Origin of the sequence: Nocardioides plantarum (genome assembly GCF_006346395.1) — a bacterium.
Lineage (GTDB): Bacteria > Actinomycetota > Actinomycetes > Propionibacteriales > Nocardioidaceae > Nocardioides > Nocardioides plantarum.
Map to the genome: position 1 here is coordinate 1,359,887 of NZ_VDMS01000001.1, position 111,393 is coordinate 1,471,279.

Annotated in this window: 114 protein-coding genes, 1 tRNA gene and 1 pseudogene (2 of these 116 only partly in view); 48 read left to right on the forward strand and 68 right to left on the reverse strand. The window is 71.1% G+C overall.

Features of this window, described 5'->3' with window-relative positions; genetic code table 11:
• Positions 1 to 8: the 5' portion of a molybdopterin-dependent oxidoreductase gene (locus FJQ56_RS06370; protein WP_140008301.1), read on the reverse strand. The gene continues 1,513 nt to the left of window position 1, outside the view; only the first 8 of its 1,521 coding nucleotides appear in the window; it begins with the start codon at positions 6 to 8; its stop codon lies beyond the left edge, outside the window.
• A gap of 31 nt (positions 9 to 39) precedes the next feature.
• Between FJQ56_RS06370 and ispF the strand changes: the two genes are divergently transcribed.
• Positions 40 to 555, forward strand: a complete 516-nt coding sequence (gene ispF / locus FJQ56_RS06375) for a 2-C-methyl-D-erythritol 2,4-cyclodiphosphate synthase (protein WP_140008302.1) — start codon at positions 40 to 42, stop codon at positions 553 to 555.
• Here ispF and nirD read toward each other — a convergent pair whose 3' ends face one another.
• On the reverse strand, positions 556 to 918 hold the full coding sequence (gene nirD / locus FJQ56_RS06380) for a nitrite reductase small subunit NirD (protein WP_140008303.1): 363 nt from the start codon (positions 916 to 918) through the stop codon (positions 556 to 558). It abuts the gene before it with no gap.
• 104 nt (positions 919 to 1,022) lie between these two features.
• Here nirD and FJQ56_RS06385 point away from each other — a divergent pair, with 104 nt between their 5' ends.
• On the forward strand, positions 1,023 to 1,712 hold the full coding sequence (locus FJQ56_RS06385) for an IspD/TarI family cytidylyltransferase (protein ID WP_140008304.1): 690 nt from the start codon (positions 1,023 to 1,025) through the stop codon (positions 1,710 to 1,712).
• On the opposite strand, the gene FJQ56_RS06390 is transcribed toward FJQ56_RS06385, so the two are convergent.
• Positions 1,665 to 2,219 (reverse strand): 2-C-methyl-D-erythritol 4-phosphate cytidylyltransferase, encoded by a 555-nt coding sequence (locus FJQ56_RS06390; protein ID WP_140008305.1) that lies wholly within the window; start codon positions 2,217 to 2,219, stop codon positions 1,665 to 1,667. The two genes, FJQ56_RS06385 and FJQ56_RS06390, sit on opposite strands and share 48 nt — an antisense overlap.
• 81 nt (positions 2,220 to 2,300) lie before the next feature.
• On the reverse strand, positions 2,301 to 2,786 hold the full coding sequence (locus FJQ56_RS06395; protein WP_140008306.1) for a CarD family transcriptional regulator: 486 nt from the start codon (positions 2,784 to 2,786) through the stop codon (positions 2,301 to 2,303).
• Between the two features lie 186 nt (positions 2,787 to 2,972).
• Here FJQ56_RS06395 and FJQ56_RS06400 point away from each other — a divergent pair, with 186 nt between their 5' ends.
• From FJQ56_RS06400 to FJQ56_RS06410, 3 genes are all read left to right on the forward strand, one after another.
• Positions 2,973 to 3,869, forward strand: coding sequence for a UbiA family prenyltransferase (locus FJQ56_RS06400; RefSeq protein ID WP_140008307.1), 897 nt, complete (start codon positions 2,973 to 2,975; stop codon positions 3,867 to 3,869).
• Between the two features lie 70 nt (positions 3,870 to 3,939).
• A complete protein-coding gene (locus FJQ56_RS06405; RefSeq protein WP_140008308.1) occupies positions 3,940 to 4,626 on the forward strand; it encodes a copper chaperone PCu(A)C in 687 nt (228 codons plus the stop codon).
• Positions 4,623 to 5,363: a phosphoglyceromutase gene (locus tag FJQ56_RS06410; protein WP_140008309.1), complete on the forward strand. Its 741-nt coding sequence runs from the start codon at positions 4,623 to 4,625 to the stop codon at positions 5,361 to 5,363. Before FJQ56_RS06405 ends, FJQ56_RS06410 begins: the two co-directional genes overlap by 4 nt.
• A gap of 178 nt (positions 5,364 to 5,541) precedes the next feature.
• Here FJQ56_RS06410 and FJQ56_RS06415 read toward each other — a convergent pair whose 3' ends face one another.
• Both FJQ56_RS06415 and phoU read right to left on the reverse strand, forming a co-directional pair.
• Complete coding sequence (locus FJQ56_RS06415) at positions 5,542 to 6,495, reverse strand: endonuclease domain-containing protein (protein WP_140008310.1); 954 nt, start codon at positions 6,493 to 6,495, stop codon at positions 5,542 to 5,544.
• Between the two features lie 243 nt (positions 6,496 to 6,738).
• The gene (gene phoU, locus FJQ56_RS06420; protein WP_140008311.1) at positions 6,739 to 7,398 is read right to left on the reverse strand and encodes a phosphate signaling complex protein PhoU; all 660 of its coding nucleotides are present in this window, start codon (positions 7,396 to 7,398) and stop codon (positions 6,739 to 6,741) included.
• Positions 7,399 to 7,519: 121 nt separating this feature from the next.
• Here phoU and FJQ56_RS06425 point away from each other — a divergent pair, with 121 nt between their 5' ends.
• Both FJQ56_RS06425 and FJQ56_RS06430 read left to right on the forward strand, forming a co-directional pair.
• Complete coding sequence (locus tag FJQ56_RS06425; RefSeq protein ID WP_140008312.1) at positions 7,520 to 8,701, forward strand: sensor histidine kinase; 1,182 nt, start codon at positions 7,520 to 7,522, stop codon at positions 8,699 to 8,701.
• Complete coding sequence (locus FJQ56_RS06430; RefSeq protein WP_140008313.1) at positions 8,698 to 9,375, forward strand: response regulator transcription factor; 678 nt, start codon at positions 8,698 to 8,700, stop codon at positions 9,373 to 9,375. The genes FJQ56_RS06425 and FJQ56_RS06430 overlap by 4 nt, the downstream gene beginning before the upstream one ends.
• 86 nt (positions 9,376 to 9,461) lie before the next feature.
• Here the strand turns inward: FJQ56_RS06430 and FJQ56_RS06435 are convergent, their stop codons facing one another.
• Positions 9,462 to 10,031: a TIGR03086 family metal-binding protein gene (locus FJQ56_RS06435; RefSeq protein WP_170215285.1), complete on the reverse strand. Its 570-nt coding sequence runs from the start codon at positions 10,029 to 10,031 to the stop codon at positions 9,462 to 9,464.
• A gap of 81 nt (positions 10,032 to 10,112) precedes the next feature.
• Between FJQ56_RS06435 and FJQ56_RS06440 the strand changes: the two genes are divergently transcribed.
• The gene (locus tag FJQ56_RS06440) at positions 10,113 to 11,075 is read left to right on the forward strand and encodes a DMT family transporter (RefSeq protein ID WP_246084014.1); all 963 of its coding nucleotides are present in this window, start codon (positions 10,113 to 10,115) and stop codon (positions 11,073 to 11,075) included.
• 17 nt (positions 11,076 to 11,092) lie between these two features.
• The gene (locus FJQ56_RS06445) at positions 11,093 to 11,443 is read left to right on the forward strand and encodes a DUF1304 domain-containing protein (protein ID WP_140008315.1); all 351 of its coding nucleotides are present in this window, start codon (positions 11,093 to 11,095) and stop codon (positions 11,441 to 11,443) included.
• A gap of 39 nt (positions 11,444 to 11,482) precedes the next feature.
• Here FJQ56_RS06445 and FJQ56_RS06450 read toward each other — a convergent pair whose 3' ends face one another.
• From FJQ56_RS06450 to FJQ56_RS06460, 3 genes are read right to left on the reverse strand one after another with little or no spacing between them, the layout of a single operon-like run.
• On the reverse strand, positions 11,483 to 12,004 hold the full coding sequence (locus FJQ56_RS06450) for a type III secretion system chaperone family protein (protein ID WP_140008316.1): 522 nt from the start codon (positions 12,002 to 12,004) through the stop codon (positions 11,483 to 11,485).
• On the reverse strand, positions 11,994 to 13,259 hold the full coding sequence (mshA, locus tag FJQ56_RS06455; protein ID WP_425464893.1) for a D-inositol-3-phosphate glycosyltransferase: 1,266 nt from the start codon (positions 13,257 to 13,259) through the stop codon (positions 11,994 to 11,996). Before mshA ends, FJQ56_RS06450 begins: the two co-directional genes overlap by 11 nt.
• 30 nt (positions 13,260 to 13,289) lie before the next feature.
• The gene (locus FJQ56_RS06460; protein ID WP_140008318.1) at positions 13,290 to 13,664 is read right to left on the reverse strand and encodes a hypothetical protein; all 375 of its coding nucleotides are present in this window, start codon (positions 13,662 to 13,664) and stop codon (positions 13,290 to 13,292) included.
• Between the two features lie 55 nt (positions 13,665 to 13,719).
• Between FJQ56_RS06460 and FJQ56_RS06465 the strand changes: the two genes are divergently transcribed.
• The 8 genes from FJQ56_RS06465 (at position 13,720) to FJQ56_RS06500 (ending at position 23,642) form a co-directional block, all read left to right on the forward strand.
• The gene (locus FJQ56_RS06465; protein WP_140008319.1) at positions 13,720 to 14,490 is read left to right on the forward strand and encodes an SDR family NAD(P)-dependent oxidoreductase; all 771 of its coding nucleotides are present in this window, start codon (positions 13,720 to 13,722) and stop codon (positions 14,488 to 14,490) included.
• Positions 14,491 to 15,031: 541 nt separating this feature from the next.
• Entirely contained in the window at positions 15,032 to 15,721 is a 690-nt protein-coding gene (locus tag FJQ56_RS06470) for an aspartate/glutamate racemase family protein (protein WP_140008320.1), read from the forward strand.
• A gap of 274 nt (positions 15,722 to 15,995) precedes the next feature.
• Positions 15,996 to 17,885 (forward strand): translational GTPase TypA, encoded by a 1,890-nt coding sequence (gene typA, locus FJQ56_RS06475; RefSeq protein WP_140008321.1) that lies wholly within the window; start codon positions 15,996 to 15,998, stop codon positions 17,883 to 17,885.
• Between the two features lie 5 nt (positions 17,886 to 17,890).
• Positions 17,891 to 18,283, forward strand: a complete 393-nt coding sequence (locus tag FJQ56_RS06480; RefSeq protein WP_140008322.1) for a hypothetical protein — start codon at positions 17,891 to 17,893, stop codon at positions 18,281 to 18,283.
• On the forward strand, positions 18,261 to 19,661 hold the full coding sequence (locus FJQ56_RS06485; RefSeq protein ID WP_140008323.1) for an MFS transporter: 1,401 nt from the start codon (positions 18,261 to 18,263) through the stop codon (positions 19,659 to 19,661). Before FJQ56_RS06480 ends, FJQ56_RS06485 begins: the two co-directional genes overlap by 23 nt.
• Positions 19,662 to 19,874: 213 nt before the next feature.
• Positions 19,875 to 20,879: a TIGR03617 family F420-dependent LLM class oxidoreductase gene (locus FJQ56_RS06490; RefSeq protein ID WP_140008324.1), complete on the forward strand. Its 1,005-nt coding sequence runs from the start codon at positions 19,875 to 19,877 to the stop codon at positions 20,877 to 20,879.
• Positions 20,880 to 20,936: 57 nt separating this feature from the next.
• Positions 20,937 to 21,632 carry a DsbA family oxidoreductase gene (locus tag FJQ56_RS06495; protein WP_140008325.1) on the forward strand — a complete coding sequence of 232 codons (696 nt, stop codon included), beginning with the start codon at positions 20,937 to 20,939 and terminating at the stop codon, positions 21,630 to 21,632.
• 411 nt (positions 21,633 to 22,043) lie between these two features.
• On the forward strand, positions 22,044 to 23,642 hold the full coding sequence (locus FJQ56_RS06500) for a fatty acyl-CoA synthetase (protein ID WP_140008326.1): 1,599 nt from the start codon (positions 22,044 to 22,046) through the stop codon (positions 23,640 to 23,642).
• Here FJQ56_RS06500 and FJQ56_RS06505 read toward each other — a convergent pair.
• On the reverse strand, positions 23,627 to 24,205 hold the full coding sequence (locus FJQ56_RS06505; RefSeq protein ID WP_246084114.1) for a TetR/AcrR family transcriptional regulator: 579 nt from the start codon (positions 24,203 to 24,205) through the stop codon (positions 23,627 to 23,629). The genes FJQ56_RS06500 and FJQ56_RS06505 overlap by 16 nt on opposite strands.
• A gap of 249 nt (positions 24,206 to 24,454) precedes the next feature.
• Complete coding sequence (locus FJQ56_RS06510) at positions 24,455 to 27,040, reverse strand: reprolysin-like metallopeptidase (RefSeq protein WP_140008328.1); 2,586 nt, start codon at positions 27,038 to 27,040, stop codon at positions 24,455 to 24,457.
• A 121-nt stretch (positions 27,041 to 27,161) separates the two neighbouring features.
• Between FJQ56_RS06510 and FJQ56_RS06515 the strand changes: the two genes are divergently transcribed.
• Both FJQ56_RS06515 and FJQ56_RS06520 read left to right on the forward strand, forming a co-directional pair.
• Complete coding sequence (locus FJQ56_RS06515) at positions 27,162 to 27,896, forward strand: dihydrofolate reductase family protein (protein ID WP_170215287.1); 735 nt, start codon at positions 27,162 to 27,164, stop codon at positions 27,894 to 27,896.
• A gap of 5 nt (positions 27,897 to 27,901) precedes the next feature.
• A complete protein-coding gene (locus FJQ56_RS06520; RefSeq protein WP_140008330.1) occupies positions 27,902 to 28,792 on the forward strand; it encodes a dihydropteroate synthase in 891 nt (296 codons plus the stop codon).
• A gap of 93 nt (positions 28,793 to 28,885) precedes the next feature.
• On the opposite strand, the gene FJQ56_RS06525 is transcribed toward FJQ56_RS06520, so the two are convergent.
• The 3 genes from FJQ56_RS06525 to galE form a co-directional block, all read right to left on the reverse strand.
• Positions 28,886 to 29,797 carry an alpha/beta hydrolase gene (locus tag FJQ56_RS06525; RefSeq protein ID WP_140008331.1) on the reverse strand — a complete coding sequence of 304 codons (912 nt, stop codon included), beginning with the start codon at positions 29,795 to 29,797 and terminating at the stop codon, positions 28,886 to 28,888.
• Positions 29,798 to 29,932: 135 nt separating this feature from the next.
• Positions 29,933 to 30,745, reverse strand: a complete 813-nt coding sequence (locus FJQ56_RS06530; protein ID WP_246084015.1) for an N-acetylmuramoyl-L-alanine amidase family protein — start codon at positions 30,743 to 30,745, stop codon at positions 29,933 to 29,935.
• On the reverse strand, positions 30,742 to 31,758 hold the full coding sequence (galE, locus tag FJQ56_RS06535; RefSeq protein WP_140008332.1) for a UDP-glucose 4-epimerase GalE: 1,017 nt from the start codon (positions 31,756 to 31,758) through the stop codon (positions 30,742 to 30,744). The genes FJQ56_RS06530 and galE overlap by 4 nt, the downstream gene beginning before the upstream one ends.
• 221 nt (positions 31,759 to 31,979) lie before the next feature.
• On the opposite strand from galE, the gene FJQ56_RS06540 reads away from it, so the two are divergent.
• On the forward strand, positions 31,980 to 33,422 hold the full coding sequence (locus tag FJQ56_RS06540; RefSeq protein WP_211350766.1) for a sugar transferase: 1,443 nt from the start codon (positions 31,980 to 31,982) through the stop codon (positions 33,420 to 33,422).
• Between the two features lie 47 nt (positions 33,423 to 33,469).
• Positions 33,470 to 34,471, forward strand: a complete 1,002-nt coding sequence (rfbB, locus tag FJQ56_RS06545) for a dTDP-glucose 4,6-dehydratase (protein WP_140008333.1) — start codon at positions 33,470 to 33,472, stop codon at positions 34,469 to 34,471.
• Between the two features lie 197 nt (positions 34,472 to 34,668).
• Here the strand turns inward: rfbB and FJQ56_RS06550 are convergent, their stop codons facing one another.
• The 6 genes from FJQ56_RS06550 to FJQ56_RS06575 all read right to left on the reverse strand — a co-directional run bounded on the left by FJQ56_RS06550 (position 34,669) and on the right by FJQ56_RS06575 (position 39,200).
• Complete coding sequence (locus tag FJQ56_RS06550; protein WP_140008334.1) at positions 34,669 to 36,084, reverse strand: tyrosine-protein kinase domain-containing protein; 1,416 nt, start codon at positions 36,082 to 36,084, stop codon at positions 34,669 to 34,671.
• A gap of 86 nt (positions 36,085 to 36,170) precedes the next feature.
• The gene (locus FJQ56_RS06555; RefSeq protein WP_140008335.1) at positions 36,171 to 36,524 is read right to left on the reverse strand and encodes a phosphomannose isomerase type II C-terminal cupin domain; all 354 of its coding nucleotides are present in this window, start codon (positions 36,522 to 36,524) and stop codon (positions 36,171 to 36,173) included.
• A gap of 51 nt (positions 36,525 to 36,575) precedes the next feature.
• On the reverse strand, positions 36,576 to 36,857 hold the full coding sequence (locus FJQ56_RS06560; RefSeq protein WP_211350767.1) for a DUF2516 family protein: 282 nt from the start codon (positions 36,855 to 36,857) through the stop codon (positions 36,576 to 36,578).
• A gap of 136 nt (positions 36,858 to 36,993) precedes the next feature.
• On the reverse strand, positions 36,994 to 37,602 hold the full coding sequence (locus tag FJQ56_RS22385; protein WP_211350768.1) for a hypothetical protein: 609 nt from the start codon (positions 37,600 to 37,602) through the stop codon (positions 36,994 to 36,996).
• Positions 37,603 to 37,604: 2 nt separating this feature from the next.
• Positions 37,605 to 38,030, reverse strand: a complete 426-nt coding sequence (locus tag FJQ56_RS06570) for a helix-turn-helix domain-containing protein (RefSeq protein WP_140008336.1) — start codon at positions 38,028 to 38,030, stop codon at positions 37,605 to 37,607.
• A 228-nt stretch (positions 38,031 to 38,258) separates the two neighbouring features.
• Positions 38,259 to 39,200, reverse strand: a complete 942-nt coding sequence (locus FJQ56_RS06575; protein ID WP_140008337.1) for an asparaginase — start codon at positions 39,198 to 39,200, stop codon at positions 38,259 to 38,261.
• A 110-nt stretch (positions 39,201 to 39,310) separates the two neighbouring features.
• Here FJQ56_RS06575 and cysC point away from each other — a divergent pair, with 110 nt between their 5' ends.
• The 8 genes from cysC to FJQ56_RS06615 all read left to right on the forward strand — a co-directional run bounded on the left by cysC (position 39,311) and on the right by FJQ56_RS06615 (position 48,969).
• Positions 39,311 to 41,239 (forward strand): adenylyl-sulfate kinase, encoded by a 1,929-nt coding sequence (gene cysC, locus FJQ56_RS22880; RefSeq protein WP_140008338.1) that lies wholly within the window; start codon positions 39,311 to 39,313, stop codon positions 41,237 to 41,239.
• Between the two features lie 16 nt (positions 41,240 to 41,255).
• Positions 41,256 to 42,485, forward strand: a complete 1,230-nt coding sequence (manA, locus tag FJQ56_RS06585) for a mannose-6-phosphate isomerase, class I (protein ID WP_140008339.1) — start codon at positions 41,256 to 41,258, stop codon at positions 42,483 to 42,485.
• 161 nt (positions 42,486 to 42,646) lie between these two features.
• Positions 42,647 to 42,868: a hypothetical protein gene (locus FJQ56_RS06590; protein WP_140008340.1), complete on the forward strand. Its 222-nt coding sequence runs from the start codon at positions 42,647 to 42,649 to the stop codon at positions 42,866 to 42,868.
• A 97-nt stretch (positions 42,869 to 42,965) separates the two neighbouring features.
• Positions 42,966 to 44,969 (forward strand): M1 family metallopeptidase, encoded by a 2,004-nt coding sequence (locus FJQ56_RS06595; RefSeq protein WP_140008341.1) that lies wholly within the window; start codon positions 42,966 to 42,968, stop codon positions 44,967 to 44,969.
• Between the two features lie 157 nt (positions 44,970 to 45,126).
• The gene (cysD, locus tag FJQ56_RS06600) at positions 45,127 to 46,038 is read left to right on the forward strand and encodes a sulfate adenylyltransferase subunit CysD (protein ID WP_140008342.1); all 912 of its coding nucleotides are present in this window, start codon (positions 45,127 to 45,129) and stop codon (positions 46,036 to 46,038) included.
• Positions 46,038 to 47,303 (forward strand): sulfate adenylyltransferase subunit 1, encoded by a 1,266-nt coding sequence (locus FJQ56_RS06605; protein ID WP_246084016.1) that lies wholly within the window; start codon positions 46,038 to 46,040, stop codon positions 47,301 to 47,303. The genes cysD and FJQ56_RS06605 overlap by 1 nt, the downstream gene beginning before the upstream one ends.
• Before the next feature lie 200 nt (positions 47,304 to 47,503).
• Positions 47,504 to 47,743, forward strand: a complete 240-nt coding sequence (locus tag FJQ56_RS06610) for a helix-turn-helix transcriptional regulator (protein ID WP_140008343.1) — start codon at positions 47,504 to 47,506, stop codon at positions 47,741 to 47,743.
• Between the two features lie 59 nt (positions 47,744 to 47,802).
• A complete protein-coding gene (locus FJQ56_RS06615) occupies positions 47,803 to 48,969 on the forward strand; it encodes a nucleotide sugar dehydrogenase (protein WP_140008344.1) in 1,167 nt (388 codons plus the stop codon).
• A 35-nt stretch (positions 48,970 to 49,004) separates the two neighbouring features.
• Here the strand turns inward: FJQ56_RS06615 and FJQ56_RS06620 are convergent, their stop codons facing one another.
• The 6 genes from FJQ56_RS06620 to FJQ56_RS06645 form a co-directional block, all read right to left on the reverse strand.
• Entirely contained in the window at positions 49,005 to 50,105 is a 1,101-nt protein-coding gene (locus FJQ56_RS06620) for a hypothetical protein (RefSeq protein ID WP_140008345.1), read from the reverse strand.
• Positions 50,106 to 50,439: 334 nt separating this feature from the next.
• The gene (locus tag FJQ56_RS06625) at positions 50,440 to 51,267 is read right to left on the reverse strand and encodes a glycosyltransferase family 2 protein (protein WP_140008346.1); all 828 of its coding nucleotides are present in this window, start codon (positions 51,265 to 51,267) and stop codon (positions 50,440 to 50,442) included.
• A 147-nt stretch (positions 51,268 to 51,414) separates the two neighbouring features.
• Positions 51,415 to 52,815, reverse strand: a complete 1,401-nt coding sequence (locus tag FJQ56_RS06630) for a hypothetical protein (RefSeq protein ID WP_140008347.1) — start codon at positions 52,813 to 52,815, stop codon at positions 51,415 to 51,417.
• Positions 52,812 to 53,882 carry a glycosyltransferase family 4 protein gene (locus tag FJQ56_RS06635; protein ID WP_140008348.1) on the reverse strand — a complete coding sequence of 357 codons (1,071 nt, stop codon included), beginning with the start codon at positions 53,880 to 53,882 and terminating at the stop codon, positions 52,812 to 52,814. Before FJQ56_RS06635 ends, FJQ56_RS06630 begins: the two co-directional genes overlap by 4 nt.
• Complete coding sequence (locus tag FJQ56_RS06640) at positions 53,879 to 55,060, reverse strand: glycosyltransferase family 4 protein (protein WP_170215288.1); 1,182 nt, start codon at positions 55,058 to 55,060, stop codon at positions 53,879 to 53,881. Before FJQ56_RS06640 ends, FJQ56_RS06635 begins: the two co-directional genes overlap by 4 nt.
• On the reverse strand, positions 55,057 to 56,148 hold the full coding sequence (locus FJQ56_RS06645) for a glycosyltransferase family 4 protein (RefSeq protein WP_211350769.1): 1,092 nt from the start codon (positions 56,146 to 56,148) through the stop codon (positions 55,057 to 55,059). Before FJQ56_RS06645 ends, FJQ56_RS06640 begins: the two co-directional genes overlap by 4 nt.
• Before the next feature lie 52 nt (positions 56,149 to 56,200).
• Between FJQ56_RS06645 and FJQ56_RS06650 the strand changes: the two genes are divergently transcribed.
• Positions 56,201 to 57,139, forward strand: coding sequence for a glycosyltransferase family 2 protein (locus FJQ56_RS06650; RefSeq protein WP_170215289.1), 939 nt, complete (start codon positions 56,201 to 56,203; stop codon positions 57,137 to 57,139).
• A 63-nt stretch (positions 57,140 to 57,202) separates the two neighbouring features.
• Here the strand turns inward: FJQ56_RS06650 and FJQ56_RS06655 are convergent, their stop codons facing one another.
• The 19 genes from FJQ56_RS06655 to FJQ56_RS06740 form a co-directional block, all read right to left on the reverse strand.
• Entirely contained in the window at positions 57,203 to 58,327 is a 1,125-nt protein-coding gene (locus FJQ56_RS06655; RefSeq protein WP_140008351.1) for a polysaccharide biosynthesis protein, read from the reverse strand.
• A gap of 137 nt (positions 58,328 to 58,464) precedes the next feature.
• Positions 58,465 to 59,397, reverse strand: coding sequence for an NAD-dependent epimerase/dehydratase family protein (locus tag FJQ56_RS06660; RefSeq protein ID WP_246084116.1), 933 nt, complete (start codon positions 59,395 to 59,397; stop codon positions 58,465 to 58,467).
• Entirely contained in the window at positions 59,384 to 60,394 is a 1,011-nt protein-coding gene (locus FJQ56_RS06665) for a GDP-mannose 4,6-dehydratase (RefSeq protein WP_140009735.1), read from the reverse strand. Before FJQ56_RS06665 ends, FJQ56_RS06660 begins: the two co-directional genes overlap by 14 nt.
• Positions 60,394 to 61,563 (reverse strand): glycosyltransferase, encoded by a 1,170-nt coding sequence (locus FJQ56_RS06670; protein ID WP_140008353.1) that lies wholly within the window; start codon positions 61,561 to 61,563, stop codon positions 60,394 to 60,396. Before FJQ56_RS06670 ends, FJQ56_RS06665 begins: the two co-directional genes overlap by 1 nt.
• Before the next feature lie 70 nt (positions 61,564 to 61,633).
• Positions 61,634 to 63,373 (reverse strand): DUF4012 domain-containing protein, encoded by a 1,740-nt coding sequence (locus FJQ56_RS06675; protein ID WP_140008354.1) that lies wholly within the window; start codon positions 63,371 to 63,373, stop codon positions 61,634 to 61,636.
• Between the two features lie 71 nt (positions 63,374 to 63,444).
• A complete protein-coding gene (locus FJQ56_RS06680) occupies positions 63,445 to 63,861 on the reverse strand; it encodes a hypothetical protein (protein WP_140008355.1) in 417 nt (138 codons plus the stop codon).
• A gap of 141 nt (positions 63,862 to 64,002) precedes the next feature.
• On the reverse strand, positions 64,003 to 64,515 hold the full coding sequence (locus FJQ56_RS06685) for a Fur family transcriptional regulator (RefSeq protein ID WP_246084018.1): 513 nt from the start codon (positions 64,513 to 64,515) through the stop codon (positions 64,003 to 64,005).
• Complete coding sequence (locus FJQ56_RS06690) at positions 64,508 to 64,999, reverse strand: heme-binding beta-barrel domain-containing protein (protein WP_140008356.1); 492 nt, start codon at positions 64,997 to 64,999, stop codon at positions 64,508 to 64,510. The genes FJQ56_RS06685 and FJQ56_RS06690 overlap by 8 nt, the downstream gene beginning before the upstream one ends.
• Positions 65,000 to 65,008: 9 nt before the next feature.
• On the reverse strand, positions 65,009 to 65,848 hold the full coding sequence (locus FJQ56_RS06695) for a beta-keto acid cleavage family enzyme (protein ID WP_140008357.1): 840 nt from the start codon (positions 65,846 to 65,848) through the stop codon (positions 65,009 to 65,011).
• A gap of 674 nt (positions 65,849 to 66,522) precedes the next feature.
• Positions 66,523 to 67,698, reverse strand: coding sequence for an acyltransferase family protein (locus tag FJQ56_RS06700; RefSeq protein WP_170215291.1), 1,176 nt, complete (start codon positions 67,696 to 67,698; stop codon positions 66,523 to 66,525).
• A gap of 287 nt (positions 67,699 to 67,985) precedes the next feature.
• Positions 67,986 to 68,708, reverse strand: coding sequence for an FkbM family methyltransferase (locus tag FJQ56_RS06705; protein ID WP_140008359.1), 723 nt, complete (start codon positions 68,706 to 68,708; stop codon positions 67,986 to 67,988).
• Between the two features lie 125 nt (positions 68,709 to 68,833).
• Entirely contained in the window at positions 68,834 to 69,226 is a 393-nt protein-coding gene (locus tag FJQ56_RS06710; RefSeq protein WP_140008360.1) for a hypothetical protein, read from the reverse strand.
• Between the two features lie 183 nt (positions 69,227 to 69,409).
• Positions 69,410 to 69,709, reverse strand: coding sequence for a DUF1416 domain-containing protein (locus FJQ56_RS06715; RefSeq protein ID WP_140008361.1), 300 nt, complete (start codon positions 69,707 to 69,709; stop codon positions 69,410 to 69,412).
• Positions 69,709 to 70,563 (reverse strand): sulfurtransferase, encoded by an 855-nt coding sequence (locus FJQ56_RS06720; protein ID WP_140008362.1) that lies wholly within the window; start codon positions 70,561 to 70,563, stop codon positions 69,709 to 69,711. Before FJQ56_RS06720 ends, FJQ56_RS06715 begins: the two co-directional genes overlap by 1 nt.
• Positions 70,564 to 70,593: 30 nt before the next feature.
• Positions 70,594 to 71,040: a DUF4395 domain-containing protein gene (locus FJQ56_RS06725; protein ID WP_140008363.1), complete on the reverse strand. Its 447-nt coding sequence runs from the start codon at positions 71,038 to 71,040 to the stop codon at positions 70,594 to 70,596.
• A 252-nt stretch (positions 71,041 to 71,292) separates the two neighbouring features.
• Complete coding sequence (locus FJQ56_RS06730) at positions 71,293 to 72,192, reverse strand: nucleotidyltransferase family protein (protein WP_140008364.1); 900 nt, start codon at positions 72,190 to 72,192, stop codon at positions 71,293 to 71,295.
• Positions 72,189 to 72,371 carry a PqqD family protein gene (locus tag FJQ56_RS22030; RefSeq protein WP_170215292.1) on the reverse strand — a complete coding sequence of 61 codons (183 nt, stop codon included), beginning with the start codon at positions 72,369 to 72,371 and terminating at the stop codon, positions 72,189 to 72,191. The genes FJQ56_RS06730 and FJQ56_RS22030 overlap by 4 nt, the downstream gene beginning before the upstream one ends.
• Positions 72,372 to 72,460: 89 nt before the next feature.
• A complete protein-coding gene (locus FJQ56_RS22035; RefSeq protein WP_170215293.1) occupies positions 72,461 to 72,724 on the reverse strand; it encodes a PqqD family peptide modification chaperone in 264 nt (87 codons plus the stop codon).
• Positions 72,721 to 73,545 (reverse strand): ATP-binding protein, encoded by an 825-nt coding sequence (locus FJQ56_RS06740; RefSeq protein ID WP_140008366.1) that lies wholly within the window; start codon positions 73,543 to 73,545, stop codon positions 72,721 to 72,723. Before FJQ56_RS06740 ends, FJQ56_RS22035 begins: the two co-directional genes overlap by 4 nt.
• Positions 73,546 to 73,586: 41 nt before the next feature.
• Here FJQ56_RS06740 and FJQ56_RS06745 point away from each other — a divergent pair, with 41 nt between their 5' ends.
• The gene (locus FJQ56_RS06745; protein WP_140008367.1) at positions 73,587 to 74,996 is read left to right on the forward strand and encodes a tyrosine-protein kinase domain-containing protein; all 1,410 of its coding nucleotides are present in this window, start codon (positions 73,587 to 73,589) and stop codon (positions 74,994 to 74,996) included.
• Here FJQ56_RS06745 and FJQ56_RS06750 read toward each other — a convergent pair.
• The gene (locus tag FJQ56_RS06750; protein WP_170215294.1) at positions 74,993 to 75,541 is read right to left on the reverse strand and encodes an arsenate reductase/protein-tyrosine-phosphatase family protein; all 549 of its coding nucleotides are present in this window, start codon (positions 75,539 to 75,541) and stop codon (positions 74,993 to 74,995) included. The two genes, FJQ56_RS06745 and FJQ56_RS06750, sit on opposite strands and share 4 nt — an antisense overlap.
• A gap of 4 nt (positions 75,542 to 75,545) precedes the next feature.
• Positions 75,546 to 75,980, reverse strand: coding sequence for a TlpA family protein disulfide reductase (locus FJQ56_RS06755; RefSeq protein ID WP_140008369.1), 435 nt, complete (start codon positions 75,978 to 75,980; stop codon positions 75,546 to 75,548).
• Positions 75,981 to 76,095: 115 nt separating this feature from the next.
• On the opposite strand from FJQ56_RS06755, the gene FJQ56_RS06760 reads away from it, so the two are divergent.
• Complete coding sequence (locus tag FJQ56_RS06760; RefSeq protein WP_140008370.1) at positions 76,096 to 77,709, forward strand: RCC1 domain-containing protein; 1,614 nt, start codon at positions 76,096 to 76,098, stop codon at positions 77,707 to 77,709.
• Between the two features lie 4 nt (positions 77,710 to 77,713).
• Here FJQ56_RS06760 and FJQ56_RS06765 read toward each other — a convergent pair whose 3' ends face one another.
• A complete protein-coding gene (locus tag FJQ56_RS06765; RefSeq protein ID WP_140008371.1) occupies positions 77,714 to 78,016 on the reverse strand; it encodes a MoaD/ThiS family protein in 303 nt (100 codons plus the stop codon).
• A gap of 88 nt (positions 78,017 to 78,104) precedes the next feature.
• Here FJQ56_RS06765 and FJQ56_RS06770 point away from each other — a divergent pair, with 88 nt between their 5' ends.
• Positions 78,105 to 78,848, forward strand: a complete 744-nt coding sequence (locus FJQ56_RS06770) for a winged helix-turn-helix transcriptional regulator (RefSeq protein ID WP_140008372.1) — start codon at positions 78,105 to 78,107, stop codon at positions 78,846 to 78,848.
• 82 nt (positions 78,849 to 78,930) lie between these two features.
• Positions 78,931 to 79,767 (forward strand): annotated as a pseudogene (locus tag FJQ56_RS22635) (acyltransferase family protein); the annotation flags it as partial.
• 162 nt (positions 79,768 to 79,929) lie between these two features.
• Here FJQ56_RS22635 and ygfZ read toward each other — a convergent pair.
• Positions 79,930 to 80,874, reverse strand: a complete 945-nt coding sequence (gene ygfZ, locus FJQ56_RS06780; protein ID WP_140008374.1) for a CAF17-like 4Fe-4S cluster assembly/insertion protein YgfZ — start codon at positions 80,872 to 80,874, stop codon at positions 79,930 to 79,932.
• A gap of 313 nt (positions 80,875 to 81,187) precedes the next feature.
• On the opposite strand from ygfZ, the gene FJQ56_RS06785 reads away from it, so the two are divergent.
• Both FJQ56_RS06785 and mshD read left to right on the forward strand, forming a co-directional pair.
• On the forward strand, positions 81,188 to 81,550 hold the full coding sequence (locus FJQ56_RS06785; RefSeq protein WP_140008375.1) for a DsrE family protein: 363 nt from the start codon (positions 81,188 to 81,190) through the stop codon (positions 81,548 to 81,550).
• Positions 81,550 to 82,368 (forward strand): mycothiol synthase, encoded by an 819-nt coding sequence (gene mshD, locus FJQ56_RS06790; RefSeq protein WP_140008376.1) that lies wholly within the window; start codon positions 81,550 to 81,552, stop codon positions 82,366 to 82,368. The genes FJQ56_RS06785 and mshD overlap by 1 nt, the downstream gene beginning before the upstream one ends.
• A gap of 118 nt (positions 82,369 to 82,486) precedes the next feature.
• Here mshD and FJQ56_RS06795 read toward each other — a convergent pair whose 3' ends face one another.
• Complete coding sequence (locus tag FJQ56_RS06795) at positions 82,487 to 83,536, reverse strand: alpha/beta hydrolase (RefSeq protein WP_246084019.1); 1,050 nt, start codon at positions 83,534 to 83,536, stop codon at positions 82,487 to 82,489.
• 68 nt (positions 83,537 to 83,604) lie between these two features.
• Between FJQ56_RS06795 and FJQ56_RS06800 the strand changes: the two genes are divergently transcribed.
• The 3 genes from FJQ56_RS06800 to FJQ56_RS06810 all read left to right on the forward strand — a co-directional run bounded on the left by FJQ56_RS06800 (position 83,605) and on the right by FJQ56_RS06810 (position 87,492).
• The gene (locus FJQ56_RS06800; protein ID WP_140008377.1) at positions 83,605 to 85,791 is read left to right on the forward strand and encodes an RNA degradosome polyphosphate kinase; all 2,187 of its coding nucleotides are present in this window, start codon (positions 83,605 to 83,607) and stop codon (positions 85,789 to 85,791) included.
• 74 nt (positions 85,792 to 85,865) lie between these two features.
• On the forward strand, positions 85,866 to 86,483 hold the full coding sequence (locus FJQ56_RS06805; RefSeq protein ID WP_211350770.1) for a DUF47 domain-containing protein: 618 nt from the start codon (positions 85,866 to 85,868) through the stop codon (positions 86,481 to 86,483).
• Positions 86,484 to 86,487: 4 nt separating this feature from the next.
• Positions 86,488 to 87,492 (forward strand): inorganic phosphate transporter, encoded by a 1,005-nt coding sequence (locus FJQ56_RS06810; protein WP_140008378.1) that lies wholly within the window; start codon positions 86,488 to 86,490, stop codon positions 87,490 to 87,492.
• A 94-nt stretch (positions 87,493 to 87,586) separates the two neighbouring features.
• Here FJQ56_RS06810 and FJQ56_RS06815 read toward each other — a convergent pair whose 3' ends face one another.
• The 6 genes from FJQ56_RS06815 to FJQ56_RS06840 all read right to left on the reverse strand — a co-directional run bounded on the left by FJQ56_RS06815 (position 87,587) and on the right by FJQ56_RS06840 (position 93,995).
• Positions 87,587 to 88,630 carry a hypothetical protein gene (locus FJQ56_RS06815; protein ID WP_140008379.1) on the reverse strand — a complete coding sequence of 348 codons (1,044 nt, stop codon included), beginning with the start codon at positions 88,628 to 88,630 and terminating at the stop codon, positions 87,587 to 87,589.
• Positions 88,631 to 88,892: 262 nt separating this feature from the next.
• On the reverse strand, positions 88,893 to 89,672 hold the full coding sequence (gene pstB, locus FJQ56_RS06820; protein WP_140008380.1) for a phosphate ABC transporter ATP-binding protein PstB: 780 nt from the start codon (positions 89,670 to 89,672) through the stop codon (positions 88,893 to 88,895).
• Positions 89,673 to 89,690: 18 nt separating this feature from the next.
• The gene (pstA, locus tag FJQ56_RS06825) at positions 89,691 to 90,761 is read right to left on the reverse strand and encodes a phosphate ABC transporter permease PstA (protein WP_140008381.1); all 1,071 of its coding nucleotides are present in this window, start codon (positions 90,759 to 90,761) and stop codon (positions 89,691 to 89,693) included.
• Positions 90,761 to 91,717, reverse strand: coding sequence for a phosphate ABC transporter permease subunit PstC (pstC, locus tag FJQ56_RS06830; RefSeq protein ID WP_140008382.1), 957 nt, complete (start codon positions 91,715 to 91,717; stop codon positions 90,761 to 90,763). The genes pstA and pstC overlap by 1 nt, the downstream gene beginning before the upstream one ends.
• A gap of 105 nt (positions 91,718 to 91,822) precedes the next feature.
• Positions 91,823 to 92,947 (reverse strand): phosphate ABC transporter substrate-binding protein PstS, encoded by a 1,125-nt coding sequence (locus FJQ56_RS06835; protein ID WP_140008383.1) that lies wholly within the window; start codon positions 92,945 to 92,947, stop codon positions 91,823 to 91,825.
• Positions 92,948 to 93,119: 172 nt separating this feature from the next.
• Positions 93,120 to 93,995, reverse strand: a complete 876-nt coding sequence (locus FJQ56_RS06840; RefSeq protein ID WP_140008384.1) for an NUDIX hydrolase — start codon at positions 93,993 to 93,995, stop codon at positions 93,120 to 93,122.
• 65 nt (positions 93,996 to 94,060) lie between these two features.
• On the opposite strand from FJQ56_RS06840, the gene FJQ56_RS06845 reads away from it, so the two are divergent.
• The gene (locus FJQ56_RS06845; protein ID WP_140008385.1) at positions 94,061 to 95,152 is read left to right on the forward strand and encodes a hypothetical protein; all 1,092 of its coding nucleotides are present in this window, start codon (positions 94,061 to 94,063) and stop codon (positions 95,150 to 95,152) included.
• 18 nt (positions 95,153 to 95,170) lie between these two features.
• On the opposite strand, the gene FJQ56_RS22040 is transcribed toward FJQ56_RS06845, so the two are convergent.
• Together FJQ56_RS22040 and FJQ56_RS06850 are read right to left on the reverse strand one after the other, a co-directional pair.
• Positions 95,171 to 95,344 carry a hypothetical protein gene (locus tag FJQ56_RS22040; RefSeq protein ID WP_170215295.1) on the reverse strand — a complete coding sequence of 58 codons (174 nt, stop codon included), beginning with the start codon at positions 95,342 to 95,344 and terminating at the stop codon, positions 95,171 to 95,173.
• Between the two features lie 229 nt (positions 95,345 to 95,573).
• Positions 95,574 to 95,777 carry a cold-shock protein gene (locus tag FJQ56_RS06850; RefSeq protein WP_107698594.1) on the reverse strand — a complete coding sequence of 68 codons (204 nt, stop codon included), beginning with the start codon at positions 95,775 to 95,777 and terminating at the stop codon, positions 95,574 to 95,576.
• Positions 95,778 to 96,069: 292 nt separating this feature from the next.
• Here FJQ56_RS06850 and FJQ56_RS06855 point away from each other — a divergent pair.
• Positions 96,070 to 96,142 (forward strand) — tRNA-Lys (locus FJQ56_RS06855).
• A 134-nt stretch (positions 96,143 to 96,276) separates the two neighbouring features.
• On the opposite strand, the gene FJQ56_RS06860 is transcribed toward FJQ56_RS06855, so the two are convergent.
• Genes FJQ56_RS06860 through FJQ56_RS06875 form a run of 4 tightly spaced genes read right to left on the reverse strand, consistent with a single transcriptional unit; the run spans position 96,277 to position 99,753 of the window.
• A complete protein-coding gene (locus FJQ56_RS06860) occupies positions 96,277 to 96,999 on the reverse strand; it encodes a nitroreductase family protein (RefSeq protein WP_140008386.1) in 723 nt (240 codons plus the stop codon).
• Complete coding sequence (locus FJQ56_RS06865) at positions 96,996 to 97,787, reverse strand: ABC transporter ATP-binding protein (protein WP_140008387.1); 792 nt, start codon at positions 97,785 to 97,787, stop codon at positions 96,996 to 96,998. The genes FJQ56_RS06860 and FJQ56_RS06865 overlap by 4 nt, the downstream gene beginning before the upstream one ends.
• Entirely contained in the window at positions 97,784 to 98,809 is a 1,026-nt protein-coding gene (locus FJQ56_RS06870) for a FecCD family ABC transporter permease (protein WP_140008388.1), read from the reverse strand. Before FJQ56_RS06870 ends, FJQ56_RS06865 begins: the two co-directional genes overlap by 4 nt.
• Entirely contained in the window at positions 98,806 to 99,753 is a 948-nt protein-coding gene (locus FJQ56_RS06875) for a FecCD family ABC transporter permease (RefSeq protein WP_170215296.1), read from the reverse strand. The genes FJQ56_RS06870 and FJQ56_RS06875 overlap by 4 nt, the downstream gene beginning before the upstream one ends.
• A gap of 74 nt (positions 99,754 to 99,827) precedes the next feature.
• Between FJQ56_RS06875 and FJQ56_RS06880 the strand changes: the two genes are divergently transcribed.
• From FJQ56_RS06880 to FJQ56_RS06900, 6 genes are all read left to right on the forward strand, one after another.
• Positions 99,828 to 100,802, forward strand: coding sequence for an ABC transporter substrate-binding protein (locus FJQ56_RS06880; protein WP_140008390.1), 975 nt, complete (start codon positions 99,828 to 99,830; stop codon positions 100,800 to 100,802).
• 99 nt (positions 100,803 to 100,901) lie between these two features.
• Positions 100,902 to 101,030: a streptamidine family RiPP gene (gene amiA, locus FJQ56_RS22640; protein WP_246084020.1), complete on the forward strand. Its 129-nt coding sequence runs from the start codon at positions 100,902 to 100,904 to the stop codon at positions 101,028 to 101,030.
• An 80-nt stretch (positions 101,031 to 101,110) separates the two neighbouring features.
• Entirely contained in the window at positions 101,111 to 101,788 is a 678-nt protein-coding gene (locus tag FJQ56_RS06885) for a hypothetical protein (RefSeq protein ID WP_140008391.1), read from the forward strand.
• Positions 101,785 to 102,780 (forward strand): CocE/NonD family hydrolase, encoded by a 996-nt coding sequence (locus FJQ56_RS06890; RefSeq protein WP_140008392.1) that lies wholly within the window; start codon positions 101,785 to 101,787, stop codon positions 102,778 to 102,780. The genes FJQ56_RS06885 and FJQ56_RS06890 overlap by 4 nt, the downstream gene beginning before the upstream one ends.
• Entirely contained in the window at positions 102,777 to 104,135 is a 1,359-nt protein-coding gene (locus FJQ56_RS06895) for a YcaO-like family protein (protein WP_140008393.1), read from the forward strand. The genes FJQ56_RS06890 and FJQ56_RS06895 overlap by 4 nt, the downstream gene beginning before the upstream one ends.
• Complete coding sequence (locus FJQ56_RS06900) at positions 104,132 to 105,391, forward strand: MFS transporter (RefSeq protein ID WP_170215297.1); 1,260 nt, start codon at positions 104,132 to 104,134, stop codon at positions 105,389 to 105,391. The genes FJQ56_RS06895 and FJQ56_RS06900 overlap by 4 nt, the downstream gene beginning before the upstream one ends.
• Before the next feature lie 156 nt (positions 105,392 to 105,547).
• Here FJQ56_RS06900 and FJQ56_RS06905 read toward each other — a convergent pair whose 3' ends face one another.
• The 4 genes from FJQ56_RS06905 to FJQ56_RS06920 all read right to left on the reverse strand — a co-directional run bounded on the left by FJQ56_RS06905 (position 105,548) and on the right by FJQ56_RS06920 (position 109,178).
• Positions 105,548 to 106,438, reverse strand: a complete 891-nt coding sequence (locus FJQ56_RS06905) for a DICT sensory domain-containing protein (protein WP_140008395.1) — start codon at positions 106,436 to 106,438, stop codon at positions 105,548 to 105,550.
• A gap of 68 nt (positions 106,439 to 106,506) precedes the next feature.
• A complete protein-coding gene (locus FJQ56_RS06910) occupies positions 106,507 to 107,187 on the reverse strand; it encodes a helix-turn-helix transcriptional regulator (RefSeq protein WP_140008396.1) in 681 nt (226 codons plus the stop codon).
• 92 nt (positions 107,188 to 107,279) lie between these two features.
• Positions 107,280 to 108,548 carry an acyl-CoA dehydrogenase family protein gene (locus tag FJQ56_RS06915; RefSeq protein WP_140008397.1) on the reverse strand — a complete coding sequence of 423 codons (1,269 nt, stop codon included), beginning with the start codon at positions 108,546 to 108,548 and terminating at the stop codon, positions 107,280 to 107,282.
• A 45-nt stretch (positions 108,549 to 108,593) separates the two neighbouring features.
• Complete coding sequence (locus FJQ56_RS06920; protein WP_140008398.1) at positions 108,594 to 109,178, reverse strand: GNAT family N-acetyltransferase; 585 nt, start codon at positions 109,176 to 109,178, stop codon at positions 108,594 to 108,596.
• Positions 109,179 to 109,270: 92 nt separating this feature from the next.
• On the opposite strand from FJQ56_RS06920, the gene FJQ56_RS06925 reads away from it, so the two are divergent.
• Complete coding sequence (locus tag FJQ56_RS06925; protein WP_140008399.1) at positions 109,271 to 109,924, forward strand: PaaI family thioesterase; 654 nt, start codon at positions 109,271 to 109,273, stop codon at positions 109,922 to 109,924.
• A gap of 218 nt (positions 109,925 to 110,142) precedes the next feature.
• Here FJQ56_RS06925 and FJQ56_RS06930 read toward each other — a convergent pair whose 3' ends face one another.
• A protein-coding gene (locus FJQ56_RS06930) for an NAD(P)/FAD-dependent oxidoreductase (protein WP_140008400.1) crosses the window boundary here: on the reverse strand, positions 110,143 to 111,393 show its 3' portion. It continues 240 nt past the right edge of the window; the window shows 1,251 of its 1,491 coding nt (coding positions 241-1,491); its start codon lies off the right edge, out of view; the stop codon is at positions 110,143 to 110,145.

The window sequence follows — 111,393 nt, forward strand, 5'->3', positions numbered from 1 at the left end:
CTCTTCATGGCCACATCATGTCTCAGGCATGATCCTCAGGTGACCTCCCCGCCTCCGGGCCCGCCTCCGGGCCCGCCTCCCGGCCTGCCGCGGACCGGCATCGGCGTCGACGTGCACCGCTACGCCGACGGGGTGCCCATGCACCTGGCGGGGCTGTCGTTCCCCGACGAGACGCAGGGCCTCGAGGGCCACTCCGACGCCGACGTCGCGGCCCACGCGGCGTGCGACGCCCTGCTGTCGGCCGCCGGACTGGGCGACCTCGGCTCCAACTTCGGCACCGCCGAGCCGGAGTGGTCGGGCGCCTCCGGGGTCTCCCTGCTCACCGAGACCGCGCGGCGGGTCCGCGCCGCCGGGTTCGAGGTCGGCAACGTGGCGGTGCAGGTGGTCGCCGGCCGTCCCCGGCTCGGCTCACGCCGTACCGAGGCCGAGGCGGTGCTCTCGGCCGCGGTCGGCGCACCCGTCTCGGTCGCCGCCACCACCACCGACGGCCTGGGTCTCACCGGCCGCGGCGAGGGTGCCGCGGCGCTCGCCACCGCCCTGGTCTACCCGCGGTAGTCAGGCGGCGGCAGCCTTGCGGTGTCCGACCAGCACGACACCGTCGATGACCTTGACGGCGTACGCCGGGACCGCGACGTGGGCGTCCTCGAGGCAGCGGCCGGTGCGCAGGTCGAAGGCGTGCTTGTGGGCCGGGGAGGCGACGAAGGGGACGCCCTGGCGCACCCCGACGATGCCGCGGGCGATCATCGAGGCCTTGGCGAACGGGTCGTGGTTGCCCAGGGCGTAGACCGCGTCGTCCGCGGCGCGGAAGATCGCCACCGACTGCCCGTGCACGAGGGCGGCCACCCCGCGCTCGACCTCGAGGTCGGCGATCTTGCACACGGGCTGCCACTCCTCGCGGGACGGCGACCGAGGCGTCATGCCTGGGAACGTAGATCGGCGCTCGGCACGCACACGTTTCGCCGTGTTACAGCCGTGAAAATGATCGTCGCGGCGCCGGTCTCGACGCCTGGCAGACTCGCCTCGTGCCCGCCGCCGTCATCGTCCTCGCCGCCGGCTCCGGGACCCGCGTGGGCGCCGAGGTCAACAAGGTGCTGCTGCCGCTGGGCGGCGTCCCGCTGCTGGCCCGCTCGGTCCTGACCGCGCTCGCGGTCGGTGGGGTGACCCGCGTGCTCGTCGTGGTGCGCGACGGCGAGCAGGACGCGGTCGCCGCCGCGCTCGGCCCGCACCTGGGGGTCGCCGAGGTCGCGCTCGTGGTCGGAGGTGCGACGCGGCACGACTCCGAGTGGGCGGCCCTGCGCGTGCTGCGCGACGACGTGGCGTCGGGGGCGATCGACGTCGTCGCGATCCACGACGGGGCTCGCCCGCTGGCCACGACCGGTCTCTTCGACGCCGTGCTGGCCGCGGCCCGCGAGCACGGCGGCGCCATCCCGGTGGTGCCGGCGCCGACGCTGCTGGGGCCCGGTGGCGCCGTACCCGGCCTCGGTGCGGTGCAGACCCCGCAGGCCTTCGACGCCGAGCGGCTGCTCGCGGCCTACGCCGCGGCCGACGCCGACGGCTTCGCGGGCACCGACACCGCCGCCTGCCTGGAGCGCTACGCGCCCGACGTACGGATCGCGGCCGTGGCCAGCAGCCCGGTCAACCTCAAGGTCACCTGGCCGGACGACCTAGCCCTGGCCGAGGGCCTCGAGCAGCCGGACGTCGTCGGGTCCTGAGACCCGGGCGGCACTCGGCGGCGCGGTCACCGTCACCACGTCGTACGACGCCCTGAGCACGCCCACGAGCTCGGTGAGGTCGAGGGACGGCAGGCCGGGGAGCGCGGCGACCACAGCGGCCGGCAGGACGAGGGGCGAGCAGACGACGAGCAGGTCGTCGCGGTCGACGGTCGCGCCGACGTAGCCGTCGGCGACCCGCTTCACGGTGTCGGTGACCGGCCGGGTGCCGACGACCACGGCGCCGGTCTCGGCGCTGCGCGCGACGCATGCGGCGATGAACTCGGGCGGGGTCAGCGGGCACAGGCTGTCGTGCAGGACCAGCGGCGCCTCGGCCTCGACCAGGCCCTCCCACGGCACGGAGTCGTCGGCGATCGTCACCCCGGCCTCGCCCAGCCCCCAGGCCGCGGCGGCCACGAGGGACTCACCGTGCACGAGCAGGAACGGCAGCGAGCCGCGACCGTCGGTCAGGACCGTGCCGAGCACCGTGGGTTCGTCGTCGTCGTACATCGGTCCTGACCGTAGACGAGCCCCGGACGCACGACAGCCCCGGCCGGAGCCGGGGCTGTCGAGGTGGTCTGGGACCAGGGGTCAGGACGCGAGGACCTCGTCGAGGATGGTCTCGGCCTTGTCCTCGTTGGTGTGCTCGGCCAGGGCCAGCTCGGAGACGAGGATCTGGCGCGCCTTGGCCAGCATCCGCTTCTCGCCGGCGGACAGGCCACGGTCACGGTCACGACGCCACAGGTCGCGGACGACCTCGGCGACCTTCATGACGTCGCCGCTGTGCAGCTTCTCGAGGTTGGCCTTGTAGCGGCGCGACCAGTTGGTCGGCTCCTCGACGTGCTCGGCACGGATGACGTCGAACACACGGTCGAGGCCCTCCTTGTCGACGACGTCGCGGACGCCCACGAGGTCGAGGTTGCAGGCGGGCACGCGGACCACGAGGTCCTGCTGGGCGACGATCCGGAGCACCAGGTATTCGCGGTCCTCCCCCTTGATCGTGCGCATCTCGATGTCCTCGATGATGGCAGCCCCGTGATTGGGATAGACGACCGTTTCGCCGACGGTGAAAGTCATATGTGATTGACCCCTTCCTAGGCCTCCATCCTAGCACGGCTCAGGAACCTCTCAGACGACGTTTGTGCAGGTCAGAGGCCTAGAGCGACGCTTTGGGGACCTTGACAGAAGCCCGATCGTGTGGTGGCGAGGGGTTCTCGGGGTGGCGCGGGCGCCCCCGGGCCGCGGTGGTCGATACTGCTCGACATGGCCAAGGTGCAGGGCAGGAAGCGACGCGACCGTGCCGGGGATGAGCCCGCGGAGTCGTCGGTCGACGCCCCCGCGAGCGAGCCGACCACCCAGCGGGCCGGGCGGTCGGAGGGCCCGGCCGACGCCGACGTCGTACCGGCTCCGCGGCGGTTCGCGCCCGGCTCGACCACGGCGCGGCTGCGGCTCTCGGTCCTCGACTCGACGCCGGTGCTGCTGCTCCAGGCCACCCATCCGCGCCAGGCCCTGGCCACCGGGGCCGGACTGGCGGTGGTGGCGCTGGCCGCCGGCCGCGACCCGCGCGAGGCCGCCGTCGTGGCCGCCACCGCGGTGGTCGGGCAGGCCGTGCTCGGCTGGCACAACGACCTCGTCGACCGCGCCGTCGACGACCGCCACGACGTGCCGCACAAGCCGGTGGCCGACGGACGGCTCGACCCCGGCACGACGTGGTACGCCCTGGTGATCGCGCTGCTGCTGGTCGTCCCGCTCTCGATCTCGACCGGTGTCACCGCCGGTCTCTACTACCTCGCCGCGCTCGTGGTCGGCCTGTCCGGCAACGTCGCGCTGCGCCGGGGGCGGCTGTCATGGGTCAGCTGGGCGACGCAGTTCGCCCTCTACGCGCCGTACGTCGCCCTCGGCGGCTGGGGCGGCGACGCCCAGGGCGACCCGCCCGAGGTCGCGATGGTCGTGCTGTTCGCACTGCTCGGCGTCGGGGTGCACGTGCTGCGCGCGATCTGGGGCCTGGTCGCCGACGACGCGGAGGGGTGGAGCACGCTGCCGCTGGTGCTGGGGCGGCGCCTGGGCGCGGCCCGGCTGCTGGTGGTCACGGCGGCCTACCTCGGCGTCGTCGTGGCGGCGATGGTGGTCGTGGGCGCGACCGTCGGGCTGCGCCAGTGAGCGGGCCGGGGGCGACCCCCACTAGTCTTGGCCACGCTCGTCCCCGTCTCGTCCTTGCGAAGGTCACACCATGCAGCTGCGGCGCCTCCGGTCCCACCGACTGACCCTCCTCGCTGCCGGGGCGCTGCTTGCGTCCACGCTGCTCAGCGGGTGCGGGTTCGGCTACCAGACCAACCGGATCAACACGATCAGTGCCGGCACCAACGACCGCGCGGGCACCGTCGACGTGCTCGGGGCGGTCGTCATCGCCGGCCAGGACGATGTCGGGCTGTTCGTCGCGACGCTGGTCAACAAGGACCTCCAGAACCCGATCTCTCTCGAGGGCATCGAGGAGAGCGACCGGGTCCAGCCCGAGGGCACCGAGAAGCCCCTCGAGATCGCCCCCAACGGCCGGGTCAGCCTGTTCCAGACCGGCGGCCTGGCCATCGATGGCACCTTCAAGGCCGGCCAGTTCGTGCCCGTGACGCTGACCTTCTCCAACGGCCAGGCCACCACCGTCAACGTGTCGGTCGTGCCCCCGTGCCACCAGTACTCCCTCGACAAGCTGACCGAGCTGACGCTCCCGACCGGCACCCCCACCCTCGACCCCGGCACCGGGACCGAGAGCGCGGAGCCGTCGGAGGACACGAGCTCGGAGTCGACCGAGGAGCCGTCCGAGGGGGCGTCCGAGGGCGCCGAGGAGGACACCGACGCCTACTCGTGCACGGCGCTCCCGGCTGTCGAGCACGGCGGCGGCGAGGGAGAGGGCACCGAATGAGCACCCTGGTCCTGCTCCGCCACGGCGAGAGCGAGTGGAACGCCAAGAACCTGTTCACCGGCTGGGTCGACGTCGACCTGACCGAGGCCGGCCGCGAGCAGGCCGTCGCCGGCGGCCGGCTGCTCGCCGAGGCCGGGCTGCTGCCCGACGTCCTCCACACCTCGCTGCAGCGCCGTGCGATCACGACCGCCCACCTCGCCCTCGACGCCTGCGACCGGCACTGGATCCCCGTACGCCGCTCCTGGCGCCTCAACGAGCGCCACTACGGCGCCCTGCAGGGCAAGGACAAGAAGCAGGTCCGCGACGAGTTCGGCGAGGAGCAGTTCATGCTCTGGCGCCGTTCCTTCGACGTGCCTCCCCCGCCGCTGGCCGACGACGACCGCTACAGCCCGGTCCGTCTCCCGCAATACTCCGGCTTGGGCGACGACCTCCCCCGCAGCGAGTGCCTCAAGGACGTCATCGGCCGTCTGCTCCCCTACTGGGAGTCCGACGTCGCCGCCGACCTGCGCGCGGGCGGCATCGTCCTCGTCGCGGCCCACGGCAACAGCCTGCGCGCGATCGTCAAGCACCTCGACGGCATCAGCGACGACGACATCGCCGGCCTCAACATCCCCACCGGGCAGCCGCTGGTCTACGACCTCGACGACGACCTCGCCCCGGTCACCCCCGGCGGTCGCTACCTCGACCCGGTCGCCGCCGCGGCTGCGGCCGAGGCCGTGGCCAAGCAGGGTCACTGACCCAGGCTGGCGGGTGGGTCGTCCGTCCGCTCGCTGACTCGTGCAATCGAACGAGTTGGTGGGTGATCGGGTTGCTCGCGGCGCCTAACTCGCGCAATTGAACGAGTCAGTGGCCTGATCGAGCCCCCAGCGGCACCCGACCCGTTCAATTGCACGAGTCGTTGACCCACCGCCAGAGTCAGGCGGCGAAGAAGTCCCGCCAGCGGTCGTCGATCTCGGGTACGTCGGACGCACCGCGCAGGACCAGCTGTCGGCGGATCCGGTGCAACGTCTTCTCCGGTGTCCGGTAGACGCCTCGGGCCGTGACCACGATGATCCGGTAGCCCTCGTCGTCGAACTCCTCGCGACGCTCGATGTCGTTCTCCCGGTTCTGGGGTTGAGCGTGATGCAGGCCGTCGTACTCGATGATCAGCTTGAGCGACGGGTAGCAGAGGTCGAAGCGTCGTCGCCAGGTGCCGTCGTCGTGGTGGATCCTGAAGTTCACGACCGGCTTGGGAAGGCCGGCCAGCACGATCAGCATGCGCAGGCGGGTCTCCATCGGGGAGTCGACTCCCTCACGCACGAACGACGCGGCGTTCAGGGCGAGCTTGGCGTAGTAGTCCGTGCTGCCCGCGCACGCTCGGACGAGCGCGGACGGACCGATGCCGTACTGCTTCACGAGAGCGTCGCCCAGCACGACCATGTCGACGAGGCCGAGCAGCCCGGCGCAGTCGATGAACGTCTCGATCGGGTCCGTGGTCCGGATGCCGTTGCGCTCGATCACGCGCTGGATCCGGTCGGTGACGTGCGGCTTGATCTGGGCTCGGAACCGACGGTCCTTCGCCTTCGTGACGGTGACGTGGACGAACGGCGGATCGGGCACCGGCAGACCGAGGACGATCGCTGCGGAGACGAAGCTCGCGTACGCCGAGGCCGGATGGATGAGCAGTGCCGCGCGGATGAGGGTGAACCTGTCGATCGCGACCTTGCGGACCCAGACCCACGGCATGACGCGGGTGTACTCCGGCTCGTGCAGCGTCCCGGGATTGAGCCCGGAGGCCCGGAAGCCTGCTCGGGTGAAGGGCCGGTCGACGTCGACCGGCTCCACGTCGTCGTCCGGGGAGCCGGGGCTGCTCCTGATGTCGTCGCTCATGGCAAGCCAGGCTGCCCCGAAACGCCGGGCCGCGCTCTCGTCATCCACAGGCCCCCGCGGTGGGTCCTGTGGGTCCCGTCGACAACCCGTTCAATTGAACGAGTTAGTGGCCCCGATCAGCCGATCCGACGGCCCGACCCGTTCGATCGAACGAGTTGGTCACGCCCAGCCAACTCGTTCGATTGCGCGAGTTCGCCCGCCTCAACCCCCCGCAGTCGGTCAGGGGGTCAGTCGGTCAGTGGGTCAGTGGCTGGAGACGGCGTGCGGGCTCTCGCCCGTGACGACGAAGACGACCCGGTTGGCGACCGAGACCGCGTGGTCGGCGATGCGCTCGTAGTAGCGGCCGAGCAGGGCGATGTCGACGGCGGCCTCGACGCCGTGGCCCCAGTCGTCGGAGAGCAGCTCGGCGAAGCTGGTCCGGCGCAGCTGGTCCATCTCCTCGTCGTCGCGGCCCAGGACGATGGCGGCCTCGACGTCGCGGTCGGTGATGATCTGGGCGACGCGGCGGACCATGTCCTCGGCGACGGCGGCCATCCGCTCGATGGTGGGGCGCGCGTCCTCGGGCACGGCGATCTCGGGCACGCGCAGTCGCGCGATCTTCGCGACGTGGACCGACAGGTCGCCCATCCGCTCCAGCTCGCTGACCATCCGCAGGGCCGCGACCACGGTGCGCAGGTCGCCGGCGACGGGCTGCTGCAGCGACAGGATGTCGAAGGCGGCGTCCTCGACCCGCTCGCGAGCCCGGTCGATGTCGACGTCGGCGCTGATCACCCGCTCTGCGGTGAGGACGTCGCCGGTCATCAGGGCCAGCGTGGCCTGGGCCACGGCGGACTCGACCTGGCGGCAGATGGCGGCGAGGTCGTCGAAGACGGCCTGGAGCTGTTCGAGGAACTGATCGCGCATGGGTCCGAGGGTAGGCGGACGCCGGGCCCGGCCGTGCGCGGTGTGGTGAACGGGGGATGAACAGCCGGAAGTCACACGCGCGTGGAGAAGATCACAGGGCCGATCGCCGTACGATCACAGCGTGGATCCGACGACGCAGGCGTTCCTCGCCGCGGTGATCGGGGCCGTCGTGGCCGGCGGCGCCGTGCTGGCGTGGCACATCAGCGACGGCCAGCAGCACCACCGGCAGCCGACCGACGAGCCCGCGGTGCCGGCCGCGGTCGCCGCGGTCCTCTCGGTGCTGCGCAGCAGCGCCGTCATCGTCGACGACTCCGACGTCGTGCTCAAGGCCTCCGCGCCGGCGTACGCCATGGGGTTGGTCCGGGGCACCTCGCTGGTGACGCGCGAGCTGGCCACGCTGGTCAGCGAGGTACGCCGTGACGGCCAGATCCGCGAGACCGAGCTGGTGATGCCGCGCGAGCAGGCGCCAGCGCGGCACGTCACGGTCCGGGTCGCGCCGCTCGGCTCGCGCCTCGTGCTCGCCCTCGTCGAGGACCGCACCCGCGAGCGCCGCGTCGAGTCCGTACGACGTGACTTCGTCGCCAACGTCAGCCACGAGCTCAAGACGCCGGTGGGCGCGATCCGGCTGCTGGCCGAGGCGGTCCACGAGGCAGCCGACGACCCCGAGGCCGTCCACCGGTTCTCCGACCGGATGCTGCTCGAGAGCGACCGGCTGACCGTGCTGGTCCAGCAGGTCATCGAGCTCTCGCGGCTGCAGGGCGACGAGCCGCTCGACACGCCGTTGCCGATGTCGCTCGACGAGGTCATCGGCCTGGCCGTCGACACCAGCGCGATCGATGCGGCCGCCAAGGGGATCTCGGTGGTGACCGGGGGCGAGCGTGGCCTGAAGGTCCTCGGCAACGAGGAGCAGGTCACCACCGCGGTTGCCAACCTCGTCGCCAACGCCGTGCACTACTCCGACCCCGACTCCACGGTCCTGGTCACCAGCCGCGTCGAGGACGACTACGTCGCCGTCAGCGTCGTCGACCAGGGCATCGGCATCCCCCGCGTCGAGATCGACCGCATCTTCGAGCGCTTCTACCGCGTCGACCCCGCCCGGCACCGCTCCACCGGCGGCACCGGCCTCGGGCTCTCGATCGTCAAGCACGTCGCCGCGACCCACGGGGGCGAGGTGAAGGTGTGGTCCGAGGAGGGCCAGGGCTCGACGTTCACCCTCACCCTCCCCCGCGCGGAGGCCTCGGCCCATGCCGACTCAGGCGAGACGCAGTCGGCGTCCGCCCCCACACCGAAGGACCTGACATGACCCGCGTACTCGTGGTCGAGGACGAAGAGAGCTACAGCGAGGCACTCGCCTACATGCTGCGCAAGGAGGGCTTCGAGGTCGCGATCGCGGCCGACGGCAACACGGCCCTGACCGAGTTCGACCGCAACGGCGCCGACATCGTGCTGCTCGACCTGATGCTCCCCGGCATCCCCGGCACCGAGGTCTGCCGCACCATCCGCCAGACCTCCAACGTCCCCGTGATCATGGTCAGCGCCAAGGACGACGAGGTCGACAAGGTCGTCGGGCTCGAGCTGGGCGCCGACGACTACGTCACCAAGCCCTACTCCCCGCGCGAGCTCGTCGCCCGGATCCGCGCGGTGCTGCGCCGCGGCCAGGACCCCGACCTCCTCCCCGACACCCTCGAGGCCGGCCCGGTACGCATGGACGTCGAGCGTCACGTCGTCACCGTCGACGGCCACGAGCAGCGCCTGCCGCTCAAGGAGTTCGAGCTGCTCGAGATGTTCCTGCGCAACCCCGGCCGGGTCCTGACCCGCGGCCAGCTCATCGACCGGGTCTGGGGCTCCGACTACGTCGGCGACACCAAGACCCTCGACGTCCACGTCAAGCGGCTGCGCGCCAAGCTCGAGCCCGACCCGGGCGAGCCCAAGTACCTCGTCACCGTCCGCGGCCTGGGCTACAAGCTCGACCTCTGACCCTCCCCACGCTGACCCGTCGCCCATGGGCGACGGGTCAGCGTGATTTTCGCGGTGACCCGTCCTCCATGGGCGACGGGTCAGCGTCAGGTACGGCGGCCGAGACGGGCGGCGACCCGCTCCAGGGCGGACGCGCCGGGGGCGGCCTCGACGGGCGTGCCGAGGGCGGTGCTGTCGGGGCGGGAGACCGCGAGCCCCGCGCGCAGGCGGTCGGCGGCCTCGACCAGCGGCAGGAGGTCCGCCTCGGCGCCCAGGTCGGGGGCGACGCCGAGGGCCTGCCCGAGGTCCCAGCCGTGCACGACCGCCTCGAGCACCCGGATCTCGGCGACGACCGCCGGTGCCACCGGGCCCAGCGGCGAGGGCACGGGCACGTCGGGCGGGGCGGCGGCCAGGGCCGCGCGCAGGCCGGCGGCAGCGGCGGCGTACGCCTCGGGGAGGGCGGCGGTGTCGAGGCGGCGGACCTCCGCGTCGATCGCCGCCAGGTCGTACGCCGTCCCGCCCAGCGCGGTGGTGAACGCGCGCTCGGCCGTGACCAGGTGGCGGGCCAGGTCGGCGACCGACCACCCCTCGCACGGAGTCGGAGCCGACCACCGGCCCGCGTCGACCCCGCCCAGCAGCCTCACCACACCGGCCTGTGCCCGCTCGAGAACCTCCATGCCAGCATCGTGGCAGCAATCGCCGCAACGACGTCCGATATCCGCTGGGCCCGGTGTCATCGCCGTCCGTAGGGTTCAGTCGTGACACACACGCAGGACGCACCGTCCCCCGAGACCTCGGGCACCCCCAGCGCCACCACGCCCCGCACCGCCACGGTCCCGGCCTGGCTGCCGGTGGTCGCGGTGGCGGTGACGCTCGTGCTGTGGGCCTCGGCGTTCGTCGCGATCCGCCATCTGGGCGGCGACTTCTCTGCGGGACCCCTCTCCTTAGGCCGGCTTCTGGCCGGGTCGCTCGTCCTCGGCCTCGTGGTCGCCGCCGGCCGTCGTCTCCCCCGCCCGACCGGCCGGCAGTGGGTCACCCTGGTGACGATCGGCGTGCTGTGGTTCGGCGTCTACAACGTCGCGCTCAACGAGGGCGAGCAGCGCGTCGACGCCGGCACGGCCGCGATGCTCATCCAGGTCTCGCCGGTGCTGATCGCGGTGCTGGCGGCGATCTTCCTGTCCGAGCGGTTCACGACCCAGCTGGCCGCCGGCCTCGCGCTGGCGTTCGCCGGGGTCGCGGTGATCGGGTTCGCGGGCTCGCCCGACGGCGATCGCGACCTGGTCGGGATCGGGCTGTGCCTGGTCTCGGCGATCGTCTACTCCGTCAGCCTGGTCCTGCAGAAGCCGCTCGTCGCCCGGCTCTCGGCCCTCCACGTCACCTGGCTGGCCTGCACCATCGGCGCCGTCGCGTGCCTGCCGTACGCCGGAAGCCTGGTCTCCGAGCTCGGCGACGCCCCCGCCTCGTCGATCTGGTGGCTGGCCTACCTGGGGGTCTTCCCGACCGCGATCGCCTTCACCACCTACGCGTTCGCCCTGCAGCACATGACGGCCTCGAGCCTGGGCGTGACGACCTACATCGTGCCGGTGCTCGCGATCGTGATGAGCTTCGTCTTCCTCGACGAGGTGCCGCCGGGCCCGGCCTACCTCGGCGGTGCGCTCGCGCTCGTCGGCGTCGCGGTCGCCCGGCGTACGGCGCGGACGCGCCCCACACCCCCGACGTAGGTGCCACACTCTCCCGCATGAGCATCGTGGCGGGAGTCCTGATCGGCGTCGTGGCGGCCCTGCACGTGTTCTTCCTCGTGCTCGAGATGTTCCTGTGGACCAAGCCGCTGGGGCGGCGCGTCTTCAACAACGACGTCGAGTTCGCCCGCGCCACCGCGACGTTGGCCGCCAACCAGGGCCTCTACAACGGGTTCCTGGCCGCCGGCCTGGGCTGGGGCCTGGTCTCAGGCGAGCTCGACATCCGCCTGTTCTTCCTGGGCTGCGTCGTGGTCGCCGGCCTGTACGGCGCCGCGACCGTGTCGCCGCGGATCCTCTACGTCCAGGCCGTGCCGGCCGTGCTCGCCGGGGTCGCCGCGCTGCTGGTCTGAGCCACGTCGTCCCGACGGGCTCGGCCACGGGCGGGTCGGTTAGGAGCTGCTGGGGTCCACGTCCTGCTCGAGCCATCCGCGGAACGCCTCGAGGTTGGCGGTCGACTCACCCCGCAGCTTGCGCCACTCCCACTCCTTGCGGATGGAGGAGGCGAAGCCGAGCTCGAGGATCTGGTTGAACGACTCGTCGGCCATCGCGAGCACGGCGCCGAGGATCTGGTCGAGGTCGTCGGGGGTCACCACGGCCAGCGGCAGCCGGGCGTCGAGGTAGATGTCGCCGAGCCGGTCGATCGCGAAGGAGACGGCGTAGGTGCGCAGGTTCTTCTGCAGCAGCCAGCGGTAGACCGCCTCGTGGTTCTCGTCGGGGGCGCGGCACACGAAGGCGTGCACGGCGAGGTGGTGCGTGCCGACGTCGAGGCGTACGGCGGTCTGCAGCTTCTTCTCCCCCGGCAGCGCGAACCCGAAGACACCGGCCTCGGGACCGCCCGGCTCCTCGGCCTCGAGGTCGTTGGCGGCGAGGTAGTCGCGGACGACGGCGATGACGGCGAGGTCAGCTGGCATTGAGCGACTGTCGCATGAGGGACCGGGCCCGCCGGTACACCCCCAGCGTCTGGTCGGCGGTCGCGTCCCAGGAGAACTCCTGTGCCTGCGCCACGGCACCGGCCGCGAGCCGGGCGCGTACGTCGTCGTCGCAGGCCACCCGGCGCAGCGCCGCGGCCCACGCCTCGGGGTCGTGGCCGGGGACGAGCAGGCCGCTGCGGCCGTCGCGCACGACGGTGGTGAGGCCGCCGACCGCGGCGGCGACGACGGGGGTGCCACAGGCCTGGGCCTCGACGGCCACCAGGCCGAAGGACTCGTTGTAGGACGGCACGGCGACCAGCGTGGCGGCGGCGTACCAGCGGGCCAGCTCGGCCTGGGTCACCGGCGGCACGAAGCGGACGACGTCGGCGATGCCCAGCTCGACGGCAAGGGCGGCGAGCGCGGACGGCCGGTCGAGACCGGTGCCGGACGGCCCGCCGACCACGGGCACCACCAGGCGCGCGCGCAGGCCCGGGTCGCGCTCGAGCAGCACCGCGACGGCCCGCAGCAGCACGTCGGGCGCCTTGAGGGGCTGGATCCGGCCGGCGAACATCAGCACGACCGCGTCGTGCGGCAGGCCGAGTGCCGCGCGGGCCACGGTCACGTCGGTGGGCCGGAACACGTCGAGGTCGACGCCGGGATGGACCACCTCGACCCGTCCGGGGTCGGCGTCGTAGAGGTCGATCAGCTGCTCGGCCTCGAGGTCGGTGTTGGCGACGAGCACGTCGGCGGCCTCGACGACCTGCTCCTCGCCGATCACCCGCGCGGCGGGCTCGGGGCTGTCACCGGCGGCCAGCGCGTCGTTCTTGACCTTGGCCATCGTGTGCATGCTGTGCACCAGCGGCACGCCCCACCGGTCACGGGCCAGGGCCCCGACCTGGCCGGAGAGCCAGTAGTGGGAGTGCACGGCGTCGTAGTGACCGACCGGCTGCGCCGCCTCGGTGCGCAGCACCTCGCGCGCGAACACGCAGAGCTGGCCGGGCAGCTCGTGCTTGGTCAGGCCCTCGAACGGGCCGGCGGTGATGTGGCGCACGCTGACCCCGTCGGCCAGGGGTACGACGGCTGCGTGCGACGAGCTGGTGGCGCGGGTGAACACGTCGACCTCGACCCCACGGGCGGCCAGGCGGCGGGCCAGCTCGACGACGTAGACGTTCATGCCCCCGGCGTCGCCGGTGCCGGGCTGGTCGAGGGGTGAGGTGTGCAGGCTGATCATCGCCAGTCGACGCACGTCACCCACGACAGCTCCCATGTCCGGGGCAACCACGACTCAGGACCGGTGATTCCCGCGGTGGGCCACGTCGCCCTGGTCCGGGTCCGGCGCGCGGGGCGGCCGCAGCACCGCGACGGCCACGCAGAGGGTCGCGAGCCCACCGACGACGGCCTCGACGTCGCGGTCGGGTGCGGACTCGCGCGCGGCCTCGAGGACCGCCCACCCGAGGGCCACCGAGCCCGAGCCGGTCACCAGGGTGAGCCACCACGCCCTCGCCAGCCGGGCACCGGCGACCGCCGCGGCGAGCCCGACCAGGAGCAGCCCGGCCCAGGTGAGGGCGTCGGCGTCGACGAACAGGTGGGCGACCAGCGCCACGCCGCCGAGCAGGGCGGCACCCAACGCGATGATCCGCACGCCAGCCTCCCCTGCCATCTCGTGGCGCCATCCCCGACGACGGGTCAGTCTGCCAGCCAGGGATGATGCGGGCATGACTCGCCCGACCTCGCCCACCGCCGTCGTCACCGGTGCCAGCAGCGGCATCGGCGCGGCCACCGCCCGCACGCTCGCCGGCCTCGGTTTCCACGTCGTCTGTGCCGCCCGTCGTACGGATCGTGTGGAGGCACTCGCCGCCGAGATCGGCGGCACCGCGGTCACCTGCGACGTCACCGACGCCGCGTCGGTCGCCGCGCTCGCCGAGGCCGTCGACGGCGTCAGCGGGACGCTCGACGTGCTGGTCAACAACGCCGGCGGCGCGTTCGGCGCCTCGCCCGTGGCCCAGGCCGACGCCGACGAGTGGCGCCGGATGTACGACGTCAACGTGATCGGCCTGATGCAGGTCACCCGCGCCCTGTTGCCGGCCCTGCTGCGCGCCGCGGACGGCGCCGGCATCATCTGCAACGTCGGCTCCACGGCCGGCCGGATCGCCTACGAGGGCGGCGCCGGCTACACCGCCGCCAAGCACGGCACCCAGGTCGTCTCCGAGACGCTGCGCCTGGAGCTGTGGGACCAGCCGATCCGCATCACCGAGGTCGCACCCGGCATGGTCCGCACCGACGAGTTCGCGCTGGTGCGCTTCGACGGCGACGCCGACAAGGCAGCCTCGGTGTACGCCGGGGTCGCCGAGCCGCTGGTCGCCGAGGACGTCGCCGACGCCATCGGCTGGGTCGTCACCCGTCCCCGGCACGTCAACGTCGACGAGCTGGTGATCCGCCCGCGCGCCCAGGCCGCGCAGCACAAGGTCCACCGCGTCACCGACTGACCTCGCGCCGGCCCCCGTGTCGTGGCGACGGCTGTCGTGAGGCCGTGGTGCCCGGTCACCGTGACGGGCCGGATCGAAACGTGACCCCGGGTGCGTCACCTGTGGCCACACCGGAACCGCACACTGACCCAGGGTGCGACACCTGTGGCGGCACCGGAACCGCACACTGACCCAGGGTGCGCCACCCGTGGCGGCACCGGAATCGACAACTGACCCAGGGTGGGTCACTTGGCGCTTCCGACCCTCTCCAGAACCGACGCAGGGTGGGTCACTTCGCGTTTCCGACCCTCTCCAGAACCGACGCGGGGTGGGTCACGTCGCCCACGGGCGGCCGCGCGTCAGCTCAGGTCGCCGGGGTCGGTGAGCTGTAGGTCGACGTCGTAGACCTACGGGCGGCCCGTCACGCCGACGTCCACGCCGTGATGACCTCGTCGGCGCAGGTCGACATCGACCACCTCACCACCGACACCCACCAGGCGTCCGGACCCCGCCATCTGGGCGGCCCGGAACCGGCCACGCGGCGTACGGCAGAATCCGCCTCATGCAGACGATCGGACTCATCGGCGGCATGAGCTGGGAGTCCAGCGCCGTCTACTACCAGGCTCTCAACCGAGGCGTGCAGCAACGGTACGGCGGGTTGTCGTCGGCCAAGACGGTGCTCGCGTCGGTCGACCTGGCCGAGGTCACGGCCCTGCAGGAGCAGGGCAAGTGGGACGAGGTCGGCGACATCCTGGCCGCGGCCGGACGGTCGGTCGAGGCCGCGGGTGCCGACTTCCTGCTGCTGGCGACCACCACCTTCCACCGCGTGGCCGACCAGGTGACCGACGCCGTCTCGATCCCGGTGCTCCACCTCGCCGACGTGATCGCCGAGGCCGTGAAGGCCCGGGGCCTCGACTCGGTGGGGTTCATCGCCCCGTCGTTCGCGATGTCGCACGACTTCTTCACCGCGCGGATCGCCTCGCACGGCATCGCCGTCCACGTGCCCGACGCCGCCCACCACGAGGCCGTCAACCGGATCGTCTACGACGAGCTCGTGCACGGCAAGGTGCTCAACGCCTCGCGCCGCATCATCGTCGGCCTGGTCGACGAGCTCTGGGACGCCGGCGCCAAGGGCCTGGTCCTCGGCACCACCGAGCTCGAGCTGCTGGTCAAGCAGGCCGACGTCGAGCTGCCGCTCTTCCCGGCCACGACGCTGCACGTCGACGCCGCGCTCGCGCGCGCCCTGGGCTGACCCGCCCCCACGGTGATCGGGCCGACGGGCCGGCTACGGCCCGGCGAGTCGAGATCCCGCAGCTGCAGGTCGAGTCGGGGCGCGCCGGCTGCGGGCGTCTCGACTCGCGGTGACTGCGTCCCCGCGGCTCGACGACCGTGACGTGGCACCGCCTGTGTCGCGGTCGTCACTCCCGACGAATCGCGGGGCGACCGGCCCCGCAACTAGACTCGCCAAGGCCCTCTCGACACCCGGGCTCGCACGCTTCTCCCGACCGACAGGACGTCGTACTGCTATGCCCACCACCCGCGCCGATCTCCGCAACGTCGCCATCGTGGCTCACGTCGACCACGGCAAGACCACGCTCGTCGACGCCATGCTCCGCCAGGCCGGTGCGTTCACCGCCCACCAGGCCGAGAGCGTCGCCGAGCGCGTCATGGACTCCGGCGACCTCGAGCGCGAGAAGGGCATCACGATCCTCGCCAAGAACACGGCGGTCCACTACGAGGGTCCGGCCGGCGGGGGCATGCCGATGGTCATCAACATCATCGACACCCCCGGTCACGCCGACTTCGGTGGCGAGGTCGAGCGCGGCCTGTCCATGGTCGACGGCATCGTGCTCCTCGTCGACGCCTCCGAGGGCCCGCTGCCCCAGACGCGGTTCGTGCTGCGCAAGGCGCTCAACGCCGACATGCCGGTGATCCTGGTCGTCAACAAGACCGACCGTGGCGACGCCCGCATCTCCGAGGTCGTCGACGAGACCTACGAGCTCTTCATGGACCTGCTCGACGACTCGCACAGCCAGGACGCGCTCGACTTCCCGGTCGTCTACGCCTCCGGTCGCGCCGGCATCGCCAGCCTGGTCAAGCCCGAGAACGCCACGATGCCCGAGGGCGACAACCTCGAGCCGCTGTTCAAGACGATCCTCGACACCATCCCCGCGCCGGTCTACGAGGAGGGCGCGCCCCTCCAGGCCCACGTCACCAACCTCGACGCCTCGCCGTTCCTCGGTCGGCTCGCGCTCGTGCGCGTCCACCAGGGCACCCTCAAGAAGGGTCAGACCGTCGCGTGGATGCGGCGCGACGGCGAGGTCAAGAACGTCAAGATCACCGAGCTCCTCATCACCGAGGGCCTCGAGCGCAAGCCCGGCGAGTCCGCCGGCCCCGGCGACATCGTCGCCATCGCCGGCATCCCCGACATCACCATCGGCGAGACCCTCGCCGACGTCGACAACCCGGTCGCGCTGCCGCTCATCCACGTCGACGAGCCGGCCATCTCGATGACCATCGGCACCAACACCTCGCCGCTGGTCGGTCGCACCAAGGGCGGCAAGGTCACCGCCCGCCTGGTCAAGGACCGCCTCGACTCCGAGCTCATCGGCAACGTCTCGCTCCGCATCCTGCCCACCGAGCGTCCCGACGCCTGGGAGGTGCAGGGCCGCGGCGAGCTGGCGCTGGCCATCCTCGTCGAGCAGATGCGTCGCGAGGGCTTCGAGCTCACCGTCGGCAAGCCGCAGGTCGTCACCAAGGAGATCGACGGCAAGCTGCACGAGCCCTACGAGCGCTTGACGATCGACGCCCCCGAGGAGTACCTCGGCACGATCACCGAGCTGCTCGCCGCCCGCAAGGGCCGGATGGAGGGCATGACCAACCACGGCACCGGCTGGGTCCGCATGGAGTTCCTGGTCCCGGCCCGTGGCCTGATCGGCTTCCGCACCCAGTTCCTCACCGACACCCGCGGCACCGGCATCGCGCACGGCATCTCCGAGGGCTACGAGCCGTGGGCCGGCGAGATCCGCTCGCGCAACAACGGCTCGCTGGTGGCCGACCGCAAGGGTGCCGCCACGGCGTACGCCATGACGTCGCTGCAGGAGCGCGGCGTGATGTTCCTCGAGCCGACCACCGAGGTCTACGAGGGCATGATCGTCGGCGAGAACTCCCGCGCCGACGACATGGACGTCAACATCACCAAGGAGAAGCAGCAGACCAACATCCGGTCCGCCACCTCCGACAACTTCGAGAAGCTGATCCCGGCGCGCAAGCTGTCGCTGGAGCAGAGCCTCGAGTTCTGCCGCGACGACGAGTGCGTCGAGGTCACCCCCGACGCCGTCCGCATCCGCAAGGTCGTCCTCGACGCCAACGAGCGCGCCAAGACCGCCAGCCGCGCACGCAAGGGCTCCAAGTAGTCCAGGTGGACGACGGGACCATCGGCTTCAGCTACGACGACCAGCTCACCACGCTGCTCGTCCAGGCTGTGGTGTGGCTGGTCGTCGTGGTGGCCTGCGCGGTCGCCGTACGCCGCCCGTGGGCCTGGTTCGGCCTGGCGGGCGGTGTCGTGGGCCTCGCCGTCGCGGTCACCCTGACGGTCGACGCCCTGCAGGTCCGCTCCGCCCTGAAGCAGGAGGACGGCCTCGGCGCCCACGTCTTCGACACCGAGCACGTCGACTACCCGGGCTTCCTGCTCGACCACGACATCGACGGTCTGCTCAACCTGGGCCAGACGGGCAGCCTGGCCCTGCTGGCGGCGGCCTTCGTCGTCGGCGCGGTGACGTCGCGACGTCGTGACCGCGCCACCGCTGCCTGAGCGGGCCGGTCGACGCGACCGCGCGCGACTGACGACGCTCGCGCTGCTCACCACCGTCACCGCGGTCGTCAGCAGCCTGGGGGCGCCACTGGTGCCCAGCATCGCCGAGCAGTACGACGTCTCGGTCACCTCTGCACAGTGGGCACTCACGGCGACGCTGCTCGCCGGTGCGGTCGCGACGCCGGTGCTGGGCCGCCTCGGCAGCGGTCGGCGGCGCCGTCCGACCGTACTGGTCACCATCGTCGTGGTGCTGCTCGGCTCGATCCTCGCGGCGCTGCCGCTGGGCTACGGCCCGCTGGTCGCCGGGCGCGCACTGCAGGGGCTCGCCCTGGGCCTGGTGCCGCTCGCCCTGGCCATCGCGCGCGACGCCTACTCCGGCGTCCAGCAGGTCCGGGTCCTGGCGCTGCTGTCGGTCACGTCGGTGGCCGGCGCGGGGCTGGGCTACCCGATCACCTCGCTCGTGGCGGCGTACGCCGGGTTGCACGGGGCCTACGTGTTCGGGGCCGTGCTGGTCGCACTCACGCTGCTGCGCGCGCTGCGGCACGTCCCGGCCGACCTCGACATCCCCGCCCAGCCCGTCGACCTCGTCGGCGCCGCGACCCTCACCACCGGCACCCTGAGCCTGCTGCTGGCGGTCAGCCAGGGTGGCGTGTGGGGCTGGGCCTCCCCCACCACGCTGACGGTCGCCGCGATCGGCGTCGTGGCGATGGCGGTGTGGGCCCGCTGGTCGCTGCGGGTCGCACACCCCCTCGTCGACCTGCGCCTGGCCGCCCGCCCGGGCGTCGTCGGACCGCACCTGGTCGCCCTCGTGCTGGGCATCGGCATGTACGGCCTGCTCAGCCTCGCCGTCGTCATCGTCCGCGCCGGGGGTCCCGACAGCGCGACCGGGTTCGGGCTCGACCTCGGCGTGGGCGTCGCCGGCCTGGTGCTCGTCCCCTACTCGGCGGCCAGCGTGGCCGGCGCCCAGGTCGCGCGCTGGGTCGACCGCCGGTGGGGCGACCGGCTGCTGCTGCCGCTGGGCTGCTCGTCGTTCGCCGCCTCGCTCGCCCTGCTGGCCTGGCACCACGACCACCTCTGGCAGCTGCTCCTCGCGATGGCCGTCGGCGGGCTCGGGAGCGGTTTCTCGTTCTCCTCGCTGGCCGGCCTGATCGTCCCGCACGTGCCGTCGGCCGAGACCGGCAGCGCGATGGCGTTCAACCAGCTGCTGCGCTACCTCGGCTTCGCCACCGGGTCGGCGGTCAGCGTCGTCCTCGTCGAGGTGTACGGCGGGGGGTCGTCGGGCCTGCTGCACGCGCTGCTCACCCTCGCCGGGCTGTGCCTGGTCACCGCGGTCGTCTCGAGCGGTCGCACCCCACGTCGGTCGAGGAGGTTGCGCTAGCAACAGTCTCGAGACCACCGCCCCACGTCGGTCGAGGAGGTTGCGCTAGCAACCGTCTCGAGACCACCGCAGCCGACGCACCCAGGCCTCCCCCTGCGGTTGTGTGGTCTCGAGACGGGCGTGGCCGCCCTCCTCGACCACCGTGTGGCCGCCTCCTCGACCACCTCCCTAAGACGGCTCCTACCGAGCGCCGCGCCGCAGTAGGGTCCGGTCATGCTGCTCGACGTCCAGCTCGACGCCCGTCCCGACGGTGTCGCTGCTCGCGCGCGCGAGCTGGTCGGCGCCGGGGTCGACGGACTGTTCACCTTCGAGGGGCCGCACGACGTGTTCCTCCCGCTCGCCGTGGCGTCGCAGGCGGTCCAGACCGACCTGATGACCAACGTCGCGATCGCGATGCCGCGCTCGCCGATGCACCTCGCCAACGCCGCCTGGGACCTCCAGCTCATGTCCGGCGGGCGGTTCCGGCTCGGGCTCGGTTCCCAGATCAAGGTCCACGTCGAGAAGCGGTACGGCGCCACCTGGTCACCCCCGGCCGCCCGGATGCGCGAGATCGTGCTGGCGGTCAAGGCCATCCTCACCGCCTGGCAGGACGGCACCCGCCTCGACTTCGTCGGCGAGCACACCCGGCACACCCTGATGCCGCCGACGTTCGTGCCCGGCCCGAACCCGTTCGGCCCACCGCCGGTCCTGCTCGGCGCGCTCGGCCCGTTGATGACGCGCACGGCCGCCGAGGTCGCCGACGGCCTGCTGGTGATGCCGTTCCACACCCACCGCCACGTGCGACAGCGCACGCTGGCCGCGGTGTCCGAGGGGCTCGCCCTGGCCGGGCGCCGCGAGGTCGCGATCTATCCGCAGGCCATCGTCGCGATGGGCCGCACCCCCGACGAGCAGGCGGCCGCGGACGCCGGCGTACGGGGCCTGCTCGCGTTCTACGGCTCCACCCCGGCGTACCGGCCCGTCCTGGACGTCGAGGGCTGGGGCGACCTCCAGCCACAGCTCAACGCCCTGTCCAAGGCGGGCGACCTCGCCGCGATGTTCGCGCTCGTCACCGACGAGATGCTCTCCACGCTCGCCGTACGCGGCACGCCGCAGGACTGCGCCGCCGAGCTCGGCCGCCGCTTCGGCGACCTGTCCGAGCGGGTCTGCTGCTACTTCCCCGGGTACGACGCCCCGCTCGAGTCGATCGGGGCGCTGCGGGCGGCCCTCGCCGCGGTCTGACCCCGACATCGACCGAGGGGTCGGGAACACCAGCGCTGCCACTGCCGTTCACCACTCGTGCGTATCGAGATCTGGTCAGACGTCGTGTGTCCCTGGTGCTACATCGGCAAGCGCCGACTCGAGGAGGCGCTCGCGGGCTTCGAGCACCGCGACGAGGTGGAGATCGAGTGGCGCTCCTTCCAACTCGACCCGTCCGCCCCGACGGAGCCGACCGAGAACGTGAGCGCGATGCTCGCCCGCAAGTACGGCGGCGCCGAGCGCGTGGCGCAGATGCAGGGCCAGATGCTGCAGGTCGCGGCCGAGGCCGGTCTCGACTTCAGCAAGCACGCGGAGAGCCTGCACCTCAACACCGTCGACGCCCACCGGCTCCTCCACTCCGTCGGCGAGCGCCGCGCCGAGCTGAAGGAGGCCCTGCTGCACGCCTACTTCGTCGAGGCCCGCAACCTCGCCGACCATGACGTGCTCGTCGACGTCGCGACGTCCATCGGCCTCGACGCCGACGAGGCGAGAGCAGTGCTCTCCTCCGACGCCCATGCTGAAGCGGTGGCCGCGGATGCCGCGCAGGCACAGGCCTACGGCGCCACCGGCGTCCCGTTCTTCGTCTTCGACGCCAAGTACGGCGTCAGTGGCGCCCAGCCCGTCGAGGCCTTCACCCAGGTCCTCGAGCGCGCCTGGGCCGACCGCCCCGTCGTCCAGCTCGTCACCGCCGGCGAGGCCGCCCCCGGGTGCGACGGCGACGAGTGCGCGATCTGACCTGAGGCATCCCTACGGCGGTTGAGGTGCGAGCGAAGCGAGCCTCCTGCGGTGGTTGAGGTGCGAGCGAAGCGAGCCTCGAAACCACCGCAACAACAACGCGAGTCGACCCCTCCCTGCGGAGGTCTCGAGGCTCGTCGCTAGCGCTCCTCGCACCTCGACCGACGTCAGGGCGGTGGTTGAGGTGCGAGCGAAGCGAGCCTCGAAACCACCGCAACAACAACGCGAGTCGACCCCTCCCTGCGGAGGTCTCGAGGCTCGTCGCTAGCGCTCCTCGCACCTCGACCGACGTCAGGGCGGTGGTTGAGGTGCGAGCGAAGCGAGCCTCGAAACCTCCGCAACAACAACGCGGGTCGACGTGACCCTGCGGGGGTCTCGAGGCTCGACCGACGTGGTGCGTAGGTTCGGGGCATGACGACCGTCACGCCCGAGATCGCGACCGCCCGCCAGCACGCCCTGGGTGACCTGCCCCGCCGTACGGCGCAGCGGTTCCCCGACAAGCCGGCGATCATCGACGGTGCGACGTCGCTGACGTTCGCCGAGCTCGACGCCGTCGTCGACCGGGCCGGGGCGGCGATCTCCGCGGCCGGGCTGGTCAAGGGCGACACGCTCGCGCTGCTGTCCCACAACTGCTGGCAGTTCGCGGTGCTCGACTTCGCGACGGCGCGGGTGGGCGTGGTGCTGGTGCCGGTCAACTTCATGCTCGGGGCCGACGAGATCGCCTACATCCTCGAGCACAGCGAGGCCCGGGCGTTCGTCGTCGAGGACGCCCTGGTCGAGGTGGCCGAGCGAGCACTGGCCGGGCTCGACGTGCCGGTGCGGGCCGTCGTACGGCGGCAGGGCGACGACGAGGTTCGCGACGGGTGGGTCGACGCGCAGACCTGGTTCGAGCACGAGGGCGCTCCCCCGGCGGTGCTCGTCGGCGACGACGACCCCGTCCGGCTGATGTACACCTCCGGCACCGAGTCGCGGCCCAAGGGAGCGCTGCTCAGCAGCCGGGCGTTGATGTGGCAGTACGCCAGCGCCGCGCTCGACGGTGACTACCGGCCCGACGACGTCGAGCTGCACACGCTGCCGCTCTACCACTGCGCGCAGCTCGACGTGTTCCTCGGCCCGGACGTCTGGCTCGGCACCACCTCGGTCCTCCTGCCCGGCCCCGACCCGGCTGCCGTGCTGGCGGCGATCGCGGAGCACCGGGTGACGAAGTTCTTCGCCCCGCCGACGGTGTGGATCGGGCTGCTGCGCAGCCCCGGCTTCGACGACGCCGACCTGTCCTCGCTCGAGAAGGGCTACTACGGCGCCTCGCCAATGCCGGTCGAGGTCCTCAAGGAGATCCAGCAGCGGCTGCCCGCCGTCCGGCTGTGGAACTTCTACGGCCAGACCGAGATGGCCCCGCTCGCGACCGCGCTCGGCCCCGACGAGCAGCTCTCGTACGCCGGGTCGGCCGGCCGTGCATCGCTCAACGTCGAGACCCGGATCGTCGACCCCGAGGGTGGCTCGGTCGAGCCGCTGCCGCCCGGTGAGGTCGGCGAGATCGTGCACCGTTCACCGCACGCGACGTTGGGCTACTACAAGGACGAGGCGAAGACCGCCGAGGCCTTCGCCCACGGCTGGTTCCACTCCGGCGACCTGGGCTACCTCGACGACGGCGGGCGCCTCTACGTCGTGGACCGCAAGAAGGACATGATCAAGACCGGCGGTGAGAACGTCGCCAGCCGCGAGGTCGAGGAGGCCGTCTACACGATGCCCACCGTCGCGGAGGTCGCCGTCTTCGGCGTCAGCCACCCGCGCTGGGTCGAGGCCGTCGTGGCCGTCGTGGTGCCCAAGGCAGGCGAGTCCATCTCGCCGGACGAGGTGATCGCCCACTCCCGCTCGGTCCTGGCCGGTTACAAGACCCCCAAGTACGTCGTCGTGGTCGACGAGCTCCCCAAGAACCCCAGCGGCAAGATCCTCAAGCGCCAGCTGCGCGACGACCACGCCGACCTCGCCGCCCGCTACGCCGAGTCCTGACCGCCTAGGCTGGCGCCGGTCGGCACCAGCGCCTCGACCGCCAGATGCCAGGCCACGAGGGCCTGGTCACCGGGAAACGGCTGCCCGACGGAGCAGACCCGGTCACGCAGCCCCACCGCCGTGGCGTGCAGGGCATCGACGACCGCGTCCGCGAGACGTCGTCCGGCCCTCTCCTCCAGCGCGCGGCGCAGCAGTGCACGCTCCTGCTCCAGGACGTCGGCCACCCGGAACGACAGGACCGGGTCGGTGCGCCCGAGGTCCGAGGCCGTCAGCCACACGCAGGCATCGGCCACCTCCTCCGCCGTCGACGGCACCAGCCCGGCCGGGCCTCGGTCATAGACGGCCCGCCGCACCTCGCGCAGCCAACGGTCGCCGATCTCGCTGACCAGGAGTCCCCAGAGACGGGCCCGGTTGTCCCAGCGATGGGTCAGCGCGGGCCCGGTCACGTTCAGCTCGTGGGCGATGGCCCGCACGCTGAGGCCACCGGCGCCCCTGGTCGCCAGGAGGTGGACCGCCGCGTCGCAGGCGCGCCCCAGGTCGCTCATGTCACCCCGGCCGTCCATCACGTGACCCATCCTGGCCCGGTGGGCGCCGGTCCCGCGCGCGTCGTCCACAGGCCCCGCCAGCGGGCGATCGTCGGCCCGTCCGGACCGGGTGCCTTTCCGCATTCACTCACCGGTTAGTGAACTCGAAATCCGCCACCGACTCCGAGCCGTGCAGCTCGGGCCGCGGCGCACGATCGCGGCCACCAAATCCACGGCGGCGCCCTCCCAGGTGGGAGAGCGCCGCCGGGACGAACGAGCAGCAGTCGATCAGCGAATGGCGATGTTCTTCGCGTTGACCGAGTAGAAGTAGTTGCTCGCGGCGTGGACGATGATCCGCGCCTTGCTGGTGCGCACCCCGTTGGGGAGCTTCACGACGGCGTAGCCGTCGTTGGCCGTGCCCCAGGAGAGGGTGCGGTCCCAGGTCTGACCGCCGTCGACCGAGAGGTAGAGGCGGACCTTGCTGGACAGCTTGTCGGTGCCGTTGACCGCCCAGCGCACGGCGAGCCGCGAGCCGGCCTTGGTCGACTGGCCGGTACGGGCCTGGGACTCGACCAGGAACGGGCCGGTCTTGGCGTCGATGCGCATCCGGACGTTGCGGTAGCCGACGCCGCCGCGGCCGTCACGCGCGGTGAGCCGGAAATGCATGATCCGGTTGCCATCGCCGTTGGTGCCGAGGTAGTCCTTGGTCGGCAGGAACTCGCTGAAGCACTCGACCGACTTGGCCGGCACCGGCTTGTAGGTGCCGCCGTCGGGCGTCGGGCTGACCCCGGGGCAGCGTCCGGTCCGGGCGTTGGTGTTGCCCGACAGCACCTGCGAGAGGTCGGGGAAGAAGCGGGCGCCGTTGGCCGTGGCCAGGTTGATGCCCGGGGCCGGCGACTCCAGGGAACCGTCGTCGCTCACGTTGGCGGCCTTGCCGAAGACACGGAACAGGGGACCGTAGGTCTTCTTGTTGTCGATCAGCAGGGTGCCGTCACCACCGGTGAGACCTCGGTCGGTCTGCTCCCAGAGGTAGGTCAGCTTGTCGCCGTCGGGGTCGACCGCCTTGCCGGTGAGCCGGAAGGGGGTGCGGATCGGCAGGGTGGTGGCCGAGGCGATCTTCTCGACGGTGGGGGCCTTGTCGGTCGTGGCCGCCGTGGTGCCGCCGCCGTTGTCGGCCGCGCCGCCCTTGGCGGTCTCGCCGACGATCGTGGTGACGCCGCCGGTGCCGGTGACGGTCAGCGCGTCGACGTCGGTGTGGTCGCCGGGCGCGTCGGGCGCCGCGGTGGAGGCGAAGATGACCTGGAAGCCCGTCGGGGTGAGGTCCCCGATGGGGGCCGGGTAGTCGAAGCTGCTGTAGGGGTCGTAGCCCCAGGGAGCGACGGTGACGTCCTGGCCGGTCGCGGTCTCGATCGCGGTCTCGAGAGAAGCAGCGTCGTAGTTGTCGGGGGTGAAGGACACCGGGGTGCTGCCGTCGAAGGAGACGGTGAACCCGGAGCCGGACGCGCCGAAGCCGCTCAGCGACACCGTCTGCACCTCGACGACCGGCGCGAGCTCGGCGCCGGTGTAGGCGTTGACCTCGTCGAGGGTCTTGAAGGAGAAGTACGGGTCGGTGTGGGGCTGCAGGTCGTCCTGACGGCAGATGCCGGCGTAGGCCATCACCGAGGAGCCGGAGCCGGGCTCGACCGAGGTCCCGCCGTTGCGGTTGCCGCCGGAGCAGGAGCCCTGGACGCCGTTGAAGGTGTGGTTGCCGGCGAACTGATGACCCATCTCGTGGGCGACGTAGTCGATGGCGAAGAAGTCACCCTTGGGCTCGGGCAGGCCGGTGCAGCCGCCGCCCTTGTAGTCGGCACCGACGACGCCGAGGTAGGCGACGCCGCCGCCGTTGTTGCCCAGCGCGATGTGGCCGATGTCGTAGTTGCTGGCGCCGATGACCTGACCGAGCACGAGGCGGTTGCGGGCGAGGGTGTCACCGCTGCAGAAGTCGAGGTCGCCGTAGTCGTCCTCGGGCGCACCGTCGGGGTAGATGCTCGTGCGGAAGCAGGGCTCGCCGCCACAGGGTCCGTCGGCACCGGTGGCCTTGGCGGCGGTGTCGAAGTTGAGCTTGTCGGTCTCGGGGATCAGCTGCAGCGAGATCGCGAGGTCCTCGCCGTAGATCTGGTTGACCCGGCTGATCAGCGTGGCCTTCTCGGCGAGCACGTTGTCGGAGCCGAAGTAGGCCGCGTACGACGGGTCGGAGGTCAGCGCGAGGCGGTAGCGCTTCTGAACCACCGTGCCCGAGGCGCGCGACGGGGTACCGGTGGAGCCCTTGTCGGCCTTGACGGCCGCGCGACGGACCTCGGGGGCCTCCTTCTCGGCGAAGGCCTCCTCGGGACGGGTGGTGGCGCTGCGGTAGAACGACAGGTGGGTGGTCGTGCCGCGACGGTCGTAGGCGGGGTCGACGTACCAGGCGGACTGGCCGTTGCCGCCGCGGACGGCGGCGTGGAAGCCCATCGGCGTCACGTCGAGCGCGACGGTCGTGGTCGGGTCGTCGGTGGCGTGCCCGGTGTAGGTGGCAATCTCGGGGTGGGCCTTGGCCAGCTCGGGCGCCAGCACGTCGGACCGGGTGACGGTGAAGCGCTCGCTCCCTCCGGTGGGGGTGGGGATGGCGATCTCGCCGTCGGTCAGGTCGGCGCTGACCCGGCGCAGGTCGACGCGCAGCGCGGTGAAGCGCTCCGGCGAGACCCGGACCTTGTCGCCGCTCGGCTTGAAGCCGGAGATCGGCCGGAAGGCCGGGTCGGCCGCCGAGGACGACGTGGTCGAGATGGCCGCCGGCAGGACGCCGGCCGCGAGGACGAGCGCTGTGGCGGCCGCCAATCGGGTGGTACGTGAACGCATGTGTAGGTGCTCCCTCTCCCGCCCCGACCGCTCGACCGGGGGTCCCCGAACCTTAAGCCCGGGCGCCGACAGCCACCATGCCCCTGCATCCGGCGATCTCCGGTTGTCTAGGTTGACGGACGTGCAGGTGATCTTCGGTGCCGAGAGAGACGAGCTGGACGACGACGCCGTGCTGGCGGCCTACCCGTGGCCCGAGGAGGGGCCGTGGGTGCGGGCGATGATGGTGACGACCCTCGACGGCGCGGCCGCCGGGCCCGACGGGCTCAGCGGGTCGATCTCCTCCAGCGTGGACAAGACCGTCTTCGACGCCGTACGCCGCCACGCCGACGCGGTGCTGGTGGGGGCGGGCACCATCCGGGCCGAGGGGTACGGCGCCCTGCGCGCCAAGGACGCCGACGCCGAGGCCCGCCGCGCGCAGGGCCAGGCGCAGGCCCCGGTGATCGCGATCGTCAGCCCGTCCCTCGACCTGCCGTGGGACAGCGAGCTCTTCACCGGCTCCACCGAGCCGCCGCTGGTCCTCACCACCCGGGCTCCCGACGAGGCCGCCCTCGCCCGGGCCCGCGAGGCCCGCGCGACCGTCGTCCAGAGCGACTCCGACGACCTTCCGCCCAGGTTCCTGGTCGACACCCTCGTGCAGCGCGGGCTGCGCCGCATCGTGTGCGAGGGCGGACCGCGGCTGCTCGAGGCGGTGGCCCGTGCGGGCCTGGTCGACGAGGCCGACATCACCGTCTCACCGATGTTCGCCGGCCACGCCCACGTCACCCGGACCGAGGGTCTCGACCACGTCGTCGGCTTCGACCTCGTCCACGTGCTGACGGCCGAGGGGTTCCTGATGTGCCGCTACGTGCGACCCTGACGGCCGTGATCACGCTGCGAGAGCTCGCCCGGCTGGCCGCCCAGCACGCCGACGACCTCGACCACGAGGTGGAGCCGCTGCGGATCGGTGACCGCGAGATCGACACCGACGCCCGCGCGGCGATCATGGGCGTGCTCAACCTGTCGCGCGACTCGACCTACCGCGAGAGCGTGGTGACGTCGTACGACTCTGCGGTCCGCCGGGGACGGGTGCTCGTCGCGCAGGGCGCCGACGTGGTCGACGTGGGGGCCGAGTCCAGCAACGGCACCTCGGCGCGGGTCGGCGCCGACCAGCAGGTCGCGCGGCTGGTCCCGGTCGTGCGCGCCCTGACCGAGGCCGGCGTCCCGGTGTCGGTCGAGAGCTACGAACCGCCCGTGGTCGCGGCCTGCCTCGGGGCCGGCGCCCGGGTCCTCAACCTGACCGGGTCGAGCGCCGACGACGCGATGTTCGACCTGGCCGCCGAGCACGACGCGACGGTCGTGCTCTGCCACATCCTCGGCGACCACGCCCGCGCGCTCGACGGCAGCGACGTCGACGCGGACCCGTTCCCGGCGATGCTCGACGGCTTCGGCCGACGCATCGAGGAGGCCCGGGCCCGCGGGGTCCGCGGCATCGCGATCGACCCGGGCCTCGGCTTCGGCTTCCGCCTCGGCGATCAGCGCGCGCGGGTCCGCCACCAGGCGTCGGTGCTGCTGGCGTCGTTCCGGCTGCGCCGGCTCGGCGTCCCGGTGTGCCACTCGCTGCCGCACTCATTCGAGCTGTTCGAGGACCAGTTCCGGGTCGCCGAGGGCATGTTCGCGGTGCTCGCGCACCTCGGCGGCACCGGGCTCTACCGCACCCACGAGGTGCCGCAGGTCGTCGCCGTCCTCGACGCGCTGCACACGCTCGAGGTCTGAGCAGATCGACGTCCGGCCACGTGTCCGCCGAGGCCCGCGCGCACGGCCCTTTCCGCGTTCACTAACCGGTTAGTGAACGCGGAAAGGGACGGATCACGAGCGGAGGAGGGCCCCGGCCCGGGCGGCGACGTCGGCCAACGCGGTGGCGGCAGCCGGGCTCATCAGGCCCATGTCGATGAAGCCGTGCACGAGCCCGTCGTAGCGGACCCGGACGACCGGGTTGCCCGCGGCCTCGAGCCGGTCCGCGTAGGCCTCCCCCTCGTCGCGCAGCGGGTCGAACTCGGCGGTGACGACCAGCGCGGGCGGGAGCTCCGAGAGGTCGCCCAGCAGCGGCGAGTGGCGCGGGTCGTCGAGGTCGGCGGTCTCCCCGAGGTAGTGCGCGGCGAACCACGTCATCGTCGCCATGTCGAGGAAGTAGCCCTCGCCGTTGTCGACGCGCGACGGGTAGTCGCCCGCCACGTGGGTGGCGGGATAGATCAGGACCTGCGCGTCGACCCGGTCGCGCAGCACCTGCGCCGCGACGGCGGCCAGGTTGCCGCCGGCGGAGTCGCCCGCGACGCCCAGCCGGTCCCCGCCGCCGAGCTCGCCGAGGTGGTCGGCCGCCCACGCGACGGCGGCGAGGGTGTCCTCGACGGCCGCCGGGTACGGCGCCTCGGGCGCGAGCCGGTAGTCGACGGACAGCACGGCCAGCTCACCGTCGGCACAGATGCGCCGGCAGGTCTGGTCGTGGGTGTCGAGGTCGCCGATCACCCAGCCGCCACCGTGCAGGAAGACCAGGGTCGGCACCGCTCCCCCGCCTGCCGGCCGGTAGAGCCGCGCGGGCCGCTCGGCCACCGTCAGCTCCTCCACGCTCCCCACCGGCACCTGCGTCTCAGGCGTCACCAGGTCGACCGTCATCGCCCGGAACGCCTTGCGCGCGACCTCCGGCGTCGACTCGTGCATGGGCGGGTACGGCGCCGCCTCGATGAGCTCCAGCAGGGCCGCGGTTCCGGGGTCGAGAGGCATACCGTCGACGATATCCGCGCGACGGTGACGGTGGTCTCGAGGCTCGCTCCGCTCGCACCTCGACCGACGCGCTCGACGTCGGTCGAGGTGCGAGGAGCCCCAGCGACGAGCCTCGAGACCCCCCGCAGCGACAGCTCAACCCAAGTAACCCCGCACCGCCGCCACCAACGCCTCGGCGTACCGCGCCCGCCCGGACGCCGACGTCATCACCCGCGCGTCGACCGGCGAGCGCATGTTGCCGAGCTCGACCATCACCGTCGGCACGTCGGACAGGTTGAGGGTGCCGAGGTCGCTGCGCACGTCGAGACCGTCGCCGCCGACGTACGTCGCGTAGGCGAAGCCGGCCTCCCGCAGCGCACGTCGTACGACGAGCGCGAACCGTCGCGACGAGGCGGCGATGTCGTCGGTCCAGGGGGCTCGGTCGGGTGGGGTGATCACGTGGAAGCCGTGCGCGTCGACGTCGTAGGAGCCGTCGGCGTGGATGCTGAGCTTGAGGTCGGCGCCGCTGTTGCCGGCGCGGCCACGGGCGTCGACGCACGGTCCCCACGCGCGCTCGGAGTTGCGGTCCCGGGTGAGGACGACGCGCGCCCCGAGCGCCTCGAGCCCGCGCGCCACGCGCCGCGAGACGGCCCAGGTGAGGGTGGCCTCGGGGTAGCCGGCGTCGGTCGCGGTGCCGGTGGTGTTGCAGGGCTTGCGGGTCCCGCCCGACGGGACGAGGCGGTTGACCTCGTCGGGGAAGTTGCGGTTGCCGAGCTGGTGACCGGGGTCCAGGACGACGACCCGCCCGGCGAGCGGGCGCTCCGGGGCCGGGTCAGTCGGCTCCACCGGGGTCGACGACGGCGACGAGCGGGGGGCCGAGGAGGCCGGCGCGTCCGGCTCCGGGTCACCCGAGGAGCAGCCGCCGACCAGGACCAGGACGAGCACCAGGAGCGCGGCGCCCGCCCTCACTCGTAGCCGAGGACGTCGCTGCGCCGCTCGGCCCACGCCAGCGCCGAGCCGATCGCGTCGTCGAGGGACAGCTCGGTGCGCCAGTCGAGCAGCCGGGCCGCCTTGTCGACGTTGGCGTAGGCCCCGACTGCGTCGCCGGGTCGTGGGCCGGCCTCGGTGACCGGCACGGGCGCGCCGAAGACCCGCTCGAACGCGGCCACGAGCTCGCGCACGGTCACCCCGTCGCCGGCACCGACGTTGATCACCGTCGAGGGGGCCTCGACCGCGGCCAGCACGTCGTCGAACCGCTCGACGGCCCGGACGTGGGCGCGGGCGAGGTCCCAGACATGCACGTAGTCACGGACGCCGGTGCCGTCACGGGTGGGGTGCTCGGTGCCGGTGATGGTGAACGACGGCTTCTGCCCACGCGCGGCCAGCACCAGCTGACCCAGCACGTGCGACGGCTCCTTGGCGTAGATGCCCGACTCGAGGTCGGGGTCGGAGCCGATCGGGTTGAAGTAGCGCAGGATCACCGCGCGCAGGTCGGTCGCGCCCGCCAGGTCGACGAGCACCTGCTCGATCATCCGCTTGGTCCACGCGTACGGCGACGTGGGCGCGAGCGCGTCCTCCTCGGTGACCTCCAGGTCGTCCCCGGTGGCGTCCTTGGCGGCGTACAGGCTCGCCGAGGACGAGAACAGCACGCGGGTCAGCCCGAGCGCGGTGAGCTCGTCGAAGAGCTCGAGCGACTTGGCGACGTTGTCGCGGTAGTAGAGGTAGGGCTGCTGCATCGACTCGGGTACGACGATGCGCGCGGCCATGTGGATGGTCGCGTCGAGGTCGGGGTGCTCGGCCACGATCCTGCGCAGCAGGGCGCGGTCGGCGATGTCGCCCTCGTAGAAGATCCGGTCGCGCACGAACGCCTGCGGGCCGCTGAGCAGCGAGTCGAGGACGACCGGGACGTGGCCGGCCTCCTCGAGCGCCTTGGCGGTGATCGAACCGATGTAGCCGGCGCCGCCGGTGACCAGGACCTTCACGCCACGCACGCTACCGGGGCGAGCCGAAGACCACCTGCACCCACCAGCACCGACACCCGAGCCGTTGGCACGTTCTGTCACAAATGCCCAGTTAAAAATGACGGTTCGTCGTTCAGCACCGACTGGGACCTCTAGGCTGCTCAGTGACCGACCACTGGTGCTCGGTCAGGAGACCCGGGGGGGATCTCGCCGACCCGTCCCCGACGTTCGTGGAGCACACCGTGACGTTGACCGACACCGTGACGCGGCTGCGGACCCGTCCCCGTAGTCGCGGCGTCGGCCTGATCCCCTACCTCGCGTTCGGGCTCGACTTCCTGGTGATCCTGGCGACGACACTGGCTGCCCTGGCCAGCCGCAACATGGGCTTCTTCGACCCGGCGGCCGACATCGACGACGGTGTGGGACTGGCCGGACCCCTGGTGCTGGTGGCCTGGCTCGGCCTGATCTGGCTCGTCGGCGGCTACCGCAGCGACAAGTTCGGAGCCGGTACCGAGGAGTACAAGCAGGTGCTCAACGCGGGGCTGCTCATGGCCGGCCTGCTGTGCGCGATCTGCTACCTCGGCCAGATCCCCTTGTCCCGCGGCTTCTCCTTCACCCTCTTCGCCGTCGGCATCCCCGCCCTGCTGGTCGAGCGTCGCACGATGCGCCGGCTGATCCACCGGGCCCGTGCCCGCGGTTCCCTGCTGCAACGGGTGCTCATCGCCGGCTCGGTCGAGCAGGTCGACGAGGTCGCCGCCGTGCTGCGCCGCGAGCGCTGGCTCGGCTACCAGGTCCTCGGCGCGCTCACGCCGGCCCACGACCGGCGTCCCGAGACGCCGTCCGGCATCCCCGTGGTCGGCAACGCCCACGACGTGACGGTGATGCACGGCGTCGACGTCGTCTTCTTCGCCGGCGGCTCCGACACCTCGGCGAGCCAGATGCGCTCCATCGTCTGGGACCTCGAGAGCCACGACGTCCAGATCGTGGTCGCGCCCAGCGTCAGCGAGATCAGCAGCGACCGCGTCCGGGTCCGCCCGGTGGGAGGGCTGCCGCTGATGCACATCGCGCCGCCGACCTACGAGGCCGCCGCCCGCCTCGGCAAGCGCGCCTTCGACCTGGTGGGCAGCGCCGTGCTGCTGGCGGTGCTGTCCCCGCTGTTCCTGGCCGTGAGCCTGGCGATCCGGGTGCGGGACGGCGGCCCGCTGCTGTTCCGGCAGACCCGCGTGGGTCTGCGCGGCAAGGAGTTCACCTGCCTGAAGTTCCGCTCGATGGTCGTCGACGCCGAGGAGCGGCTGCGCGCGCTGCACCTGCTCACCGGGCACGAGGCGGGGCTGTTCAAGCTCAAGGAGGACCCCCGCGTCACCAAGTCGGGTCGCTGGTTGCGGCGCTACTCCATCGACGAGCTGCCCCAGCTGGTCAACGTGCTCCGCGGTGACATGAGCCTGGTCGGCCCCCGACCGCCGCTGCCCCACGAGGTGGCCGACTACGGCGACGACACCGTGCGTCGCCTCCACGTGCGCCCCGGCCTGACCGGGCTGTGGCAGGTCTCCGGTCGCTCCGACCTGAGCTGGGAGGACGCGGTGCGACTCGACCTCTACTACGTCGACAACTGGTCGATGATGCAGGACCTCTCCATCCTGCTGCGCACCTTCGGTGCCGTCCTCGGCTCGCGCGGGGCCTACTGACCGCCGACGGCCCCGCGCCGTCCGGCCGCGCTCGTAGAGTGCGCTGCGTGCAGCGCATCCTCGTGACCGGTGGGGCCGGGTTCATCGGCTCGGCCTTCGTCCGCCACCTCGTGCAGCACACCGACGCGGTGGTCACGGTCCTCGACAAGCTGACGTACGCCGCCAGCCTCGAGTCCCTCGACGGTCTCCCCTCCGAGCGCGTCAGCCTGGTGGTCGGCGACGTCGCCGACCAGCCGCTGGTCGACCGGCTGGTCGGGGAGCACGACGCCGTCGTCCACCTCGCGGCCGAGTCGCACAACGACAACAGCCTCACCGAGCCGGGCCCGTTCATCCAGACCAACATCGTCGGCACGTTCTGCGTGCTCGAGGCGGCCCGCCGCCACGGGACCCGCCTGCACCACGTCTCGACCGACGAGGTCTACGGCGACCTCGAGCTCGACGACCCGCAGCGCTTCACCGAGGCCACGCCCTACAACCCGAGCAGTCCCTACAGCGCCGCCAAGGCCGGCGCCGACCACCTGGTGCGGGCGTGGGTGCGCAGCTTCGGGGTCAGGGCGACGATCAGCAGCTGCTCCAACAACTACGGCCCGTGGCAGCACGTCGAGAAGTTCGTCCCGCGCCAGGTCACCAACGTCCTCGAGGGCGGGCGCCCCAAGGTCTACGGCACCGGCGCCAACGTCCGCGACTGGATCCACGTCGCCGACCACGCCGCCGCCGTCTGGACGATCCTCGAGCGGGGTCGCCTCGGCGAGACCTACCTGATCGGCGCCGACGGCGAGCGCACCAACCTCGAGGTCGTCGCGATGATCCTCGAACGCCTCGGCCGCCCGGCCGACGACTACGACCTCGTCGCCGAGCGCGCCGGTCACGACCTGCGCTACGCCATCGACTCCACCAAGCTGCGCGACGAGCTCGGCTGGACCCCGGCCTACCCCGACTTCGCCGAGGGCCTCGCCGCCACCATCGACTGGTACGTCGACCACCGCGACTGGTGGGCCCCCCACAAGCACGCCACCGAGGCGGCGTACGCCCTCAGGGGCCAGGCCTGAACCACACGCCGGCTGAGGCGCGAGGACGTGCACGACCGAGGCCCGAACAACGCCGGCTGAGGTGCGAGGAGCCCCAGCGACGAGCCTCGAAGCCACCGCAGCCGACCGTCCAACAGGTGCCGCAGCCGCGGAGGAAGGCTCGACATCGCCAGACTGATGGGTGACGAGGTGTGAGCCGGCGAACGCCCTGAAGGCGCTCAGTAGGCCCGTGCGTGCCTGACCTTGCGCTTGGCGAAGCGCGACGGCGGCCGCTCGGTGTAGGTGTAGTCGTAGCCGTAGGAGTAGCCGTAGCCGCGGCGTCCCCGACCCTTGGCCGGCACCATGTTCATCACGACGCCGACGCACTTGGCGCCGACCGAGTCGACCCGCTCCAGCGCGTGCGCGAGCTGGTCGCGGGTCGTCCGACCGTGACGCACGACCGCGAGCATCCCGTCGGCGCGGGCGGCGAGCAGGGCGGCGTCGGTGACCGGCAGCAGCGGCGGCGCGTCGAGCAGCACGACCGAGAAGCGGTCGCGGAGCTCCTTGATGAGCGACTCCATCTGGTGCGACTGCAGCAGCTCGGAGGGGTTGGGCGGGCGCGGTCCGCTGGTGAGCACCTGGAGCCCCGTGTCGCCGTAGGGCTGGAGCGCGTCGTCGAGGCTGACCTTGCCGATCAGGACGCTGGTCGTGCCGACCGAGTCGTCGAGGCTGAGCCGGGTCGCCATGGTCGGGCGGCGCAGGTCGCACTCGACGATGCACACCGTCTCGCCGGCCATGGCCAAGGTGATGGCCAGGTTGGTCGCCGTCGTCGACCTGCCCTCGCTCGGCAGCGAGCTCGAGATCACGAAGACACGGTGGTCGCTGTCGACCTCGACGTACTGCATGTTGGTCCGCAGCACCCGGAACGCCTCGGCCCACGGGGTCGGCTCGCCGAGCGCCTCGGACGGGACCTTGCGCACCGCGACGGTGTCGGTGTTGATGTTGCCGAGGACCGGGCGTGACGTGACCTGGGCCAGGTCGGCCGAGGTGGAGATCGAGGTGTCGAGCAGGTCGCGCAGCACGGCCAGGCCGACCCCGAGCAGCAGGCCCAGCAGGATGCCCAGGCCGACGTTGCGTGGCACGTTGGGGCTGACCGGGGTGTCGTCCGCCTGGGCGTTGTCGACGATCGACGCGCGAATCGGTGCCTTGCCGCCGCCCTGGGGTGTCTCGATCTCGGACACCAGCCGGCTGAGCTCGACCGCGTAGGCCTGCGCGATGTCTCGGGCGACCACCGGGTCGTCGTAGCGCGCGGTGATCACCATGTTGACCGTGTCGGGCACCACCTCGGCGGTCACCGCGCCGCGTACGGCGTCGGGGGTGAACTCACCGCCGAGCTTCTCGGCGACCGTCTCCGACAGCTTGCGGGTCCCGACCAGGTCGACGTACGACGTGACCCGCTGCGTCGCGAACTGGTTGCCCGCTCCCGCCTCGCTGGCGTTGGCGCTGGCGGTCGAGACGAAGATCTGCGAGGACGAGGCGTAGAGCGGGGTCGACTGCCAGGTGAGCAGCGACGCTGCCGCCGTCGCCAGCAGCACGCACAGCACGATCAGCTTCCACCGCCGACGGATCGTCAGCCAGTAGTCCCTCAGCTCCACGATGCCATCCCAGGTTTGTCTGCCACGAAGATCGTCACACTAACGGAGGCGTTTCGGAGCGACGCAACGACCGGATGGGTGCGAATTCAAGCCGGGACCCGGCCGTAGTCGTCGTCGAGACGGCAGATATCGTCCTCGCCGCAGTAGGACCCGAGCTGGACCTCGATGATGACCAGGTCGTCGACGTCCATGTTGGTGATCCGATGGGCCTGACGGGCCTCGACCCGGACCGACTCGCCCACCGCGGCGACGACCTGCTGGCCGTCGACCACGCAGGTGGCCCGGCCGGCGACGACGTTCCACAGCTCGGCGCGGTGCTCGTGGGTCTGATAGCTCAGCCGCTGCCCGGGCCGGACGACGATGCGCTTGACCTTGTAGCCGGGGCCCTCGTCCAAGACGTCCCAGGACCCCCAGGGCCGTGACTCGTGTTGACCGATCATGACAGGACCCTACCGGGCTCGGCCCGGCAGCAGGTGACGGCCGCGTGAACCTCAGCGCCGGTAGAGGCCCGCCAGGGCGGGCCGGACGTCGGCCAGGTAGACGAGGGCCGCGATCAGCAGGAAGAGCCCGACCAGCGGCAGTCCGATGACCACGAACTGCAGCACGACGCCGATGCCGAGGATCGTGCACCAGGTGGTCTTGGTGAGCTTGTCGGCGGCGGCGTAGGCCTCGGCCGAGTAGAGCAGCGAGTTGATGAAGGCGAAGATCGAGACGGCGAGCTTGGCGAAGAAGATCAGCAGCATCACGACGCTCTGGGCGTAGAAGACGTCCATGGTGGCTCCAGGCTAGTGGCTGACGGGGTCCGACGCAGGACACCCGGGCTTTCGCAGCTCGTGCCTGCGAAAGCCCGGGTGGCCTGGCGGTGCGGGAGACGGCTCAGAACAGCGCCAGCTGCTCGTCGCCCTCTCTTCAGCTGTTCGAGGTGCCGGTGCTCGCGGTGCTGGCGCTCGAGGTGCTGGCGGGCGCAGCGGCCTTCTTGGCGGGCGCCTTCTTGGCCGCCGCCTTCTTGGCGGGGGCCTTCTTGGCGGCCGGCTTGGTGGCCGCCTTGACCGGGGTGGCCTTCTTGACGGCCGGCTTGCGGGTGTTCTTCTTGGCGGCCGGGTTGGTCGTGTTGACCTTGACCTCGACGGTGGCGGTCGACGGCAGCTTGGTGCCGCGGACGACGGCCTCGCCGCGCTTGGCGAGGTCGGCGTAGGTGCCGGTGACGGTGCCGACGGCCCCGAGAGCGGCGCTCTGGCCCTTGGTCGGCAGGGCGAGAGCCTCGGCCTGCAGGTCGGCGACCCGCGACTCGATGGCGCTGCGGCGGACCTTGGCCTGCTCGAGGGCAGCGGCCTGGACCTTCTTGGCGTCGAAGGACGTGACGGTCTTCTGCACGTCGGCGACCTTGGCGGTCACGTCGGCGACGTACTCCTTGACGGCGGTGACCGCGAGGTCACCGGCACCGACGCCGGCGTAGAGGGGGGTCTTGGCGACCGCGGGGATCTCGAGGGACTTGAAGTCGATCTTGGTCTTGGCCATGGTCAGCTCTCCTGGGTGTGAAGTTGTGCGGGTGGGGTGGTCTCGTCGTCCACGGGCTGCTCTGCCACGGTGGTCGCGTTGGACGCGACGAACGACGAGTAGACATCGAGCAGTGACTGCTTCTGGCGCTCCGTCAGACCGGAGTCGGCCAGGACGGCAAGCTCAACCGACCCGACGACACCTTCTTCAGGACTGACGATCCCGGCCCGGATGTAGAGCTGTTCGGCGGAGATCCTCAGTGCCTTGGCGATCTGCTGCAGCACGTCGGCCGAGGGCTTGCGCAGACCTCGTTCGATCTGGCTCAGGTAGGGGTTGGACACGCCGGCCTGCGAGGCGAGCTGCCGCAGGGAGAGTCGCGACGCGAGTCGCTGCTCCTTGAGGTAGTCACCGAGCGACTCGACGGTCTGCCCGACCAGGTTCTTGGCCATGACCCCATGGTGCTTGCAGCAGCTAGCAAAACGCAAACTGAGCTAGCGTGCTCTTGTTCACACGCGGTCGGTGGACACCTGTCCGACGAAAGACGCCCGGACGAAACAAACCGCCGACATACTTCCGGTATGAGGAGATTCCTTCGCCACCTGCGGCGGCGGGTCCGGTGCCGCATCAAGTACGGCGTCGCGTGCCCGCACCCGCCCGGCTACCACTGACTCCTCCGCTCAGAAGGTCGCGCGGATCTCCCCCACCGGCCGCCCGCCACCGAGCAGCGTGAGCACCCCGGTCGCATCCACCGCGGCGTCGTGGATGCCGGAGCGCCGCAGCGCCGCCGCCATCAGCACGGGCCGCACCCGGGGCGCGCCGTCGTCGGTCTTGAGCGCGAACGCGCGACCGTCGGGCAGCGCCACGGCGTAGCACGACTCCGCACCGGCCTTGCCGATCGCGCCCGGCAGCGCCGTGAGCAGGGCGAGCTCGTCGCGTCGCGTCCCGGAGACGTACGCCGGGAACGCACGGATCGCGTCGGCGACACGCTTCTCGGCGCCTGCCTGCGCGACGGCCAGGGTGCGGAAGGCGGTGGCCAACCCCACCAGGGAGGTCGAGAGCAACGGCGCCCCGCACCCGTCGACCGCGGAGACCTCGACCGGCTCTCCGGTGACCTCGGCGAACGTCGCGGCGATCCCGGTCTGCAGCGGGTGCGCGGGGTCGAGGTAGCTGGCGGTGTCCCAGCCGTTGACCACACAGGTCGCGAGCATCGCGGCGTGCTTGCCCGAGCAGTTCATCGAGATCGGGTCCTTGGCCCGGCCGTCGCGGATCGCGTCCTCGCGGGCGGCGTCGTCCAGCGGCCAGTCGGGCGGCGTCTGCAGGGCGGCCTCGGTGAGGCCGGCAGAGGCGAGGATCCGGCGGGCGCCGTCGAGGTGGAAGCCCTCCCCCGAGTGCGAGGCGGAGGCCAGGGCCAGCAGGTCGTCGGGCAGGTCGAGCCCGAGCCGCACCATGCCGAGCGCCTGCAGCGGCTTGTTGCACGAGCGCGGCAGGACCGCCGTCTCGACGGCACCCACCGACCAGTCGACCGACCCGTCGGACGCCAGCGCGACGACCGAGCCGTAGTGGTGCCCCTCGACGAACCCGGAGCGGACGATCTCGGCGACGATCACGGGGGCTGGCATGAGGCCAGGCTAGGGCGTCGAGTGGAGACGCCCGGGGGAGGACGAGCGACGGGAGCCCAGAACCCGCTAACCACCACGAGGGCACCTCTCCGACTGGCACAATCTCGCCAGTGCCGACTCCCGTGCCGCAGCACTGCCCCACGCCTCGCGAGCTCGACGACCTCGAGCTGCTGGTGTCGGGGGCGCTCGCGCCACTGACGTCGTACGACGCCCCGGGCTCGCCCGTCACGCTCACACTCCCGCCCGACCTGGCCGGCGCACCGACGGTCGAGCTGGTCGACCCCGAGGGCCTGCCCCTCGCGCTGGCCCACCTGGAGGCCGACGACAGCCGCCGGGTCGAGGCGCTGACGGCCGCGCAGCACGGCCCCTTCCGACGGCTCCACCTGACACCGGCCCAGGTGCGCGCGCAGCACGCCGGGCGCACCTTCGTGCCGATCACCGGACCGGTCACCGAGACCCAGCTCGCGCAGCTGCGCGGCCTCGGGCCGGTGGTGCTGCTCGCGCTCGTCGGCCACGGCACCCCCGAGCTGTCGCCGGTCGCCCTGCTGCGCGCCACGCTGCGCGTCGCCGCCTCGCTCGATGCCGAGGTCGTCGCCGTCCCCCTGGCTGCCCACGGCGACCCCGAGGCCGACCACGCGCTCGGGGTCGACGTGGTGACGACGTACGCCGGGCCCGACCCGGTCGTCGGGCTCGTCGACGACGACGCGGACCCGCTGCCCGAGCTCGACGACATCCTCGACGCCGACCAGCCGCCGGCCGACCGGGTCGGGCTGGTGCTGTTCTTCACCGGCCTGTCCGGCAGCGGCAAGTCGACGCTCGCGCAGGCGCTGGTCGACCGGCTCCTCGAGCAGGGCACCCGCACGGTGACGACCCTCGACGGCGACGTCGTACGCCGCCACCTCAGCGCCGGCCTGACCTTCTCCCGGGCCGACCGCGAGACCAACATCCGCCGGATCGGCTGGGTGGCGGCCGAGGTCGCGCGCCACGGCGGCGTCGCCGTGGTGAGCCCGATCGCGCCGTACGACGAGACCCGCCAGCAGGTCCGCACCATGGTCGAGGAGGCCGGCGGTGCGTTCTTCCTGGTGCACGTCGCGACGCCCCTCGAGGAGTGCGAGCGCCGCGACCGCAAGGGCCTCTACGCCAAGGCCCGGCGCGGCGAGATCACCGACTTCACCGGCATCTCGGCCCCCTACGAGCAGCCCACCGACGCCGACGTCCGCGTCGACACGACCGGCCGCACGGTCGACGACGCCCTGGCCGACGTCCTCCAGGTCCTCGCCGACCGCGGCCACCTCCCCACATCGGTCGAGGTGCGAGGAGCCCCGGCAGCCACGTCGGTCGAGGTGCGAGGAGCCCCGGCAGCCACGTCGGTCGAGGTGCGAGGAGCCCCGGCGACGAGCCTCGAGACCACCGCAGCGTCACGTCAGGTCGACCACGAGCCCGTGGCTTCGAGGCTCGCTCCGCTCGCACCTCAGCCGACGTACGGGCCCTCCCCCCTGCACGTCCTCTTCGTCTGCACCGCCAACATCTGCCGCTCCCCCTACCTGCAGCTCGCGGCCCAGGCCCTCGCCGGCGACGCCGACCTCGTGTTCACCAGCGCCGGCACCCGGGGCTTCGCCGACCAGCCGATGAACCCGCCGATGGCCGAGGCTCTCCTACGCCACCACCCGGGGGCCGAGGCGGCGCTCGAGACGTTCCGCAGCCGGTCGCTGACCCGTGCGCTGGTCGACGGGGCCGACCTGGTGGTGACGGCCGAGGCGGCGCATCGCACCTTCGTGCTCGACGACCAGCCGGGCGCGTTCCGCAAGGTCTTCACGCTCGGCCAGCTCGCCGAGGCCCTGCAGCAGCTGCCCGACGACCTCGACCGCCCCGAGCTGCTGAGCACCCTCGGCGTACGCCGGGGCACCGCGGCCCCCGCGCTCGACGTCACCGACCCCTTCGGCCGCGGCCCCGAGGCCGTCGAGGCGAGTGCCGGCCACCTCGACGCGCTGCTGCGGGCCGTGCTCCCCCGGCTCGCGGGACAGACCGGACCGAGGTGACCCGACCGTGTTCCTGATGACCAACACCGTGCGCGACTACGCGTGGGGCTCCAGCTCGCAGCTGGCCCAGTTCCTGGACCGGCCGGCGACCGGCAAGCCCGAGGCCGAGCTGTGGATCGGGGCCCACGCCACGGCGCCGTCGGAGCTGCCCGACGGCCGGCGGCTCGACGCCGTGATCGCCGACGAGCCGACACCGGTCCTCGGCTCCCGGGTGGTCGACATCTTCGGCGAGCGGCTGCCGTTCCTGATGAAGGTGCTCGCCGTCGACCAGCCCCTGTCGCTCCAGGTGCACCCCAGCGACGAGCGCGCCCGGATCGGCCATCGCGCCGAGAGCGAGGCCGGCGTGCCGATCGACGCCGGGTCGCGCAACTACAAGGACCAGTCGCACAAGCCCGAGCTGATCTTCGCCCTGACTCGGTTCGAGGGGCTGGCGGGCTTTCGCGACGTGACGAAGTCCGCGGCGATGCTGCGGCTGCTCAAGGTCGCCTGGGCCGAGGAGGTCGCTGACCGGCTCGAGTCCGGTCCGGCGTTCCAGGCGCTGCGGGCCGTGGTCACCGACACCCTCGCGCTCGAGGGTCGCCGGCTCGCGCGCATCCTGCGCGACGTCGGCGACGCCGCCCGCCATGCCGGCGCCCGGGCAGCGCGCGAGGAGGGACGCCACGTCGTCCACCGCCGGGGCGATCCCCAGATCCGCGCCGAGGCGGCGCGCTCGTTCACCCGCGTCGGTCAGCTCGTCAAGGACTACCCGCGCGACCCCGGTGTCCTGGTGACCCTGCTGCTCAACAACGTGCTGCTCGCCCCTGGCGAGGCGATGTTCGTCAACGCCGGCGTCGTGCACGCCTACCTCGAGGGCTTCGGCGTCGAGATCATGGCGTCGTCCGACAACGTGCTGCGCGCCGGGCTGACCCCCAAGCACATGGACGTGCCCGAGCTGCTCAAGGTCACCAACTTCACCCCGATCCCCCCGCCCCGCTGGGAGCCGTCGGAGAAGACCCGCGACTACTGCCACATCGAGCCCCCGGTCGCCGAGTTCGCCCTCACCGTCGGGCGCACCCCGCTGCGCCGCCTCCCCCAGACCGGCCCCCGCACCGTCCTGGTCCTCGAGGGCAGCGTCACCGTCGCGAGCCGCCACGGCGGCGACCCGATCACCGCCACCCGCGGCCAGTCCGTCTTCGTCACCCACGACGACGGACCGATGGACCTCACCGGCGACGCCCGCGTCGCCATCGGCTCCGTCCCCGTCTGAACCACACGCCGGCTGAGGTGCGAGGAGCCCCGGCGACGAGCCTCGAAGCCACCGCAGCGACATACCGACCCGGCCCCTCGGTGGTCGAGCCTGTCGAGACCAGACACACCGCAGCTCACCCGATCGCCACGGGCAAGACACCCCGTCCGTATCCTCGTGAGGTGGTCGACCGCATCCTCATGACGATCGCGATCGTGACCCACACCTACCTCGCAGCGGCGTTCGTGCTCACGGACGGCCCGGCCGGCAACCCGGTCATCCTCAAGCTGTCCACGGAGCACGGCGTCCACGAGTCCGACGTCCCGGCGCTCCTGGTCTGGGCGATCGGCGTGGCCGCCGTGGTCGCGCTGTGGATCCGTGCCCGCGGCAAGTCCGAGAGCTGATCGAGCCGAAGCCCCAGGCGCCTTTCCCGCCCTTCCCGTCGTCGACCACAATGGCCGAGGCGTTGCCGACTGTGGCCCGCCACGAGGAGGCTTCGAGATGTCACACCTGCGCGCCTGGATCGTCGCCGCGGCCAGCACCGCTGTCACCGCCGCACTGATCACTCCGACCGTCCCGGCCGACGCCGCGCCGACAGCGAGCCCCGGCGTGGTCGGCGCGCAGACCGCCGGCGACTCGCTGTTCCCCCACCAGGGCAACGGCGGGTACGACGTCAGCCACTACGACCTCGACATCGCCTGGACGACGCCCAACGTCATCACCGCGACCGCCACGATCACGGCCACGACGACGCAGCAGCCGCTCGAGCAGTTCTCCCTCGACCTCGAAGGCCTGAGCGTCGACGCGGTCACCGTCGACGGCGCCGCCTCCGCTCACGCGCGCGTCGACTCCGGCGACACGTTCAAGCTGGTCGTCACCCCGGCGTCCCCGGTCAGCGGTGAGTTCACGACCACGGTCACCTACTCCGGCACCCCCGTCAGCCACACCGACCCCGACGGGTCGGACGAGGGCTGGGTCGCCACCGCGGCGCAGGAGGGTGCCGTGGCGCTCAACGAGCCGGTGGGGGCGATGACCTGGTTCCCCAACAACAACACCCCGCAGGACAAGGCGACCTTCACGACCAGGCTCACCGTCCCCTACGCCGCCGGCCTCGGCGCCCTCAACCGGGTCGCGGTCAGCAACGGCGTGCTCGTCGGGTCGCCGACAGTGTCCGGCAGCACCCGCACCTACACCTGGAACCAGCCGAACCCGCAGGCGTCCTACCTCGCCATGGTCGGCATCGGCCGCTACACCGCGTCGGAGTCGGACGTAGCGCTGACCTCGGGCACGACGCACGAGTGGTCCTTCGCCGACCCGAGCGCCACCGGCAGCGGCCGGTTCGCCACCGCGCGCGGCCGGCTGTCGTCGATCCTCAAGGGCATCGAGAAGCACTACGGCCCCTATCCCGGCAGCAGCACCGGTCTCGTCCTCGACGTCTCCTCGCTCGGCTACGCCCTGGAGACCCAGGACCGCCCCTACTTCGAGAACTCGATCGACGGAGCCACCCTCATCCACGAGCTGGCCCACCAGTGGTTCGGCGACGCGGTCTCGCCTGCGGACTGGAGCGACGTGTGGCTCAACGAGGGCCCGGCGACGTTCATCGAGACCCAGGTCGGCGCCGACCTCGGCGGCGGCACCTCGACCCACGACACCTACTACGGCGACTGGAAGTCGTCGAGCGCATCGTTCTGGGCCACCCCGGCCGCCGGGTTCACGGACGCCTCCGACCTCTTCGGCAGCCAGGTCTACGCCCGAGGCGCCATCGCCCTCGAGGCCCTGCGCACGGCGCTCGGCAACGCTGTCTTCACCGACGTGATGCGCACCTGGCTGGAGACGTACGGCGGTGGGAGCGCCACCACCGCGCAGTTCATCGACGTCGCCGAGCAGGTCTCGGGCTACGACCTCGCCGCGTTCTTCCAGACCTGGATCTACGGCACCACCAAGCCGACCGCCTGGCCCACCGCCTACCAGCCCGGGACCCTCAACCCCACCCCGACTCCGAGCATGGACAGCCTGGTGCGGGTCGGCCGGCGCGTCACCGTCGTCACGTCCGCGTGGGACCCGGGCGCGACGCTGACCTACCGCTGGTTCCTGGACGGCAAGGCCGTCCCTAACGCCTACCGCTCGTCCTACGTCGCCACCGCCTTCAGCCTCGGCAAGTCGCTCACCGTCGCCGTCACCGGGCGCCGGACCGGCTACCCGTCGGTCACCCGGACCAGCTCCCCGAGGACGGTCCTGCGCGGCTTCCAGGTCCCCATGGCAGACCCGACCGTCCGGGGCAACCCCCGCGTCGGAGCCACCCTGAGGGCCTACCCCGGCTCCCACTCCAACACGACGCTCCGGCAGCAGTGGTACGTCGACGACCGGGCCGTTGCCCGCGCGACCACCACCAAGTTCACGCTCCGGCCTCAGGACCGCAGTCGGGTGGTTCGGTTCGCCGCGCGGTGGACCCGGCCCGGCTACTTCCCGGTCGTCAAGTACAGCTCCCGCCTGCGCGTGCGCTGAGCCACGTACGTCGACCCGGCGGCTCCGCCGGGTGCTGAGACTCGTCTCAGCACGGCCCCGCCGGTCGGCATACTCGGTCCGAGCCGCACGGCCGGCACGCGCAGTTACGCTCACTCTGCCGCCCGGCACACCACCGTGAGAGGAACCCCGTTCCCCGATGACCAACACCCATGACTACCGGCTGAGCCAGCTCGACCAGCTGGAGGCGGAGTCGATCCACATCTTTCGTGAGGTCGCCGCCGAGTTCGAGAAGCCCGTCCTGATGTTCTCCGGCGGCAAGGACTCGATCGTCATGCTGCGCCTGGCGGAGAAGGCGTTCTACCCGGCCAAGATCCCGTTCCCGCTCCTCCAGATCGACACCGGGCTCGACTTCCCCGAGGTCCTCGAGACCCGCGACAACTGGGTCGACCGCCTCGGCATGCGCATCGTGGTCGCCAGCATCGACGACGCGATCGCCAGTGGCGTGGTCATCGACGACGGCAAGACCAGCCGCAACCGGATGCAGACCGCCACCCTGCTCAACGCGATCGAGGAGAACGGCTTCACCGCCCTGTTCGGCGGTGGGCGTCGTGACGAGGAGAAGGCGCGCGCCAAGGAGCGCGTCTACTCGCACCGCGACGAGTTCGGGCAGTGGGACCCCAAGATGCAGCGACCCGAGCTGTGGAGCCTCTACAACGGCCGCATCCACGCCGGCGAGCACATGCGGATCTTCCCGATCTCCAACTGGACCGAGCTCGACGTGTGGGACTACATCGGACGCGAGGGCATCGAGATCCCCCAGATCTACTTCGCCCACCAGCGCAACGTGTTCGTGCGCGACGGGATGCTGATGAGCGAGACCCCGCTCAACCCGACCCGCGCCGGCGAGGTCGTCGAGGAGCGCACCGTCCGGTTCCGCACCTGCGGCGACATCACGCTGACCGGCTGCGTGGAGTCCACCGCCTCGACGATCCCCGAGATCATCGACGAGATCTCCGTCGCCAAGCTCACCGAGCGCGGCGCCACCCGCGGTGACGACCGGTTCTCCGAGGCCGCCATGGAGGACCGCAAGAAGGAGGGCTACTTCTGATGGCCGAGACGCACATGGACCTGCTCCGCTTCGCCACCGCCGGCTCGGTCGACGACGGCAAGTCGACCCTCATCGGACGGCTGCTGCTCGACTCCAAGTCGATCTTCGCCGACCAGCTCGAGGCCGTCGAGGCCACCAGCGCCGCCAAGGGCTACGACTACACCGACCTCGCCCTGCTCACCGACGGCCTGCGCTCCGAGCGCGAGCAGGGCATCACCATCGACGTGGCCTACCGCTACTTCGCGACGCCCAAGCGCAAGTTCATCATCGCCGACACCCCGGGCCACGTGCAGTACACCCGCAACATGGTCACCGGCGCCTCCACCGCCGACCTCGGCCTGGTGCTCGTCGACGCCCGCCAGGGCCTGACCGAGCAGTCGCGGCGCCACGCGGTGATCCTGTCGCTGCTGCGGGTCCCCCACCTGGTGCTCGCGGTCAACAAGATGGACCTCGTCGACTACTCCCAGGAGGTCTACGAGCAGATCCACCAGGAGTTCACGTCGTTCGCGACCAAGCTCAACATCCCCGACCTCGAGGTCATCCCGATCTCGGCCCTGGCCGGCGACAACGTCGTCAACCGCTCCGAGCACATGAGCTGGTACTCCGGTCCCACGCTCATGCATCACCTCGAGCACGTCCACGTCGCCTCCGACCGCGACCTGATCGACGCCCGCTTCCCGGTCCAGTACGTCGTACGCCCCAAGTCCGAGGAGCACCACGACTACCGCGGCTACGGCGGCATGATCGCCGGCGGCGTGCTCAAGCCCGGCGACGAGGTCGTCGTCCTCCCCTCCGGGATGACCTCCAAGATCGCCGCCATCGACCTCTTCGACCGCGAGATCGCCGAGGCGTTCCCGCCGATGTCGGTCACCATCCGGCTCGAGGACGACGTCGACGTCTCGCGCGGCGACATGATCGCCCGCATCAAGAACGCCCCCCAACCCAGCCAGGACATCGACGCGATGGTCTGCTGGATGACGACCACGCCCCTCAAGCCGCGCCAGAAGCTGGCCATCAAGCACACCACCCGCACCGCCCGCGCCCTGGTCAAGGACATCCAGTACCGCCTCGACGTCAACACCCTCCACCGCGACCAGGAGACCAAGGAGCTCGGCGTCAACGAGATCGGCCGCGTCCAGCTGCGCACCACCGTCCCGCTGCTCGTCGACCCCTACTCCCAGAACCGCACCACGGGCTCCTTCATCCTCATCGACGAGGCCACCGGCATCACCGTCGGCGCCGGCATGATCAACTCCGGCTCCTAACCGCACCCCTCGGTGGTCGAGCCTGTCGAGACCCCCTCGCTGGTCGAGCCTGTCGAGACCGCCCCGCACGGTCATCGAGCCGCGGGGACGAAGTCACCGCAGCCGAACCTCGGTGGTCGAGCCTGTCGAGACCCACCCCCACGGTGGTCGAGGAGGTCGCGCTGGCGACCGTCTCGAGACCACCTCCCTATGCTCCACAGATGGATCAGACGCAGGTCACCGACCCGGCCGAGCTCGGCCTCGCCATCCGGCAGGCCCGGGGACAGCGCGGCTGGGACCAGGCCACGCTCGCCGAGCGCATCGGCGTCACCCGCTCCACCCTGGCCAAGGTCGAGCGTGGGCACGCCGGCAGCGTCGCCACCGCCCTGCGCGCCCTGTCCGAGTGCGGGTACGCCGTCACCGTCGCCCCCAAGCCCGACGACACCGCCGTCCATCCCTGACCGAACCGCCGGGGCTCGCCGCGAACCGCCGCGCGAGTCAGCCCCACTAGGCTGAGCCCATGAAGATCGTCGTGGTCGGCCTCGGATACGTCGGCATGTCGAACGCCGTCGTCCTCGCTCAACACAACGAGGTCGTCGCCGTCGACCTCGACGAGGAGCGGGTCAAGCTCGTCGAGCGCCGATTGTCCCCGATCGAGGACACCGAGCTCGAGGACTACCTCGCCCATCGCGAGCTCGACCTCACCGCCACGTCTGACGCCCTCTCGGCGTACCCCGGAGCCGACTACGTCATCGTCGCCACCCCGACGAACTACGACGAGACCACCAACTACTTCGACACCTCCTCGGTCGAGGCGGTCACCCGCCAGGCCCTCGCCGCCAACCCGACCGCGACCGTCGTCATCAAGTCGACCGTTCCGGTCGGCTTCACCGCACGCCTGCGCGAGGACCACCCCGGCGCCTCGATCGTGTTCTCGCCGGAGTTCCTGCGCGAGGGCCGCGCCCTCTACGACAACCTGCACCCGAGCCGGATCGTCGTCGGCGCCACGTCCGAGGCCGCCCACACCTTCGCCGACCTGCTCGCCCAGGGAGCGGAGGACGACGACATCCCGACGCTCTTCACCGACTCCACCGAGGCCGAGGCGATCAAGCTCTTCGCCAACACCTACCTCGCGCTGCGGGTCGCCTACTTCAACGAGCTCGACACCTACGCCGCCATCCACGGCCTCGACTCGGGCCAGATCATCCTGGGCGTCGGCCTCGACCCGCGCGTCGGCACGCACTACAACAACCCGTCCTTCGGCTACGGCGGCTACTGCCTGCCCAAGGACACCAAGCAGCTGCAGGCCAACTACCGCGACGTCCCGCAGAACCTGATCAGCGCCATCGTCGAGGCCAACACCACGCGCAAGGACTTCATCGCCGACGACGTCATCCGTCGCGGCCCCCAGACCGTCGGCATCTACCGCCTCATCATGAAGTCCGGCTCCGACAACTTCCGTGACTCGAGCATCCAGGGCGTGATGAAGCGGCTGAAGGCCAAGGGCATCGAGGTCCTCGTCTACGAGCCGGCGCTCACCGTGTCCGAGTTCTTCCACTCCGAGGTGGTCTCCGACCTCGAGGACTTCAAGGCCCGAGCCGACGTGATCATCACCAACCGGCGTACCGACACCCTCACCGACGTCGCCGACAAGGTCTACACCCGCGACCTCTTCGGTCGCGATTGAGGCACCCCCCGAACGCGGTGGCGTTCGAGCTGCCGTCAGGCGGTCGAGTAGACCGTCAGGTCATCGATACCGAAGGTGTCGCGGTTGCCGGAGCCCGTGGTGGCGGCCAGGGTGACCACACGCACGAAGATGGCCTGTCCGGTCGGCGGCGTGAGGTCGTCGAACGCGGCCGGTAGCGAGTACTGCTGCGCCACGTTGAAGTCTGCCGTCGTGTCGGTAGGCGTGATGGTGCCGAGCAGGACAGGAGTCCCGACGATCGCACCGGTCGCGGTGGTGTAGGTCCCGGCCTCGACACGCCAGACGGTGGTTCGGGGGCCGTTGCTCAGCAGCTGCGAACGGAACGCAGCGACGAGGGACGCCCGGCCGGCCGTGTTGGCGATCGTCAGGAAGAACGCCGCACTCGGATCACCGAAGCCGCCCGACTGGCGCACGCCGACGGCCCGGTTGGTCGAGGCGGCCTGGACGGTGCCGGTGCTGGCGGACGTGAGGCCCGTGGCAGAGGCGGAGTTCTTGAACGCGCCGGCCGTGTCGGCCCAGGCCGTGGCCGCCGTGGTGAAGGTTGCTGCGGTGCCCACGCTGGATGCGGTGGCGCCCGAGCGGCCGGTGAAGCCGGTCGGGAGCCCGCTGGCGATGCCGTTGAAGTCCGACGCGAAGATCGCAGCGCGGTAGGTGAACGTCCACACGACCTGGAGCGACGGGTCCGAGAGATCGGTGGCAGCGACGGTGTACGTCGCCCCGTCGGCGGGCTTCGTCGCCCCGAACTGCAGCACGGCCGTCGCCTGCCCGCTGGCGTCGGTCGCCGCGGACGTCGGCACGAACGTGAGCCAGGTCGTCGACTCCCCACTCGTCGCCGAGACCGAGAAGGCGATGTTCCGTCCCTGCACACCGCCGGCACTGTTGGTCACCGCGACGGTGAAGCTCTGAGTAGCCGTGGTCGGGTTCACCACGAACGACGGCGAGACCGGAGCGACACGGGCGATGACGTCGCCGCTCGCCGCGAACGCAGGGGCGGCAGAGACGACGGCGATGGTGGGAGCTGCCCACGCCGCCGTACCGACGACGGCGCGTCGGCTGATGGTCCGATGCCCGGGCCGGCTCGAGCGCGGCTGCGTGTCGAGCTCGGACCGGTCGACCATGTGGTGCTCCTTCGGGGAGGGGAGGCATCTCGAATGAGCGCTCGGGAACAGTACCCACGGCCAGGCCCGACTCGACGGATTCCCTGCCCTGGCGGCAGATGGGAGCCAAGAATTAACGCGGCCGACACCTCTGCGTTTCTCCTGGCGATCGGGCGGCCCACGATTGACTCCGACAGCGGACGACGTCGGCGACTCCGAGCAGCACTCCGACGTGATCATCAGCAACCGACATGCTGGCGCGCTCGGTGACGTGGTCCGCCAGGGCTACACGCGTGACCACGTCGGGCGCGGTTGGTTCTTGTCGTGCAGGTGCCCCTGAGATCGGCGACAGGGACTACGCGGACCGCTTCGACTGATCCCAGTACGCGCGGGCCTGGGTCAACGCGCTGAGTCCACGACGAAGACCCTGCTTGCTCTTCACACTGTGAGCGAGGTGATGAGCAGAAGCCACGGTTGCGAAGGCGGCAGCCTTGGCCGGTCGCCCCTCGTACGTCCGGTAGGCACGGTAGGTCAGGTAGAGCCGCGACGAGGCCAAGACCTGCGCATAGTCGTCGCGGTTCGACGAGGCTGGGTGGTGCTCGTTCCAGAGCAGGTCGTTGTACTCGATGCGATATCCCGCCTTGAGCGCTTGGCGCGAGATATCGATCTCCTCGTACCCGTAACGAATTCGGTCGTCGAATCTGACGTGGTCGAACAACGAAGCCGGGAACACGGTGGCATTGATGACGATCGACTTGAATTCACCGCTGGGGTCCACGCGTTGAAACCCCAGGAAGTCGGCGTTGTGCGGCGTCACCTTGCGAGGCGACGTGCTCGCAAAATTCAATTCCCAGCCGGTCATCACCGTATTGGGCTTGGTCGATGACGAGACGGACTCACGCACGAATTCATTGGAGACAATGACGTCGTCATCGACGAACGCGACAAGGTCGCCCGTCGCCAAGTCAAGGACAGAGTTGCGGTTGGGCCCCAAGCCGCGCCGCGGTCCCACTTGGTAGGTCGCTCCGAATCGTCTGGCCACTGCCTCTGCTGAACCGTCGCCGTCGTCGCTCACGAGCAGTTCGTGCGGCTGGACGGTGCCACGCCGTACACTATCGAGAGCAACGGCCAGCTCATCTGGCCTGTTCATGGTGCAAATGCAGAGGCTCAGCCTGTTGGCCATCGCTCAAACCTAGTGCATCGCATTGCCACCCGTGGTGTTGTCGACGAATGTCTTGGTCGCCAGCGCAGCTTCTTTCCGAGCCCGTTAGACGTAGCCTCTACCGTCGTGGAGGGGGCGACTTGGAACCTCTATTCGACCTGGGTGCTGTCAACGAGGCTGGGTGGGTACCCCTAGATCCACGGCACCATCGGTTGCGGCGCGCCGGGGCCTGGGGACGACAGCTCCCAGCGCCCACCCGAGTACGACGCTGGCGACGAGGCCGGACGTTGTGGCGAATATGTTTGCGGCCATAAGGAAGACGAGCAGGTACACCGTCACCCCGCTCAGTCCCATCTTGGCCACGGAGGCTCGGTCCGTCCTGGGCGGGGATGACAGGACCGACCGGACGATCGCGATGAAGACGACCGTGAACGCCAACGCCATCAGGGGGCCGAAGCTCACCAGGAGGTCGATCCAGGAGTTGTCCAGCGATCGAACCCGTGCGCCGCTCACCTGGAGCCCTGTCCCCAACGGACGAGCGAGTCCGTCGCCGACGTCGGACAGGAGACCCAGGCGCGCGTTGAGCGAACGGTCGCTACCGCTGTTGGCAATGGAGTACCGATCCGCGTCGAACACCGTCGAGTCACTGGTCGTGAATCTCGTCAACAGTGCACGCACTCCGACCACGAACGACGCCCCTAGGACCGCGGTCCACAGCAGGACAGCGACGTTGCGGTACTGGTAGGCCATGTAGATGAGCGCCACCAGGGCAGCGATGAGTGCCGTCCGCACGCCGGTGAAGAACAGCGTGCCCACCATCAGGCTGGCCAGACCGACGTTGAACATCCGCATCGCGACACTGTGTGACCCGACGACCCCGTAGACGCTGGTCACCAGGCAGGCGCCGAGGACCATCGCGAAAAGCCCCGGCGACTCCGAGGCCCCGAAGACACGAACCAGCAGTGGCTCGGGCGACCCGACACTGTTGAGCCCGGACCGGATCATCCACAACCGGTCCCAGCCGGGGAGGAAGAAGAACTGGTACAGGCCGTACAGGGCCAGCAGTCCTCCGACGATGGGAGCGGACCGGAAGACGCTCGGCCAGAGGTTGGGTAGGCGGCCTCGGGCAGCACTCCACATAGCCAAGAAGGCGGCGGACTGGATCCCCGCCGCATAGACCCCAGCAAGTGAGGGTCTGGCGACGACCACGACCGACAGGACTGGCAAGGCGACGAGGACCGAGAACGCCAGGTTGAGCGTCGTCGAGAGTGGCGCGGGTTCATCGTCCTTGTCGGAGGTGATCAGGACGAGGACCAGTAGCAGGATCGGAACCAGCACCAGAGGGTCGTAGTCGATCCGACCAGGAGAGATCAGACGCCGGATCAAGCCGAGGACGCAGACCAGCAAGATCATGACGCCGAGCACGGCCCGTCGGGGCAGCAGCATGATGGCGATCACGAGGATGCAGGCCATGATGACCGTGACCTGCGCGCGTACGGCCAACAGCCCCATGAGCACGGCCAGCAGGCCTGCGGCCATGACCATCGACGCGGTTGCTGTGCGGTTCATCTCGCACCGGCGTCTCGGGCGAGCTCGCGGTAGAAGGCGACAAGACGGCTCGCAGATCCTTCTCGTTCCATCGTCGCGACCAGTTGGCGGGCGGCGCCACGTTCGTCGTTCGCCAGGTCGGGCGGGTTGGTGAGGGCTCGTTGCACGGCCTGAGCGAGCTCCTCGGCGGAGTCCTCAACGACGAGAGGCAGGCCGTGTGAACCTTCGCCGGCGATGTAGTTGCTTCCAGGATTCGACAGGGCCACCACTCGGGTCGAGTGCGCCAAGGCCTCCAGGATGGGGATGCCGAAGCCCTCGTACGTCGACGGACTGATCAGGATCCAGGCGCTCGTGACGAGAGCGGCGACCTCACGATCGTCCAGTCCGGCGTGGTGCTCTACCCAGGGAGCCCAGTTGGCGGCGTCATCCTGCGGGCCGACCACGATCAACCGCGGAGACTGTGGCGAACGGTCGCGCAGGTCGCCCACGATCTTCTCCGCGAGCCAACCTTGCTTTCGCCCCTGATGAGCGCCGATGAAGGCCACCGTGGGTTGCGAGGACTTCCGTGCGCCTTCGACCAGTTCCGGAGCGACGAACGGCGGCATCACCGCGTGACAGTCGAACCAGTCGGCGGATTCTGGTGCTATGCCGATACGAAGGTCACTCCTTTGCTTGGAGATCCACTCCGTGCCAGCCAGCACCACGTGGTTCAGCCGCCGCAAGCCCGTCGAGCTCATCGCCTCGCCCCACGACGTTCCGTAGAACGACCTCACCAACGGAGCTTGGTGTCGCAGCGCCCAATCGTCCCCATGAGAATGGACCACGTCCGGCGCGGTCTCTCGCACCAGCTTGCGGGCCAGTACCGCTGCTGCGTAGTACCGACCGAGACGGCTCGTCGGAAGCGACATCTCCACGAACTCGACCCCGTCGATCGGACGCGGGTTGGGACCGGAGACGACGGTCAGTCGCACCTCTCTCGAGATCTCACCACCCAGACGATGCGTGTATCGACCCACCCCGCCGACGTGCTTGTCGATCGTGGGCCATTCCAGGCACAGCCACGTGACACGAAGAGCCTCGTCCTTCATGGTCTGCTCCCGTTGTCGACGGCGCGGGTGACCCCGCGGGCGGAACCATCAGCGACACGGCCGAGCCACCGAGCCATCCGCGGGCTCAGGATCTCCGCCTCGTAGCTACGCGCGCGGGCTGCGCCCGCCTCCTGCATCGCACGTCGGGCTGCGGGCTCCATGGTCAACGCCGTCTCCAGCTTCGCCGCCAGGTCGTCGACGTCATCGGCGCGCGCCAGCCAGCCCGTGACCCCATGCTCGATTGTCTCGGCCGGCCCGCCGGGCTTGCAAGCAACGACGACGCAGCCCGCGGCGAGTCCTTCGATGACGACCGCGCCGAACGGCTCGGGAAGTCTTGACGAGTGGAGGAGAACGTCTGCACCGAGCAAGAGTCCCCGGGGATCTTCCTGATGCCCGAGCATGCGGACTCGATGTCCGAGATCGAGGTCCTCGATGGTCGACTGGAGCGAGTCACGGTAGGCGTCCTCACCGAACAAGGCCTCTCCCACGATCCAGAGCTCAGCGTCATGAGTGGCCTGGATCGCCGCGAACGCGCGTAGCCCCACGTCTTGGCCCTTCCACTCGGCGAGGCGGCCCAGCAGCACGACGCGTTGGACTCCGTCGAGGCGCGGCTCGCGATCACGCTCGTCGAAGCCGAGACTGGGTGGGACCACGAGCACCGGACGGCGCCCCGAGTGCACGGTGGCTCGAGTCGCCTCGCTGTTGACGATGATGGCGTCAGTCAATCGAGGTAGCAGGCGACCGAACACCCACGAAGCCTGGCGTCCGAGGTAAGCAGGGGTCAGGAGGTCGTGGACACTCCAGACGAACGGGATGCCGAGACCCGCGGTGGCGACCCGACCATAGATCGCGGCGCGCAGGCTGCGGGCGACCACGACGTCGGGGGCGACGGAGCGTAGGGGTTGCCGTAGCCCCGCGCCGTACCGGACGAGGTCGATCCCGGCCCGCACCCGAGCGCGGATCCGAGATCCCCGACGGACCCCGGTGGAGCCAGCCTTGGTGGACTCGACCACGTGACAGTCGACACCGATCGCCTCCAGACGACTGCTGATCTCACCGGGCGCTCCGAGGAAGACCACTGCCTCGTCGTGGGCGGGCCACGCCTCCAAGGCACGCACCAGTGCGAGCTCCGCACCGGAGGCGACCGATGAGTGGATCAGGAAGGCCGTCTTGGTCACGCGAGGAGCGTCTCGTACTCGCGCACGTGTCGAGCCGCGACCAGCTTCCAGTCGAAGCGCTCCGCATGACGGCGGCACGACGCAGGATCAGGGACGACGCCACCCAGGGCGCTCAGAATTCGGCCGGCCAGCGCGTCCTCGTCCTCAGGAGGAACGACGAGGGACCCGTCGAGACCCTCGACGGCGTCGGGGAGACCCCCCACCCGGCTGACGATCGGCGCGCGACCGCTGGCCAATGACTCGAGCGCGATCAGTCCGAATCCCTCCAGACTGCGCGTCGGTATGACCGTCAGTTCGCTCTGCTCGTACCGATCGGCCAGCCCGGCGTCATCGAGCCGTCCGTGGAAAGTGACGTGGGTGTCGAGGTCGAGTGTCTCGACCAGCTCACGTAGCGCCGCCCCCTCCGTGCCCACACCGACGATGTCCAGGTGGGGCACCGAAGCAGTGTCGGAGCCACTGTCGACGACCATCCTCCACGCGCGGATGAGGACGTCGATCCCCATCCGCCGTTCGAGGCGCCGCACGCACAGCACGGACTTCGGGCCCCGGTCCCGCTCTTCTCGGATCGGAGCCACCCTGAAGCGCTCCAGATTGACCCCCGGCGGGATGACGACGACCCTCGCGGCATCGAATCCGAACTCGTGGACCAGGATCTCGCCGAACTCCTTGCACAAGACCACCGCCAGCCGTGCGCCTCGATATCGGCCACGCTCGAAGGCACGCTTCGCGGCAACCAACATCTCGGCTTGGCCAGCAGTCTTGCTCTCCAAGGACCACGGTCCCTGGAAATGGATGACCGGTGTCGAACCGGATCTCTCCACCGAGCGCGCGCCATGACCGTAGAGAGCGAAGTGCCGGTCGACGATCCCCCCCGGCTCCACCTTGGTCCGGGTCGAAGCCCAGACTCGCTTCGGCAACGAGCGGGGCACGCCCCACGATGATCCGTCTCCCGCGGGGTCACCGAAAGCATGGGCAGAGACCTGCACGCCGTTCGTGGCGGCGAGGGCGAGGTAGAGGTCCTCGAAGTATCTGTTCAGCCCACCGGGACGTGTCCTGAACCATTCAGAGCCCGCCATTTGAACCCTCATGCGCTTCGCCCCTCATTGCGCCACCACATGGCGCGGCTACTACTGTGACTGCGTGTTCTTTACCGCTGCGGTATGTAGCGTGGGCAGGCCGTCTGAACTCACCCGGAGCCTTGAGTCGCTGCAGGCTCAAGCCAGGCTCCCGGACGACATCCTAGTCGTAGCCCAGGCAGGCGATATGCCGACTCGGGAGGCCGCAGACAGGGCCGGAGTCCGAGTCGTACTGGTGGAGCATCCCGGCCTTGCGCTCGCTGTGCAGACGGGCCTCGACAACGCTCGCCCCGGACTCGTGGCGTTCCTCGACGACGACGCTGTCGCCGACCCGACGTGGGCTGACCGCATAGAACAGGCCTTTGCGGCGGCTCCCCGGCTAGGGGCCCTGGGCGGGCGGGACAACGTCGATGGCGACCGGGATGCGGGAGACGAGTCCCTGGAGGTGGGACTCGTCAGACGGTCTGGACGCGTTGTCGGGAACCACCACCTGGGGCACGGTCAGATCCGCGAGGCTTGGACCGTCAAGGGCGCCAACATGGCGTTTCGCACCGAGGCGGCGTCCGGCTTGCCGCTAGCTCGGCTGGTCCATGGTCAAGGTGCGCAGTACCGCAACGAGCTGATCCTCACCGCGCTGGTCCGTCGCCGAGGCTGGGATGTCGCTTACGACCCCCGCGTCCAGGTCGACCACTTCCCGGCACGGCGTGCCGAGGGAGACGGCCGGCAACAGTTCACCCCGGAACGCATCCGACTCAACGTGATGAACGAGCTGGTCGCCTTCAACATCCTGTTTCCGCGGTCAGTGGGCGTCTACGTCCTCCGAACGGCGGTCGTAGGCACTCGCCTGCACCCGGGACTGGTCCATATGGCGCTCGGCGTCGCCCGAGGTGACCGAGCGGTGGTGGGCCGGACAGCAGGGACCTTTCGGGGCTTGCGCGAGTTACGCCGTACGCGGCAACTCGTCGTTCGCGCGCTTCACGACACTCGGCACGGGAGCTCTTGAAGTCCCTCGAGCCACGGTTCCGTCCAGTCGGGACTAGACCTCCTCGACGTAGGACCTCTCGACTCAAGCGCCTGTTGCCGACGGACCTACCTCCTGAGCCGACTTCTGTTGCAGGAACCGGTGCACAGCAAGGCGAACGGCGTTGGCCACGACCGTCAGGCCGGCCATCGACAGCGCGGAGATGTCATCCAGCTCGTGAAGTGCCCAAGCGCCCAGTACCAGCGTCAGCAGGAACGAACCCGACGCTACCGGCAGGGACTTGGCACGCTGGTTGAGACTTGCCAGGTACACGCGCCACTGCCACTGATCTGACAACGCCTGGGTGAAAACAAGGACCGCGACCACTTGGTACAGCGAGGAGAAGTCCGGACCGAAGACGTCTTCTCCGAACACCCATACGCCCGCGACCATCCCACCGCCCAGGCCAAGGGAGAACAGCAGGAGAACCCGCGAGTGGCGTCGTGCATATGAGGCGTCGCCGCGCCGGCGCCCGTAGGCAATCACGTTCAAGGCCTGACCGACTCCACCCGTGATGGACGAGCAAGTCGTGGCCACGGCGTACAGCCCGAGCATCTCGGTGCTTCCCAGGGACGCCAGCACCAACTGGTCACCGCGGCCGCCGACGCTGTCGAATGCCGTGCCGAACCAGTAGCTCAGCGAGAAGCTCCAGGGGACTCTTGCCGGCCTCGACCACTCCGTTCTCCGCGGGCTCAGGTATCCCATTCCCAGCAGGGTCGCAGCCAGAGTGGCTGCGACCGTCACGGCGAGTGCGCTGTTGAGAGTCAGCCGCGACGCGAAGTGGAGCGGCACCATCGCGAGTGAGGGAATGACGAGCGACACGAAGCGGATCGAGTTCCACACGCGCAGGCTGCCGTTGATCGCCGCGAGCTCCGATCCCAGCTGCCCGAAGCCCGAGACGATCAAGATCGCACTGGATGCACGCAACCAGTCCGTGGCGATCGGTGAGGTGTCGAGGGCAGCGGGAGCGACGACGGCGGCCACGAAGGCACTGGCAACACCCAACCCCAACAACGACCCGACAGCGCGCAGACCTACGGCTCCACCTCGCTGGGAACCGGCGGCCAAACCCCGTGGCAGCCCGAGATATCCCACCCAGCTCAAGAGCGTGATGACAATCAGAACCTCGGCGAACTCACCGCGTCCTTGCGCCCCGAGGTCCTTGGCCACCAGGGGCGCCGAGGCCAGACTGGTCAGCGCTCCGAGGTAGGTGATCCCTGAAGTCCGGATCAGTGGGCCAGCGCGGCTGGAGAGTTCGTGAAACCTCACCAGACGCGGGGACTCCAGTCCTTTGTCTTCTCGAGACTTCATCTGTCTTCGAGCGCTGCAACGAAGTCGCGAACCGTGTCCTTCAAGGCGATACTCGGGCACCAACCGGTTTCGGTACGTATGCGAGACGAATCTCCGGAGATGGACCGCGGGTCGTTCGGACGGATGCGCGACTCGTCCGTGCTCACGGTCATCGACTCCGCCCCCATGGCGTCCAGGACCATCTCCAGCACTTCGCGGCCGGACACGGGGGAACCGCTGCAGATGTTGTAGACCGACCGATCCAGCGAAGGCGCCGACACCAGGAGCCGATACGCCGACGCGACGTCCCGCACATCGGTGTAGTCGCGGGAGGTCCCAAGGTCACCGACCATCAGGCGTAGGTCCCCGTCCGCGACGGCCTTCTGGATCCCGCGAGCGAGATCGGGGATCAGGAATCCTGGAGTCTGTCCGGGTCCTGAGTGGTTGAAGGGTCGAGCGACCACGACATCCACTCCCCGCCCGCTGAAGTAGGTTCCAATGTTCTCCATCAACAGCTTGCTGACGACGTACGGCGACGTCATGCCTACTGCCGAGCTCTCCGTCAGTGGCATCGGCGATCGCGCATCGTAGACAGCCCCGGTGCTGGCGAGCACGACTCGTCCCAGCCGAGCGCCGCCCAGTGCTGCTTCGCCGAGGCGAAGCATCATTGCTCCGTTGGCTCGAAGGTACTCATCGGGTTGCTCGAACGACGCACCGACCGCGGCCAGGCCCGCGAGGTGGATCACCCCGTCGACGTCGCCCACGTCGGGCCAGGTCTGGGTCAGGTCTGCCTGCCAGTACTCGTCCAGGTCCTCGGGCTGTACCGCCGCGTCATCGCGACCGATTCCGATCACCCGATAGCCGTGCCGCCTGAGGTCTTTGGCTACGTGACCGCCGACGAACCCGTTGACGCCGGTGACAGCGATGGCGGCGGGGTTAGAACGCTCCATCACGCTTAAGCAGCTCGATGTCGTGACGGACCATCCGCTGCACGAGACCATGGAACGAGACCTCGCGCTTCCACCCGAGCACACGCTCGGCCTTGGACGGGTCGCCCAGCAGGATGTCGACCTCGGCGGGCCTCATGAACTGCGGGTCCTGCTTGACGTAGGACCTCCAGTCGGTGATGCCGACCTCGGCGAACGCGAGCGCGAGGAACTCCTCGATCGAGTGGGTCTCGCCCGTCGCTAGGACGAAGTCATCCGGGACGTCGTGCTGGAGCATCTGCCACATGCCACGCACGTAGTCCCCGGCGTAGCCCCAGTCGCGCTTGGGCCACAGGTCGCCCAGCACGACGTGGTCCTGGCGTCCCAGGTGAATCGCCGCAACGGCGTTGGTGATCTTGCGGGTCACGAACTCGAGACCTCGACGTTCGCCCTCGTGGTTGAACAGGATGCCCGTGGACACGAACATCCCGTAGCTCTCACGGTAGTTGCGTGCGATCCAGTGTGCGTAGAGCTTGGCGACCCCGTAGGGGCTGCGCGGGTGGAACAGGGAGTCCTCGTTGTAGCCCGCGCCGGGTCGGTTGTAGTCCAGTCCGCCGAACATCTCAGACGTGGACGCTTGGTAGAACCGAGCCTTCTCGGCCATCCCGGTCACACGAACGGCTTCGAGGAGGTTCAGCACCCCCTTGGCGGTGATGTCCGCAGTCAGCTGCGGGTTGCGGAAGGAGTAGCCGACGTGACTGATCGCGCCCAGGTTGTAGATCTCGTGCGGCTCTGACGTCAGCATCGCCTGGATCAGCGAGGTCTGGTCCGTCAGGTCGGCCTCGATCATGTTGACGTAGGGGAACTCTGCCTCCAACGCCTCCTTGCGAGCGTTGCGCTGACCGCGGATGAGTCCGAAGACCTCGTACCCCTTGTCGTGCAGCAGCTCGGTCAGGTGGCCTCCGTCCTGACCGGTGATGCCGGTCACGAGGGCGCGTCGTGTGTCAGTCACGTCGCCCATCATGCCGCTGGACCCGAGTGCGTGGGTCGTGGACGCCACAGACCGAGTACGTAGTTGGTCACGGTGGCGGCGAATCGCGACTCCGAGAATTCCGCCGCGCGCGCCGCCAACACGGCCGGATCCCATGGGCGAGCCAGCGTCTCGTCGACAGCGGAGGCAATGAGCAGCGGCTCGGGTCGGTCGAAGAACACGCCGGTCCGTCCTTCCACCACCGTGTCGAGGAACCCACCCCACCTGAGGACGACCGAGGGCTTGCCGTAGGCGGCGGCCTCGATCGGGGTCAGGCCGAAGTCCTCGTGGGAGGCCGCGACCAGCGCGGTGCACCGACGGTAGACGAGGTCCATCTCGCTGTCCGACAAGCCTTCGAGCAGCGTCACGTTGGGCGTGGCGAGGTGGCGCAGCTCGTCCTTCTGTGGCCCAGCACCCACGACGACCAGGTTGAGGTGCGGGCGATCGGCGAACGCGGCCAGGATCTCCTGGACGTTCTTGTAGGGCAGCAGGCGTGAGACGACGAGGAAGTAGTCGGCCGGAAGGGTCGAGCCGAGCATCGGCTCGTCCCCACCGCGCGAGCCGACGTCGACGCTGTGCGGAGCCGGCACGACGGGCGCCTCGATCCCGTACGTCCGCTTCAGTCGATCCTGGGTGACGGTCGAGATCGCCAGGTACTGGTCCACGCTGGCCGCCGCGCGCCGGTCCCAGAGCCTCAGCGCCGGTCCCATCGCCCGGAGACCGGCCACGGTCGACCGCGAGGGCGTGTCTCCCAGGTAGCGCTCGGACTCGTAGAGCCATCGTGCCGGCGAGTAGCAGTAGACGAGCTTGCGCCCCCGGGTCCGGAACCCGTGCGCCCACCCGCTGCTGCTGGCGATCACGACGTCAGCGTCGATCCGGATGCTGGACGCCGCGAGCGGCAGTGCGGGAAGCGCCGCGCGGTGGTGACGCCTCAGCGGCGCCACCCGGTTGAGCCACGAGGTCCTGACGTCGATGTCACGGAACTCGGGATAGGTGGAGTCCGGGTCGTAGAGGGTCGTGTAGACGGGAGCGTCGGGGAAGGCGCGAGCGAGGGCGAGGACGACCCGTTCGGCGCCACCGCGCTGGGTCAGGTAGTCATGCGCGATCGCGACACGGGGACGGTCTGCTGCGCCGACTGGGTCGGGCTCGGGCCAGGTCACCAGCGGTCCTCCGAGATCTTGGTGGGTGTGCCGACCTGATGACCGGCGGCTGAAAGGTTGAGGGCGGTCGTCAGCACGCAGACGCGAAGACTCCACCGACTCGTCCGGGGGTGACCTTCGGCGTGGCCGTGAGCTCTCCCGCCTCGTCCTGGCCGGGTCCTCCCGTCATCTTCCACGTCAGGTCGACGTCCTTGGAGCCGTCGGTGACGAGCGTCAGGGTGATCACCTGACGGCCGTCGATCGTGGCGACGGTGAACCTCGGCATCTCCACGCCGTCGACGAACACCGACCCGAGCTTGCCGCCGTAAGGCGCGTAGAGCCGGACCTGCACCTGCTGGGACCCGACCTTCACGCCGAGGTCACCACCGCCGGTGATGTAGTCGGGCAGCTTGGCGGCATCGGCGGCCGAGATGGTCTGTCGGATGCTCATCGTGCCTGCGAGGTCCTGAACGCCGTTCGTGCAGGCCGTGGCACGGACCTCGGTGTCGTAGTCGAGGTAGTAGGACATCTTGGACCCGGTGGCGTCGTTGACGGTCACGTCGACGTGCGGGGTGGCGCCGTCGTCACCACTGAGCTCGCCGGCGATCCGGGTACCCCGGATCTTCGAGGTCAGGCCGTCCTCGAACGAGGCCACCATCAGCCTGCGCTCGTCGACCGCCTGGTCGACGGCCTTGACCAGCTCGGTCGGCGACGTGACGCCGGTCGTCACCGCGCCGAAGATCCGGGCCGCGACGCTGGTGAAGACCTCGTCCTGCTTCCGCGGGTCGTCGACGTCGAGATAGACCTGGTTGAGCATCAGCTGGACGACGGTCTCGGGCGTCAAGGTGTAGCCGTCGGACGTGACCGGGCCGGTCCCGCGCAGCAGGTAGGAGAGTCCGACGGTGTCGAGCGTCAGCACACCGTCGAGATCGGTCTGGGGGTACTTCGACGTCCAGAAGGCGTCGAACAGCTCGGCGGCCCGGGGGAAGTCGGGCACCATCACCGGGTCCTGGAAGTAGCGGGCGATGACGTCGCCGTAGACCGCGTTCTCCTCCTTCGAGACCGGAGCCACCGGCGCCGCGCTCACGCCGAAGTCGCTGGCGTCGCCCTGCTCCTTCAGCTCGAGGCGCCCGTTCTCGGTGTGGAGCCGAGCCCAGGAGCCGGACAGCCCACCGGTGGATCGGATCTCCGCGTTGTTCTGGAAGATCAGCAGGTAGTCGCGCGGCCCATCGGCTCCCAACATGGTCGGTGCCACCTCGGATGCGGTCCGGGCCGAGTGGAGCGCATCGGCGGTCTCGGACACGAGGTCGACGTAGTCGTCGTAACGGCTGCGCAGTGCGCCGACGTAGTCGGCACTGTCCTCGTCGGCCACCTCGGCCAGCGCCTTCTGCATCGAGGTGTCGGCGGTCGCCACGCGCCGGGACACGGACTCGAGACCGTCCAGGTCGACCCGACCGTCTGCGACCAGCCCGTCGACGTCGTCGGTGAGCCCGACGAGACCGGGTGCTGCGCCTTCGGCGATCTCGTCGAGGGAGGCACTCAGAGCCCGCACACCCCCCAGGTCGTCTCCGTAGACCGGGACGACGGTCAACGCCCGCCACCACAGCCCGCCGGTGTGGTCCTTCGCCGACCCCGCCGCGTCCTGCAGGTCGTCGAGGGCTCGCTGGGCGCCGGGGTCGTCACCGGCCTCCACTGCCGCCCGGAGGGCACGGGCGTCGGCCTCGGCGGCCCGTAGGTCGCGTTGGGCGGCGTACAGGAGCCAGGCGGTGTAGGCGGCTGCGGCGATGACCAACACGACGAGCGCAGCGATGACACGGCGGCGAGTCAGCACGATGAGGGTCCCTGAGACATGACTCGACCCCGGGGCGGGCGACGCCCCGGGGCCGTGTCAGATGGAGATGGCTACTTGATCACCAGCGAGCGAGCCTGCGACGAGTCCCGGAACACGGTGCCGTAAGCCCGGTTGTAGGTGAAGCGGATCGTGTACTTGCCCTTGGCGAGGTTGCCGGTCGAGAACGTGGCCCGCGCCGAGTTGCTGTACAGCCGGGTCACAGTCTTCGTCTGGGACTTGACGACCTTCGAGGTGGCGTACTTGGTGATGACGAACTTCACCGTGCCCTTCGGGGAGGTGTTGCCCGCGGAGCGGACCGTCACCGCGTAGACCACGGTGTTGCTGTCGCTGCGGACCCCGGTCGACGTCGTCTGGGTCGTGACGCAGTTGGTGTAGGGGCAGGACGCGGTGGCGGGCCGGGGGGTGAAGGCCACCAGCCCAGCGATGGCGAGGAACGCGGCCAGGAGGCCGACGACGATGCGCTTCAAGGGAGACTCCAAGTGGGCGGGACCGGGGCCGGTCGAGTGGGGGGTCAAACACTGAGTGAATCACACTCTGCGCCACCGGGAAGTCGAATGTCTCAGGGTGCCGGACTCGAGGGTAAATATCTGGTAAACCCTCGCCGCGGTCTAGACCGTGTCGAGGCCGCACGAGCGGCACTGGCCGAAGACCGTCAGGTGCCCGACGTCGGCGACGAAGCCGAGCTCGCTACTGAGTCGCTCGGTGAGCGCAGCGGCGACATCGGCGTCGACCGAGACCACCTCACCGCACGCACGGCACTTGAGGTGGAAGTGCTCGTGACCGGCGACCGAGTGGTAGGTCGGGGCCCGGTCGGAGAGGTGGGCATGACGCACGAGGCCGAGGTCCTCGAGGACCTCGAGGGTGCGGTAGACCGTGGAGGCGTTGACCGAGGAGACCTGTGCCTGCACGTGGGCCAGGACCTCGTCGGGGGTCGCGTGACCGAGCTCGTTGATCGCGCCGAGGATGAGCTCGCGCTGGGGGGTCAGTCGGTAGCCCTTGGCTCTGAGCTCGGCGCGCCAGTCGGTGGTGGTGCGGGGTTTGTCGGCTGCGGGGGTCTCGAGGCTCGGCCGTGGCCGGCCTCGCACCTCGACCGACGTGGGGTCTGACGTGGAGTCAGACACGCTGGAGTCGGGCCCAGAGGTGGGGCTGGAGCTCCTGGCCCATGGCCTCCATGTCGTAGGCGTAGAGCAGGTCGCCCTCGACGTTGCCGTAGAGGCGGTGGCCCGCGGTGACCTCCTTGGCGGTCTCGGTGTAGCCGACCCCCGCCGTGTGAAGCTCCATCTTGCCGGCGTCCGCGACGCCGTACCAGATCTCGGTGAAGCCGGTGTTGTGCGACAGCACCAGCTCGAGCTTGCCCTCGGGCAGGCAGCGCAGGAAGCCGGTCTCCTGCGCCGCCTCGCGGACCTTGTTGCCCTCGGCGTCGAGGATCCAGGAGCGCGAGAAGTAGTGGAAGAACGGGCGGCCGTCCTGCTGGAAGACCAGCTCCTGGCCGAACTCGTAGGCGTCGATCGTCGGGTAGTCGCCGTGGCCGTTGCCCTGCCAGGTGCCGAGCAACCAGACCACCGGTCCGCAGAGGGGGTGGAGGTTCTCGGGGATGTTGAGCATGGGTCGATCCTAGGCGGGACGGGTGCCGAGGAGGGTGCGCGCCTCGGTGGGGGTCATCGGGCGCCGTTGGGCGAGCTCGCCCATGGCGACGGCCCGCTCGACCAGCTGGCGGTTGCTCTGCACCGGTACGCCGCGCGAGAGCGTCAGGACGTCCTCCATCCCGACCCGGAGGTGGCCGCCCTTGCTCAGCGCGGCGAGGCCGACGGCCAGGGTGGTGCGGCCGATGCCGGTCGCGCCCCACGAGGTGACTTCCGGGGGAAGCGCCGCAACGCCGGCGACGAGCGCATCGGCGGTGCCGGGCATGCCGCCGGGCACGCCCATCACGAAGTCGCAGTGGACCTTGCCGCCGTAGGGCAGGCCGTGGGTCTTGAGCAGCCGGGTCAACGAGGCGACGTGGCCGAGGTCGAAGAGCTCGAACTCCGGCACGACCTCGCGCTCCTGGCTGAGCTGGTAGAGGTCGCTGATGAACGGCCACGGGTTGCTGAAGACGTCGTCGCCGAAGTTGGTGGTGCCCATGGTCAGGCTGCAGGAGTCGGGGGCCGCGTCGAGCACCTTGAGCCGCTGGTCGAGGGGGTCGTGGACCGAGCCGCCGGTCGAGAGCTGGACGACGAGGTCGGTGGCCTCGTGCAGGGCCGCGACGGTGTCGGCCAGGCGCTGGCCGTCGAGGCTCGGGGCGTGGTCGTCGTCGCGGATGTGGACGTGGATCATCGCAGCGCCGGCGGCCTCGCACTCCTGCGCGGCGGTGACCAGCTCGGCCAGGGTGGTGGGCAGCTGGGGGCAGTCGGCTTTGCTGGTCTCGGCGCCGGTGGGCGCGACGGTGACGAGCAGAGCTTCGGCGGGGACGTGCATGTCGGCATCGTGCCATCCGCCGCGTTGCTAGCCGGGAATGGTGTCGGCTCCTGCGCGCGATACGCGGCCAGGTGGCGGCGCAGGTACCGCTGGTTGAAGGCGCCCTTGCCCCCCTCGGCAGGACCGGATCGGGCCTCCTCGTAGCCACCTTCGCCTCCGCGGCGCCAACGTGACCTCGTCGAGGACCGGCGACGCGGCCCATCACACACACCGCCAGTACCTCGTCAGTGGCCTCCCCCGGCCGTCAACGGATTCCGCCTGAGCGGCGCCAACCCGTCGGCCCTTTGATGTCAGGACGGCTACCTGAGCTACCAGGCACGGTCGGTGTCTGCCGCGCGAGGCTGGGCGGCATCCAGGCATTCACGATCGTCGGCGCCGTCAGTCGGGTCGCCAGCACACCGGTGACGACGGGGCTGGGAAACTCGGCCGTCACGGCGTCCGCTGCCCCAGTGGGCAGCAGTCATCGGCCGTCTGATCGCAGCGGGTTGATCACGCCTAAGTTCGTCCTCGGGCCAGGCCGGGGTCGGCACGGGGCCGACGTGGGACCTTAGTGTCGAGCCGCCCGATGGGTTGAAGGCCGCCCGCGTGGACCCCGCATGACGGGGCGTGTTCCTGGAACGAGCCTGTATGTCCAGGAAGGGACAGCGGTCGTACGGGTTGGGTCGCCAAGTAGCTCAACGCTCGACTGCAGTTCCAGTCCTGGCCTTCGTCTTCACCCACCGTCTGACACGGTCAGTCTGAGCCTCGGTGGCCTGCCCGATGACCCACGCAGCAGCCATGAGCATGGCGACTGTCAGAAGAAGAAGTCCGTAGCTCGCGACAGATGGCAAGAATCGGTCATCCGAATCGGGAAGAGCAATCGCAGCGCCCAGGAGCAGCAGCGGGGCGTGCACCACGTACAGGGTGAAGGACACGGCGGAGTAGCGCGCGATCGGCGCAACAGCCGCTCGGGTCCGGCCGCGCTCGGCGAAGTCGGTGCTGAACGCCGCGAGCAACCCAACCGTCGCGAGAGTGATGAGCCCAACCGCGACGGCGACGGGCACGCGGCCGCTCTCACTGGTCGCCAACGTCGCTGCCAGAACGCACACCGCCGCCATCCGCAGAACTGTCCTCGCCGAGGGACTCAGCCGATCAACCGACTCGCGGACCAGGCCGGGCCGCACCGCCAAGGCAGCACCCGCAAGCCAGACCGCGAAGTAGAGCACGATGTCGCGGCCCACAAAGACGCCGACCACCACCAGCGCGGCCGCGGCCAAGACACGTTGAACCGGGCGCCGGCCGACGGCAACGATCAGCAGCAACGGGAACGCCACGTAATACCAGAACTCGTAGGTCAGCGACCAGAGCGGCGAGTTCGTGCCGAAGGTGTCAGTCAGGATCCTCTGGGTGAAGAACAAGTTGCCGAGGGCGTCAAGAACCGACGATCGCTCCCTGAGGTCTGTTGGTGCCAGGTCGTGGTAGGCGGGATCGCCCGTGTATGTGCCGGCTTCCCCGAACCAGGTGAGTCCGATAGCGACGCAGATAGCGGTCAACACCAGAGCGGGAAGCAGCACGACCCAGAGCCGGACAAGGCGCTGAATCGCGTAGTTCACCCAGGAGAAGCGGTCACGACGAAACGCTGCGATAACCGAGCCCCCCACCCAGTAGCCGCTCAAGACGAAGAAAATGATGACCGCTTCGTTGCCGAGAGAGGTCGCAAAGTAGATCACCGCGGCGATGGGCCCGCCAGCGGTGTCGTCGTAGTCACGGAACAGGACAGCGCGGACGTGCTCCAAGACCACCAAGACTGCCGCCGCGACTCGTAGTGCGTCCATGGCAACGTTCTCGTTCGCCTGCTTCCCGGGAACCATGACCGGGACCCTAATCCAAAGCGATCGTGGCGAACGCCGGACTGGGAACCGACTCCTATGTGCCGGGAGCGCTAAATCGCCCGTGATCTGTTCGCCCGCCACCCCGGGCTTCGCCACCAACGAAGCGTGTAACTCGAAAGCCGCGGACGACGCGGACCATGGGTGAGAACCGGACCGACCTCTACTGCCGGCCGCCGACGGTCGTGCTGCGCGAGTGGGACGCGCCGATGTCATTCAACGCGGTACCGGCACCACATGGCTCTGCTCGGTCCGCCGACACATCCCCCTCAGGAGGCCCGGAAGAGGAAGTTGTTCGCGTATCGCGGGGAGTCGGTCGGGATCGGGGTCTGGTGCCGGTCGGGATCGAAGCTCGACAGCGGCCGAAACTGCCCTTCCGCCATGTACAACGCGTCCGAGTAGTCGAGGCTCGCGAACAGGTCGGCGATACGGGCGATGCCGCCCGGGTTGTGGCGCTCCTCGATCTCGATGAAGACCGCCGGACGACTGTCGCGGATGGTCTGCATCGCCCCGCGCAGGAGAGCCTCCTCGTGTCCCTCGACGTCGATCTTGAGGAACCCGACACCGTTCAGGTTGAACGAGTCCAACGTCCTGGTGGGCACGTCCACCACCTCGGTCTCCCGGCCTAGCTCGTGGAGACTCGCCTCCCCGTTGCCGGTGGCGGGGATGTGCAGCTGGGCGGTCCCGCGGGCATCCGAGAGAGCGACGTTGTGGCAAGTGACGTTGCCGGGCGCACTGGCGCGCAAGCGATCGAACACTCGCGGCTGCGGCTCGAAGGCGTGGACCGTCGCTGCGTTCCGAGCGATCCAATAGGCGTACAACCCCGCGTTCGCACCAGCGTCCACGGCAACGCATCCCTGGGGGACCATGTCCACCAGCACCCGCGCGGGCGCGTGCAGTCCGAAGAGCGCGCGTCTGTTCTTCTCGGCACGGAGTCGCATGGCGATGCGCGGGGGGATGGCGTCCTGCACCCGCTCCCTGATGGGGGTCATGCACCGAGACCCTATCGTCGCGACGCTTGATGGTCCGGAGTTCGGCCAGCCACCGTCGAGCCTCGAATTCGACCGCTCGCTCGGTGTGGGACCTCCCTTGCGAGCAGCTGCTGCGACCGGCCTCCTCAACCGACGTTCTTGAGGACGACCACGGCGACGGTGATGGCCATCGCGACCCAGAAGATCCGCCACTGCCACGTCGAGCTACGCGACCGGGCTCGTGGCGGGGGCGGGTCCGTGGGGGCGGTGCGGTCCTCGAGATCGAGCCAGGGCGGCGCCATCCGCAGGCCCTTCCAGTCCTCGAGCAGGGCGCTCGCGTGGCTCCGGTCCATCTCGACCAGGGGGTGTGGGTCCGAGGCCGGTCGGCCGGTAACGAGGTCCCACCCGCCCCGGCGCAGATCGAGGCGCTCCCACCACCAGTCGTCGCGCTCGACGTACGTCGCGCGGTAGAGCGCCAGCGGGAGGCGGCCCCAGGGGTCCTCGCCCTCGGGGATCACCGCGTAGTAGCGAGGCTCCATCTCCCCCATGAAACACGTCGACCCGTCAGCAATGGCTGACGGGTCGACGAGGGGGTCTCGACAAGCTCGACCACCGAGGGTGAAGCTCGACCACCGAGGGGGCAGTGGTCGTCCGGGTCTCGACAAGCTCGACCACCGAGGGTGAAGCTCGACCACCGAGGGGCGGGCTCGACCACCGAGGGGTCAGACCAGCGCGACCGTCACCTCGGCGACGCTGCCGATGGAGGCGTGCACCTGCTTGTCGACCGGGTCGGCCTTGGGGGCGAGGGTGCGCAGGGTCCACTGGCCCTCGCCGGCGAAGAACCGGAAGTGGCCGGTCGCCGAGGTGGGCACCTCGGCGGTGAACTCGCCGGTCCGGTCGAGCAGCCGGACGTAGGCGTTGCCGACGGGCTCGCCGTCACGCAGCACCTGGCCCTGGATGAGGGCCTCCTTGGCGACGTTGACGCCGTCGAGGGACAGACCGCCCTCGGTCGCGCCGCACATCAGGCGTCCGCCGAGCCGGGCTCGTCGCCCAGGGCGACCGGGACGCCGACCAGGGAGCCGTACTCGGTCCACGAGCCGTCGTAGTTCTTGACGTTGGCGTGGCCGAGCAGCTCCTTGAGCACGAACCAGGTCAGCGAGGAGCGCTCACCGATGCGGCACAGGGCGATGGTGTCCTTGGAGTCGTCGATGCCGACCTCGTCGTAGAGCGCCTTCAGCTCGTCGTCGGACTTGAAGGTGCCGTCGTCGTTGGCGTTCTTGCTCCACGGCACGTTGAGCGACGTCGGCACGTGGCCGGCGCGCTGCGCCTGCTCCTGCGGCAGGTGGGCCGGGGCCAGGAGGCGACCGGCGTACTCGTCGGGGCTGCGGACGTCGATCAGGTTCTGCACGCCGATCGCGGCGATGGCGTCGTCGCGGAACGCGCGGATCGAGGTGTCCTGCTCCTGCGCGACGTACGACGTGGCCGGACGGTCGGGGACCTCGTCGGTGAGCTCGCGGGAGTCGAGCTCCCACTTCTTGCGGCCGCCGTCGAGCAGCTTGACGTCCTTGTGGCCGTAGAGGGTGAAGTACCAGTAGGCGTAGGCGGCGAACCAGTTGTTGTTGCCGCCGTAGAGGACGACGGTGTCGTCGTTGGCGATGCCCTTGCTCGACAGCAGGGCCTCGAACTGCTGCTTGTTGACGAAGTCGCGACGGACCTGGTCCTGCAGCTCGGTCGACCAGTCGAGCTTGACGGCTCCCCGGATGTGGCCCTTGTCGTAGGCGGTGGTGTCCTCGTCGACCTCGACGAGCACGACGCCCGGGGTGTCGAGGTTGTCCTCGGCCCACTGGGCGGTGACGAGGGAGTTCTCGCGGCTCATGGTGTTGCCTTTCCTTTGACGATCAGTTGGTCAGTTGATGGCCGGGGTGGCCGTGAAGCGACGGAGCAGGAGGTAGACCTCGCAGCCCAGGCAGAACCGGAAGACGGCGTTGAGCAGGGCCGCCACGAGGGCGAAGCCGACGGCGACCAGCGCGAGGGCCTCGAGGCCGACGGCGTACCCGACGAGCCCGAGGACGGCGAACGCCAGCCCGACCGACTGCGCGAACCGCGGCGGGGCGGGGTCCTCGAGGTGGTCGGGAGCGGCGAGCCGCGGTCGCACGAGCGCGCGGAACAGCCGGGCCACGGGCGTGTGCTGGACGCCGGCCAGCGCGCCCCACGCGAAGAGCACGGCCTGCACCGCGAGCAGGACGGGCGCGACCGGGGTCGGGGTCAGCAGGACCGCGACCAGCACCACCGCGGTGAGCGCGGCGGTGAACTGCGGACCGCGGGGGTCGATCCCCTGGTCGGGTGCGGGCATGACGATCTCCTGCCGGATGGCGGTGGAGGGCTGACGGACGGGACTCCGGGGACGGAGTCGTGGCGAGGGGTCAGCGAGCGCGACACAGCGCGGAGCGCGTGCGGCAGTGGTCCACCGCGCGTCGCTTCGTCAGCCAGGTCGTCGACATGTCAGGAACAGTACGGAACCGGGCTGATTCATTCCCGCGACCGTCTCGAAGAATGGACTGCCCGTCCACCATGTGGAACTAGCCGTCGACGAACGGCGCTCCGCTCAGCGACCGAGCCGACGCAGCTCGCGCAAGGCGGCCGGCAGTGCTCGGCCCGCGCGTCGCAGCCTCGCCCAGCGTGCCGCCAGGAGCTCGCGCCCGGTCAGGTCGCGGGCGCCCCAGACCAGGTAGTGCTTGTCGTCCAGCCAGAGGGCGTGCCACAGGTACGCCGGGCGTCGCCACCAGGGCGTCCGCCTGAGTCCCACGATCCACGGGAGCACCTCGCTGGTGGTGACGCTCGAGCGCAGGCTCCAGTCGGCGAGCGGGACGACCAGCGGGACCCGGTCGGGCACGACGGTGGCCCCGGCCAGCTCGAGCCAGGGCCGCAGGGTCTCCGCGGAGCCGGTGTCGGCCGCGAGCTCGGCGAGCTCGGCCACCTGCGCGGGCGACCAGTCACGTCGTACGACGGCCGCCAGCTCCTCGACCTGCAGGCTCCGACGCTCGTCGCGCAGGTAGTGCAGCGCCGCGACGGCAGCCGCGCCCACCTCGTCGCAGGCAGCGACGTCGGTGTGGGCGACCCGTACCGACGTCCGGCGGGCCCACAGCACCTCGAACACCGCCGAGGGATCGGCGAGGAACCCGGGGAACCAGTGATGCAGGTCCAGCTCGCACGGCCACAGCTCGTGGTGGTGGTTGACCGAGTGCGCAGGGACGATGCCGGGGATGTCGTAGACCCCGTCGTCGACCCAGCCGAGCTCCGAGAGTCCCGCCTGGAGCCGCGGCATCGTGGCCGGGTCGACCAGCACGTCGATGTCGACGGAGGTGCGGGGGTCCCGCAGGCCGTGCGCCGCGAGCACCGGTCCCTTGATCGCCAGTGCCCGCACACCCAGGTCCGCCGCCAGCCGCAGGACGAGCGCGTAGCCGAGGGGGACGGCTTCGTCGAGCGTCAAGGGCGCCTCGGTCATGCCCCCTCACCCCGGGAGACGGCGCCGAGCTGCACGGCGGACTCGAGGAACCGGTGGACGTCGTCCTCGACGTCGGCCGGGCTGACGACGTAGGCCTCGGCGACCGCCTCGACCAGTGCCTCGGTGCTCTGCCCGCCGGCCAGGAGGCGCCACACCACGGCCGCGCTCCCCTCAAGCACGAGCGGGTGGTCCGCCAGCCGATCCAGCCGGAGGACGACCACACGGTCCCCGGAGTCGACCCACGCCGTGTCGCGTGCGTGCTCGACGATCACGTGGTGACCTCGGCCAGGACCCCGCACTCGACGAGGTCGCGCACCGCCGCCTGCGTGGCGGTGTGGGCGTCGCCGCCATCGGGGGCTCCGAACTCCGTGACCAGCGCCGTCACCAGGTCGTCGACCAGGGTGCCGCCGACGACGTGGCGCACCATCGAGGTCGCCAGGGTGGAGAGCACGATCACCTGGTCGTCCACCAGCACCGCCGACCGTCGCCCGTCGTCGTACCAGTCCACCCAGGCGGCGCGCTCGACCCTCACGAGGCCGTCAGCATCTCGGTGACCATGGGCCGGAGCTGGGCGGCCTCGGCGTAGTGCAGCACGCGCAGGCCGCCGGTCCGGTCGAGGAGCTCGGCCACCTGGTGCAGCGGTCGGGGCATCGCGGCCAGGGAGGAGGACTCCGGCGCCAGGCGCGCGAGCGCGTCGACCGTCTCGACGTGCTCGACCCGGCCCGCCCGGTCACCGTCGCGCACGAGGATCGCGACTCCGGCGAGGTGGCAGCGCTCCGGCGCGCGTCGCAGCCGGAGGTCGTCGAGGCTGACCTGGTCCTTGAAGCGCCCGTCCCCCACGACCGACAACGGCTTGGGGTACGTCGCCACCGAGCCGTCGGGCCGGATCGCCACGGTCTCGTCGCTGACGTAGCCCAGGTCGCGGCCCAGCACCCGGGACGCCGTCGTCTTGCCGGTGCCCGACGGCGCCACCAGGGCGACCGTCCGACCGGTCTCGGGGTCGGCCAGGCCACAGGCGTGCAGCATGAGCAGCCGACCCGCCTGGTGGGTGATCGCAGCGATGGTGACCCGCGGACTCAGGCGGTCCAGGACCTCGTCCCGTGCGGTGGAGGCGAGGTCGCCGGCGGCCCGTGCCCGCTGGACGACGGCCGGGTCGTCATCGATCACGACGCGGATAGTGGCGTCGACGGTGGCGTCGGCCGGCCCGGCGTACGGCACCAGGCACCGGGACCAGGCGTGACGGAGGTCGTCGGCCAGGTCGGCTGCGAGCGTCCCTCTCACCTCGACCCGCACCCGGGTGTCCATCGCCCTAAGATCGACGCAGATGCAGTCGTCCACGGGGTCTCCGGTCACCTCGGGATCCTAGGCGGTTGCCGGACGACGGGGCCCCATCGATGGAGTTGCTGGACTACGCCAAGGCGCTACGGGCGCATTGGTTGGGAGCCCTGTTGATCGTCGCGCTGGCGGTGCTCTCCGCGGGGGCCTTCACGCTCACCCAGCCCAAGGTCTACGCCGCCGACGCGCGGGGACTCGTCACGGCCGGCGCCGCGACCGACCCTGGCCTCAGCTCGGTCAGCGACTCCCTCGCCAAGTCCCGCGCCGTGACGTACGTCGACATCGCGAGCAGCCGCGCCGTCGCCGACCTGGTCATCGCCGACCTGGGTCTCGACGAGAGCGCCTCGTCGCTGATCGGGCAGATCGCGATCGAGCAGAAGCCCGACACCGCCCTCATCAAGGTCACGGCCCGGTCGAGCTCGCCCGCCGCCGCGCGGAGCCTGGCCGACGCCTGGGTCAAGGCGCTCGCCGCGCGGGTCGCCCAGATCGAGGACCCCGACGGCGCGGGCGCGACGGGCGTCATCGGCATCGAGCCCGTCGAGGCCGCCGCCCTGCCGAGCACCCCGGTCTCCCCCCGCCCCACGCTCAACCTCGCCCTCGGCCTCCTCCTCGGGGGCCTGCTGGCGATCGCCTACGCCGTGCTCCGCTCGATGATCGATCGGCGCCTGCGGGCCGACGACGAGATCGAGCGGCGCTTCGCGGTGCCGATCGCCGGCCGCGTCCCCGTCCAGAGCGGTCGCACCGGGCTGTTGGTCTCGAGCACGGTCGACCACGGCTCCTGGGACGCCGGCGAGGCGTTCCGCAAGCTGCGCACCAACCTGTCCTACATGAGCGTCGACGACCCGCCGCGGGTCATCGTCGTGTCCAGTCCCCGACCCGAGGACGGCAAGTCGACGGTGGCGGCCAACCTCGCGGCCGCGATCGCCCTGTCCGGGCAGGCCGTCACCCTCATCGACGGCGACCTGCGCCGCCCGAGCGTGGCCGAGCTGCTCGGTCTGGTGGAGGGCGCCGGGCTGACCGACGTGCTGATCGGGCAGGCCGACCTCGCCGACGTGCTCCAGGACCACGCCGACCTGCCCCAGCTCACCGTGCTCGCCGCAGGCAGCACCCCGCCCAACCCCAGCGAGCTCCTGGGCTCGCTGGCGATGCAGGGACTGCTGCGCGAGCTGGCCCTCGAGGGTCTCGTCATCGTCGATGCCCCGCCGCTGCTTCCCGTGACCGACGCCGCCGTGCTGACCCGGCACGCCGACGGGGCGCTCGTGGTCGTGTCCCACGGTCGCACGCTCGACACCGACCTGGCCGAGTCGCTGAAGCAGCTCGAGGCCGTCCAGGGCCGGGTCCTGGGCGTCGTGTTCAACCGGGTCCCCCGGCGCCGGGGGCCCAAGGACTACTACGGCTCGCCCACGAAGGCGCCGGCGCCGAGCCCCGTGGCCGTGACTGCCGGCGGGGGCCGTCGCAAGGCCCGTTAGGGCTGGACGCGAAGGGCTCCGGCGATCTGGTCGACACAGTCCGCCAGCTGGTCCGCGACCTGCCGGTGCACCTCGAGAGACGCACCGATGGGGTCGGCGACGTCCAGGTCCGCCGTGACCCGGGCGCGTCGCGTCGCCGCCGCCGCCACGAGCGCGCGCGGCGCGAGGCCGTGGAGCTCCTCGGTGCGGATGATCTGCGCGAGCTCGACGATGGTGAACGAGCGCCGCATCAGGCGCGGCGCCATGCGCAGGACCTCGGTCCGCAGGTGCCGGGTGGCGGTCAGCACGAGGTCCTGCTCGGCCAGGACTGCCGGGGAGATCCGCCGGGAGAGGAAGCCGTCGGCGTCGCCGCCCAGGCGCCCGAGCTGGGCCGCGGCATCGGCGTCCATCGGCATCCCGGCCGGACCACGGGTGCCGGCGCTCGTGACGAGCAGCTCCGAGCCCGCCACGCCGAGCCGCGCCCGCAGGAGCCGCTCGGCCAGCGGCGACCGGCACTGGTTGCCGACGCACACGACGAGGACCCGCCAGGGCGCCGAGTCCGTCACGACGTCAGTCTGGCAGTGAGCGCAGCACCTGCTCGCGCGTAGGGGCGCCCGCCGCCCGGCCGAGCTCACGGCCGTGGGGGTCCAGGACGATCGTCGTCGGGGTGCGGGTGACGTGGAGCGCACGCACGAGGTCGAGGTGCTTCTCGGCGTCGACCTCGACGTGGCGCACGCCGTCGTGGTGGTCGGCCACGTCGGCCAGCACCACCCGGGTCGTGCGGCAGGGCGCGCAGAACGCGCTGGAGAACTGGACCAGGGTGGCGCGCTCCCCCAGCTCGGTCTCCCACGGGGTGCCGGCGAGGAGGGAGTCGGTCACGGGCTCGTCCTGTTCCGTCGGAGCGTGCTGGGTGTCGGCGAAGCGGCCGTCGGTACGGCGTCGCCACAGGCCGAAGCCGAGGGCGACCACGACGGCCGCGATCACGACGTACGCGCCGGTGGTCATGGTGGTCTAGAACGGGTTGCCGAGCTGCGTCATTCCCGCCCGGGAGACCCGTGAGCCGGATAGCGTCCGAGCATCGGGGCCACCCAGGCCGCGCGCTCGTGAACGGCCACCTCGGATGACCTCCCCCACACCCTTCACTGTCGGACGCCGTACGGCGATCGGCGCCGCTGCCTGGTCGGTGCCGGTGATCACCGTCGCCACCGCCGCGCCGGCCCTCGCCGCCTCGGCCGCGGGAGTCCTGTCGCAGGTCGATCCCGCCGCTGCGGTGTTCACGCTCGGTGGGGCACCCCGGTCGGTCCAGGCCCGCCTCCTCGACGACACGACGCCCGTGGCCGGCCAGACGGTGGTCTTCACCCTGTCGAGCACCGCCTGGGCCACGTTCCCGGGCGGAGCCGCCACGGCGGCCGTGGTCACGGACGCCGACGGCCTGGCGACGACCAGCGTCGTGCCGAGGTCGGGTGCCGGGCCCGCGCTGGGCACCGCCGTGACCGTCACCGCGAGCCGCCAGTCCTCCATCGTGCCGTGGAGCGTCGTCGACGGTCGGGTCGACGCCGTCGCGCCGGGGCCCGGCGCGTTCCACCGGCTCGCGATCAGCGGGAGCCGCGTCTACAGCTGGGGCTACGACGCCAACGGCGAGCTGGGCAACGACGGGACCTCACATCCCTCGCCCGTCCCGGTCCTGACGACGAACACCCCGATGGACGGCAAGGACATCGTCGCCGCCGCCGCCGGCGTGGAGCACTCCCTGGCCGTGGACTCCGACGGCGCCGTCTACGCCTGGGGACGCAACAACTGGGGCCAGCTCGGCAACTGGGACGCCGACGGCAGCACGCCGTTCGCGGTGGACACCACCAGCGGCAGCTCCCTGCAGGGCAAGCAGGTCACGGCCATCGCCGGCGCCTACTACCACTCGGCGGCCGTCGCCTCGGACGGCACCGTGCACAGCTGGGGCTACGGCGGCGAGGGCGAGCTCGGCGCCGCCGGCAGCACCTACAGCGGGGTCCCGATCGCCGTGGTCACCTCGGGAGCGTCGTCGATCGCCGGCAAGGCGGTCACCGCCATCGCGTGCGGCCTGTTCCACACCGTCGCCCTGGCCTCGGACGGGTCCGTGCACTCCTGGGGGATGGGACGGGGCGGCCGGCTCGGGGACGGCACGACCACCAACCGCAGCATCCCGGTCGCCGTCGACGCCACCGGAGCGTCGTCCCTCGCCGGCAAGACCGTCACCGCGATCGCCTGCGGCGAGGAGCACACGATCGCGCTCGCCTCCGACGGCACCCTGCACGCCTGGGGCGTCGGCGACTGGGGCCAGCTGGGCAACGGCGCCTACGACAACAGCCCGACACCGGTCGCCGTGGTTACCACCGGTACGTCGATCGAGTCCCGGACGATCATCGCCGTGGCGGCCGGCGGCAGCCACACGGTCGCGCTGGCCGACGACGGCACCGTGCACACGTGGGGCGTCGGCAGCGAGGGCCAGCTCGGTGACGGCGGCGGCAACGGCCGGGTCGCGCTCGCGGGCGCCGTGACCACCGCCGGCACCCCCATGGCCGGCCGGTTCGTCACCGGGATCGCGGCAGGTGCGAACACCACCTACGCGACCAGCAGCGACCGGCTCGGGTTCGCCTGGGGCGCCAACCGGTCCGCGGCCCTCGGCGACGGGACCCCCGTCGACACCCAGGACCCGTCGTACGTGCCGGTCCAGGTTGCGGCCGTCGCGTCCGTGTAGGGCGTCAGCCACCCGCGAACGGCGGCAGGAACTCCACGCTCTCGCCGGGCTGCACGACGACGGTGGCGGGGTCGAGGGACTTGACCGGGCGGTCGCCCACCAGGACCGAGCACGCCTCGAGCACCTGCGGGAGGCGGGTGCCGGCGTGGTCGTCGGCGAGGCGGCGTACGAGGTCGAGGAGGGTCACCGGGCCGTCGACGGCGAGGGACTCGGTGTCGGTGCCGGCGGCCTCGCGGGCCGACGCCCAGTAACGAACGAGGATGACCTGCGTCTCAGTTCGGTTACTCGGACTGCCTGTGTCGCTCACGTTTCGGTATTCTCCACCCTCAGGTAAACGGCCGGAACCCGACGACGTGTCCCGGTCCTACACCCGCATCGTGTGGGAGGGGACCACCATGAGCACACTTCTTCTCTTGACCAGCGCCCTGCAGCCCTCGGCCGAGGTGCTGCCGGCGCTCTCGCTGCTCGGTCACGGCGTCAAGATCCTGCCGGCCGAGGGCAGCGCGCTGCTCGAGGCGCCCGACTCCGACCTGCTGCTGGTCGACGGGCGGCAGGACCTCGCCGGCGCGCGCGACCTGTGCCGCCTGATCCGCACCACCGGCACCGACGTCCCCGTGCTGCTCGTCGTCACCGAGGGCGGCCTGTCCGTCGTCAGCCACGACTGGGGCATGGACGACGTCGTGCTCCACACGTGCGGCCCGGCCGAGCTCGAGGCGCGCATCAAGCTGGCCATCGGCCGGCTCACCGCCGCCCGCGACGCGGCCGACCCCGAGGCCCACGTCATCCGCTCCGGCGAGGTGGTCGTCGACGAGGCGACCTACACCGCCAAGATCGGCGGGCGCGCGCTCGACCTGACGTTCAAGGAGTTCGAGCTCCTCAAGTTCCTCGCCCAGCACCCCGGCCGGGTCTTCAGCCGCCAGCAGCTGCTGCAGGAGGTGTGGGGCTACGACTACTTCGGCGGCACCCGCACCGTCGACGTCCACGTCCGGCGGCTGCGCGCCAAGCTCGGTGTCGAGAACGAGACCCTCATCGGCACCGTGCGCAACGTCGGCTACCGCTTCGTGCTGCCGGCCAAGGAGAAGGAGTCGGTGGTCGCCGACGCCGCGCGGGTCACCGAGCGGGCGTCGCAGGACGCCTGACGTTCACCCGGAGTCCGGTTCGGGCTCCTAGCGTCGGGGCGTGGCCGAGACCTGCGTGACCGAGCGCCGCGCCTGGGTCGACGTGCTGCGCACGGCGCTCGTGCTGAGCGTGATCGCCTACCACGTGCGCAACGGCGCGGTCGCGGCCGGCGAGGGCGTGCCCGGGTGGGTGGACGCCACCGTCCGGGCGCTCGAGCCGGTGCGGATGCCGGTGCTGATGATGCTCGCGGGGCTGTTCCTGCCGCGCGGACTGGCCAAGGGCACGCGACGCTACGTCGCCGGCAAGGCCAGCGCCCTCGTGGCGCCGTACGTCGGGTGGTTCCTGCTCTTCTACTGCGTGCTGCTCGCCGACGACCACCGGCCGACCGACCGGTGGTGGATCGAGATCGTAGTGCCGCAGACGCCGCTGTGGTTCCTGTGCTTCCTGATCGGCTTCTTCGCCCTCGCGCTCCCCCTGCGTACGCCGGCCCGGCGGCTGGGTGCGCTCGGCGCCGTGGTGGCGTGGCTGGAGCTCGTCGGCGACACCGACTGGCACTTCGGGTTCTACCTCGGGTGCTTCCTGCTCGGCAGCGTCGTCACCGACCAGGCGCCGCGGGTGTCGGGGGTGTCGCGGCGGGTGTCGCGGCGGTGGGGGTGGGTGGCCACGGTGGCGGCGCTCGGGCCCGTGGTGTGGGCGATGCGCGAGGCCGTGGTGACCGACCACACCGACCGGACCCCGGCCTGGATCGCCATCGCCGCCTGCGCCCTGCTCGTCGGACGTGGTCTCGCGCTGCTGGTGGCTCCGACGCCCGTGGGGCGGTGGCTGGCGTCGTACGGCTCGATGACGGTGGTGGTCTACCTCGTCCACACCGCACTGCTCGCGGCGGTGCCCACGCCGGCCGGCGCGTGGTGGCCGTCGCTCGCGCTCACCGTCGCGGTCGCGCTCGCGGCCGTCGAGGTCGTGCGCCGCGACGAGCGGTGGTGGCTGCTGTTCGACGTACGGCGGGGGTGGCGGGCCTGGCGAGGCGGGATAGTCCCTGACGTAAATCAAGGATCTGCCGCCCCGGACCTTGATTTACGTCAGGGACTATCCCGACGGCCGTCAGCGCAGACGGGGCCGCACGTGGAGGCCGACCTCGGGGTCGACGACGACCTCCTGGGCGGCGGCGACGCCGTCGACCATGACCTCGGCGTCGAGGGCGGTGTTGCGCTTGAGCAGGGCCAGTGCGATCGGGCCGAGCTCGTGGTGACGCGCGCTGGAGCCGACGAACCCGACGGCCTTGTCGCCCAGCAGCACCTCGGACCCGGCCGCGGGTAGCCGGTTCTCGGACCCGTCGAGGTGCAGCAGCGTCAGCCGGCGCGGCGGGCGGCCGAGCGTGTGCACCCGCGCGACCGTCTCCTGGCCGCGGTAGCAGCCCTTGTCGAGGTGGACCGCGGGCCCGATCCAGCCGACCTCGTTGGGGATCGTGCGGTGGTCGGTGTCGACGCCGAACCGCGGCTCACCGCGCGCGATGCGCAGCGCCTCGTAGGCCCAGTGGCCGGCGGCGGGGCCGGCCGCGGCGGCGTACGTCGTCAGCTCGGCGCGCGGGACCAGCCGGTGGCCGGTGCTCGGGCGCCAGGTGAGGGCCAGCTCGTCGGTCACGTCGGTGATCTCGGCGCGCATCATGAACTTCATCCGCTCCAGGAACTCCGCGAGCGCACCCGCGCGACCCGGCTCGGTCCACACGGTGAGCGCCTCGCCGTCGTCGGTGCCACGGAACTCGTGCTCGACGTGGCCCTGCGGGCTGAGGACCAGCGCCTGGGTGAGGACGCCGGGCTGCAGGTCGGTGAGGTGCTGGGTGGTGATGTTGTGCAGCCAGGTCAGCCGGTCGGGGCCGGCGATGCGCAGCACGTCGTGGTGGGACAGGTCGACGAACCCCTCCCCCGTCTCGCGGCCCGTCTCGAGCGCACGCTGCTCGGTGTTGAACGAGCCGTAGTGGGCGGCGACCGGGGCGTCGATGCCGTTGCCGGCGACCGCTCCGGGCAGGTCGAGGAGAGGACTGCGCATGGGTTCCACTGTCGCAGAACGCTCCTGGGGGCTCGTCGATTCCGTCGGGTACGCCGGCTGCGGCGGTCTCGAGGCTCAGGCCTGGCGGCCTTCGCACCTCGACCGACGTCGGCACCCGTCGGCTGAGGTGCGAGCGGAGCGAGCCCCACGTCGGCTGAGGTGCGAGCGGAGCGAGCCCCACGTCGGCTGAGGTGCGAGCGGAGCGAGCCCCACGTCGGCTGAGGTGCGAGCGGAGCGAGCCCCACGTCGGCTGAGGTGCGAGCGGAGCGAGCCTCGAAGCCACGTGACCGCCGGTCGCCGTAGGGTCGAGGACATGCCCAGATCCCTTGCCGTGAAGCTGACCTGCGGGGCCGAGGCCGCGGAGCGGGCCAACCAGGCGCTGACCGTCGCGGCGTCCGCCGTGGCCGCCGGCGCCGACGTGTCGTTGTGGCTGACCGGTGAGGCCGTGTGGTTCGGCGTGCGCGACCGGTGCCCCGACCTCGGGCTCGAGCACGCCTCCCCCGCCGCGACCCTGGTCGAGGCCGTGCGCGCGGGCGGCTCGGTGACGGTCTGCTCGCAGTGCGCGGCCCGCCGGTCGTTGACCGAGGCCGACCTGGTCGACGGGGCGCGCATCGCCGGCGCCGTCGCGTTCACCGAGCTCGTCCTGCGCGACGGCGTGCAGGCGTTGGTCTACTGATGAGCACCCCTGATGTGCAGGAGACCATTGCCGCGGTCCGCTCAGCGTGCCTGCAGTACGACGGCCACGACCCGCTCGACGAGGCCGTGGCGCTGGCGCTCAAGCACCACGGCACCGACGGTGCGTCGGTGGCGGTCGCCGACGGCGGGTTCGCGCTGGTGCGCCACGACGAGCTGACGCTCGCGGTCGCGCCGCAGGCGCGGCGCCGGGGCCTCGCCGGACGGCTGCTGACGGAGGTCGCGCCCGCCGCGCGGGCCTGGTCGCACGGCGACCACCCGGGGGCTGCGGCCCTGGCTGCTCGCCGCGGCTGGCGTCGTACGAGGGATCTGTGGGTGATGCGCCGCCCGACCTCGATCCCGTTGCCCGAGCTCGTCGCGCCCGACGGCATCCGGGTGCGCGGCTATCGCGACGCCGACGCCGAGCAGGTGCTGGCGGTCAACGCGGCGGCGTTCGCCCACCACCCCGAGCAGGGGTCGCTCGACGCGACCGGCCTCGCCGAGCGGATGGCCGAGCCCTGGTGGGACCCCGCCGGCCTCGTCATCGCGGCCGACGCGGACGACCGGGTGCTGGCCTTCCACTGGACCAAGCAGCACGACGCGGCGCTCGGCGAGGTCTACGTCGTCGCCGTCGGACCTAACGCCCAGGGCCGCGGCCTGGGCCGGGTCGTCACGCTCGCCGGGCTCCACCACCTCGCGGGCCTCGGCGTCGCCGAGGTGCTGCTCTACGTCGAGTCCGACAACGCCCCCGCCGTGCGGCTCTACGGCTCGCTCGGCTTCGAGCACGCCGCGCGCGACACCCACGTGCAGTACTCCGCCTGAGTCGGGGCTCGCCTCCCCCTCCCTACTCACGGGCCGGGATAGTCCCTGACGTAAATCAAGGCCCGGGGCCGGAAACCCTTGATCTACGTCAGGGACTATCCCGCCGGCCGGGGCAGCGTCAGGCGCCCAGACCCGCGCGCAGCGCCGCCGCGATCTCGTCGACCGCCGCCCGCGAGCGGCGCCCGACCCCCACGATGTTGAAGAACCCGTGGATCTGGTCGGGGAACCGCTTCAGCTCGACCGTCACGCCCGCGTCGGCGAGCCGCCGGGCGTAGGCCTCGCCCTCGTCGCGCAGCGGGTCGAAGCCGGCGGTGGCGACGTACGCCGGCGCCAGCGCGTCGGCCAGGTCGGTCAGGTCGGCGTAGTGCGGCGAGGCGCGCGGGTCGCGGCGCGACTCGAGGTCGGGGGTGTAGCTCTCGGTGGCCAGGTCCATGAACCCGCTGGTGAGGTAGAACCCCTCGCCGAACAGCGCGAAGCTGCGGGTGTCCCGCTCGTAGTTGTCGGTCGCCGGGTAGACGAGCAGCTGGAAGGCCAGCGGCAGGCCCGCACGGGCGGCCTCGATCGCGACGACGGCCGCGAGGTTGCCGCCGGCCGAGTCACCGCCGACGGCGAGCCGGTCGGGGTCCGCGCCGAGGGTCGCGGCGTGCTCGACGACCCAGCGATAGGCCGCCACGGCGTCGTCGTACGCCGCGGGGAAGGGGTGCTCGGGGGCCAGCCGGTAGTCGACGGCGAGCACCCGCACACCGGCGGCCTCGGCCAGGACCCGGCACGACGCGTCGTGGCTGTCGAGGTCGCCGTAGATGAACCCGCCGCCGTGCAGGAAGACCAGCAGCGGGCTGCGCGCGGCCGCCCCGCGCGGCGTGTAGAGGCGGGCCGGCACTCCCCCGGCGGACAGGTCGCGTACGGCGCCGATCGGCTGGGTGCGTCCTGTCATCGCCGCCTGGTGCGTGATGGCCTCACGCCCCTGGACGACGGGCAGCGTCTCGGCCCCCGGGATCCGGGCCACGCGCTGCAGGCGCAGCATCAGCTGGGTCTCGGGGGCCAGGGTCTGCCCGTCGACCACCACGGGCCGGCCGGCGAGGGCCCGTTGGACCCGCTCGGGCAGGGCCATGGTGGCGCGGAGGAGCTCGGCCTCGGCGCGGCCACGGACGGTGGCGAGGATGGTCACGTCGGCAACCTACCGCCGGCGCGCGCCGGGTTTGCTCCGCGTTCACCGGTCGGTGACAGACTCGCCGCATGTCGCTCGAGATCGTCCCGGACCCCGCACGCTCGGCGGCCAGCGCCACCGGCGTTCCCGACGAGGCCTACGAGGTCGACCTGCCCTACGTGCCCGACGCCGACCTGGTGGCCGCGGTGAAGAAGTTCGACAACCGGTTCCTCGACCGCGAGCTGTCGTGGCTGAAGTTCAACCAGCGGGTGCTCGAGCTCGCCGAGGACGAGTCGCTGCCCCTGCTGGAGCGCACCCGCTTCCTGGCCATCTTCACCAGCAACCTCGACGAGTTCTTCATGGTCCGCGTCGCCGGTCTCAAGCGACGCATCGCCGCCGGGCTCGCCGTACGCGCGGCGTCGGGGATGATGCCGCGCGAGGTCCTCGAGCAGATCTGGTCGACCACCCGCGAGCTCAGCGAGCGCCACGCCCACGTCTTCCGCGACACCCTGGTGCCGGCGCTGCGCGAGCACGAGATCGAGCTGGTCCGCTGGGACGACCTCGACGCGGAGGAGCAGAAGTCCTGCAAGAAGCTCTTCAAGAACCGGATCTTCCCGGTCCTCACCCCCCTCGCCGTCGACCCGGCGCACCCGTTCCCCTACATCTCCGGCCTCTCGCTCAACCTGGCCGTCGTCATCCGCAACCCCCAGACCGGCAAGGAGCACTTCGCCCGGGTCAAGGTGCCGCCGATCTTCGACCGCTTCGTCCCCCTGGGCGCGTCCGGTACGTCGGGGCGAGGCGCCCGGTTCGTGCCCCTCGAGGACGTCATCGGGGCCCACCTCAAGCGGCTCTTCCCCGGCATGGAGGTGCTCGAGGCCCACACCTTCCGGGTCACCCGCAACGAGGACCTCGAGGTCGAGGAGGACGACGCCGAGAACCTCCTCGCCGCCCTCGAGAAGGAGCTGCTGCGGCGCCGGTTCGGGCCGCCCGTGCGGCTCGAGGTCGAGGAGTCCATCTCCCAGGGCGTGCTCGACCTGCTCAAGGAGGAGCTCGGGGTCACCGGCGACGAGGTCTTCCGGCTGCCCGGCCCGCTCGACCTGCGCGGGCTGCACGGCATCGCCGACCTCAGCCACGAGGTGCTCAAGTACCCCGCGTTCGTCCCGACGACCCACGCCCGTCTGGCCGAGGTCGAGTCGGCCTCGCCGGTCGACGTCTTCAAGGCCGCGCGGCGCCACGACGTGCTCCTGCACCACCCCTACGACTCGTTCTCGACCTCGGTGCAGCGCTTCATCGAGCAGGCCGCCGCCGACCCGCACGTGCTGGCGATCAAGCAGACCCTCTACCGCACCTCCGGCGACAGCCCGATCATCGATGCCCTCATCGACGCGGCCGAGGCCGGCAAGCAGGTCCTGGTGATCGTCGAGATCAAGGCCCGCTTCGACGAGTCCGCCAACATCCGCTGGGCGCGCAAGCTCGAGCAGGCCGGCTGCCACGTCGTCTACGGGCTGGTGGGGCTCAAGACCCACTGCAAGCTCGCGATGGTCGTGCGCGACGAGCCCGAGGGCATCCGCCGCTACACCCACATCGGCACCGGCAACTACAACTCCAAGACCGCGCGCCTCTACGAGGACCTCGGCCTGATCACCACCGACGAGTCCATCGGCGAGGACGTCGCCCACCTGTTCAACAACCTCAGCGGCTGGTCACGCAACGCCTCCTACGGCGAGCTCCTCGTCGCGCCCGACTCGGTGCGCGACGGGCTGGTCGCCCAGATCCACCGCGAGATCGCCCACCACGCCGCCGGCCGCGACTCGGGCATCCGGCTCAAGGCCAACTCGGTGGTCGACGAGGCCGTCATCGACGCGCTCTACCTCGCCTCCCAGGAGGGCGTGCAGGTCGAGCTGCTCGTGCGCGGCATCTGCGCCCTGCGCCCCGGCGTGCCCGGGCTGTCCGACCACATCACCGTGCGCTCGATCCTCGGGCGGTTCCTGGAGCACAGCCGGGTCTTCTGGTTCGCCAACGGCGGCGACCCCCAGGTCTGGATCGGCTCGGCCGACATGATGCACCGCAACCTCGACCGCCGCGTCGAGGTCCTGGTGCGCCTGCCCGACCCCGAGAGCGTCGCCGAGGTCGGCGGGCTGCTCGACCTGGCGTTCGCGCCGACCACCGACGCGTGGGACCTGGGCAGCGACGGCGAGTGGACCCGCACCCACGGCGAGGTCCACCTGCAGGAGCGGCTCATCGAGCGCCAGCGGCGGCGGCGTACGACGTCCTGACCGGGGAGTTGCCCACCCACGGCACCCACCCCCTACGCTGGTCGACGTTTGCCTCCACCTCACCAGGAGTTCACGTGGGTCTGCGCTTCCGTCCGGTCGACACGGCGTTCTACGACCTCTTCACCGAGCAGGCCCAGCACTTCGTGACCGGTGCCGGGCTCCTCGCGGAGATGCTCGCTGAGACGTCCGACAAAGCCGACGTCGCGGCGCGCATGCGTGCCGCCGAGCACGACGCCGACGAAACGACCCACGCCCTCGTGCGCCGGGTCAACAGCACCTTCGTGACGCCGTTCGACCGCGAGGACATCTACGCCCTGGCCTCCGGGCTCGACGACGTGATGGACGAGATGGACGAGGTCGTCGACCTGATCCTGCTCTACGAGGTCAAGGTGCTCCCCGCCGAGCTCTCCCAGCAGGTCGAGGTGCTCCAGCGGTGCGCCGAGCTGACCGCCGAGTGGATGCCCAAGCTGCAGTCCCCGCAAGCGCTCGAGGAGTACTGGATCGAGATCAACCGCCTCGAGAACGCCGGCGACAAGAACCACCGCCGCACCCTGGCGCTGCTGTTCTCCGGCGAGTACAAGACGCTCGAGGTCCTCAAGCTCAAGGACGTGGTCGAGTCGCTCGAGCGCGCGGTCGACTCGTTCGAGAAGGTCGCCAACATCGTGGAGCAGATCGCCGTCAAGGAGAGCTGACCACGTGTCCCTCACCCTGGCGATCGTCATCGCCGTCGTCGTCATCGCGCTCGCGTTCGACTACACCAACGGCTTCCACGACGCCGCCAACGCGATCGCCACCTCGGTCTCCACGCGCGCCCTGACCCCCCGCGTCGCCCTGACCCTCGCCGCGGTCATGAACTTCGTGGGCGCCCTCCTCGGCCAGGAGATCGCCAACACGGTCAGGGACGTGATCTCACCAGGCGACGGCAACCAGGGCCTGATCATCGTGATGTCGGGCCTGCTCGGCGCCATCACCTGGAACCTCATCACCTGGTGGTTCGGCCTGCCGTCGTCCTCCTCGCACGCGCTGATCGGCGGGCTCGTCGGCGCGGCCATCGGCGGCGGCGCCGACGTCGACTGGGCCAAGATCGTCGAGAAGGTCCTCATCCCGATGGTCCTGTCGCCGCTGTTCGGCTTCGCCGCGGCGTTCGTCGTGATGCTGTCGATCATGTGGATCTTCCGGCGCCGCAACCCCCACAAGGTGATGCGCGGCTTCCGGATGATGCAGACCGTCTCGGCCGCCGCGCTCGCCCTGGGCCACGGCCTGCAGGACGCCCAGAAGACGATGGGCGTCATCTTCCTGGCCCTGCTCACCGGCGGCTACGCCTCCGCCGGCGACGACCTCCCCCTGTGGGTCGTCATCGCCGCCGCCTCGGCCATCTCCGCCGGCACGTACGCCGGGGGCTGGCGCATCATGCGCACCCTCGGCCGCAAGATCATCGACCTCGACCCGGCCCGCGGATTCTCCGCCGAGGCCGTCGGCGCGAGCGTCCTCTACACGACGGCGTTCGTCTTCCACGCCCCCATCTCCACCACCCACACCATCACCTCGGCTGTGATGGGCGCCGGCGCCACCAAGCGCTTCTCCGCCGTACGGTGGGGCGTCGCCCGCAGCATCCTCGCCGCCTGGATCCTCACCTTCCCGATGGCCGGCATCGTCGCCTGGCTCTGCTACGAGGTGCTCACCGTCCTCATCCCGGTGTGACGTCGGCTCGGGGCGCGGGATAGTCCCTGACGTAAATCAAGGGTCTGGGCGCAGCGGCCTTGATTTACGTCAGGGACTATCCCGACGACGACGTTCAGGACGCCCGATAGCGCAAGAACCTGGCCCGCTGGTCGGGGGTCAGGGCCCGCCGCTGGTCGACGGTCGTGGTCGGCACCCACCACCTGGGCGGGGTCACGGTCCACCGGCGATCCGCCGCGGGGCTTCGCTCGGCTCGGCGGTAGGCGTCGGCGAGTCGAGCGACGAAGGCGCCGGGAGCGTGCCGATCGTCAGCCACCATCGTGACCACCTCGACGCCGTGGGCCCGGAGCACGCCCTCCCGTCGTACGTCGCCGGCCCGGACCGCCCGGTCGAGGTGGACCGCGCCCTCGTACTCCCCCGCCACGCCCGCCACGGGGTCGAACACGTCGGGGGTCGCCACGTGGCGACCGGACAGGTCGAACAACGGCGCGTTGCACAGCGGCATGGGCCGACCTGCGTCGAGGACCCAGGTCATCACGAGGTCGAGCTCCGGGGGCGACCAGCAGTTCTCGGTCGCCAGGGGCACCGCAGCCCGCGCCTGCGGAACGCCGGTCAGGGCGTTCTGACCGGGGGTGAGGAACTCGCTCATCTCCTCGATCGACACGATGTCGTCGTACGCCGCCATCGACAGCTCACGGGCGGCGGCTCGCGTCGACGGTGCGTAGCGCATCAGGTAGGAGACCGCCACGCGCGGGTCGACCATCCGAACGCCGTCGACCTCACCTCGAAGCTCGACGTGCACGGCCTCGCCGGACAGGAACAGGCCGTCGCGCGGGCGGATGTCGTGGGTGCTGATGACGATCTCGACGGGCCGTGGCATCCCGTGGGGGTCGATCCCGGTGAACCATCGCGCACGGCGCCAGTGCAGGGCTGCCCACCCGGTGATGGCGTGGCCGCCGATCATCACCATCGACGCCTCGACGATGCGCTGGGGAGTCGACTGCTCGACCCAGGCCGGGAGGTAGAGGCCACGCGACGTACGACGAACGTGCTTGCCCTGGGACTGCGACCGCGTCGGACCCGTCTCACCGCTCGGGTCGAGCCGGCCCGGGCGGTAGAGCCCGGGACGCGCGGGATGCCACGGCTCCGGTGCGAACACCCGCCCACTATCGGACGGATCGTCGACCGCGCGTTCCGTTCTCCACAGGCCCCGTCGTACGGCGTCCGGCCCGGGCCCCCTCGGGCGCGCGCCAGCGGCGCGATAGTCCCTGACGTAAATCAAGGGATCCGGCCGCGGCGCCTTGATTTACGTCAGGGACTATCCCGACGACCGACCCGGACCGACCCGGAACGGCCCGGAACGGCCCGGAACGGCCCGGAACGGCCCGGAACGGCCCGGAACGGCCCGGAACGGCAGAGGCTCAGCCGAAGCGACCCGAGATGTAGGCCTCGGTGGAGGGCTCGTCGGGGTTGGAGAACATCTTCTTGGTGGGGTTGAACTCGACCAGGTGTCCGGGCTCCCCGGTGGCCTTGAGGTTGAAGAAGCCGGTCTCGTCGGAGACGCGGGCGGCCTGCTGCATGTTGTGGGTGACGATGACGATCGTGTAGTCGGCCTTCAGCTCGTGGATGAGGTCCTCGATGGCCGAGGTGGAGATCGGGTCGAGGGCCGAGCAGGGCTCGTCCATGAGCAGCACCTGCGGCTCGACAGCGATCGCGCGGGCGATGCACAGACGCTGCTGCTGACCGCCGGACAGCCCCATGCCGGGCTTGTTGAGGCGGTCCTTCACCTCGTTCCAGAGGTTGGCGCTGCGCAGCGACTTCTCGACGATCGTGTCGGACTCGGCCTTCTTGATGCGCTTGGAGTTGAGCTTGTTGCCGGCCAGCACGTTGTCGTAGATCGACATCGTCGGGAACGGGTTGGGGCGCTGGAAGACCATCCCGATCTGCCGGCGTACGGCGACGGGGTCGACCCCGGGGCCGTAGAGCGACTGGCCGTCGACGACGACCTTGCCCTCGACGCGGGCGCCGGGGATGACCTCGTGCATGCGGTTGAGCGAGCGCAGGAAGGTCGACTTGCCGCAGCCCGACGGGCCGATGAACGCGGTCACCGCACGGGCCTTGATCGTCATGTTGACGCCCTGCACCGCAAGGAAGTCGCCGTAGTAGATGTTGAGGTCAGAGACGTCGATGCTCTTGGCCATGGTGTCTTTCCCTGCTTCCTAGTTGCCCGTCTTGGGGGCGTAGAACCTGCCGATGACCCGAGCCACGAGGTTGAGGACGAGCACGATCACGATGAGCACCAGCGCAGCACCCCACGCGAGCGGGATCGTCTCCTGGTCGGAGTTGAACGAGAAGATCTGCACCGGCAGCGTGGTCATCGCGCCGTCGAACGGGTTGGTGTTGGTCTTGGCGGCCAGACCGGCGATCAGCAGCAGCGGCGCCGTCTCGCCGATCACGCGGGCGATGGCCAGCGTGACACCGGTGATGATGCCGCCGAGCGTCGTCGGGAGGACGACCTTGACGATGGTGCGCCACTTCGGCGTGCCCAGGGCGTACGCCGCCTCGCGCAGCTCGTCGGGGACCAGCCGGAGCATCTCCTCGGTGGCCCTGACCACGATCGGGATCATCAGCAGCGACAGGGCGACCGAGCCGCCGACGCCGCCCTGGAAGTCGGCGCCGAAGAGCAGCGTGAAGAGCGCGAAGGCGAACAGGCCGGCGACGATCGAGGGGATGCCGGTCATCACGTCGACCAGGAAGGTGACGACGCGGGCCAGGCGGTTGCCCTTGCCGTACTCGACGAGGTAGATCGCGGCGAGCACCCCGATCGGGATCGAGATGATGGCCGCACCCACGGTGATGATCAGCGTGCCCATGATGGCGTGGTAGATGCCGGGCGGCTGGTCGAGCTGGGTGGCGAACAGCGAGTAGGTGAGGAACTCGGTGTTGATCACGCCACGGCCGCGGTCGACGACCGTGTAGATCAGCGACACCAGCGGCACCATCGCGACCACGAAGGTCGACCAGATCAGCCCGGTCATCATCCGGTCGGTGGCGCCGCGGCGTCCCTCGACGGCGAGCGACCACGCCGGGAGGACGACCAGGTAGACCAGGCCGCCGACGATCGCGGAGCCGACCAGCGGCCACGACATGATCTGCCAGCAGAACAGGGCGATCGCGATCGCGATGACCCCCACCAGGAGCGGCGCCTGCCGCGGCAGCTTGGCCGCGGTGATCGACATCGAGGCGCGGGGCTCCTCGGCGACGGGAGCCTTGGAGAGATCGGTGCTCATCAGCGCGCCATCTTCCGCTCGGAGCGGCCGACGATCCAGCGGGCCGCGAAGTTGACGATGAAGGTGAGGAGGAAGAGCACGAGACCGGTCGCGATCAGCACCGAGAGCAGCTCGTCGGAGCGCTCCTTGTACTTGCTGGCGATGTTGGCCGCGATCGAGGAGTTGCCGGGCCCGAGCAGGTCGAGGTTGAAGCCACCGAGCGAGAGCACCATGGCCACGGCCATCGTCTCGCCGAGCGCGCGCCCCAGGCCGAGCATGGTGGCCGACACCATGCCGGAGCGGCCGTAGGGGAAGACGGTGAGCCGCATCATCTCCCAGCGCGTGGCGCCCAGGGCGAGCGCCGCCTCCTGGTTGAGGCGCGGGGTGCGCGAGAAGACCTCGCGGGTGATCGCGGTGATGATCGGCAGGATCATGATCGCCAGGACGACTCCGGCGGTCAGGATCGTGCGACCGCTCCGGGAGACGTCGCCGTCGAAGATCGGGAGCCACGAGAAGTAGTCGTTGAGGAAGGTGAAGACCGGGACCATCTGCGGCGCCAGGACGATGACGCCCCACAGGCCGAACACGACGCTGGGTACGGCGGCGAGCAGGTCGATCAGGTAGGCCACCGGCACCGCGATCCAGCGGGGTGCGTAGTGGCTGATCACCAGCGCGATGCCCCAGGCCAGCGGGACGGCGACGATCAGCGCGATGACCGAGGCGATCAGGGTGCCACCGAGCAGCGGGGCGACGTAGCCGACGAAGTTGTCGGACCGCGGGGCGTAGACCTCGGCTGCCTGGGTGAAGCCGGGCGCCCCCTTGACGAACAGGAAGACGAAGACGCTCGCGAGGGCGAGCAGGATGATCAGGCTCGCCCCGAGCGTCAGCCCGGCGAAGATCCGGTCCCCGAGGCTGGTGACCTTGCGGGGTGCGGCTTCCTTGGCCGGAGGCCGTTCCTTGGTGGTGGTGGTGCTCACTGAGCAGTCCTTCGCGGGCGTGATGTGAAGCAGGCGGGACGAATCATGCCGGGAACGCGGGTCGGGTGGGGCCGACGTACCAGCCCCACCCGATCCGCGGCTGGATCAGGAGCCGATCTTGGCGACGATCTCCTGGGCCTTCTTGGCGGTGGCCTCGCCGAGCGGGGCGGAGCCGGCCTCCTTGGCCGCCTGCTCCTGACCGGCGTCGGAGACGATGTAGGACAGGTAGCCCTTGACGTTCTTGGCGGTGTCCGCGTCGTCGTACTTCTGGCAGGCCACGAGGTAGGACAGCAGGACGACCGGGTAGGCGCCCTCCTCGGTCGTGGTGCGGTCGAGCGCGACGGCCATGTCGACGTCGGAGACGCCCTCGGCCGGCGGCGAGGCCTCGAGGACCTTGGCGGCACCCTCGGGCGACGGGGCGACGAAGCTCTCGCCGACCTGGACCGACACCTTGCCGAGGCCCTCGGCCTGGCTGTTGTCGGCGTAGCCGATAGCACCCTCGATCGTGCTGATCTGCTGGATGACGCCGGAGGTGCCGTCAGCGGCCTCGCCCTTGACCGGGAACGCGTCCTCGGCCTCGTAGGGCCAGGACTCCGGAGCGGCCTTGCCGAGGTAGTCGGTGAAGTTCTTGGTGGTGCCCGAGTCGTCGGAGCGGTGCACCGGGGTGATGTCGGTGTCCGGCAGCGTCACGCCGTCGGCCTGCTCGTCGGGGATGTCGCTCCACTTCTTGATCTTGCCGTCGAAGATCTTCGCGATCGTGTCGGCCGAGGCCTGGACCGAGTCGATGCCGGGCAGGTTGAACGCGACCGCGATCGGCGAGACGTAGGCCGGGACCTGGATCGGCTCGGTGCCGCCGCAGGTCTTCTTGGCCGCGGTGAGCTGGCCGTCGTCGTCGTTGAGCGCGGAGTCCGTGCCGGCGAAGGCCGCTGCACCCTCGACGAACGAGGCGCGACCGTCGGTCGAGCCGACGGGCTGGTACTGGACCTCGAAGCCGTCGTTGGCGCCCTGGATGCCGATGGCCCAGGCCTCCTGGGCCTTCTCCTGCGAGGTGGCGCCGGCGCCCTTGAGGACACCGGTCAGGCCGGCGCTCTCGGGGCCGCTGGAGCTGCCACCGTCGCCGGAGTTGTCAGAGCCGCCGTCCTCGTTGGAGGCGCCGCAGGCCGAGAGGGCCAGGACGGTGAGTACGGCGATGCCGGGCACGAACGCGCGGCTGAGGGAAGTGCGAGTCACTTCGGGGTCTCCTTGTGATTCATCTTGTGAGTGGCAAGAAGAACTGTGGGGAGGCGAGGTGGACGGATCGGCCGTCGATGGTGAACGAGGGGTGAACTCGGTCCGCCCACTCGGCGACGGGAGCCTGTGACCTGGGCAACAGGTCGGTGAACTCGCTCGGCGTGACCTTGACTCAGCGCACGAGATGGCGTTCAGTGCCCGCCACGCGGCCCTTGCGCAGGTGCGCGACGAGCATCTCGCCCGGGTCGAGCCCCGGGTCCTCGAGTCCCAGCGCCGCGAACACCTCGGGCAGCACCGGCCGGTGGGTGCACACCACGGTGCTGCGTCCCTCGGCGACCAGGGCGAGCGTGTCGGTGACCACCCGTCGTACGCCGGCCGGTGACGCGCCCTCCTCCGAGAGCCGGCGTCGGGTCACGAGGTCCCAGCCGGTCATGCCGGCGAAGGGGGCCAGGGTCTGGCGGCACCGCAGGCTGGTCGAGCTGACCAGCTGCGTGACGCCGTACGCCGCCAGCACGGGCACCAGTCGCTCGGCCTGCAGCTCGCCGGCGCGGAGCAGCGGGCGCTCGGTGTCGTCGCGACGCCAGGCGCTGCGCGAGCGGGCGCGGCCGTGGCGGAGCACGACCAGGGCGTGGGTACGGCGGCGGCGTCCCAGGGCCTCGGCCAGGGTCGCGGAGTCGTGGTCGTAGGTCAGCAGGTCGGCGGCCTCGTCGAGGTCGACCCAGCGCACCGCGTCGATCTCGTCGTTGGCCCGGTAGCGGCTCACGTCGTCGTCACCGACGACCCGGCCGGTCCAGTAGTGGACGGTCTTGTGACCGGCCAGGACCCGATAGGCCTGGTCGTGCAGGGGCAGGCAGAGCCGGACGTGGAGCCCGGTCTCCTCGGCGACCTCGCGCACGGCCGCGGTCGTGGCGTGCTCGCCGGGGTCGAGCTTGCCCTTGGGGAAGGACCAGTCGTCGTACTTGGGACGGTGCACGAGCAGGACACGACGGCCGGGGCGGAAGACGACGACGCCTGCGGCACGCACGGCCTTCGCGGCGGGGGCGGGCACGACGACTACTCTCGCACCACTTCTCCGACCACGAGAAGGCGGAGCACCGGAGGAGGGGTCGCCACGTGGCACGCGCGCGGTGGAAGGTCGTGATCGCGGCGGTCGTGGCCCTCGTGCTGGTCGCGGCCCTCACGCTCGTGCTGGTCCACGTGCTCGGCGGCGACGACCACGAGGAGCGGGCCCGCGCGGCCCGCTCGGCCGGCGCCTCGTTCGACCAGGCCTACCTCCTCGCGCCCGACGACGCCCAGCGTGTGCTGTGGACCGACTGGGGCGCCGTACGCGACGAGCTCGGGGTGAGCCTCGACGCCCGGTCCTCCGCCGAACAGGTCGAGGACCTGATCTCGCGTGGCTTCGACGCCGACCTCACCACCGCCACCGCCCTCGGCGAGTCCGCCGGCACCATGCAGCAGAAGCTCGCCTTCTCCCCCGCGACCCTCGAGTGGGAGCTGTTCACCCAGTCGGCCGCGGCGGCGACCCTGACCATGCGCCTGGGCGGAGGGGTGAGCACCGACGACGTGGCGGCGGCCCTGCGCCAGCTCAAGTACGCCGAGCCCGACGACCCCGACGGGGTGTGGGCCACCACCTCCGACATCTCGATCTCCGGCCAGCTCACCCCCGAGCTCCTCTTCGTCGGCCTGGACCGCGACTCCGGCCTGGTCTTCGCCTCCGATCGGGTTGGCGGCGTCGACGACGCCCGCAAGGCCGCCGCCGAGGCCGACCCCGGAGCCGTGCCGAGCACGGTGGTCGACGCCCTGGGCAGCCCCGTCGTCGCGATCACCTACGACGCGACCTACGCCTGCAGCGCCCTGGCCATGGCCAACGCCGACCCCTCGGAGCAGGCCGCCGGCGAGGCCCTGGTCGCGCAGGCCGGGAAGGTCAACCCGCTCACCGGCTTCGGCATCGCGGCCGAGCCCGGCGGAGGCGTCCGGGTCGCGCTGGGGTTCGAGTCGTCGACGCAGGCGCGCACCAACGCCGACACCCGCGCCACGCTCGTCGCCGGCGACGCCCCGGGCCAGGGGGGCGCCTTCACCGACCGGTTCACCGTCGGCGACGTGATGGCGGACGGTGACGTCGTACGGATGGATCTCGAGCCGCGCGAGGGCGAGTACGTGATCTCCGACCTCAGCAGCGGGCCGGTGCTCTTCGCGACCTGCTGAGCAGGAGGCGACCCGGGGTCAGCTGGCGCGACGCGGGTGCGGCGGCACCGGGACGACCCCGAGGATGCGGTCGATCTCGTCGGACCCCAGCCGCTCGTCGGCCTCACTGGCCGCGATGATCAGGTTGGTGGTCAGCTCGACCTCGCCCAACAGGTCGACGTCCTCGAGGGACACGTCGAATTGGTCGTACATCCGTGGTCCCTCCGCTCCCGATCGCCCGATAGAACCGCCCGGCCATCCTACGGGGTGGGCGGTAGGGATCGAGATGGCTAAGGCGGGTGATTCGGAACCTTCCGGCGTGACTAGGGAACCTTCACGCCGCGAGGCCCCGCGTGCTACGCGCCGGGTCCGCCCGGACGCGCCGAGGCCCCGCCGTCGGGGACGGCGAGGCCTCGGTGGTGGTCTGGTGACCAGCTGGGTGTCAGACCGGGCGGACGTTCTCCGCCTGCGGGCCCTTGGGGCCCTGGGTGACGTCGAACTCGACCTTCTGGTTCTCGTCGAGCGACTTGTAGCCGTTGGTCTGGATCGCCGAGTAGTGCACGAAGACGTCGTCGCCGCCGTCCTCCTGCGCGATGAAACCGAAACCCTTCTCGGCGTTGAACCACTTCACGGTGCCCTGAGCCATTGCTCAATTCTCCTTAGTCGGGGCGAGAGCCGCCACGTCGGCGACCCACAACAGGTGCGGTGACACGTCGCTCCGACCCGTGGGATCCACCACAAACCAGAAACGCCGTTGGATCACGTACTCCTTAGGCGTCAGAACCAGCTGGAACTTGCATCTGTTGCACTGCCGACCCTATCAAGCACGACCGCGAGCGACACCCCTCACCACCCCCTCAACCGGTTCGGACGTGTGAACTTCGTACGACGGACCGGTGTCGCCCGGGCCACCGCGCGTCCTGCGATACTGGCTCCGCGGGCCCCTAGCTCAATTGGCAGAGCTGAGGACTTTTAATCCTTAGGTTGTGGGTTCGAGTCCCACGGGGCCTACTCAGGCACGAGCTCGAGCGCGCGCGGGTCACTGTCACGAGGTGGTGGCGCCCGGCTGCTCGTCGCGGTGGGCGATGCTGCTGCACCTCAGCCCGGGCGAGCAGGGACGACCGTCGACCTCGATCGCCCGCTTGTCACGTCCCGCCGATCCGGCCCCGGCCACGTCCGCCCCCACCCTCGAGCCGCGGTCGCCCCAGGGCCACGAGCACGGCGACGAACCGGCGGTCATCGAGGTCGAGCAGCTCGGCCCACGCGTCGTCGTCGTAGCCCATGACCGGGCAGGCCGAGAGGCCGAGCGCGGTGGCGACCAGGAGCGCGTTCTGCAGCGCGACACCGGCGTCGAGGTGGAGGGTCCGGTAGTGGCGCGCCGGGTAGTGCCCGAGGGCGACCCCGAGGTCGGCGACAAGGACCAGCCAGAGCGGGACACGGTCGGCGAAGGCCGGTTGGTCCAGGGACTGTGCCACGAAGGACGTGGGGTCCCCGGCGCGAACCGCGACCAGGCTCGGGACCGGGAGGCAGGGGTCGACCCGGTGCACACCCTCCGACAGGTCACCTCCGGGCGTCGTGACGAGGAAGGAGACGAGCGAGGGCAGCCCGCCGGCCCGCGGGGCGGTGCCGACGCCGTGATGGATCACGGCCGCGACCTCGTCGACGGACGGCGGACCCCCGAACCGGTACGCCGAGCGGCGTCCCGCCTGCACCGCCCCCAGGTCGCCGCCCGGTCGAAGCGGGACCTGCAGCGGCCGGCTCGACGGTGCCACGAGCGGTGGCGCCGTCCCCGGCCTCGGACGGCGAGGAACGGTCGTGCCGTTGAGGCGGCCGTGGATCTCCGCGACCAGGTCGACCGACGCACTCATCGCGCCACGAAGATCGGACGCCCCGTGACCGGGTCGTCCACCACCACGGCATCGATGTCGAACACCTCGCGCAGCATGGCCGGGGTCACGACCTCCCGAGGGGTCCCATCCGCTCGCACCACGCCGTCGTGAAGCGCGACGATGCGGTCGGCATGACGGGCCGCCTGGTTGAGGTCGTGCAGCACCATCACCACGGTGAGACCGTGGTCGTCGCGCAACCGCTCGACCAGCACCATCAGGTCGATCTGGTGCCGCACGTCGAGATGGGTCGTGGGCTCGTCGAGCAGCAGCACCCCGGTCTGCTGGGCGAGGATCATCGCGATCCAGGCGCGCTGCCGCTCCCCGCCGGACAGCGAGTCCAGGCGCCGGTCGGCCAGCGCGGTCAGCCCGGTGAGCTCGAGTGCGCGGCGCTGAGCAGCGTCGTCATGGCGGCGCAGCATCGCCCACGCCCCAAGCTGCGGGTAGCGACCCTGCTCGACGACCTCGCGCACCGTGGCACCGCTGGGCACGACGGCGGTCTGCGGCAGCACTCCGAGCCGACGGGCGACCTCGACGGAGGAACGCCGTCCGATCGGCTCCCCGTCCAGGAGCACCTCGCCGCCCTGGGCCTTCAGGACCCGGGCCAACGTCATCAGCAGGGTGGACTTGCCGGACCCGTTGGGCCCGACGAGCGCAGTGACGGTCCGCGACTCGATCGCGAGCGCGAGGTCCCGTACGACGATCGTGCGACCGTGCCCGGCGTCGAGGTGGTGGGCGGCCAGGACGGGGTCGGCAGCGGCACGCTTCATGAACGGTTCTCCCTGCGGACGAGACTGATGAGGACGGGGGCGCCGAGCAGCGCCGTGACGGCGCCGACCGGCACCCCGGAGACGTCCGTGGCCAGGCCGGGCACGTGGACCGTGATCGAGAACGCGACCAGGTCGGCCAGGCTGAGCAGCAGCGCACCGAGCGCGGCGCTCACCGGGACGAGTACCCGGTGATCGGACCCGACGAGGAGCCGTCCGACGTGGGGTGCGACCAGTCCGACGAAGGCGACCGCCCCGGCGGCCGCCACCGCGGCTGCGGCCCCTGCTACGGCGACGAGGAGGACCGCTGCGAACAGCGGTCCCGGCCGGACCCCGAGACCGACTGCGGCCGACTCCCCCAGCGCCCAGACGTTCAGCCGCGACGCGAGCAGCCACGCCACGGGCAGAACCCCGACGAGCCAGGGCCACAGCAGCGCCCAGTCCTCTGGCGTGCGCGCATTGAGGGAGCCGACGAGCCAGCGCAGCACCGTGCCGATCGGGGCCGAGTCGACGACCAGCAGCAGGGACGTCACCGCCGACAGCACAGCGCCGAGCAGCACGCCGGCGACGGCCGGCGAGCGCCGCCCCACGGCGTACAGGACCACGCCGGTGCTGACCGCGCCCGCCATCGCGGCGGCGTACGCCCACTGGTGACCGGGCCACAGAACGAGACTGGCGACGATGGCGAGGGCCGCCCCGGCGCCGACGCCGGTGGTGGACGGCTCGGCGAGCGGGTTGCGCACGACGGCCTGCACCAGCACGCCGGAGACCGCGAGAAGTGCCCCGGCCCCGAGACCGACGAGCACCCGAGGTAGGCGGTAGTCGAGCACGATGGTCTCGTACGCCGGCGCCGTGGCACGGCCGGTGAGGACCCTCACGACCTCGCCGGGCGGCAGGTCGGACCGCCCGAGCAGGAGGTGCGCCAGCACCACCCCGACTCCGGCCGCGGTGGCCGTCAGGAGGAGCCCGACCGGACCAACCCGTCCCGACAGCCCCGACCGCCGCGGCGCCAGCGGCCCGGTCATCGGGACCCCGCCAACTCGGGGGCGCGACCACGCAGCACGAGCACCAGCGAGGGCACCCCGACCAGGGTCGTGGCGACACCGACCGGTAGCTCGACCGGGTAGAGGACCAGGCGCGAGACCAGGTCGGCGCTCATGAGCAGGGCCGCACCGACAACAGGGACCGACCAGAAGACCCGCCGGGTGCTGACGCTCCCGCAGATCCGTCGCGCCAGGTGGGGCGAGAGCAGGGCGACGAAGGCCACCGGCCCGCACACCGACGCGACGGCCGCGGCCAGCACGGCCGCGACGGCGACGGCCGCGACCCGGGTGCGCACGACGGGCACACCGAGGCCGACTGCGACCTCGTCACCCAGGGTGAGGGCCTCCACGCGCCGACTGAGCAGCGCGGCCAGCGTGATCCCGACCACCAGCCAGGGCGCGACGGCCTCGACGTGGGTCCACCCTCGGGCGGCCAGGCTGCCGAGCAGGTAGCGGAAGAGGGAGACCACGTCGCCCTGGGTGCCGAGGCCGACCACGGCGACGACCAGGCCGCCGCAGGCAGCCGACACCGCCGCTCCCACGAGGGCGACGTGGTCGGGCGCGCGGGTACGTCCTATCGCCAGCAGGACCAAGGCTCCAGCGACCAGGGCGCCGGCCAGCGCGGCGTACGGGAGGACGACGACGGGCACGCCGAGCCCGAGGACGACGACCGTCGCGGTCACCACGGCCGCCCCCGACGAGACGCCGAGCAGCTCGGGACCCGCGATCGGGTTGCGCAGCACGTCCTGGAGCAGCAGGCCCGAGACACCGAGCGCGGCGCCCGCGAGGGCGCCGAGGACCACGCGCGGCGTGCGCACCTGCCACACGGCGACGTGCCAGGGGTGCCCCGGGTCCACGAGCGCGGTCAGGGCCGACCCGGGACCGAGCCTCGGCTCACCCAGGCAGAGCGCCGTCAGTCCGAGCACGGCAAGACCCGGCACCGCACACCACTTGATAATGATTATCATTTCGGTCTCAATCGAACACCACAGGAGATCCGATGCGCAAACCCTTCACCCACCCCACCCTCGTCGTGACCGCCCTGCTGACCGCAGGGCTCCTGGCGGGATGCGGCTCGTCCGACACCACCGCACCCTCGGCCGACCCTTCCGACTCGGCCGGTTCGGGGGTCTCGGGGAGCTCGACGACCACCGGCCCGGTCAGCGCCACCGACGACACCGGGGCCGAGGTCACCCTCGCCCGTCCGGCCTCGAGGATCGCCTGCCTGACGATGATCTGCGTCGACGCCCTCACCGAGGTCGGCATCACGCCCGTCGCCTACCGCGACCAGCTGGCCCTCGACGAGCACTACGCGGGTCCCGACGCCGACATGCGAGAGGTGCGGGGCGGTTTCGGCGAGGAGAACGTCGAGGACATCGCCCTGTCCACTCCCGACCTCGTCATCGGCCTCGCCGGCGCCCAGGACGGACTACGGAAGGCGGTCGAGAGGACAGCCCCTCTCTACCTCGTCGACCCGACGTCGTGGCAGGACTCCGTCGCCTTTCTGCGCACCATCGGCGACCTCACGGGAACCCGCGGGGCCGCCGACGAGAAGGCGGACGCGTTCACCGCACGGGTCGAGGCCGCAGCCGCCGAGCGCAGCAACCTCACCACCCTCTCGATGTACGGCGAGCCCGGCAGCCTGGGGGTGGACTCGGTCAAGACGCCGGTCGGTTCGCTGCTCGCCGAGGTCAGCGACTACCCATGGCCAGCGGGCAACGACCCGTTCGCGACCGTCGCCGTCGAGCAGATCGCCAAGGTCGACCCCGACGTCATCTTCGCGCAGGCCTTCTCGGCGTCCGACGACACCGACCCCCTGTCCGAGCGCCTGGCCACCGACCCGACCTGGGCCGGCCTGACCGCCGTGAAGAACGACCGGGTCGTCGAGGTCGAGGCCCCGGTCTGGGCGACCGGACGAGGCACCATCTCGCTCGGCCTCGTGCTCGACACGGTCGAGGACACCCTCGACCCGTGAGACGCACACCCCACCTTATTGAGAATGTTTCTCATTATGCGTTAACGTCCCCCTGGTGAGCCCGACCGGGCTCACGCACCCCCTGAGATGGAGAAACCCATGAACGAGCTCTTCAGCCCCGTGTCCCAGCGCCCGCAGCGCTCCACCCTCTCGACGCACAGTGCCGGTCACTCCAACGCACTGGTCGAGAACCCCTTCGACGAGGTCGAGGCCACCGAGACCGACTGACCTACCTCCGTCGCCCGCCGGCCCCCACGCGCTCGCCCCACGGAGCGCGTGGGGGCCCTCTCGCCCCAGCAGGACACCCGATGACCACTCAGCGCGCCCAGCAGTCCACCCGACTCCGTGCGGACGTCGCCCTCCACGCCACCGTTGACGGCCACGTCCTCCGCGTCGGCGACACCCACCTCCACGTCCACCTCTCGGCGTCCGACGCCGAGGCGCTCCTCGACGCCCTGGTCGCCGGCGGACGGCCCACGTCTCGTCCGGCCCGGACCGCACTCGACTCGCTGGTCGACGCTGGTCTGGTCGACGCGCCGGTGCCACACCACCACGTCATCGGCGACGGTGTCTTGGCCCAGGCTGTCGCCGGCGCGTTACAGCGGATGGGCGCCACCGTCGGTCCCGGCGGCACCACCATCGCCGTCCTCGACTCGCCGGACGACCTCGGAAGCCCCGGTCCGGCCTGCTGGATGGACGGGCACCTCGTGGTGCTCGCTCCTCCCGCCGTAACCGCCCTCGACGTGGTCGCCCGACGGCGCGCCGCGACGCGGCATCGCGACCACGACCCCCGCGTCACGCCCGTGGCCGGAGGGCGTGCGGTCACGGCACCCACATCCCGCCCCGGGCTGGAGCTGGCCGCGGCGGTGGTCGCAGCCGAGCTGCTCAGCGAGGACCGCCCCGCTCACCACGCCGTCTCCGTCGACCTTCGCACCCGCTCCGTCACCCGCCACCCGGTGCTCCCCGTGCCATCCGCGCCGCGATGAGAACGAACGTCGGCGGCCTGACCACCTACGCGTGGCTGCCCGCGCGACCACGCATCGTCCTGGTCGCACGCACGCCGTACGGCGCCGCCGGCCACGCCCCCGAGGGTGCCGCCTGGGCGGCACACGGCGTCGGCCTGGTGGTGCAGGACGTGCGGGGGCGACACGAGTCGCCGGGTACGTTCCATCCCTACACCGAGGACCACCACGAGGACGGGCCCGCGCTCCTCGCGTGGGTACGCAGCCGGTGGGATGCCCCCGTGGTGCTGCTCGGGACGTCGTACGGCGCCCACGCGGCCCTGGCCACCGCCGCGGTCGACGAACCGGACGGCGTGGTCGCGATGGTGCCCGCGCTCGGCCTCGGAGAGACCGCTCGGACACGCGGTGGAGTGCTGCAGCTGGCCTCGCGCCTCGGGTGGTGGCTGGCCCACGCCGTGACGACCCCGTGGCACGACGTCGTCACCGCCCAGCGGCGCGACGCCGAGCGAGCCGCAGCCGTCGGCACCCTGTCGTGCCCCCTGCTCGCGATCGGAGGCACCGCGGATCACTTCGCGCACGACACGGTCGACCTCTGGGCGGCGTGGGGCGGTCCGTCGTGGCTGGTGATGGGTCCGTGGGACCACGCGCTGCGCGGATCCCGACGGGCCCGTCGGGTCCTGGACTGGCTCGACGCGGTGCTCGCCGGCTCGCCGCCGAACGGGGTGGAGACCGTCGACCAGTGCGGGAACTCGTCCGACCGACCTCCTGCCCACGCCGTCGTGCACGTCGACGCCGCCCCGACCACCCAGTGGTGCGCGTCGCTGACCGCAGGAGGTCGCGAGGTCGCCCACGGGGCCGCCCGCGGCTCGGTCGTCACCCTCGGTCCCGTCCTGACGACCACGTGCCGGAGCAGCGCTCTCGACCTGCGCCTCGGCGCCGAGGACTTCCCGCGCTACGCGCGGTCACCGCATCCCCACACCCCCGTCCCCCGCCACCACCTGGAGCTCATCGCATGACCCACGGCCCCCTGACGCTCGGCCCCCTCACCGTCGACGACCTCGTCGACCCCGACTTCGGTGTGGTCCTCGGTCTGCACTCCGTCGAACACGTGGCCGGGCTGCCCGCGGCGTACGTCGGCATCACCGCCGAGGTGGCCGACTCGCGCGAGCACGGCAACTGGCCGAGCGACCGCGTCTCGCTCGGCACCACCTTCGCCGACCCGCGCGGAGCTCGCATCGCGGCGATCGGCGAGGCGGTCGAGCGCTACTGCGGCAACTACGTCCCAGAGGGCCTGCGCCGCGGCACCGCCCGACGGCTCGCCTCCGACGGACACCGGCTGCTCGGGCCCGACGACCTCCGGTTCTTCGCCGAATGGCAGCACGAGCGACCCGGCTTCCCGTTCGCCCGCTTCACCGACGACATCGAGGTCTCGTGGGTCGAGGGCCGCTCGCTGCACGACGACGGCCCCGTGCTCGTGCCGGCGTCCTGGGCGCACCTCAACTGGCGCACCGGCACTCGACGCAGGGACCCGTGGCTGCACCACGTCAACTACGCCGGCATCGCGACCGGGCAGGGCGCCGCGGACGCGACGCACCGCGGTCTGCTGGAGCTCGTCGAGCGAGACGCCCTCTCGCTCTGGTGGCACCTCGACCTGCCGGCGGCCGGTATCGACCCGACCTCGGTGCCGGGCCTGCGCGACCACCTCGGGGACTCCCGGCTCGAGCTCCACCTTCTCGCGCTGCCGTCCTGGTTCGGCGTGCCGGTCGTCGCCGCGGTGGTCCACGACCCGGCGACCGGGATCGTCGCAGGCGGCTTCTCGGCCAAGCTCGACCCGGCCGAGACCGCGGTCAAGGCGACGCTGGAGGCGATCCACAGCTGGGTCTTCACCCAAGGTCTGCTCGAACCGGACGGCTGGGTCTTCGACGCGATCGCGGCGGGCGTGCTCTCCGAGGGTCTCTACCTGCCACACCGACCCGACCGTGACTACCTCTCGGTGGCCGGAGCACAGCAGGAGCGGGTGCGCGACCTCGGCGCCCAGGCGCAGGTGTGGCTCGATCCCGAGGTCCAGCGCCGACTCCTGCCACGCTTCACCTCGCCGCCGGCGACGGTCGGGATCTCCGACCTCCCCCGGGGGACCGAGGACGGACTGCTCGCCACCTTGGCCGGCTCGGGCCATGAGGTCGTCGTCTGCGACCTGACCACGCCCGACGTCGCGCTCACCCCGCTCCGGGTCGTGCGGGTCTGCGCCCGCGGGCTCGTCCCCAACGCACCTGCCGCCTTCCCCTACTACGGATTGCCGCGGTGGGCCGAGATCGGTGGCCGCTCACCCACGCCGGAGACCCTGCTCCTGCTTCCCCCGCCGAGCCTGTGAGGACCCCACCGCCCGAGAGCGCGCTCGCCGATCCGACCTACCGGCGGTTCCTCGCTGCGCGCACCCTCGCCATGACCGGGAACGCCCTGACCATGGTCGCGCTCCCGGTGCTGGTCTACCGACTCACCGGGAGCGCTGCCCTGACCGCCTCGGTCGCGGCGGTCGAGACGGCGCCGTACCTGCTGCTCGGACTTCCGGCCGGCGCCCTCGTGGACCGCTGGAACCGTCGACGCGTGCTCGTCGTGACGGGCGCCCTCAGCGGCCTCGCGATGCTGACCGTGCCGCTCGCCGACGCACTCGGGGCGCTCACCTTCGCGCAGGTCCTCGTCGTGGCAGCCGTCGTCTCCTCGCTGTTCGTCTTCGCCGACGCGGCGTCGTTCGGCGTGGTGCCCCAGATGGTCGGCCGACACCGGGTCGCCTCGGCGACCTCGACCCTGGTGACGGTCGGCACAGCGATCGGGCTGGTCGGACCGCTCGTGAGCGGGGTGCTGGTGACGGTGACCTCCCCAGCCCTCGTGCTCGGGGTCGACGGCGTCGGCTACCTCGCCGCCGCGGCGCTGACGGGCCGGCTGCGGTGGGACGGGAGCGAGTCGGCCGCCGCCGCCACGTCGAGCCGGCGGCTGGGTGCCGAGGTGGCCGACGGACTGCGCTACATCTGGGCGATGCCGGTCGTGCGCTGGCTGACCATCCTGGGCGCAGGCAACAGCCTCGCCGGCGGGGCCGTGTCCGGCCTGCTCGTCGTCATCGGCGTCGAGCAGCTCGGACTGCCGCCCGACTCCCCCGCCCTGGGGTGGCTCTTCGCCGCGGGTGCGGTCGGCACCTTCGCCGCCAGCCTGTCGTTGCCGCGGGTGCAGGCCCGCGTCGGGGTCGGACTGATCACCACGACCGGGTACGCCGTGGCGCTGACGGTCGTGGTCGCCCTGTCCCTGACCACGTCCCTCCTGTTCGCCCTGCCCCTGCTGGCGGTCCTCAGCTTCGCCACGACCTCCCTGATCGTCAACGGCATCGTCGCCCGCCAGGTCGTCACTCCCGACCACCTCCAGTCCCGGGTCAACACCACGGCCCGCCTCATCGCCTGGGGCGGCAGCCCGCTCGGGGCCGCCCTCGGTGGTGTGGTCGCCGGAGCCGCCGGCACCGAGTGGGCCCTGCGTGTCGCCTCGCTCGGTCTGGCGGCCAGCCTGTTCGGCGCGGTCCTCGCCGGCGTACCGCGATTCCCGCGCGTGTCCGCCCTGCAGGAGGCGACCACGTCCTCGTAGGTTGCGGGCAAGGCCCGTTCGGGCCATGGCGGCACCGGATGGAGGAGACGACCGCGGAGGGATGCGAACACTCTCACTGCGAGCTCGGTGCCGCCGAGCATCGGGCCCATCGGGGTGGTCGGCCGACGTGGCGGCCGACAGCCACGTCGACCGAGGTCAGGTCCGACCGACGACTCGCGCGTCGACGTACGCGACGACGCGGTTGAACAACGAGGTCACCTGGGCGAGATCGGTGGTGCCGGGTCCCAGCGGTCGCGACAGCTGCTCGGCGACACCGTCGGCGGCCTGGACGCCGAGGTCGACGGCCACGTCGGCACACACGCGGGCCGCCTGGCGCACCGCGTCGCGCTCGACGGTCCAGACCGACTCGAAGACACGGTCGCGGTCGGGCACGGCGTGCTGGCCGGGCAGCTCCCACGCGGTGAGGGCGACCGGCAGCTCGTCGGCGTCGCAGACGACGGCCCACTCGCGGCTCATCGGGTGATCGGGCGGGAGCGGGACCGGGATCGGGCGCCCGGGAGGCAGCGGACGACGGGTGGTGGCGACGTCGAAGTCGGCGAAGACGAAGGTCGCCTCCATCGTGCGCGCCAGGTCGCTCCAGCGCGGGTTGGCCGACTCGAAGTTCCGGACCCGTTGGAAGGCGCCGAAGAGGTGGGCGTGCTGGGCGCGGGAGGCGAACTCGTCCTCGATCGCCCACGACAGGGCCAGCAGCGTCGCCTTGGTCAGCTTCTGCGGCGTGAGAGCGGGGTGGGTGTGGCGCAGCCGCGCGTAGACCGACGGCGCCCCGGGTGCGGTCGGCGTCGGGCGCTGCGCGGCGACCGCCTGCTCGATGGCGACGTCGAGGCGCACCCCGGTGTCGCGGCGGCGTACGACGTCACGGATGACGCGCACGTGCTCGTCGTCGTAGCGCCGGTGCCCGCTCTCGCGCCGGTGCGGCACCGGGAAGCCGTGCCGCGACTCCCACACTCTCAGCGTCGCTGCACTGACACCCGTGCGCTCGGCAAGATCGCCGATGCTGAGCACCGCCTCGACCTCGGACTTGGACACCGCGTTCACCTGACCCGTCTGAATCTCCACGCATTGTGAAGTTTGCTGTGGAAACTGTCCAATGAGGGTCAGCCGACCAGGGCGTGCGACCTCTCGACGTGGATGCCGTTGTCGAGGCCCCAGAGCACGGCCTGGGTACGTCGCTCGACGCCCATCTTGCGATAGGCGCTGCGGATGTAGGTCTTGACGGAGTTGATGCTCAGCTGGAGCCGCTCACCGATCTCGCGGTTGCTGAGCCCCGACACGATGAGGCTGACGATCTCGCCCTCGCGGGGCGTGAGGCCGACATCCTCGTAGCCCATCGACTCCTCGAGGCCGGGCTCCTCCTCGTCGATGACCACGACCGTCTCGTCGACCGGCGCCAGGACGACGCGCTGGCTGACCGGGGCGGTCTCGAACCGCCCCTCCACCAACCGCTCGACCGACACCACGATCTGCGAGGCCGTGAGGGACTTGGCGAGGTGGGGGTTGGTCGGGCTCGCGGGCAGCTGGTCGGGTCCGGCCCAGCTGAAGACCGCGGCCTGGGCCGCGCCCATCGACTGCAGGTCGCGCAACAGCGAGCGGGACATGCTGGTCTGGCCCATCGGTTCGTAGAGGACGACGTCGAGGGCGTCGGGGTGCGCGAGGGCGTCGCGGTTGTCGATCACGGCCACTCGGTCGGCGTACGGCGCCATCAGCGTGCGCAGTCCGGCGGCAGCCAGGTCGGAGTCGTCGACGAGGGTGATGCGAAGCGGATTCGTGCGGGCCATGTCAACTCCAGAGTTAGACGAGATGTCTAGAAATCTAGACCAAACCTCGACACGGCGTCCACAACGTCACCCCGTCGGGTGAGGAGGCAGCCTCAGCGCAGCTGGTCGAAGATCGTGGCCGGGAGGTCGAACAGCGGCTCACGGGAGAGCTCGGCCCGGGCCAGGGTGGTCAGGTGCGCCTCGTCGGGGCCGTCGAAGATGCGCATCGCGCGGTGCCAGCCGTAGAGCATCGCCAGGGGCGTCGAGTCCGTGACGCCAGCGCCACCGTGCAGCTGGATGGACCGGTCGATGACCGACAGCACCGCCCTCGGCACGGCGACCTTCGCGGCTGCGATCAGGTGTCGCGCGGCCTTGTTGCCCTCGCTGTCGACCACGTGCGCCGCGTGGTGGCACAGCGCCCGAGCCTGCTCGAGCTCGATCCGGGACTCGGCGATCCGCTCGCGCACCGCGGACTGCTCGGCCAGCGGGCCACCGAACGCGGTGCGTTGCTGGGCGCGCTGCACCATCATCGCCAGCGCCCGCTCCCCCGCCCCCAGCGCCCGCATGACGTGGTGGATGCGGCCCGGCCCCAGCCGCGCCTGGGCCGCCGCGAACCCGCCGCCCTCCTCGCCGAGGATGTGGCTGACCGGCACGCGTACGTCGGTCAGCTCCACCTCGCAGTGCCCGTGCTGGTCCTGGCGGCCGAAGACGGGCAGCGACCGCTGGATGTCGACGCCGGGGGTGTCGACCGGCACGATCACCATCGACTGCTGACGGTGGGTGGCGGCCTCCGGGTCGGTCTTGCCCATCACGATCAGCAGCCTGCAGCGCGGGTCGGCCGCGCCCGAGATCCACCACTTGCGGCCGTTGATCACGTACTCGTCGCCGTCGCGCTCGATGCGGGTCTCGATGTTGGTGGCGTCCGAGGACGCGACGCGGGGCTCGGTCATCGCGAACGCCGAGCGGATCTCACCGGCGAGCAGCGGGTCGAGCCACTCCCGCTGCTGGGCCTCGGTGCCGATCAGGTGCAACAGCTCCATGTTGCCGGTGTCGGGCGCCTGGCAGTTGATCGCCTCCGGCGCCAGCTCGTTGGACCAGCCGGACAGCTCGGCGATGGGGGCGTACTCCAGCTGGGTCAGCCCGCTCTCCGAGGGCAGGAACAGGTTCCACAGACCACGCTCGCGGGCCTTGACCTTGAGCTCCTCGATCACCGGCGGCACCGAGTGGTCCCCCTCGCCCGCCTCGACCCGGTGGCGGTCGTAGGCCGCCTCGGCCGGGAGCACCTCCTCCCGCAGGAACGCCACCATCGCGTCGTAGTGGCGGACGGCGGCCTCGCTGGGCGCGGCGTAGGCGGGGTACATCCCGGACGGCCCGAAGGACATGCTGGCTCCTGTACGTCGACGTGCTGCTGGACGTCGGCCAGTCAATCAGCCGCCCTGGCGCACGCCCGGGCTCACCCGCACCCCCACCGCCCGGGCGGTCTCGAGCCAGAACCGCTGCTTGCCGGCCCGGACGTCCTCGAGCCGACCTCCGGCTCGCTGGATCGTGCGGCGCGAGGCCGCGTTGTCGAGGTCGCACGTGAGCAGCACCCGGTCGAGACCGAGCGCCGCCGCGTGGGCGAGGCCGAGCCGCAGCGCCGACGTCGCGTGGCCCCGCCGGCGGGCTGACGGACGCACGCTGTAGCCGATGTGCCCACCCTGCTCGAGCAGGAAGTCGTTGAGCCGGTGGCGCACGGCGAGGAACCCCACCATCTCGTCGTCCTCGTCATCGCTGTCGCCGTCGAGCACCCAGAAGTACGTGCAGGACACCCGACCGTCGGGCAGCCGGGCCGCGGGGTCGGCGTACGTCAGCAGGTCGGCGACGAACGCGGCGCACCCCGCCTCGTCGAGCACGGGCGGGGAGTCGGGGTCGACCCCGGAGCCGTGCGGGTACGTCGTACCGAAGTCGCGCAGCGTCGCCGCCCACGACGCCGCGAGCCGGACGTCGGGGAGGGCCAGCGCGGTGGAGGGCATGGCGGCATCGAAGCAACCTCGCCCGCTCGACCACAACCCGATATGTCGCGGACCGGACCGTCCGATCTAGAACGTGTTCTAGGGTGAGCCGCATGACCGGTGGCTTCACGCGCGACGACCTCAGCGACGACGAGGTCGCGCGTCGAGCCGCCCTCTACGGCCCCTTCACCGAGGCCGTCCGCGGCCTGGTCGACGCCACCATCCGCACCACCGTGCGCGACGACGAGATCGACCGGGCACGGGTCGAGGTCGAGGCGATCACGGCCCGCCTGCGCCAGCAGCAGCTGCCCGGTGCGTACGGCGTCAGCTACGGCCCCGACGGACGCGGGCGCCCCTGGGGCAACTCGGTCGTCGGCCTGCGCAACCCGATCGCCCCGCCGCTGGTCACCGAGCGCCACGAGAGCGGCGACGGCCGTGTCTGGTGCGACTTCCACCTCGGGGCCGCCTACGAGGGCCCGCCCGGCCTCGTGCACGGCGGGGTCCTCGCCCTCGTCCTGGACCAGATGCTCGGCGAGTCCGCCGGCGCCGGCGGTCGTCCGGGCATGACCGGCACTCTCACCCTCCGCTACCGCCAGGCCACCCCCCTCGGCCCCCTGCGCACCGAGGCCTGGATCGACCGCACCGAGGGCATCAAGACCTGGGCCAAGGGCCACGTCGCCGGCCCCGACGGCGTGACCGTCGAGGCCGAGGGCGTCTTCATCCTGCCCCGCTGGGCCCGAGATCGCGCGAGCGTGGACCAGGGCTGAGGCGTACGCCGTCCACGCCGGTCGACCGACCGGGCAGGTCGGCGGTGAGACAGCGACCGAACCCCGGTACCGGAAGGTCGCCAGGTCACCGCCCTACCCACCCGAACAACCACCCTTACGACGACGAGATGACGTCGGTGGAGACTGCAGGGCGCAGCGGGGTCTCGAGGCTCAGGCCTGGCGGCCTTCGCACCTCGACCGACGTGTGGGTGGGCGGCTCAGCTCGAGCCGGACCCCACGCGGATCCCGCGCTGGCTCTGGTCGGTGAGCCGGACCTCCTCGGCGGCCTGGGCCTCGAGGTCGGCCCGGCGGTCGCGTTCGGCGTCCTGGTCGAGCTGGCCGGGGGCGGAGACGAGGTCGGTGGCGCCGCGGCGCAGGCGGGCCAGGGCGATCCGGCCGAAGATCTGCTGCTCGGTGGCGGTGCGCTCCGAGCGGCCGCGGCCCAGGAAGGAGACGAACCAGTGCATGACCGCCGTGAGGCGGTTCTTGAAGCCGGTGATGTAGACGAGGTGGACGGCGAGCCACATCAGCCAAGCGATGAAGCCGGTGAGGCGGATCTTGCCGACGGCGGCGACCGCGTTGAAGCGGCTGATGGTCGCCATCGACCCCTTGTCGAAGTAGTGGAACGGCTTCTGGGCGGGCTTGCCCTTGAGCCGCCCGTCGATCTCCTTGGCGGCGTACTTGGCGCCCTGGATCGCCACCTGCGCGACGCCCGGGAGGTGGTCGAGGGAGATCATGTCGCCGACCACGAACACCTCGGGGTAGCCCGGGAGCGTGAGGTCGGGGTTGACGCCGATACGGCCGGCGCGGTCGAGCGGGGCGCCGGTCTGCTCGCTGAGGGTGGTGGACAGCGGCGACGCCTGGACGCCGGCGGCCCACACCTTCGTGACCGCCTCGACGCGCTCCTCGCGGCCGTTCTTGAACTTCACCTTCAGGCCGCGCTCGTCGACGTCGGTCACCATGGCGCCGAGCATCACCTCGACACCGAGCTTCTCGAGCCGGTCCTTGGTCCACAGGCCGAGCTTGCGGCCGAACGGCGGCAGCACCTGCGGCGCGGCGTCGATCAGGACCACCCGCGCGGAGCGGGTCTCGATGGCGTGGAAGTCGCGCTTGAGGGTGCGGTGGGCCAGCTCGGCGATCTGGCCGGCCATCTCGACACCGGTGGGACCGGCGCCGACGACGACGAAGGTCAGGAGGTGGTCGACGTTCTCGCCGCGGGCCGCACCGAGCTCGGCGAGCTCGAAGGCGCCGAAGATCCGGCCGCGCAGCTCGAGGGCGTCGTCGATGCTCTTCATGCCCGGCGCGAACTCGGAGAAGTGGTCGTTGCCGAAGTAGGACTGCCCGGCCCCGGCCGCGACGATCAGCGAGTCGTAGTGGTTGACCGTGGTGCGTCCCAGGACGTGGGAGGTGACGGTGCGGGCGGCCAGGTCGACGTCGGTGACCTCGCCGAGCAGGACCCGGGCGTTCTT

Excerpts from the sequence above, each read along its gene's own strand:
- FJQ56_RS06625 (WP_140008346.1), bottom strand. The coding sequence starts at position 51,267 with ATGGCCAACAGGCTGAGCCTCTGCATTTGCACCATGAACAGGCCAGAT.
- FJQ56_RS06700 (WP_170215291.1), bottom strand. The coding sequence starts at position 67,698 with ATGGTTCCCGGGAAGCAGGCGAACGAGAACGTTGCCATGGACGCACTA.
- FJQ56_RS06610 (WP_140008343.1), top strand. The coding sequence starts at position 47,504 with ATGGATCAGACGCAGGTCACCGACCCGGCCGAGCTCGGCCTCGCCATC.
- phoU (WP_140008311.1), bottom strand. The coding sequence starts at position 7,398 with ATGCGCGATCAGTTCCTCGAACAGCTCCAGGCCGTCTTCGACGACCTC.
- FJQ56_RS22385 (WP_211350768.1), bottom strand. The coding sequence starts at position 37,602 with ATGGCCAAGACCAAGATCGACTTCAAGTCCCTCGAGATCCCCGCGGTC.
- FJQ56_RS06575 (WP_140008337.1), bottom strand. The coding sequence starts at position 39,200 with ATGCCAGCCCCCGTGATCGTCGCCGAGATCGTCCGCTCCGGGTTCGTC.
- typA (WP_140008321.1), top strand. The coding sequence starts at position 15,996 with ATGCCCACCACCCGCGCCGATCTCCGCAACGTCGCCATCGTGGCTCAC.
- FJQ56_RS06710 (WP_140008360.1), bottom strand. The coding sequence starts at position 69,226 with ATGGAGCCTCGCTACTACGCGGTGATCCCCGAGGGCGAGGACCCCTGG.
- FJQ56_RS06705 (WP_140008359.1), bottom strand. The coding sequence starts at position 68,708 with ATGACCCCCATCAGGGAGCGGGTGCAGGACGCCATCCCCCCGCGCATC.
- FJQ56_RS06410 (WP_140008309.1), top strand. The coding sequence starts at position 4,623 with ATGAGCACCCTGGTCCTGCTCCGCCACGGCGAGAGCGAGTGGAACGCC.
- FJQ56_RS06635 (WP_140008348.1), bottom strand. The coding sequence starts at position 53,882 with ATGAAGGACGAGGCTCTTCGTGTCACGTGGCTGTGCCTGGAATGGCCC.
- FJQ56_RS06435 (WP_170215285.1), bottom strand. The coding sequence starts at position 10,031 with ATGGAGGTTCTCGAGCGGGCACAGGCCGGTGTGGTGAGGCTGCTGGGC.
- pstA (WP_140008381.1), bottom strand. The coding sequence starts at position 90,761 with ATGAGCACCGATCTCTCCAAGGCTCCCGTCGCCGAGGAGCCCCGCGCC.
- FJQ56_RS06560 (WP_211350767.1), bottom strand. The coding sequence starts at position 36,857 with ATGGACGTCTTCTACGCCCAGAGCGTCGTGATGCTGCTGATCTTCTTC.
- FJQ56_RS06595 (WP_140008341.1), top strand. The coding sequence starts at position 42,966 with ATGTCACACCTGCGCGCCTGGATCGTCGCCGCGGCCAGCACCGCTGTC.
- FJQ56_RS06500 (WP_140008326.1), top strand. The coding sequence starts at position 22,044 with ATGACGACCGTCACGCCCGAGATCGCGACCGCCCGCCAGCACGCCCTG.
- FJQ56_RS06490 (WP_140008324.1), top strand. The coding sequence starts at position 19,875 with ATGCTGCTCGACGTCCAGCTCGACGCCCGTCCCGACGGTGTCGCTGCT.
- FJQ56_RS06720 (WP_140008362.1), bottom strand. The coding sequence starts at position 70,563 with ATGAGCCGCGAGAACTCCCTCGTCACCGCCCAGTGGGCCGAGGACAAC.
- FJQ56_RS06785 (WP_140008375.1), top strand. The coding sequence starts at position 81,188 with ATGCCCAGATCCCTTGCCGTGAAGCTGACCTGCGGGGCCGAGGCCGCG.
- FJQ56_RS06880 (WP_140008390.1), top strand. The coding sequence starts at position 99,828 with ATGCGCAAACCCTTCACCCACCCCACCCTCGTCGTGACCGCCCTGCTG.
- FJQ56_RS06605 (WP_246084016.1), top strand. The coding sequence starts at position 46,038 with ATGGCCGAGACGCACATGGACCTGCTCCGCTTCGCCACCGCCGGCTCG.
- FJQ56_RS22040 (WP_170215295.1), bottom strand. The coding sequence starts at position 95,344 with ATGTACGACCAATTCGACGTGTCCCTCGAGGACGTCGACCTGTTGGGC.
- FJQ56_RS06510 (WP_140008328.1), bottom strand. The coding sequence starts at position 27,040 with ATGCGTTCACGTACCACCCGATTGGCGGCCGCCACAGCGCTCGTCCTC.
- FJQ56_RS06395 (WP_140008306.1), bottom strand. The coding sequence starts at position 2,786 with ATGACTTTCACCGTCGGCGAAACGGTCGTCTATCCCAATCACGGGGCT.
- FJQ56_RS06620 (WP_140008345.1), bottom strand. The coding sequence starts at position 50,105 with ATGGTCGACCGGTCCGAGCTCGACACGCAGCCGCGCTCGAGCCGGCCC.
- FJQ56_RS06745 (WP_140008367.1), top strand. The coding sequence starts at position 73,587 with ATGGAGTTGCTGGACTACGCCAAGGCGCTACGGGCGCATTGGTTGGGA.
- FJQ56_RS06770 (WP_140008372.1), top strand. The coding sequence starts at position 78,105 with ATGAGCACACTTCTTCTCTTGACCAGCGCCCTGCAGCCCTCGGCCGAG.
- FJQ56_RS06925 (WP_140008399.1), top strand. The coding sequence starts at position 109,271 with ATGACCGGTGGCTTCACGCGCGACGACCTCAGCGACGACGAGGTCGCG.
- manA (WP_140008339.1), top strand. The coding sequence starts at position 41,256 with ATGACCAACACCGTGCGCGACTACGCGTGGGGCTCCAGCTCGCAGCTG.
- FJQ56_RS06390 (WP_140008305.1), bottom strand. The coding sequence starts at position 2,219 with ATGTACGACGACGACGAACCCACGGTGCTCGGCACGGTCCTGACCGAC.
- FJQ56_RS06645 (WP_211350769.1), bottom strand. The coding sequence starts at position 56,148 with ATGAGGGTTCAAATGGCGGGCTCTGAATGGTTCAGGACACGTCCCGGT.
- FJQ56_RS06860 (WP_140008386.1), bottom strand. The coding sequence starts at position 96,999 with ATGAGTGCGTCGGTCGACCTGGTCGCGGAGATCCACGGCCGCCTCAAC.
- FJQ56_RS06400 (WP_140008307.1), top strand. The coding sequence starts at position 2,973 with ATGGCCAAGGTGCAGGGCAGGAAGCGACGCGACCGTGCCGGGGATGAG.
- FJQ56_RS06715 (WP_140008361.1), bottom strand. The coding sequence starts at position 69,709 with ATGTGCGGCGCGACCGAGGGCGGTCTGTCCCTCGACGGCGTCAACGTC.
- mshD (WP_140008376.1), top strand. The coding sequence starts at position 81,550 with ATGAGCACCCCTGATGTGCAGGAGACCATTGCCGCGGTCCGCTCAGCG.
- FJQ56_RS06555 (WP_140008335.1), bottom strand. The coding sequence starts at position 36,524 with ATGATCGGTCAACACGAGTCACGGCCCTGGGGGTCCTGGGACGTCTTG.
- pstB (WP_140008380.1), bottom strand. The coding sequence starts at position 89,672 with ATGGCCAAGAGCATCGACGTCTCTGACCTCAACATCTACTACGGCGAC.
- FJQ56_RS06470 (WP_140008320.1), top strand. The coding sequence starts at position 15,032 with ATGCAGACGATCGGACTCATCGGCGGCATGAGCTGGGAGTCCAGCGCC.
- FJQ56_RS06615 (WP_140008344.1), top strand. The coding sequence starts at position 47,803 with ATGAAGATCGTCGTGGTCGGCCTCGGATACGTCGGCATGTCGAACGCC.
- FJQ56_RS06445 (WP_140008315.1), top strand. The coding sequence starts at position 11,093 with ATGAGCATCGTGGCGGGAGTCCTGATCGGCGTCGTGGCGGCCCTGCAC.
- FJQ56_RS06760 (WP_140008370.1), top strand. The coding sequence starts at position 76,096 with ATGACCTCCCCCACACCCTTCACTGTCGGACGCCGTACGGCGATCGGC.
- ygfZ (WP_140008374.1), bottom strand. The coding sequence starts at position 80,874 with ATGCGCAGTCCTCTCCTCGACCTGCCCGGAGCGGTCGCCGGCAACGGC.
- FJQ56_RS06570 (WP_140008336.1), bottom strand. The coding sequence starts at position 38,030 with ATGGCCAAGAACCTGGTCGGGCAGACCGTCGAGTCGCTCGGTGACTAC.
- FJQ56_RS06465 (WP_140008319.1), top strand. The coding sequence starts at position 13,720 with ATGACTCGCCCGACCTCGCCCACCGCCGTCGTCACCGGTGCCAGCAGC.
- FJQ56_RS06460 (WP_140008318.1), bottom strand. The coding sequence starts at position 13,664 with ATGGCAGGGGAGGCTGGCGTGCGGATCATCGCGTTGGGTGCCGCCCTG.
- FJQ56_RS06405 (WP_140008308.1), top strand. The coding sequence starts at position 3,940 with ATGCAGCTGCGGCGCCTCCGGTCCCACCGACTGACCCTCCTCGCTGCC.
- FJQ56_RS06730 (WP_140008364.1), bottom strand. The coding sequence starts at position 72,192 with ATGACCGAGGCGCCCTTGACGCTCGACGAAGCCGTCCCCCTCGGCTAC.
- FJQ56_RS06890 (WP_140008392.1), top strand. The coding sequence starts at position 101,785 with ATGAGAACGAACGTCGGCGGCCTGACCACCTACGCGTGGCTGCCCGCG.
- FJQ56_RS06525 (WP_140008331.1), bottom strand. The coding sequence starts at position 29,797 with ATGCCTCTCGACCCCGGAACCGCGGCCCTGCTGGAGCTCATCGAGGCG.
- FJQ56_RS06630 (WP_140008347.1), bottom strand. The coding sequence starts at position 52,815 with ATGAACCGCACAGCAACCGCGTCGATGGTCATGGCCGCAGGCCTGCTG.
- FJQ56_RS06725 (WP_140008363.1), bottom strand. The coding sequence starts at position 71,040 with ATGCCCGCACCCGACCAGGGGATCGACCCCCGCGGTCCGCAGTTCACC.
- FJQ56_RS06695 (WP_140008357.1), bottom strand. The coding sequence starts at position 65,848 with ATGCACGTCCCCGCCGAAGCTCTGCTCGTCACCGTCGCGCCCACCGGC.
- FJQ56_RS06920 (WP_140008398.1), bottom strand. The coding sequence starts at position 109,178 with ATGCCCTCCACCGCGCTGGCCCTCCCCGACGTCCGGCTCGCGGCGTCG.
- FJQ56_RS06755 (WP_140008369.1), bottom strand. The coding sequence starts at position 75,980 with ATGACCACCGGCGCGTACGTCGTGATCGCGGCCGTCGTGGTCGCCCTC.
- FJQ56_RS06870 (WP_140008388.1), bottom strand. The coding sequence starts at position 98,809 with ATGACCGGGCCGCTGGCGCCGCGGCGGTCGGGGCTGTCGGGACGGGTT.
- FJQ56_RS06430 (WP_140008313.1), top strand. The coding sequence starts at position 8,698 with ATGACCCGCGTACTCGTGGTCGAGGACGAAGAGAGCTACAGCGAGGCA.
- nirD (WP_140008303.1), bottom strand. The coding sequence starts at position 918 with ATGACGCCTCGGTCGCCGTCCCGCGAGGAGTGGCAGCCCGTGTGCAAG.
- FJQ56_RS06415 (WP_140008310.1), bottom strand. The coding sequence starts at position 6,495 with ATGAGCGACGACATCAGGAGCAGCCCCGGCTCCCCGGACGACGACGTG.
- FJQ56_RS06450 (WP_140008316.1), bottom strand. The coding sequence starts at position 12,004 with ATGCCAGCTGACCTCGCCGTCATCGCCGTCGTCCGCGACTACCTCGCC.
- FJQ56_RS06505 (WP_246084114.1), bottom strand. The coding sequence starts at position 24,205 with ATGGACGGCCGGGGTGACATGAGCGACCTGGGGCGCGCCTGCGACGCG.
- FJQ56_RS06910 (WP_140008396.1), bottom strand. The coding sequence starts at position 107,187 with ATGGCCCGCACGAATCCGCTTCGCATCACCCTCGTCGACGACTCCGAC.
- FJQ56_RS06850 (WP_107698594.1), bottom strand. The coding sequence starts at position 95,777 with ATGGCTCAGGGCACCGTGAAGTGGTTCAACGCCGAGAAGGGTTTCGGT.
- FJQ56_RS06800 (WP_140008377.1), top strand. The coding sequence starts at position 83,605 with ATGTCGCTCGAGATCGTCCCGGACCCCGCACGCTCGGCGGCCAGCGCC.
- FJQ56_RS06885 (WP_140008391.1), top strand. The coding sequence starts at position 101,111 with ATGACCACTCAGCGCGCCCAGCAGTCCACCCGACTCCGTGCGGACGTC.
- cysD (WP_140008342.1), top strand. The coding sequence starts at position 45,127 with ATGACCAACACCCATGACTACCGGCTGAGCCAGCTCGACCAGCTGGAG.
- amiA (WP_246084020.1), top strand. The coding sequence starts at position 100,902 with ATGAACGAGCTCTTCAGCCCCGTGTCCCAGCGCCCGCAGCGCTCCACC.
- FJQ56_RS06690 (WP_140008356.1), bottom strand. The coding sequence starts at position 64,999 with ATGCTCAACATCCCCGAGAACCTCCACCCCCTCTGCGGACCGGTGGTC.
- FJQ56_RS06660 (WP_246084116.1), bottom strand. The coding sequence starts at position 59,397 with ATGGAGCGTTCTAACCCCGCCGCCATCGCTGTCACCGGCGTCAACGGG.
- FJQ56_RS06665 (WP_140009735.1), bottom strand. The coding sequence starts at position 60,394 with ATGGGCGACGTGACTGACACACGACGCGCCCTCGTGACCGGCATCACC.
- FJQ56_RS06915 (WP_140008397.1), bottom strand. The coding sequence starts at position 108,548 with ATGTCCTTCGGGCCGTCCGGGATGTACCCCGCCTACGCCGCGCCCAGC.
- FJQ56_RS06865 (WP_140008387.1), bottom strand. The coding sequence starts at position 97,787 with ATGAAGCGTGCCGCTGCCGACCCCGTCCTGGCCGCCCACCACCTCGAC.
- FJQ56_RS06895 (WP_140008393.1), top strand. The coding sequence starts at position 102,777 with ATGACCCACGGCCCCCTGACGCTCGGCCCCCTCACCGTCGACGACCTC.